General features: G+C 64.6%; 102 protein-coding genes and 2 pseudogenes (1 of these 104 running past the window's edge). 52 read left to right on the top strand and 52 right to left on the bottom strand.

Annotation, left to right across the window (positions count from 1 at the left end):
* On the bottom strand, positions 1-3,713 hold the 5' portion of the coding sequence (locus tag FJW03_RS13425; RefSeq protein ID WP_181173307.1) for a Pls/PosA family non-ribosomal peptide synthetase. Its footprint begins 406 nt before the window's first position; 3,713 of the gene's 4,119 nt are visible here — the first part of the coding sequence; the start codon lies at positions 3,711-3,713; its stop codon lies beyond the left edge, outside the window.
* A 604-nt stretch (positions 3,714-4,317) separates the two neighbouring features.
* On the opposite strand from FJW03_RS13425, the gene FJW03_RS30040 reads away from it, so the two are divergent.
* The 8 genes from FJW03_RS30040 to FJW03_RS13390 all read left to right on the top strand — a co-directional run bounded on the left by FJW03_RS30040 (position 4,318) and on the right by FJW03_RS13390 (position 8,712).
* Entirely contained in the window at positions 4,318-4,440 is a 123-nt protein-coding gene (locus FJW03_RS30040) for a hypothetical protein (RefSeq protein WP_264296523.1), read from the top strand.
* A 28-nt stretch (positions 4,441-4,468) separates the two neighbouring features.
* Positions 4,469-5,440 (top strand): MBL fold metallo-hydrolase, encoded by a 972-nt coding sequence (locus FJW03_RS13420; RefSeq protein ID WP_140766121.1) that lies wholly within the window; start codon positions 4,469-4,471, stop codon positions 5,438-5,440.
* 87 nt (positions 5,441-5,527) lie between these two features.
* Positions 5,528-6,007, top strand: coding sequence for a tetratricopeptide repeat protein (locus FJW03_RS13415; protein WP_140766120.1), 480 nt, complete (start codon positions 5,528-5,530; stop codon positions 6,005-6,007).
* Positions 6,008-6,333: 326 nt separating this feature from the next.
* Positions 6,334-6,840 (top strand): DoxX family protein, encoded by a 507-nt coding sequence (locus tag FJW03_RS13410; protein ID WP_140766119.1) that lies wholly within the window; start codon positions 6,334-6,336, stop codon positions 6,838-6,840.
* Positions 6,841-6,969: 129 nt separating this feature from the next.
* The gene (locus tag FJW03_RS13405; protein WP_140766118.1) at positions 6,970-7,572 is read left to right on the top strand and encodes a BA14K family protein; all 603 of its coding nucleotides are present in this window, start codon (positions 6,970-6,972) and stop codon (positions 7,570-7,572) included.
* Positions 7,573-7,672: 100 nt separating this feature from the next.
* On the top strand, positions 7,673-8,002 hold the full coding sequence (locus FJW03_RS13400) for a DUF2934 domain-containing protein (RefSeq protein WP_140694612.1): 330 nt from the start codon (positions 7,673-7,675) through the stop codon (positions 8,000-8,002).
* A 219-nt stretch (positions 8,003-8,221) separates the two neighbouring features.
* On the top strand, positions 8,222-8,506 hold the full coding sequence (locus FJW03_RS13395; protein ID WP_140611503.1) for a PRC-barrel domain containing protein: 285 nt from the start codon (positions 8,222-8,224) through the stop codon (positions 8,504-8,506).
* 56 nt (positions 8,507-8,562) lie between these two features.
* Positions 8,563-8,712 carry a hypothetical protein gene (locus FJW03_RS13390; RefSeq protein WP_010910556.1) on the top strand — a complete coding sequence of 50 codons (150 nt, stop codon included), beginning with the start codon at positions 8,563-8,565 and terminating at the stop codon, positions 8,710-8,712.
* Between the two features lie 174 nt (positions 8,713-8,886).
* Here FJW03_RS13390 and FJW03_RS13385 read toward each other — a convergent pair whose 3' ends face one another.
* The 7 genes from FJW03_RS13385 to FJW03_RS13355 all read right to left on the bottom strand — a co-directional run bounded on the left by FJW03_RS13385 (position 8,887) and on the right by FJW03_RS13355 (position 18,046).
* Positions 8,887-9,981 carry a patatin-like phospholipase family protein gene (locus tag FJW03_RS13385; protein ID WP_226890650.1) on the bottom strand — a complete coding sequence of 365 codons (1,095 nt, stop codon included), beginning with the start codon at positions 9,979-9,981 and terminating at the stop codon, positions 8,887-8,889.
* A 118-nt stretch (positions 9,982-10,099) separates the two neighbouring features.
* Positions 10,100-10,696 carry a hypothetical protein gene (locus tag FJW03_RS13380; protein WP_140766116.1) on the bottom strand — a complete coding sequence of 199 codons (597 nt, stop codon included), beginning with the start codon at positions 10,694-10,696 and terminating at the stop codon, positions 10,100-10,102.
* 11 nt (positions 10,697-10,707) lie between these two features.
* A complete protein-coding gene (locus tag FJW03_RS13375; RefSeq protein WP_319022912.1) occupies positions 10,708-13,812 on the bottom strand; it encodes an efflux RND transporter permease subunit in 3,105 nt (1,034 codons plus the stop codon).
* On the bottom strand, positions 13,812-14,894 hold the full coding sequence (locus FJW03_RS13370; protein WP_140766114.1) for an efflux RND transporter periplasmic adaptor subunit: 1,083 nt from the start codon (positions 14,892-14,894) through the stop codon (positions 13,812-13,814). The genes FJW03_RS13375 and FJW03_RS13370 overlap by 1 nt, the downstream gene beginning before the upstream one ends.
* A gap of 284 nt (positions 14,895-15,178) precedes the next feature.
* Positions 15,179-15,949, bottom strand: coding sequence for a 3-hydroxybutyrate dehydrogenase (locus FJW03_RS13365; RefSeq protein ID WP_226890692.1), 771 nt, complete (start codon positions 15,947-15,949; stop codon positions 15,179-15,181).
* A gap of 43 nt (positions 15,950-15,992) precedes the next feature.
* The gene (locus FJW03_RS13360) at positions 15,993-16,778 is read right to left on the bottom strand and encodes an acetoacetate decarboxylase (RefSeq protein ID WP_140766112.1); all 786 of its coding nucleotides are present in this window, start codon (positions 16,776-16,778) and stop codon (positions 15,993-15,995) included.
* A gap of 104 nt (positions 16,779-16,882) precedes the next feature.
* Positions 16,883-18,046 (bottom strand): patatin-like phospholipase family protein, encoded by a 1,164-nt coding sequence (locus FJW03_RS13355; protein ID WP_140766111.1) that lies wholly within the window; start codon positions 18,044-18,046, stop codon positions 16,883-16,885.
* A 162-nt stretch (positions 18,047-18,208) separates the two neighbouring features.
* Between FJW03_RS13355 and FJW03_RS13350 the strand changes: the two genes are divergently transcribed.
* The 4 genes from FJW03_RS13350 (at position 18,209) to minE (ending at position 21,209) form a co-directional block, all read left to right on the top strand.
* Complete coding sequence (locus tag FJW03_RS13350) at positions 18,209-18,832, top strand: TetR/AcrR family transcriptional regulator (RefSeq protein ID WP_140766110.1); 624 nt, start codon at positions 18,209-18,211, stop codon at positions 18,830-18,832.
* A 227-nt stretch (positions 18,833-19,059) separates the two neighbouring features.
* Positions 19,060-20,001: a septum site-determining protein MinC gene (minC, locus tag FJW03_RS13345; protein ID WP_140766109.1), complete on the top strand. Its 942-nt coding sequence runs from the start codon at positions 19,060-19,062 to the stop codon at positions 19,999-20,001.
* Between the two features lie 123 nt (positions 20,002-20,124).
* Positions 20,125-20,940 carry a septum site-determining protein MinD gene (gene minD, locus FJW03_RS13340; protein ID WP_140612060.1) on the top strand — a complete coding sequence of 272 codons (816 nt, stop codon included), beginning with the start codon at positions 20,125-20,127 and terminating at the stop codon, positions 20,938-20,940.
* The gene (minE, locus tag FJW03_RS13335; RefSeq protein WP_140612058.1) at positions 20,937-21,209 is read left to right on the top strand and encodes a cell division topological specificity factor MinE; all 273 of its coding nucleotides are present in this window, start codon (positions 20,937-20,939) and stop codon (positions 21,207-21,209) included. The genes minD and minE overlap by 4 nt, the downstream gene beginning before the upstream one ends.
* An 87-nt stretch (positions 21,210-21,296) precedes the next feature.
* Here minE and FJW03_RS13330 read toward each other — a convergent pair whose 3' ends face one another.
* The 3 genes from FJW03_RS13330 to FJW03_RS13320 form a co-directional block, all read right to left on the bottom strand.
* Entirely contained in the window at positions 21,297-21,899 is a 603-nt protein-coding gene (locus tag FJW03_RS13330; RefSeq protein WP_140766108.1) for a sulfotransferase family protein, read from the bottom strand.
* Positions 21,900-22,022: 123 nt separating this feature from the next.
* Positions 22,023-23,264: an ATP-binding protein gene (locus tag FJW03_RS13325; protein WP_140766107.1), complete on the bottom strand. Its 1,242-nt coding sequence runs from the start codon at positions 23,262-23,264 to the stop codon at positions 22,023-22,025.
* On the bottom strand, positions 23,261-23,986 hold the full coding sequence (locus FJW03_RS13320; protein WP_140766106.1) for a response regulator: 726 nt from the start codon (positions 23,984-23,986) through the stop codon (positions 23,261-23,263). Before FJW03_RS13320 ends, FJW03_RS13325 begins: the two co-directional genes overlap by 4 nt.
* Positions 23,987-24,196: 210 nt before the next feature.
* On the opposite strand from FJW03_RS13320, the gene FJW03_RS13315 reads away from it, so the two are divergent.
* From FJW03_RS13315 to FJW03_RS13280, 8 genes are all read left to right on the top strand, one after another.
* Entirely contained in the window at positions 24,197-24,913 is a 717-nt protein-coding gene (locus FJW03_RS13315) for a hypothetical protein (protein WP_140766105.1), read from the top strand.
* Between the two features lie 118 nt (positions 24,914-25,031).
* A complete protein-coding gene (locus FJW03_RS13310; protein WP_140766104.1) occupies positions 25,032-25,256 on the top strand; it encodes a hypothetical protein in 225 nt (74 codons plus the stop codon).
* A gap of 22 nt (positions 25,257-25,278) precedes the next feature.
* Entirely contained in the window at positions 25,279-25,434 is a 156-nt protein-coding gene (locus FJW03_RS13305; RefSeq protein WP_181173303.1) for a hypothetical protein, read from the top strand.
* Positions 25,431-25,592 (top strand): hypothetical protein, encoded by a 162-nt coding sequence (locus FJW03_RS13300; RefSeq protein ID WP_181173302.1) that lies wholly within the window; start codon positions 25,431-25,433, stop codon positions 25,590-25,592. Before FJW03_RS13305 ends, FJW03_RS13300 begins: the two co-directional genes overlap by 4 nt.
* Positions 25,576-26,847: an efflux RND transporter periplasmic adaptor subunit gene (locus tag FJW03_RS13295; RefSeq protein ID WP_140766103.1), complete on the top strand. Its 1,272-nt coding sequence runs from the start codon at positions 25,576-25,578 to the stop codon at positions 26,845-26,847. The genes FJW03_RS13300 and FJW03_RS13295 overlap by 17 nt, the downstream gene beginning before the upstream one ends.
* A 4-nt stretch (positions 26,848-26,851) precedes the next feature.
* Complete coding sequence (locus FJW03_RS13290) at positions 26,852-30,007, top strand: efflux RND transporter permease subunit (RefSeq protein WP_140694580.1); 3,156 nt, start codon at positions 26,852-26,854, stop codon at positions 30,005-30,007.
* Between the two features lie 214 nt (positions 30,008-30,221).
* A complete protein-coding gene (locus FJW03_RS13285) occupies positions 30,222-30,908 on the top strand; it encodes an aspartyl/asparaginyl beta-hydroxylase domain-containing protein (RefSeq protein WP_140766102.1) in 687 nt (228 codons plus the stop codon).
* 142 nt (positions 30,909-31,050) lie between these two features.
* Complete coding sequence (locus FJW03_RS13280; protein WP_140766101.1) at positions 31,051-31,932, top strand: EamA family transporter; 882 nt, start codon at positions 31,051-31,053, stop codon at positions 31,930-31,932.
* Between the two features lie 93 nt (positions 31,933-32,025).
* Here FJW03_RS13280 and FJW03_RS13275 read toward each other — a convergent pair whose 3' ends face one another.
* Both FJW03_RS13275 and FJW03_RS13270 read right to left on the bottom strand, forming a co-directional pair.
* Positions 32,026-35,694, bottom strand: a complete 3,669-nt coding sequence (locus FJW03_RS13275) for an autotransporter outer membrane beta-barrel domain-containing protein (RefSeq protein ID WP_140766100.1) — start codon at positions 35,692-35,694, stop codon at positions 32,026-32,028.
* A gap of 237 nt (positions 35,695-35,931) precedes the next feature.
* Positions 35,932-36,879, bottom strand: coding sequence for an AraC family transcriptional regulator (locus tag FJW03_RS13270; RefSeq protein ID WP_226890649.1), 948 nt, complete (start codon positions 36,877-36,879; stop codon positions 35,932-35,934).
* A gap of 217 nt (positions 36,880-37,096) precedes the next feature.
* Between FJW03_RS13270 and FJW03_RS13265 the strand changes: the two genes are divergently transcribed.
* From FJW03_RS13265 to FJW03_RS13255, 3 genes are all read left to right on the top strand, one after another.
* Positions 37,097-38,242: a helix-turn-helix transcriptional regulator gene (locus FJW03_RS13265; RefSeq protein WP_140766098.1), complete on the top strand. Its 1,146-nt coding sequence runs from the start codon at positions 37,097-37,099 to the stop codon at positions 38,240-38,242.
* A 264-nt stretch (positions 38,243-38,506) separates the two neighbouring features.
* The gene (locus FJW03_RS13260; RefSeq protein WP_140766097.1) at positions 38,507-39,874 is read left to right on the top strand and encodes an NfeD family protein; all 1,368 of its coding nucleotides are present in this window, start codon (positions 38,507-38,509) and stop codon (positions 39,872-39,874) included.
* Positions 39,871-40,629 (top strand): slipin family protein, encoded by a 759-nt coding sequence (locus tag FJW03_RS13255; RefSeq protein ID WP_140612031.1) that lies wholly within the window; start codon positions 39,871-39,873, stop codon positions 40,627-40,629. Before FJW03_RS13260 ends, FJW03_RS13255 begins: the two co-directional genes overlap by 4 nt.
* 175 nt (positions 40,630-40,804) lie before the next feature.
* Here FJW03_RS13255 and FJW03_RS13250 read toward each other — a convergent pair whose 3' ends face one another.
* From FJW03_RS13250 to FJW03_RS13240, 3 genes are read right to left on the bottom strand one after another with little or no spacing between them, the layout of a single operon-like run.
* Positions 40,805-43,099, bottom strand: coding sequence for a xanthine dehydrogenase family protein molybdopterin-binding subunit (locus tag FJW03_RS13250; protein WP_140766096.1), 2,295 nt, complete (start codon positions 43,097-43,099; stop codon positions 40,805-40,807).
* A complete protein-coding gene (locus FJW03_RS13245) occupies positions 43,096-44,079 on the bottom strand; it encodes an FAD binding domain-containing protein (RefSeq protein WP_140766095.1) in 984 nt (327 codons plus the stop codon). Before FJW03_RS13245 ends, FJW03_RS13250 begins: the two co-directional genes overlap by 4 nt.
* Positions 44,076-44,552, bottom strand: coding sequence for a (2Fe-2S)-binding protein (locus FJW03_RS13240; protein ID WP_140766094.1), 477 nt, complete (start codon positions 44,550-44,552; stop codon positions 44,076-44,078). Before FJW03_RS13240 ends, FJW03_RS13245 begins: the two co-directional genes overlap by 4 nt.
* A 351-nt stretch (positions 44,553-44,903) precedes the next feature.
* Between FJW03_RS13240 and FJW03_RS13235 the strand changes: the two genes are divergently transcribed.
* From FJW03_RS13235 to FJW03_RS13220, 4 genes are all read left to right on the top strand, one after another.
* On the top strand, positions 44,904-45,530 hold the full coding sequence (locus tag FJW03_RS13235) for a TetR/AcrR family transcriptional regulator (RefSeq protein ID WP_140766093.1): 627 nt from the start codon (positions 44,904-44,906) through the stop codon (positions 45,528-45,530).
* Between the two features lie 149 nt (positions 45,531-45,679).
* Positions 45,680-46,924: an ATP-grasp domain-containing protein gene (locus tag FJW03_RS13230; RefSeq protein WP_140766092.1), complete on the top strand. Its 1,245-nt coding sequence runs from the start codon at positions 45,680-45,682 to the stop codon at positions 46,922-46,924.
* A gap of 40 nt (positions 46,925-46,964) precedes the next feature.
* Positions 46,965-48,503, top strand: coding sequence for a hypothetical protein (locus FJW03_RS13225; RefSeq protein WP_140766091.1), 1,539 nt, complete (start codon positions 46,965-46,967; stop codon positions 48,501-48,503).
* Positions 48,503-50,011 (top strand): pyridoxal phosphate-dependent decarboxylase family protein, encoded by a 1,509-nt coding sequence (locus tag FJW03_RS13220; RefSeq protein WP_140766090.1) that lies wholly within the window; start codon positions 48,503-48,505, stop codon positions 50,009-50,011. The genes FJW03_RS13225 and FJW03_RS13220 overlap by 1 nt, the downstream gene beginning before the upstream one ends.
* A gap of 26 nt (positions 50,012-50,037) precedes the next feature.
* Here FJW03_RS13220 and FJW03_RS13215 read toward each other — a convergent pair whose 3' ends face one another.
* From FJW03_RS13215 to FJW03_RS13205, 3 genes are all read right to left on the bottom strand, one after another.
* A complete protein-coding gene (locus tag FJW03_RS13215; RefSeq protein ID WP_140766089.1) occupies positions 50,038-50,313 on the bottom strand; it encodes a hypothetical protein in 276 nt (91 codons plus the stop codon).
* Positions 50,314-50,398: 85 nt separating this feature from the next.
* Positions 50,399-51,151: a DUF899 domain-containing protein gene (locus tag FJW03_RS13210; RefSeq protein ID WP_140766088.1), complete on the bottom strand. Its 753-nt coding sequence runs from the start codon at positions 51,149-51,151 to the stop codon at positions 50,399-50,401.
* Entirely contained in the window at positions 51,148-51,333 is a 186-nt protein-coding gene (locus FJW03_RS13205) for a hypothetical protein (RefSeq protein WP_140612011.1), read from the bottom strand. The genes FJW03_RS13210 and FJW03_RS13205 overlap by 4 nt, the downstream gene beginning before the upstream one ends.
* Positions 51,334-51,448: 115 nt before the next feature.
* Here FJW03_RS13205 and FJW03_RS13200 point away from each other — a divergent pair, with 115 nt between their 5' ends.
* From FJW03_RS13200 to FJW03_RS13190, 3 genes and pseudogenes are all read left to right on the top strand, one after another.
* The gene (locus tag FJW03_RS13200) at positions 51,449-52,669 is read left to right on the top strand and encodes a helix-turn-helix domain-containing protein (RefSeq protein WP_140612009.1); all 1,221 of its coding nucleotides are present in this window, start codon (positions 51,449-51,451) and stop codon (positions 52,667-52,669) included.
* Positions 52,670-52,760: 91 nt separating this feature from the next.
* Positions 52,761-53,393, top strand: coding sequence for a PQQ-binding-like beta-propeller repeat protein (locus FJW03_RS13195; RefSeq protein ID WP_140612006.1), 633 nt, complete (start codon positions 52,761-52,763; stop codon positions 53,391-53,393).
* A gap of 222 nt (positions 53,394-53,615) precedes the next feature.
* Positions 53,616-54,445 (top strand): annotated as a pseudogene (locus FJW03_RS13190) (aldo/keto reductase).
* Between the two features lie 170 nt (positions 54,446-54,615).
* Here FJW03_RS13190 and FJW03_RS30345 read toward each other — a convergent pair.
* Positions 54,616-54,836 (bottom strand): annotated as a pseudogene (locus FJW03_RS30345) (endonuclease domain-containing protein); the annotation flags it as partial.
* A 163-nt stretch (positions 54,837-54,999) separates the two neighbouring features.
* The gene (locus FJW03_RS13180) at positions 55,000-55,305 is read right to left on the bottom strand and encodes a hypothetical protein (RefSeq protein WP_140611998.1); all 306 of its coding nucleotides are present in this window, start codon (positions 55,303-55,305) and stop codon (positions 55,000-55,002) included.
* A gap of 502 nt (positions 55,306-55,807) precedes the next feature.
* On the opposite strand from FJW03_RS13180, the gene FJW03_RS13175 reads away from it, so the two are divergent.
* The 3 genes from FJW03_RS13175 to FJW03_RS13165 all read left to right on the top strand — a co-directional run bounded on the left by FJW03_RS13175 (position 55,808) and on the right by FJW03_RS13165 (position 59,547).
* Positions 55,808-57,310, top strand: coding sequence for an ATP-binding protein (locus FJW03_RS13175; RefSeq protein WP_140766087.1), 1,503 nt, complete (start codon positions 55,808-55,810; stop codon positions 57,308-57,310).
* 288 nt (positions 57,311-57,598) lie between these two features.
* A complete protein-coding gene (locus FJW03_RS13170) occupies positions 57,599-57,979 on the top strand; it encodes a cupin domain-containing protein (RefSeq protein ID WP_140611992.1) in 381 nt (126 codons plus the stop codon).
* Between the two features lie 257 nt (positions 57,980-58,236).
* Positions 58,237-59,547: an NRAMP family divalent metal transporter gene (locus FJW03_RS13165; protein ID WP_140766086.1), complete on the top strand. Its 1,311-nt coding sequence runs from the start codon at positions 58,237-58,239 to the stop codon at positions 59,545-59,547.
* 67 nt (positions 59,548-59,614) lie between these two features.
* On the opposite strand, the gene copD is transcribed toward FJW03_RS13165, so the two are convergent.
* From copD to FJW03_RS13115, 10 genes are all read right to left on the bottom strand, one after another.
* Positions 59,615-60,502, bottom strand: coding sequence for a copper homeostasis membrane protein CopD (gene copD, locus FJW03_RS13160; protein WP_226890648.1), 888 nt, complete (start codon positions 60,500-60,502; stop codon positions 59,615-59,617).
* A gap of 87 nt (positions 60,503-60,589) precedes the next feature.
* Positions 60,590-60,955 carry a copper homeostasis periplasmic binding protein CopC gene (gene copC / locus FJW03_RS13155; RefSeq protein ID WP_140766084.1) on the bottom strand — a complete coding sequence of 122 codons (366 nt, stop codon included), beginning with the start codon at positions 60,953-60,955 and terminating at the stop codon, positions 60,590-60,592.
* A 176-nt stretch (positions 60,956-61,131) separates the two neighbouring features.
* Positions 61,132-62,115, bottom strand: coding sequence for an ABC transporter permease (locus FJW03_RS13150; protein ID WP_140766083.1), 984 nt, complete (start codon positions 62,113-62,115; stop codon positions 61,132-61,134).
* A gap of 265 nt (positions 62,116-62,380) precedes the next feature.
* On the bottom strand, positions 62,381-63,352 hold the full coding sequence (locus tag FJW03_RS13145) for an ABC transporter permease (protein WP_140766082.1): 972 nt from the start codon (positions 63,350-63,352) through the stop codon (positions 62,381-62,383).
* Positions 63,349-64,923 (bottom strand): sugar ABC transporter ATP-binding protein, encoded by a 1,575-nt coding sequence (locus tag FJW03_RS13140; protein WP_140766081.1) that lies wholly within the window; start codon positions 64,921-64,923, stop codon positions 63,349-63,351. Before FJW03_RS13140 ends, FJW03_RS13145 begins: the two co-directional genes overlap by 4 nt.
* 281 nt (positions 64,924-65,204) lie before the next feature.
* Positions 65,205-66,239 carry an ABC transporter substrate-binding protein gene (locus FJW03_RS13135; RefSeq protein WP_140766080.1) on the bottom strand — a complete coding sequence of 345 codons (1,035 nt, stop codon included), beginning with the start codon at positions 66,237-66,239 and terminating at the stop codon, positions 65,205-65,207.
* Positions 66,240-66,327: 88 nt separating this feature from the next.
* Entirely contained in the window at positions 66,328-67,242 is a 915-nt protein-coding gene (locus FJW03_RS13130; protein ID WP_140766124.1) for a sugar phosphate isomerase/epimerase family protein, read from the bottom strand.
* A gap of 35 nt (positions 67,243-67,277) precedes the next feature.
* On the bottom strand, positions 67,278-68,813 hold the full coding sequence (locus FJW03_RS13125; protein ID WP_140766079.1) for a mannitol dehydrogenase family protein: 1,536 nt from the start codon (positions 68,811-68,813) through the stop codon (positions 67,278-67,280).
* Positions 68,810-69,592, bottom strand: coding sequence for an SDR family oxidoreductase (locus tag FJW03_RS13120; protein ID WP_140613563.1), 783 nt, complete (start codon positions 69,590-69,592; stop codon positions 68,810-68,812). The genes FJW03_RS13125 and FJW03_RS13120 overlap by 4 nt, the downstream gene beginning before the upstream one ends.
* Before the next feature lie 332 nt (positions 69,593-69,924).
* On the bottom strand, positions 69,925-70,818 hold the full coding sequence (locus FJW03_RS13115; RefSeq protein ID WP_140766077.1) for a MurR/RpiR family transcriptional regulator: 894 nt from the start codon (positions 70,816-70,818) through the stop codon (positions 69,925-69,927).
* A gap of 342 nt (positions 70,819-71,160) precedes the next feature.
* Between FJW03_RS13115 and FJW03_RS13110 the strand changes: the two genes are divergently transcribed.
* A complete protein-coding gene (locus tag FJW03_RS13110) occupies positions 71,161-72,345 on the top strand; it encodes a Gfo/Idh/MocA family protein (protein ID WP_140766992.1) in 1,185 nt (394 codons plus the stop codon).
* A 54-nt stretch (positions 72,346-72,399) separates the two neighbouring features.
* On the opposite strand, the gene FJW03_RS13105 is transcribed toward FJW03_RS13110, so the two are convergent.
* The 3 genes from FJW03_RS13105 to FJW03_RS13095 form a co-directional block, all read right to left on the bottom strand.
* Entirely contained in the window at positions 72,400-75,036 is a 2,637-nt protein-coding gene (locus tag FJW03_RS13105) for an EAL domain-containing protein (RefSeq protein ID WP_181173359.1), read from the bottom strand.
* A gap of 176 nt (positions 75,037-75,212) precedes the next feature.
* Entirely contained in the window at positions 75,213-76,073 is an 861-nt protein-coding gene (locus tag FJW03_RS13100; protein WP_140694514.1) for a class I SAM-dependent methyltransferase, read from the bottom strand.
* 407 nt (positions 76,074-76,480) lie between these two features.
* Positions 76,481-76,951 carry an NUDIX domain-containing protein gene (locus tag FJW03_RS13095; protein ID WP_140766993.1) on the bottom strand — a complete coding sequence of 157 codons (471 nt, stop codon included), beginning with the start codon at positions 76,949-76,951 and terminating at the stop codon, positions 76,481-76,483.
* Between the two features lie 186 nt (positions 76,952-77,137).
* Between FJW03_RS13095 and FJW03_RS13090 the strand changes: the two genes are divergently transcribed.
* From FJW03_RS13090 to FJW03_RS13060, 7 genes are all read left to right on the top strand, one after another.
* Positions 77,138-77,671: a sterol desaturase family protein gene (locus FJW03_RS13090; RefSeq protein ID WP_140694508.1), complete on the top strand. Its 534-nt coding sequence runs from the start codon at positions 77,138-77,140 to the stop codon at positions 77,669-77,671.
* Between the two features lie 420 nt (positions 77,672-78,091).
* Positions 78,092-78,976 (top strand): AraC family transcriptional regulator, encoded by an 885-nt coding sequence (locus FJW03_RS13085; protein ID WP_140694506.1) that lies wholly within the window; start codon positions 78,092-78,094, stop codon positions 78,974-78,976.
* A gap of 237 nt (positions 78,977-79,213) precedes the next feature.
* Positions 79,214-80,281: a sugar ABC transporter substrate-binding protein gene (locus FJW03_RS13080; protein WP_140694503.1), complete on the top strand. Its 1,068-nt coding sequence runs from the start codon at positions 79,214-79,216 to the stop codon at positions 80,279-80,281.
* An 80-nt stretch (positions 80,282-80,361) separates the two neighbouring features.
* Positions 80,362-81,177 (top strand): ATP-binding cassette domain-containing protein, encoded by an 816-nt coding sequence (locus tag FJW03_RS13075; RefSeq protein WP_140612943.1) that lies wholly within the window; start codon positions 80,362-80,364, stop codon positions 81,175-81,177.
* Positions 81,174-82,427 (top strand): sugar ABC transporter permease, encoded by a 1,254-nt coding sequence (locus FJW03_RS13070; protein ID WP_140694497.1) that lies wholly within the window; start codon positions 81,174-81,176, stop codon positions 82,425-82,427. Before FJW03_RS13075 ends, FJW03_RS13070 begins: the two co-directional genes overlap by 4 nt.
* Positions 82,428-82,450: 23 nt before the next feature.
* Positions 82,451-83,179: an SDR family oxidoreductase gene (locus tag FJW03_RS13065; protein ID WP_140766994.1), complete on the top strand. Its 729-nt coding sequence runs from the start codon at positions 82,451-82,453 to the stop codon at positions 83,177-83,179.
* An 83-nt stretch (positions 83,180-83,262) separates the two neighbouring features.
* Positions 83,263-84,864, top strand: coding sequence for an FGGY-family carbohydrate kinase (locus tag FJW03_RS13060; protein WP_140766995.1), 1,602 nt, complete (start codon positions 83,263-83,265; stop codon positions 84,862-84,864).
* A gap of 18 nt (positions 84,865-84,882) precedes the next feature.
* Here FJW03_RS13060 and dinB read toward each other — a convergent pair whose 3' ends face one another.
* From dinB to FJW03_RS13045, 3 genes are all read right to left on the bottom strand, one after another.
* Entirely contained in the window at positions 84,883-86,130 is a 1,248-nt protein-coding gene (dinB, locus tag FJW03_RS13055) for a DNA polymerase IV (protein ID WP_140766996.1), read from the bottom strand.
* A 311-nt stretch (positions 86,131-86,441) separates the two neighbouring features.
* On the bottom strand, positions 86,442-87,659 hold the full coding sequence (locus FJW03_RS13050; RefSeq protein ID WP_413466492.1) for a TadE/TadG family type IV pilus assembly protein: 1,218 nt from the start codon (positions 87,657-87,659) through the stop codon (positions 86,442-86,444).
* Between the two features lie 114 nt (positions 87,660-87,773).
* Positions 87,774-88,190, bottom strand: a complete 417-nt coding sequence (locus FJW03_RS13045; protein ID WP_140766998.1) for a winged helix-turn-helix transcriptional regulator — start codon at positions 88,188-88,190, stop codon at positions 87,774-87,776.
* Positions 88,191-88,300: 110 nt separating this feature from the next.
* Between FJW03_RS13045 and FJW03_RS13040 the strand changes: the two genes are divergently transcribed.
* On the top strand, positions 88,301-88,888 hold the full coding sequence (locus tag FJW03_RS13040) for a dihydrofolate reductase family protein (protein WP_140766999.1): 588 nt from the start codon (positions 88,301-88,303) through the stop codon (positions 88,886-88,888).
* An 86-nt stretch (positions 88,889-88,974) separates the two neighbouring features.
* Here the strand turns inward: FJW03_RS13040 and FJW03_RS13035 are convergent, their stop codons facing one another.
* Positions 88,975-89,889 carry an alpha/beta fold hydrolase gene (locus FJW03_RS13035; protein ID WP_140767000.1) on the bottom strand — a complete coding sequence of 305 codons (915 nt, stop codon included), beginning with the start codon at positions 89,887-89,889 and terminating at the stop codon, positions 88,975-88,977.
* Positions 89,890-90,009: 120 nt separating this feature from the next.
* Here FJW03_RS13035 and FJW03_RS13030 point away from each other — a divergent pair, with 120 nt between their 5' ends.
* Entirely contained in the window at positions 90,010-90,912 is a 903-nt protein-coding gene (locus tag FJW03_RS13030; RefSeq protein WP_140767001.1) for a LysR family transcriptional regulator, read from the top strand.
* Between the two features lie 8 nt (positions 90,913-90,920).
* On the opposite strand, the gene FJW03_RS13025 is transcribed toward FJW03_RS13030, so the two are convergent.
* From FJW03_RS13025 to FJW03_RS13005, 5 genes are all read right to left on the bottom strand, one after another.
* Positions 90,921-91,664: a 2OG-Fe(II) oxygenase gene (locus FJW03_RS13025; protein ID WP_140767002.1), complete on the bottom strand. Its 744-nt coding sequence runs from the start codon at positions 91,662-91,664 to the stop codon at positions 90,921-90,923.
* Positions 91,661-92,179, bottom strand: coding sequence for a methylated-DNA--[protein]-cysteine S-methyltransferase (locus tag FJW03_RS13020; protein ID WP_226890647.1), 519 nt, complete (start codon positions 92,177-92,179; stop codon positions 91,661-91,663). Before FJW03_RS13020 ends, FJW03_RS13025 begins: the two co-directional genes overlap by 4 nt.
* Positions 92,180-92,351: 172 nt before the next feature.
* On the bottom strand, positions 92,352-92,570 hold the full coding sequence (locus FJW03_RS13015; protein ID WP_226890646.1) for a hypothetical protein: 219 nt from the start codon (positions 92,568-92,570) through the stop codon (positions 92,352-92,354).
* An 18-nt stretch (positions 92,571-92,588) separates the two neighbouring features.
* Positions 92,589-93,716 (bottom strand): bifunctional DNA-binding transcriptional regulator/O6-methylguanine-DNA methyltransferase Ada, encoded by a 1,128-nt coding sequence (gene ada, locus FJW03_RS13010; protein ID WP_181173360.1) that lies wholly within the window; start codon positions 93,714-93,716, stop codon positions 92,589-92,591.
* Positions 93,717-93,798: 82 nt separating this feature from the next.
* The gene (locus FJW03_RS13005; RefSeq protein WP_140767005.1) at positions 93,799-94,491 is read right to left on the bottom strand and encodes a winged helix-turn-helix transcriptional regulator; all 693 of its coding nucleotides are present in this window, start codon (positions 94,489-94,491) and stop codon (positions 93,799-93,801) included.
* A gap of 178 nt (positions 94,492-94,669) precedes the next feature.
* On the opposite strand from FJW03_RS13005, the gene FJW03_RS13000 reads away from it, so the two are divergent.
* Both FJW03_RS13000 and FJW03_RS12995 read left to right on the top strand, forming a co-directional pair.
* Entirely contained in the window at positions 94,670-94,996 is a 327-nt protein-coding gene (locus FJW03_RS13000) for a DUF1330 domain-containing protein (RefSeq protein ID WP_140767006.1), read from the top strand.
* 121 nt (positions 94,997-95,117) lie between these two features.
* Positions 95,118-95,654, top strand: a complete 537-nt coding sequence (locus tag FJW03_RS12995; protein ID WP_181173357.1) for a hypothetical protein — start codon at positions 95,118-95,120, stop codon at positions 95,652-95,654.
* Positions 95,655-95,792: 138 nt separating this feature from the next.
* On the opposite strand, the gene FJW03_RS12990 is transcribed toward FJW03_RS12995, so the two are convergent.
* Both FJW03_RS12990 and FJW03_RS12985 read right to left on the bottom strand, forming a co-directional pair.
* Entirely contained in the window at positions 95,793-96,863 is a 1,071-nt protein-coding gene (locus FJW03_RS12990) for a phosphatase PAP2 family protein (RefSeq protein ID WP_140767007.1), read from the bottom strand.
* A gap of 208 nt (positions 96,864-97,071) precedes the next feature.
* On the bottom strand, positions 97,072-97,521 hold the full coding sequence (locus FJW03_RS12985; protein WP_140612927.1) for an ester cyclase: 450 nt from the start codon (positions 97,519-97,521) through the stop codon (positions 97,072-97,074).
* 233 nt (positions 97,522-97,754) lie between these two features.
* Between FJW03_RS12985 and FJW03_RS12980 the strand changes: the two genes are divergently transcribed.
* Positions 97,755-99,854: an EAL domain-containing protein gene (locus FJW03_RS12980; RefSeq protein ID WP_140767008.1), complete on the top strand. Its 2,100-nt coding sequence runs from the start codon at positions 97,755-97,757 to the stop codon at positions 99,852-99,854.
* Here FJW03_RS12980 and FJW03_RS12975 read toward each other — a convergent pair.
* Positions 99,849-100,049, bottom strand: a complete 201-nt coding sequence (locus FJW03_RS12975; RefSeq protein WP_181173358.1) for a hypothetical protein — start codon at positions 100,047-100,049, stop codon at positions 99,849-99,851. The two genes, FJW03_RS12980 and FJW03_RS12975, sit on opposite strands and share 6 nt — an antisense overlap.
* A 213-nt stretch (positions 100,050-100,262) precedes the next feature.
* On the opposite strand from FJW03_RS12975, the gene FJW03_RS12970 reads away from it, so the two are divergent.
* Complete coding sequence (locus FJW03_RS12970) at positions 100,263-100,979, top strand: 3-keto-5-aminohexanoate cleavage protein (RefSeq protein ID WP_140767010.1); 717 nt, start codon at positions 100,263-100,265, stop codon at positions 100,977-100,979.
* Between the two features lie 84 nt (positions 100,980-101,063).
* On the opposite strand, the gene FJW03_RS12965 is transcribed toward FJW03_RS12970, so the two are convergent.
* A complete protein-coding gene (locus FJW03_RS12965; protein ID WP_140612923.1) occupies positions 101,064-101,747 on the bottom strand; it encodes a YoaK family protein in 684 nt (227 codons plus the stop codon).
* 205 nt (positions 101,748-101,952) lie between these two features.
* On the opposite strand from FJW03_RS12965, the gene FJW03_RS12960 reads away from it, so the two are divergent.
* A complete protein-coding gene (locus FJW03_RS12960) occupies positions 101,953-102,537 on the top strand; it encodes a cytochrome b (protein ID WP_140767011.1) in 585 nt (194 codons plus the stop codon).
* A gap of 358 nt (positions 102,538-102,895) precedes the next feature.
* On the opposite strand, the gene FJW03_RS12955 is transcribed toward FJW03_RS12960, so the two are convergent.
* From FJW03_RS12955 to FJW03_RS12945, 3 genes are read right to left on the bottom strand one after another with little or no spacing between them, the layout of a single operon-like run.
* Entirely contained in the window at positions 102,896-104,017 is a 1,122-nt protein-coding gene (locus FJW03_RS12955; protein ID WP_226890645.1) for a serine hydrolase domain-containing protein, read from the bottom strand.
* Between the two features lie 47 nt (positions 104,018-104,064).
* Entirely contained in the window at positions 104,065-105,669 is a 1,605-nt protein-coding gene (locus FJW03_RS12950) for an ABC transporter substrate-binding protein (protein ID WP_140767012.1), read from the bottom strand.
* 49 nt (positions 105,670-105,718) lie between these two features.
* Positions 105,719-106,852 carry an NAD(P)/FAD-dependent oxidoreductase gene (locus tag FJW03_RS12945; RefSeq protein WP_140767013.1) on the bottom strand — a complete coding sequence of 378 codons (1,134 nt, stop codon included), beginning with the start codon at positions 106,850-106,852 and terminating at the stop codon, positions 105,719-105,721.
* A 136-nt stretch (positions 106,853-106,988) separates the two neighbouring features.
* Between FJW03_RS12945 and FJW03_RS12940 the strand changes: the two genes are divergently transcribed.
* Together FJW03_RS12940 and FJW03_RS12935 are read left to right on the top strand one after the other, a co-directional pair.
* Positions 106,989-107,606 (top strand): helix-turn-helix domain-containing protein, encoded by a 618-nt coding sequence (locus FJW03_RS12940; protein ID WP_140767014.1) that lies wholly within the window; start codon positions 106,989-106,991, stop codon positions 107,604-107,606.
* 41 nt (positions 107,607-107,647) lie between these two features.
* The gene (locus FJW03_RS12935; protein ID WP_140767015.1) at positions 107,648-107,935 is read left to right on the top strand and encodes a hypothetical protein; all 288 of its coding nucleotides are present in this window, start codon (positions 107,648-107,650) and stop codon (positions 107,933-107,935) included.
* A 73-nt stretch (positions 107,936-108,008) separates the two neighbouring features.
* On the opposite strand, the gene FJW03_RS12930 is transcribed toward FJW03_RS12935, so the two are convergent.
* The gene (locus FJW03_RS12930) at positions 108,009-108,392 is read right to left on the bottom strand and encodes a YybH family protein (protein WP_140767016.1); all 384 of its coding nucleotides are present in this window, start codon (positions 108,390-108,392) and stop codon (positions 108,009-108,011) included.
* Between the two features lie 267 nt (positions 108,393-108,659).
* Between FJW03_RS12930 and FJW03_RS12925 the strand changes: the two genes are divergently transcribed.
* The gene (locus tag FJW03_RS12925) at positions 108,660-109,364 is read left to right on the top strand and encodes an SDR family oxidoreductase (RefSeq protein WP_140767017.1); all 705 of its coding nucleotides are present in this window, start codon (positions 108,660-108,662) and stop codon (positions 109,362-109,364) included.
* 82 nt (positions 109,365-109,446) lie between these two features.
* Here the strand turns inward: FJW03_RS12925 and FJW03_RS12920 are convergent, their stop codons facing one another.
* Positions 109,447-110,703 carry a cytochrome-c peroxidase gene (locus FJW03_RS12920; protein ID WP_140767018.1) on the bottom strand — a complete coding sequence of 419 codons (1,257 nt, stop codon included), beginning with the start codon at positions 110,701-110,703 and terminating at the stop codon, positions 109,447-109,449.
* Between the two features lie 380 nt (positions 110,704-111,083).
* Between FJW03_RS12920 and FJW03_RS12915 the strand changes: the two genes are divergently transcribed.
* Positions 111,084-112,307 carry an IS481 family transposase gene (locus FJW03_RS12915; protein WP_226890446.1) on the top strand — a complete coding sequence of 408 codons (1,224 nt, stop codon included), beginning with the start codon at positions 111,084-111,086 and terminating at the stop codon, positions 112,305-112,307.
* Positions 112,308-112,345 lie beyond the last annotated feature (38 nt).

Genomic DNA, 112,345 nt, shown 5'->3' with positions numbered 1-112,345 from the left:
ATCGGCGAATCCGCAAGCTTCCAGTGGCGTTCATGGCGCCAGAACGTGACATCGTAGATCGTCGTCATCCGCGGCTTCAGCCTGCCGAAGCCGAGACTGGCTCGCTCGACCAGGATGTAGAACGGAATGGTGATCGCGGACGTCAAGAGCACGGCGACGAAGAGCGCGACTTCGGCCCATTCGGTATAGTAGTTCAACGCGCGGTCCCAGATCGCCAGCGTGGCGAACAGCATGACCCATTGGACCGCCATGAACAGGGCCACCGTCACCAGATTGTGCAGGTTCTTGTGCGGGATGCGCTGACGCCGGTCTTCCTCGTCGATGCCGGCTATAAGCTCCTTGTCGCGGTTCACCATGCGGGGGATTTCGAAGGGAGGCGAGCCCAGGAGCCCGACATTCTCGCGCAACGGCCCGTCGACCGGGATCATCACCTTGGTGCCGAGCAGGCAGTTGTCGCCCGTGCGTCCATCCGGCGGATAGTAGATGTTGTTGCCGAGATAGTTGCGTTCGCCGATCTTCGTCCGCTCCAGCCTGAAGGCGGTGGCGGATTTGTGCATGTTGATCATGAACAGCCCGTCCGACACCATGGTCTGGGTGCCGATCTCGCACAGAAGCGGGTTTTCGTGCTGCTGGTTGGAGCCGAAGTTGGAGCCGGTCTGCACCACCTTGTTCAGCTTCCAGCCGATGGCGCGCATGTAGTGCACGATCGCCGAGCTGTCGCCGAACAACAGCCCGAGCACGCGGGAGTTGCTGGTGAATTCGGCGACGGTCTGCAGCCAGTAGCGGAAACCGTAGAGCGTGTAGGTGCGGCCTGGCTTCAGGATCAGGTTCGTCAGGCGCGGTATCAGCGTCGCGGCGAGGAAGGCGGCGGCGATATAGCCGAAGAGCGTGACCGTGGTGCCGATCGCGACTACGCCGATCGTCTCCTGATAGTCGTCGCCGACATTTTCCCAGTAGCTGTGGAACAGCAGCGGCAGGGGGGTGACGATGGCAAACAGGCCGACCAGATGCGCCGCCTCGAAGAGGAAGCGGCGGATGTTGGACGGATTGACGTTGCGCATCTTGCAATAGTCCGCCGTGGTCGGCACGGCCGGCGACCCATGCCAGTGCTCGCCGTCGGGAATGCTTTGCCCGCGCTGCAGCGAGGAAGAATGGCCGAGCTGGCCGCCGTCGCCGATCGAGGTGTCGATGTCGATCGTGCAGCCGACGCCGACGAAGGCATCGCGGCCGATGGTCAGCGGCCCGGTGTGGATATAGCCGGACTGGGCGCGGTAGCCGAGGATCATCGATTCCTTGCGCAGGATGGTCCGGGCGCCGATGGAGATCAGATCGGTGCAGACCGGCACGGAGCGGGATTCGATGACCGCGTTCTTGCCGATCCTGGTTCCCAGCAGCTGCAGATAGAGGCTGTAGAGCGGGCTGCCGCGGAACAGGACGACCGGCGCCGAGCGGATCAACGTCTTGACCACCCAGAAGCGATAGTAGCGCAGGCCCCAGATCGGGAACGCCTCGGCCTTCCAGCGGCCGACCAGCAGCCATTTGGCGGCGACGGCGAAGCCCGACATGCCGAAGAACACACCGGCTGAAAGCGCCACGCAGCGCAGATAGAGCTGGACCGGGTCGTCGAGCGCGTCATAGACCCAGTTGAGCCCGTGATTGACTGCCCAGAGCGCTAAATAGCTGTAGACCCCGTAAAACAGCAGCTGCGCCATTCCACAGGTCCAGTAGGCGAAATTCGATGCCTGGCGGGTGAGGACGGGCTCGTTGGTGGCCGTCGTCATCTCTTCCGGCACGCGCAGGTGCTTGGCCAGGCGCGCCACCGTCGGGTAGAGATAGATGTCGCGCATGGAGGTCGTGGCCCATTCCTTCCTGGTGCGCACGCGCGCGCAGAAATGGGCCATGAGCAGCGAGTTGGCGCCGAGATCGTCGAAGAAATTGTCCTCGACGGACACGTCGTCGAATTTCAGCACGGCGCACAGCGCATCGGCCAGGAAGCGCTCGTCGTCATTGCCGGGCGCCACCATCGTGCGGCCGACCGACAGCCGCACACTTGTCGGCTTCGGCAGCTGGCGCAGGTCGATCTTGTTGGAGACTGTCATCGGGATCGCCGGCAGTTCCTCCAGATAGGAGGGCACCATATAGTCCGGCAGGCGCCGCTTCATCGTCTGGGCAATGTCGGCGCGCGACAGCGGCGGCTGGCCGGCCTTGGGCGCGTAATAGGCAACGAGCTCGACGCGGCCGGGCTCGATCTCCCAGGTGGTGACGGCGGCCTGCGCGATCTCCGGCTGATCCAGCAGCACCGCCTCGATCTCACCGAGTTCAATGCGATAGCCCCGGATCTTCACCTGGGTGTCGATGCGCCCGTTATACTCGATCTCGCCATCGTCGTTGATCCGGCCAAGGTCGCCGGTGCGGTAGATGCGTTTCGACGGATTGTTCGGCAGGCCGACGAAATCGGCGATGAACTTCTGCTCCGTCAGGTCCTGCCTGTTGAGATAGCCGACAGCGAGCCCGATGCCGGCGATGCCGATCTCGCCCAGTTCGCCGGGCTCGGCGAGTTGCGGCAGGGACGGGTCGAGGATGACGATCGAATAGGTGGGCAGCGGCGCGCCGATGGTCACCGGACTGTCCGGCGTCAGCGCGGCCATCGTCGCCGTGACGGTCGCCTCGGTCGGGCCATAGGTGTTGAGTATCTGCCGTCCCGGCTTCGACCAGCGCACCACCAGATTGTGCGGGCAGGCCTCGCCGCCGACCAGCAGCGTGTGCAGGCTGGGCACGTCGCTGGTCATGGACGACAGCAGCGTCGGGCTGCAGGCCATGCAGGTGATGTCGTGATGGCGCAGGAAATCCGCGAGCTCCTCGCCTACCAGCGGCAGCTGGCCCGCCGCCGGCACGACGGTCGCGCCGGCGGCGAACGGCACCCAGATCTCCTCGGCCGAAAAGTCGAAGGCGATGGTCATGCCCTGGTAGACGCGGTCGCCCGGCTGGTATCCGTAGGAAGCGGCGGCCACCCGTATGAAGTTGACGAAGCTCTGGTGCTTGATGACCACGCCCTTGGGCCGGCCGGTGGTGCCCGACGTGTAGAGGATGTAGCAGGTGTCGTCGGGTGATGCCGCCGCAGGCGGCGCCAGCGGCGCGTCGGACCGTGCGGCAATCTCGGCGGCGGCGCTGTCGATCAGCACATAGGGGACGGGCAGAAGTTCGGCCCGCGACGCGTAGGCGGCGATGGTGACGATCAGCCCCACGCTGGCGTCCTCGATGATGAGCGACATGCGCTCTTCGGGAAAGGCGGTGGCCAGCGGCACGAAGGCCGCGCCCGCCTTCATCACGCCGAGCAGGGCGACATAGGTTTCCGCCGACCGGTCGAGGATAAGCCCAACCCGGTGACCGGGCCGCACGCCGCGTTCGATCAGCAGGCGCGCGAACTGGTTGGCGCGCTTGTCCATTTCTTCGTAGGTCCAGGCACGCCCCCCGGAGATCACCGCCGGCAAGGTGGAGAACGTCGCGGCGAGCTGTTCGAAGACCGCATCGAGCCGCTCACCGGGCTGACCCTGCCGGGCGAAATCGGCGCCCGTCAAAATCTGGGCGCGTTTATCCGTGCCGGAACCGGAGGCAATCCTTACAAGTGCATCGACGCTGTCCAGGCGAGCCCCTTCGGGGTCTCCGCCCGATCTCTCCCTGTCCAGTTCGGCGACATCGACACCGTGATCCATTTCCAAAACTTTCTCGTCCTGACCGAACAGGCACATCTCGCTCATGCCGCCGCGCCGACAGGCATTCGGCTGTGCCGCCGCTGCAATTTGACCGTTGTTGATGGAGGTGGAATGACTGGCGCTTCCATCATGGAAGAGCCTGGAATTCCGACCGGCGATCGATGACCGCCGAGTCGCACCCCTCTTTGGCCGGCCCGATATCACATATTCGGCGCTCTGTCTTCACATGTTCGGGAGCAGGGCACGGAGCACATCGCCTCGGCGCTGCCGGCGGCGCCCGACATGCCGAACAGCACCCCCAACCTTCCGTTCGAACCTCGTTGCATTGCCCCGTACCAAACCCCGTTCGCCCGCGCGGCGGCCAATTTCCGGTCGCTGAGGGATGGTTATGCCATCCGATCTTTTCGCCAGTTTTTCCGAACTGTTGAATATTGTTTCTGGATTGTGTCTGGGCGCCCTCTCCGCATGGCCGCTGCCACCAGATTCCAGCCTTCCAAAAAAATCTCGCCGCAGCCGGGAATAAAGCGCGGTCTTGCCGGGTCCTCCCTACAGCGGGGCCATTTCAGCGGCCCGCGTCGAGGAAACGGGACAAGGAACTTACCGAATGACCAAGCTCGCTCTCAGCGTGGCTGCGATGCTGCTTGCCTCGAGTTCGGCCTTTGCCGGCAGCGCCCATGGCGCGCAATCAGCGGCGGAGGGCAGGGGCCTCCGCCATTTCCATCCGTGACAGCCACCACTCACCAGAGGAGATCCCAATGTTCAGCATGACACGCCGCACAGTGCTTCAGTCCGCCGCCGCCGCTGCCGCCTTCGGCCTTGCCGGCAAGCTTGAATTCATTCGCCCCGCTTTCGCCGAAACGCTGGTGGAACCCAGCGTCGGCTTCTACAAATACACGGTCGGCGACATAGAGGTCACCGCCGTCTATGACGGCATCTGGCGCAAGCCGCACGATCCGGCCTTCATCAAGGGTGTCTCGGTCGACGACACCAAGGCGGCGCTCGCCAAGGCGGGGCTGACCACCGACTTCATGCCCATTCCGCTCACCGTCGTGGTGCTGAAGATGGGCGGCCGGCTGATCATGATGGATGCCGGCTCGGGCGTCGGCCAGTGGCAGACCAACGCCACGCATCTGCCGGCCAACATGGCCGCCGCCGGCATCGACTACAAGGCGATCGACACCATCATGATCTCGCATTTCCACCCCGACCATGTCTGGGGCCTGATGGAGAAGGGCACCAACACGCCGGTGTTCCCCAATGCCGAGCTGATCGTCAACGCCACCGAATACAATTGGTGGACCGACCCCAGCCGGCTGGCGAAACTGCCGGAAGGCCGCAAGCCGGCCGGCAAGCGCATCGCCGAAAACTTCCCCAAATGGAAGAACTGGAAGTTGGTCGAGGACGGCGCCGAGGTCGCGCCCGGTATCCAGATCATCGCGGCACCCGGCCATACGCCCGGCCATTCGGTGTACCTCGCCAATTCCGGCAAGGAGCAGTGCATGGTCTCGGCCGACACCATGTATGTGCCGGCGCTTCTCGCGCCGCATCCGGAGTGGCAGGGCAGCTACGACCAGGATGGGCCGACCGCCATCACCACGCGTCACAAGATCATCGACCGGGTGATCGCGGACAACATCCGCGTCTGCGGTTCGCACTTCCCGTTCCCGGGCACCGGCACCTTCGTCAAGGACGGCGGTGCCTATGGCTTCACCCCGGTTCAAATTTGAGACCGTTTGGAAACCCTATTCTGGTGGCGCCAGAGCGAATTTCGAAACGGTCGAGCAACGCTAGCCTCAATCAAAGCGAGAAAGACAATGAAACAGTCTCTTTTGGGCAGAAACGCCCTGTTCGGCCTGCTCGGCGCGATTGCCGTGCTGACCGTCGTTCCCGTCGCCACGATCATGCCGGCCTATGCGGTGGATGACGTAGAAGGCGCCGATGCGCCGGACCTCACCGCCGTCAAGGCCAAGATCGACGCCAAGGACTACAAGGGCGCGCTGGCCGACCTGCGCGATCTCGCGCAGGACAATCAGCAGGCCGATGTCTACAATCTGCTCGGCTTCACGCTGCGCAAGACCGGCGACACCAAGACGGCGCTGACCTACTACGGCAAGGCGCTGGAGCTGAAGCCCGACCACAAGGCCGCCCGCGAATATCTGGGCGAGCTCTATGTCGAAACCGGCGACATGGACAAGGCCAGGGAGCAACTGGCATCGCTGCAAAAACTGTGCCCCGCCGGCTGCGACGAGCTTTCCGACCTGCAGAAGGCCATCGACACCAAGGTGACGAAATAGCAGCGGCCTTTCTCTCCCCTCGCGGGACCACTTGCGGGAAGGGATAGGGGTGGGGGTACTCGTAGGGCGAAAGCCTTGGCCCATATGCGATTGCCCTGCCCAAGGACGTGGGGAGAAGGTGGCCGCGAAGCGGCCGGATAAGGAGGCCTTGGCGCCGACGCCAGTCCCCACAAAAAGTTTGGGCGCTCGTGGCTGGCGCCCATTGCCGGAGCCGGCATCCTCTCCCTCGCGCCGGCTCCGGCCCTTTCGCCGAATGCCGGGCGGGCGCCGTTTCCGCGTGTCCGGCAGGGCGCGGCGCCCGCTGTTACCCAAAATGGAGGTTGACCATGATACCGACCGAACCCGCCGCGAGGCTGCACCGCCTCGTCACCAAGCTGTACCTGGGGGACGCGGCCCTGCTCGCCGGCCGGTTGCTGCTTGCCCTCATCTTCCTGCATGAGGGCGCCACGCTGGCCACCCATTTCGACGCCGCCGCAAAGGCGATGGCAGCGCTTGGCGTCGGCCTGCCGCTGTTCATTGCCACCATCGCGCTGCAACTCGGGGCAGGGCTCTCTATCGCATCCGGCCTGCTGACGCGGCTGGGGGCCATCGGACTCGGCCTGTTCTGCCTGGCCACGGCCACGCTGTTCCACGCCAACTTCGCCAGCCGGAACGAGCTGCTGCATTTCGAAAAGGACCTGGCGATATCAGGCGGCATGTTCGTGCTGGCCATCGCCGGCGCCGGCAAAATTTCGCTGGACTGTCTGCTGGCCCTCTATCTAGGGCAGCGGCAGCGCGACAAGGACATGGTGGCGGCATTGCTGGCGCCCCGACGTCATCAAGGGCCAGGATAGTTGCTTCGGATTGCCAGTTGCCGAAGTCGGCGCTGCCCCTCACCCGCCTGCCGGCGTTTGCAGCACGCACTTTGCTGGAACCAGCCTTGATGCTCCGCATTTTATGAGCGAGGGCTTACGGAGGGTGACGTGAAAGCGATTTTTGGACTGGTCTGCGGCTTCGTCTTGACTCTTGCCGTTTTCGGCAGCGGGCTGGGCTTCGCCGCCTGGCTGCTTGCCGCCAAAGCCCCGCATGAGGCAAGGCCGACCGTCAGCGTGTCGGAGCTGTGGACAAGAAACGCGCGGCCGGTGGACAAGGCGGCGCAAAATCTCGAACGCGTGCCGGCCGACCAGCCCGCGCCGACTGACCTGGCCCCCAAAGAGCCGGCGCCCGACCCGACCGTGACAAGCGCGGTTCCGCCGGTGGCGGCCGAAAGGCAGGCCGCGCTGCCGCCGTCGCATGTCCAATGGTGCGCCAGCCACTACCGCTCGTACAATCCGGACGACAACAGCTACATGTCCTACAGCGGGCGGCAGCGCACCTGCAGCTCGCCCTACCTCGATGCCGGCGACCAGTCCGCGCAGCCTTCGGCCGAAGTCAGCTATGTCGAGGCGGGCGGCGCCGGTTCGGCCGCCGCGGCGGAACCTTCCGCCGACCATGTCGATAGCTGTTTCAGCCGCTACCGCTCCTACCGGCCGGAGGACAACAGCTACCAGCCATATTCGGGCGGGCCGAGACGGCAATGCGAGTAGCGGGCCCGATGGCGATGAAAGGCGCCGGCGCCTTCACGCAGATTTTTTGGATCGTTCGCCTCGGCGCGGCGTTCATTCCCCACACGGTGGAGGAAGTGATATGAGCGACGACAGGAACGACAGGATCCGCGAGCGCGCCTACCAGATCTGGCAGCGCGAAGGCGGCGTGCATGGCGACCACGAGCGGCACTGGCACCAGGCCGAGATGGAGATCGACAGGGAGGCCGCGCTGCCGCTGACGGCCGACGACGCATTGCCTCAGACCCGCGAGATCGCCAGCTCGGACGTGCTGGCGGTGGAGGATCTCGCCATGCGAACCGGCATATCGGGCGACGAGGCGCAGGCACTGCTCGACCGCCTGGGCAGCGACCGCGCCGCGATCGAACAGGCCGCGCGCAACCTGGAGGCGAAGAAGCGCGCCGGATCCTGACGCCCTGTTTTCACGCAATTCCGGGCGGACAGGCGCCGCGCACGGTTCCCCGAATTGCTGAAGCCGGCCATGAAAGCGCGGTGCTGCCGGGCAGCCAGGCTGACGGGCGAAGGCTGCCTGGACGGCGTCATCGACATAGGCGACAGCTCCTTCACTTGCATCGGAACCCTTGGCCGCCTCGGAGGTTCACCCTGTCCCCCAACCAAGGAGATTGAAGTCATGGACCACACAAACCACGTCAGGCTGAGCCCGGCCGAACTGACCCCGGACACGCTCGAAGGCGCCACCATCTACGGGCCCCGCGACGAGAAGATCGGCTCGGTCGACCATCTGCACGGCAGCCAGGTCGTCATCGACGTCGGCGGCTTCCTCGGCATCGGCGCCAAGCCGGTCGCCGTCGCCGCCAGCGAACTCGATTTCATGCGCGACGAGGACGGCGACGTCCACGCCGTGACCAACTGGACCAAGGACCAGCTGAAAGCCATGCCCGAGCACCGCGACTGACAATCTGAAGGCCCGGCGACGACCGGGCCGTTCGTCTTTTCGAAGAGGAGAGACCGATGATCAGGAAACTCAAGGACGGAAAATACCGGCTCTATTCACGCAAGAAGGATGAAAAGACGGGCAAGCGGCGGAACCTGGGCACGTTCGACACGCGCGAGGCGGCGGAGAAGCATGAGAAGGAGGTGCAGTATTTTAAGCGGCATTGAGGGAAATTGCCGAAGCGGCAGCAACGCGCCTCATCCACGACATTGAACGTCCCGTATGGCGTCCGGTAAGCCGCCGTTCGCCTCGCATAACAGCTAGTGGCAAGGTTCAGGCCGACCTTCCGGAACGAGCGGAACGACCAGCGGGGTACCGCCGGACCACCGGCTCGAACCAGCTCATCTCGAAAAACGAGGCGGCACGTTTTTCCATGGCACGCCATCCCGGCCCATTTCATAGCCTTTTTCGAACAGAGCCCGCATGAACTTGTTCTCGAACGGGGTTTTCGGCTCATCGGTGAAGTCGGCCGGAACGTCTATGAAGTTGTAGGCGATGCCGTCGCGCCTGGCGATGGCGTAAAGCCTGTAAAGATCGCCGATCCCTTGCGTCTTGATGAGGGACGAGACCGCCTTCTCCGCGATGTCGGGCAGTGTGGCCTTCACGATCCCCGGCACCGGCGTCGTTCGGCCATTGCGGATGATATAGAGGCGCGCCTTGACCCGGGCGTGGAACGTCCGATCGAGTTCGCGCATGCTCAAGCCGGCGGGCATTAGAAAGACCTGGTTGCTGGTGCCGCCATCGACGTGCATTTCGTGATACGTTTTGCCGGAGGCGGTCACTTGCAGCTCGACGGGAGGGAATATCCCTGGAATGGCGGTCGAGGCCAGCATGACTTGCTTGAAGAGCTTCAGCCGGTCCGGACGACGGCTCGCCGCGATAGCGCCCATGTCCCAGATCACTGGCCGATCCGCATCGAGATTGGTCGTCCCAATGAAGAGCCTCCGTCCCTTGCCGGATTCTGCGGCGATCTGATCGAGCATGTCCTCGGTAACTTCTTCGTCGAGCATTTTGGCAAGGGGAGCGTTGCTGGTGATCGAGGCGCTCGACAGCACGCCGATGAAGCTATGCTCGGTGTAGATGTTGGCGTCCTTGATCGTTGTGAAGGCAAGCTTCAGGCGATCGTCATAAGCCGGGCCAAGGAACGCGAAGGGCGCGATCAGCGATCCGGTGCTGATGCCGGTGACAATGTCGAACCTTGGCCTGGTGCCGGCTTTGGTCCAGCCCGCCAGGATTCCGGCGCCGAAGGCACCGCTGCTGCCGCCGCCCGAAATGGTAAGCGCGTCGAGCTCTCGCAGCTTGATGGAAGAGTCGGCCTTTGCCGCTTTGATTCTCTCGTCGCGGAACGCGACGAGACGATCGGGCGGGAAACTTTCGTCGGAATCGCCCCAGACGCGTATGTCCCGGGGATAGCCGCTCACTTCGGCGGCAGCCATGCGTTCTATAGGCACGCCATCGCGTGGAAAGGCGGCGATGCAGCCTGTGAGTTGAATTGCACATAGGCAAAGCAGGATGATCCTCAGCATAGCTATCGGGGCCTGACGTGGTTTCTTTTCAAGCTAAGGCGAAGCTGCGAAAAAGCTGTTCGCCTCCGAGCACGGCGAAGGAGACGACGGTCATCAGCAGGGCGCGGTGGAAACGCGCCTGTTTGATCTCCCTTACGCGTGAGGTTTTCAGCAACTCAGCAGCTATCACCGAGGTCCAATCGGATTGCAGGGCCAAGTGGACCAGGTCGCGCACACCGGCGAAGAATCCGGGATCCACATAGTAGATGGGCGGGACGGCGCAGGCACCGGCCACTTTGCGGTTGAGTTCCTTGTTAGCCCGCCTGCGGCTCGGATAGAGCACTTGCCCGAACTGCACGATCGGCATGATCACGATCCCCCAGACGGCCACGTAAAACAGCGGCCCGAGCGGGGCATGCGACGGCAGCAGGTCGCCGAAGCGCAGGATCAGGTTGAGGGCGAGGATGTAGCCCACGCCCACGATCTGCGCCTTGGTGTCGTAGGAACGCGCCACCGACTGCGCCTCCTGCAGCGCTGCGGCCAGCATCTTGTCGACATATTCGCGCGTCGTCCCGTCGGGTTCCGCGCACCTGGCGGCATCGGTCGTGAGAAAGCGGTCAAGGAGAGTGGGGCGTGTTTCCAGCATGGCTGCCTCCTTTATCGATCCGACAAGGCCAGGATCGGGATTGCGTCGGCGCTGGGCTCGGGCGCCGCCAACGGCTCGTCGCTTTCCCGGATTCCGTTCACCATCACATAAAGGGCTGGCAGGAAAACCAGCGTCAGCATGGTGGCGACGGCGAGCCCGCCGACGATGGCGTAGGCCATCGGCCCCCAGAAGACGTCGTGCATGATCGGGATCATGCCGAGGATCGCCGCGGCCGCGGTGAGCATGATCGGCCGGAACCGGTGGACGGTGGCATCGATCACCGCCTTCCACGGCTCGACCCCCTGGGCCCGCTCATGCTCGATCTGGTGCACCAGGATCACCGAGTTGCGGATGATCATGCCGGCGAGCGCAATGATGCCGAGCGTCGCGATGAAGCCCATCGGCGTACTGGTGGTCAGCAGCGCGATGGCAACTCCGATGAGCCCGAGAGGCGCCACGCTGATAACCATGGCGACCTGCCGGAAACTGCCGAGTTGGACCATCAGCACCGTAAGCATCAGGGTGATCATCAGCGGGAACTGAGCCAGCAGGGCAGCGTTGCTGAGCGCGGTCTTTTCCACCGTGCCGCCGGTCTCGATCGACGTTTCCGCCGGCATCGACTTGGAAAGCGCCTCCAGCGCGGCGGCAACGTGCTGGTGGATGAAGGCCGGCTGCAGTCCCGGCAGCGGCTCTGCCTGGACTGTGATCGTGGGCAGGCGCCGGCGCCTCCAGACATATCCTTCATCGAGGTCGTATTTGAAATCGGCGAGCTCCCGCAACGGAACGGATGCGCCCGTCGGCGTGGTGATCTGAAGGTGGCGCAGGGCTTCGATGCTGGAGCGTTCATCGTTCTGGGCACGTGCGACCACGTCGATCAGGTAGATGGAATCGCGCAGTTGCGTGACCGTCGAGCCGTTGAGCACGCGGTTGAGCGCCTGGGAAAGCTGTTCGGAGCTAAGCCCCGCCTGCCGGACGCGGTCCTGGTCGACGACGATGCGCAACGTCTTGTTCTTCTCGCCCCAGTCGAAGTTGACGGTTTGCACGAGGCCGGAAGCCCGCAGGATATCGGCCACCTGCTCGCCATATTTCCTGGCGTCGTCGGGAGTAGGCGCGCTCACCCGGTATTGCACGGGCCAGCCGACCGGCGGCCCCAGTTCCAGGCGCGAAATGCGCGCGGTCACGTCCGGAAATTTGTCGGCGAACAGCGCCTGCAGTTTGGCCTGCACACGATCGCGCGCCTGAAGGTCCTTGGCCACGACCACGGTCTCGGCCATGAAGTCGTTGTCGAGCTGCACATCCAGGGGCAGATAGAACCGGATGGCGCCACCGCCGACATAGGAGGAGAAGTGGTCGATGTCGGCGTCACCCGCAAGCGCCTTCTCCAGCCGTTTGGTTTGGGTCTCGGTAGCGATGATGGAGGCATTCTTGGGCAGCGTCATCGTCACCAGCAGTTCAGGCCGGTTGGAGGCCGGGAAGAACTGCTGCTGGACGAAGCCCATGCCGTAGAGCGAGAGGCCAAAGGCAACGAGGGATGCGGCGATGGTGAGAAAACGGTGCCGCATGGCGAACGCCAGCAGGCGTCGGAACAGCCGCATGAATGGCCCTGGCTCCGCCGCCCCATGCGCTTTCATGTGCTTGGGCAAGAGCGTCAGCCCGAGCACCGGCGCGAAGAGGACGGCCACGAACCATGACGCGATGAGCGCCACGCCTATGACGGCGAACAGCGAGAAGGTGTATTGCCCGGTATTGTTGTTCGCGAACCCGATCGGCAGGAAGCCGAGCAGCGTGATCAGCGTCCCCGTCAGCATCGGGAAGGCGGTGGACGTATAGGCGAAGGTCGCTGCCTTGATCTTCGGCATGCCTTCTTCGATCTTGGAGATCATCATCTCGATCGTGATCATGGCGTCGTCGACCAGAAGGCCGAGAGCGATGATCAGCGCACCGAGCGAAATGCGCTGCAGGCTGATTCCCGCCGCTTCCATGAACGCGAAGACGATGGCGAGGACAAGCGGGATGGACAGGGCGACCACCAGGCCGGCGCGCAGGCCGAGGCTGAGGAAGCTCACGACGAGCACGATGGCGACTGCTTCGAGGAGAGCCTTGGTGAATTCGCCAATCGCCTCACGTACGACCTCGGGCTGGTCCGATACCAGATTGAGCTCGATGCCGACCGGGAAGCGCTGTTTCAGCCGCTCCGCCACCGCGTGCAGTCCCTTGCCGAAGTCGAGATTGTTGCCGCCGTCGCGCATGTTGATGCCGATGCCGATGGCCGGCTTGCCGTTGACGCGAAACATCTTGCTGGGCGGATCGCTATAGCCGCGCTGCACCTCGGCGATGTCCGAGAGCTTGTAGAAGCGCCCGTTCACGGAAAAATTGAGCTTGGCTATGTCGCCGGGTGCCAACAAGGAGCCGGTCATGTCGACCAGCATGTTCTCGCTGGGCGTGTTGATGATTCCGGAAGGCACGACGGCATTCTGGTGGGCGATCGCCGTCAGCACGTCATCGAGGCTGAGCTTCAGGTTGGCGAGCTTCTGCGGTGAGAAATTCAGATAGACCTTTTCGTCCTGGTCGCCATAGATGTCGACCTTGCCTACGTCGGGAGCACGCAGGAATTCGGCCCGCGCGGTCTCGGCGAAATCACGTGCCTGACGCGGGCTGAAACCGTCATAGCTTATGCCGTAGATGGAGCCGAAGACGTCGCCGAACTCGTCATTGAAGAACGGCCCGACCACGCCTTGCGGCAGGGTCTGACTTATGTCGCTGACCTTCTTGCGGACCTGATACCAGATGCCGTCGAGGTCGCGTTTCTTGGTGGACTCCTTCAGGTAGACGAAAATCGTCGCCTGGCCCGGCTTGGTGTAGCTTTTGAGGTAGTCGAGGTTCGGAGTTTCCTCGAGCTTCTTCTCGATCCGGTCCGTCACCTGCTGCATCGTGTCAGCCGCGGTGGCCCCGGGCCAGTTTGCCTGGACCACCATGGTCTGCACCGTGAAATCCGGGTCTTCCTGACGACCGAGACGCTCGTAGGAGGTGATACCAGCCGCCACGCAGACGAGCATCAGGAAGACGACGATCGAGCGGTTGTGAACGGCCCATTCGGAAAGGTTGAAGCTGGCCATCACTCGACCTCCGCATTGGGCTTGACCACTTCGCCGTCAGCCAGCGAGTTCACGCCGGCGACCACCACCTTGTCGCCCGCGGACAGTCCCTCGCTCACGGTGACGGAATTTGCATCGAACTGCAGCAGTTGGACCTTGCGACGCTCGACCTTGTCGTCTTTGCCGACCACCCAAACTTGCGGCTCGTTTCCCGACTGCAGCAGCGCGCTCGGGGGAAGTGTCGCAACCATGTGACCCTGGTCGCTTTCGACCCGACCGACGACGATTGCTCCCAGCCGCATTTGCGGGGGCGGAGCAGGCATGGCAACCTTCACCTGATAGGTGCCCGTGGCGCTGTCGGCCTCGGGCGAAATCTCGCGGACCGTGCCGGTCACCGCGATTTCAGGGTGGGCCTGAAGCGCAACGTTCACCGGCATGCCAAGGCTTGCCCTGATGACGTCCTCGCTCGCTACGGCAAAGACAGCTTCGCGCTCGTCATTGCGCGAAATCTCGATCACCATCTGTCCGGCGACCACCACCTGGCCCGGGTCTGCCCCGGTCGCGGTCACGATGCCGTCGTCGGGCGCCTTGAGCTCCGTATAGGCGAGCTGGTTCTGGGCGATGCGCAGATTGGCGTCGCTCGCCTGAACTTGCGCCTGCGCGCTGCGCAGTGACTTCAGCGCGTCGTCATACTGCGAATGCGTGGCGAAGCCCTTCCCGAGCAGGAGCCGAAACCTGTCCTCCTGGGCGGCGGCCTGGACGAGCGCGGCCTTGGCCGCGTCGAGGTCCGCCGCCGTGGCGGTCACCTTGTTCTGGTAATCCACCGCGCTCAGTGCGGCGAGCTTCTGGCCCTTCTTGACCGTTGCGCCGGCATCGGCATCACGTGAGACAAGCCGGCCGCCGACCTCGAAGCCTACCTGGCTGACATAGCGCGATTGGATACGGCCGGCGCCTTGCGCCACCAGCATGAACTTGTGAGGCGTTATCACCACCACGCGCGCCGTTCGTGGCGCTGCCGGCGCCTCGGCCTCCTTTTGTGAACAGCCGGCAAGACAAAGGCCGGCGATGCCGGCCAAAAGGGAAAGACGCCACGACAGGCGCATGGAAGCCTCCGCTCGAAAGATCGGGTTGCAGGGAACTGAAAAAGGCGAGCCACGGGCCGAACTGAGTGGCTCATTTCGATTTATACTAGTAAGTCAAATCGACTATATAGTCAATATGAGTTACGCGCAATCATGCCATGCAAAAAGGCCATGGCGAATGGAAGGCCATTCGAAGGAGATGGGAAGCGAGACCCGCCCAGGGCCGCCAAGCCCATCAACTGGCCGACGTCCGCAGCGCTTCACGGCCCCCATGTCTCGTCGCCGGCTCGGTTCCAAAGTCTTGGCTACTGCATGGACCATCCGTGGCTGACCACCAGCGACTGCCCGGTCAGCGCGCTAGACGGGAAGGCCGCCAGAAACAACGCTGCTTCCGCCACGTCCTGAACAGTCGTGAACTCGCCGTCGACGGTCTCCTTCAGCATGATGTTCTTGACGACTTCCGCTTCAGATATCCCGAACGCGCGGGCCTGTTCCGGAATCTGCTTTTCCACCAGCGGCGTGCGAACGAAACCGGGGCAGATCACATTGGCACGAACTCCATGGGCGGCACCCTCCTTCGCTACGACCTTAGCCAGACCGATCAGGCCATGCTTGGCTGTCACATAAGCCGCTTTGAGCGGCGATGCTTCCTTGGAATGTACCGATCCCATGTAGATGATGCTGCCGCTGTTCTGCTTGTACATCTGCCGCAAGGCGGCGCGGGTGGTCAGGAAGGCGCCATCGAGGTGGATGGAAAGGAGTTTCTTCCATTTTGCGAATTCGAATTCGACGAGTGGGCCGACGATCTGGACACCGGCATTGCTGACCAGGACGTCCAACCGGCCGAAGGCCTGGATCGCTTGGCCCATGCCGATTTCGACTTGCTCCTCATCGCCGACGTCCATCGCGACTCCGAGCGCACGTTTGCCCGTGGGATCGATCTCAGCCGCGGTCCTTTGGGCCGCCTGCCGATCGAGATCCGCGATGACCACCATTGCCCCCTCACTGGCAAAGGTGAGTGCAATTTCCCTGCCGATGCCGCTCGCGGCTCCAGTGATCATCACGACCTTGTCCATAAGACGGCCGCCGGGATTCGCAGCCTGCTTCACCGACAACGTTTCATTCAGCGAACGCATGGGTTTTTCCTTTGCCAAACAGTGGCTTCGTGTCGGCAAGATAGTCATGGACGACCGTGCCGAGCGGCAGGGTCAGATCGGCAACGATGTGCATCGCCGATACCACTTCCAGAACCGGCAGCTCTGCCACCGGGGCGAGCGCGTGCGACCAAAGATCGAGCGATGCCGGGCCGTGCCAGGCTTCCTTGAGATCGATGTCTTCCAAACGGTATTCGACCAGTTCACAGATGCGCGGCCTGCCGTCGACATGGGGGATGATCTTAAGCAGGAAATTGGGTCCGCTGAGTGAGGTCCTTACGGATGCGAGTTCGGCAGCCCGATGCTTGTAGCCCATCGTTGCGGTGGCGACGCGGACCGGGCCGTAGTCGAGCGTGCCCACAAGAGTATCGGTCTCCACGCGGAGCGTGGGACTGGCCAGCTTCTTCGGGAAACCCCACAGTTCGCGGCCACCTGCGATCGGCGGGTGATCGTCAAGAAACATGCAATGGGTGTAGCTGCCATGGCGGCCGCGAAAGGAGACAGGAATGACCTGTCCACTTTCCGTGTAGTCGCCAAAGCCCGAAGAGTCGGGCATGCGTATGAACTCGAACTTCACCAACGGGTCGGGCACATCAAGCGGCTCCGGCACAAGCTCGCGCAACTTCCTCGGATCCGTCCGATAGGTGATGATCAGATACTCGCGATTTCGGAAACGATATGGACCGACTGGATAGGCGGGGTTGGTCAGAGGCATGGCAAAGGCCGTTTCCCTGACAGTGTCTTGGTTCATGGCTGGTGTTCCTTGGGTGAAGCGGTCTGCTGGGTTTCAGGAGAAGCCCGTTTGAGCTTGGAGGATTGGAGCACGATCTCGATCGCGCAGCCGCGTCGCGGCCGCTACTCGTGTCCGTCCTCGGCGAGATCGTACGTGCTGACTCCCTCCAGATTGTCCGGTCTGCCCAGTGCCTCTGGCTGACGCAGCGTGCGCACCGCGTCGTGGTAACCGGCTTGCCAATGGTCCTCCATCGACAGCCTGGAGAATTCGTAATCCTTCGAGTGCGTCTCGTACTGTCTGGACCGATAGATCAGGTGAACCAATTTGTAGACCTTGTGGTCGGCAAGAGAGCTCAGCATGGTGGCTTCATCGCTGCCGAGCAGGTCGGCGGGAAGCTTTGCGAGTAAGCCCGCAAGCGCGTGCCGGGACCGCTGCTGCTGCTTGAACTGCTCGGTGTTGGCGCGCGTGCGGCTGGAATACTGGATTTCCTTCTGCCTGGTCGCCACGTCGGCAAGATTGCGAGGAAAATCACCCTGGGCGCTCCATAGGTCCACCTGGAAGGCGAGCGTGTCCTGCCGAGGCCCGTTCTCGGCCACCCATTGCAACGGAGTGTTCGAGATGAGGCCGCCGTCCCAGTAGAATTCCCCCTCGATCTCAATGGCCGGGAAGCCTGGCGGGAGCGAGCCGCTGGCCATCACGTGCTCTGGACGGATCGTATGGGTTTGATTGTCGAAGTAGACGAAATTACCCGTGCACACGTTGACTGCGCCTGCGCTGAAACGCATACCGCCTGCGTTGATCCGGTCAAAGTCGACGAGCCGCTCAAGCGTGCTCTTCAGGTGGGTGGTTTCGTAAAAACTTGTGCCCTCGATTGCTCCACCCGGGCGGAGCCAGGGAGCGGGTTGCCGGAGGCTGAAAAAGCCCGGCGCGCCGGCTATTGCCGCGCAAGCCGCGCTGAACTGATTGAAGATCGCGCGGGACAGGTCGCCTTTGGGAGCCAGCGCATCTGCAGTGCTAGCCCAGTCGAGCAGAGGGTTCGCCGTGATCTCGCGCCAGAACGCACGCAGCTTTGAGACCCGTTCGGAAGGCGCGTTACCGGCAATGATTGCCGCGTTGATGGAACCGATGGACACGCCGGCAACCCAGTCCGGATGAATGTCGGCTTCCGCAAGAGCTTCATAGACTCCCGCTTGGTAGGCCCCGAGCGCGCCTCCACCTTGCAGCACCAGGGCAATGCATTCGAACGGCAGCGGCCTTGATTTGAAGTGCTGGGACTGAACATTCATTGATGCCATTCCTTATTGTCAGATACGCTTGTGTTGCGAACACCGGAGCTCGAGCTGCTGCCCGGCTCGCTGGGCAAGTTTCGGATTGTACAAATGCGTCAAATCGACTATTTGGTCAATATGAAATTTGCGTAATGGTGCAATGCAAAAAAGGCTGGACGGATGGCAAAGGTTGATTTGGCACGCAGAGCGGAGATCGGACGGGAGAAGCGGGAAAGAACACGTACGCTGATCTTGGATGCCGGGATGATGCTGATGGGAGAACGCCCTCGCGAGGCCGTTACGATCGATGCCGTGGTGGAGGCAGCCGGGGTCGCGAAGGGTACCTTCTACTACCATTTCCAGAGCATCGACGAACTGGCCGCGGCTGTAGGGGAGAAACTCGGCGAGAGCTTCGACGCGGTGCTGACGGATGCACGCCTCGCACTGGAGGATCCTCTCAAACGCCTGTCTTTCGCCTTCGCGAAGTTCCTGGAAAAGGCGATTTCGGACCCGAATTGGGCAAGGCTGGTCGTTCAGAGTTCTCAGTCGCGCGCCGAGTATGCGCGTGGTATTCGGGCGAATCTGAAGGCGGATATCACTCAGGCAATAGCCCAGGATCGAATGAGCATACGCGACGCGGAGCTCGCGGTGGACATCGTCACGGGTATATGGCTGCAGGTGACGCGAGGCATTCTCGATCGTGGCCCCCGGCCCGAATTGACGCAACTGACCATCGAGGCAGTGCTTCGGGCGCTCGGTGCATCGCGGTCGGACCAGCAGAACGCCTGGAAACAATGGGCATGACCGCACGGGCGCCACACTGGAAAGGCGACTTTCCAGCCAATCTCCCGAAAGCGGACGTTCCGCTTTTGGCCCAATGAAGACATTCGCGGCGTCATAGGCAGGCATGCGGTACCGGCACTCGGCCGACCTTGAATTCTCTTCCTGGCTGCCAAGTTGATCGCCTCCATTAACCATTTGTTAACCATTCCGCCGGCACCCTTTAACCATTGAGTAAGGATTCGCCAGCCGTGACCTTTGCCGCCCCCCTCGAGGCCAAATCCATTCGTTTCCGCGCCCGCTCCTTCGTCGCGTTCACGCTGACGCCGGAGGCGCCGATTTCTGATTGGCTGGAAGGGCTGGATCACTGGATCGGCAATTCGCCGGGCTATTTTTCCGGGCGGCCGGTGGTGCTCGATCTCAATGTGCTGAAGCCTGCCGTCGAGGACATCGCGCTGCTGGTCGCCGCGCTTGGGGCGCGCGGCATCCGTGTCTATGCCATCGAGATGGAGGGTGCTTCGCTCGGGCCTGACCTGCCGCCGCTGCTGGCCGGCGCCAAGGAGGCGACGGCGGAGGGGCTGCTTGGCCGGGCCGCGCGCAAGGCGCGGGCGGAAGAGCTGGAGGCGGCGGCCGCCGAGGCGCCGGCCCGGGCGGAACCGTCAGGGCAAAATGCGGTCCATGCTGAGGCCTTGCAGGCCTCGAAGGACGAGATGGCGGATCCCGCGCTGGCAAGGCTCGAAGCGGTCCGGATCGAACCGGCCCGGACGGCGGTGGCCCGGACGGAGGCGGCAACAACGGATGCGGCCGGGACCGAGGCTCCAAGGGTGGGGCAGGGTGCTGTCCAGATGCCCCCCGAACCCGCCGCTGGCACGCTGATGATCAAGGCGCCGATCCGTTCCGGACAGTCGGTCTTCCATCCGCACGGCGACGTCATCGTGCTTGGCTCGGTGGCGTCGGGTTCCGAGATCGTCGCCGGCGGCTCGATCCATGTCTACGGCACGCTGCGCGGCCGGGCGATCGCGGGCTCGGAAGGCAATATTTCGGCGCGCATCTTCTGCCGCAAGAACGAGGCGGAGCTGCTCGCGGTCGACGGCTGGTACACCACGGCCGAGGAGATGGAAGGGGTGTCGCGCGGCAAGGCGGTGCAGGCCTTCCTCGAAAACGATGCGCTGTGCGTGTTGCCGCTCGGCTGAGGCCGGCTCCCGAGGCGCAAGCTTCGGGCCGGCTTCGCGTGCGAGTGTCGGCGGTTCTGATCAGGCGCCGTGCTGGCCACGGCGAAACGAAAACATAAAAACGCCAACGGAGGCTGGATTTATATGGGCAAGGTAGTGGTGGTCACTTCGGGCAAGGGGGGCGTCGGCAAGACGACCTCGACGGCCGCACTCGGCGCTGCCGTGGCCAAGACCGGCAAGAAGGTGGCGCTGGTCGATTTCGACGTCGGCCTCAGGAACCTCGACCTCATCATGGGCGCCGAGCGGCGCGTGGTGTTCGACCTCGTCAACGTCATCCAGGGCACCGCCAAGCTGTCGCAGGCGCTGATCCGCGACAAGCGGCTGGAGACGCTCTATCTGCTGCCGGCCTCGCAGACGCGCGACAAGGACGCGCTGACCGAGGAGGGTGTGGCCGAAGTCATCGCCCGACTGCGCCAGGTGTTCGACTATGTGTTCTGCGACAGCCCGGCCGGCATCGAGCGTGGCGCGCAGCTCGCCATGCGCTTCGCCGACGAGGCGGTCATCGTCACAAACCCGGAAGTGTCGTCGGTGCGCGATTCCGACCGCATCATCGGCCTGCTCGACGCCCGCACCATGCGCGCCGAACAGGGCGAGCACATCGCCAAGCACGTGCTGGTCACGCGCTATGACGCGGCGCGCGCGGCGCGCGGCGAGATGCTGTCGATCGACGACGTGCTCGAGATCCTCTCGGTGCCGCTGCTCGGCATCATTCCCGAGAGCCAGGACGTGCTGAGAGCCTCCAACCTCGGCGCGCCGGTGACGCTCTCCGAACCCACCAACGCCGCCGCCAAGGCCTATCTCGAAGCGGCCCGGCGCCTGGAAGGCGAAGACCTGCCGGTGATCGTTCCCTTCGAGCGCAAGGGCTTCCTCGACCGGCTTCTCGGAAGGAGGGCCGCATGAGCATCCTCGACCTCTTCAAGCGGCGCACCAGCGCGCCGGTGGCGCGCGAGCGGCTGCAGGTGCTGCTCGCCTACGAGCGCCGCAGCCGTGGTCAGCCCGATCTCGTTTCGGTTCTGCGCGAAGAGATACTGGCTGTCATCGCCAAGCATGTGCAGATCGACCAGGACTACATCCAGGTCTCGATGGACCGCGGCGAAACCATGTCGACGCTGGAAATCGACATCCAGATCCCCAACAAGAGCGCCGTGCCACTGGCGATGGCGGGGTAAAAACGCCGCGCTTTTTCCTCGCCCCACGCCAGAGGGGGCGAGGAACCCAGATTCGCCGGGGCCCGGCACCGCCGGCATTCGTCCAGATCAGTTCAGCGAAAATCTCGACCTGAAGCTCTCGGTGGCGTTGCGGTTGGGATAATCCTGATCCGGTATCGCAACGCCGAGATGGCTGCACAGCGGTTCCCAGCCATCGCCGAGTGCATGGACCAGCAGCCGCTCCGGTGCAACCCTGGCGTACACCGCACGGACATTGGCCTCGTAACAGGCAATGGCATGCGCCCGATCGCCGGGCCGCCCGCCGAACACCTGCCTGGCGATCAGGGCAACGCCCAGCGATTCCTGATCCACGCTTTGCTTAAGTGCCGCCGCGATCGTTTTTTCGAAACTCTCCCACCAGCTTTCGGCCGAGCGGTAGGTCAGGATCACCCTGGCATCCGGATAGAATTCGATCAGTTCACGCCAGTAGTACGCCGAGGGCCAGTCCAGACAGGAGGCATATCCCGAGAGCAGCTGGTTCCAGTCCGGCGCGGCACCTTGGGCCAGCGCACGCCACATCCGTTTCTGCTCCTCGTTGCCCATCACTTCATGCATGTGATGACAGGGGCCGAAGCCGAGAATGGCCAGCGCCTCGCGCATTGAATCCGTTCCCGTTCGGCCGAAGCCAGTTCCGATTACCTTGATCGACATCTCCGCGCGCTCCCATTCGATCCGCAAGCCGTTGCCGGGAGCATATCAGTCCGCACGCCGAAGATGCACGAGAAGTAGACGCCGGTCGCCATCGGCTTCGGGCGGGGCGAACGGCGCCGACGCTCACGCCGCGGCGAACAGCACCGTCTGTGCCAGTCCGCCGCCCGTGCGGTTCTCCAGCGTGACCGTGCCGCCGTAGCGCTCGATGATTTCCTTGGCGATGGCGAGGCCCAGTCCGGCGCCGGGAATGGATTGCTGGCGGCCGGGGTCGACGCGGAAGAAGGGCTCGAACGCCTTGTTGATGAGGTCGGACGGAATGCCCGGGCCGTTGTCGAAAATAGTCAGGACCGCGCGCCTGTCGGTGATGGCAAGGGTGATGGTGCAGGCCTTGCCGTGGGTGGCGGCGTTGACGATCAGGTTGCGCAGCGCGCGCCGCAGGCCGAGCGCGCCGGCGCGGATCGAGACCTTGTCCAGATGCCCGATCGAGACGGCATGGCCGAGCGAGGCCATTTCGGCTGATATGTCGCGCACCATCTTCTCCAGGTCGATCGGCTCGACGGCATCCTGGTTCACCTCCTCGCGCACCAGGCGGATGGCGCTGTCGGCGATGCGGTCGAGCTCGTCGAGGTCGTGGAGCCATTTGTCGCGCTCCTCGTCGAGGAATTCTGCGCGCAGCCGCATGCGCGTCATCGGCGTGCGCAAATCATGGCCGGCGGCGGCCACCAGCCGCATGCGGCTTTCCATTGATGTCTTCAGCCGCGACGAGAGTTGGTTAAGCGCGTGCGCCGTCGCCTTGACCTCGGCCGAACCGACTTCCGGCACCGCGGCCAGCATGCCGTCGCTGCCGATCTTGGAGACGGCGGCCTCCAGCATTTCCAGCGGCCGGATCAGCACGGCGGTGAAATAGACCGAGACGGCCGTGGCGCCGGCCACGATCAGCGAGATCCAGCCGGCCAGCACCAGCCATTCGCGCCCGGGCGGCTTGAGGTGCGGCACCTGCATGATCGCCCAGCGGCTGTCGGGCAGTTGCACCGATGCGATCTGGCCGGGTTGGTCCGGCTTCGCGCTGATGATGGCCAGCAAGTCGAGGCCGCGGCGGTGCAGGATGTCGTTGAGCATCGCCGTTTCCGCACGATCGACCTTGCCGCCGGCCGGACGCTCGGCGAACTGCACCCTCAGCACGTCCGGAATGGGCCCCGGCAGCAGCCGCGCGACGAGCTCCATCTGCTGGGCGACCCACGGCACGGTCAGCTCTGGCGGCGGCCCGCCGCCGCGCACGCTGAGCACGGCCGCTGTCGCCAGGCCGACGACGCCGACGATCGAGATGACCAGCAGCAGGATAAGGCGGCGGCGCAGCGAATTCACGCCTGCGCCTCCACCGCCTCGACCCGCGCGGTGAGCTGGTAGCCGCCATTGCGAACGGTCTTGAACAGCGGCCCGTCGCCGGCATCGGCGAATTTGCGGCGCAGCCGGCTCATCAGCACGTCGACCGAGCGTTCCAGCGGATCACGCTCGCGCCCTTGCGTGAGATCGAGCAGCTGGTCACGCGACAACAACCTGCCGGGGCGGTCGAGGAAAACCTGCAAGAGATCGAATTCCGCGCCGGTGAGGTCGATAAGCTCGCCTCGGGCATCCGTCACCTTGCGGGTGTCGGGCTCCAGCCGGTAGCTGGCGAAGCGGTAGATGCGCGGGCGGGGGGCTGGCGCTTCCTCGGGCGTTGCGCGCCGCAGCACGGCGCGGATGCGGGCGGTGAGTTCGCGCGGGTTGAAGGGCTTGCCGAGATAGTCGTCGGCGCCGAGTTCCAGGCCGATGATGCGGTCCACATCCTCCTTCAGCGCCGTCAGCAGGATTACCGGGATCTGCGGCTTGCGGTCGCGCAAGGCGCGGCAGATATCGAGCCCCGACCCGTCCGGCAGCATGACGTCGAGCACGACGAGGTCGAACTGGCCGGAGGCCAGCTTCTGCTCGCACTCGCGCCGGTCCGCCGCCACCGAGACGCGGAAACCCTGGCCGTCGAGATAGCGGCCGAGAAGCGTCCTGATCTCGCGGTCGTCGTCAACGACGAGGATGTGGGGATGTGACTGCATGCTCGTGCCCCCTTGCTCGACCGTGATTATAGGAAGAGCGCGCGCCAGCGGCATGGAAAATTGCAACGCAATGTTGCCAGCGGGCCGTTGGAAACATTCGGAAACAAATTGCCCCGTTGCGGAAACCTTCGGCAACATGCCGACGCGAAGCGGACAAACAGCCTTCCTATCGTCATGGCCATCCGATGCATGAGAGAAAGGAACACCGTCATGCGAAGCAGACTTCTTGCGCTCGGCCTGTTTTCCGTCGCCGCTATCCACCCCGCTCTGGCCGCGCAGTCCGATCCCGGCGCGCCCGGTGGGCCGCCAGCCATGGCTATGCAGGATGGGCCTGACCATGGGCCGATGGCCTTGTGCGGCCAGAACGGGCCGGGCCCGCAGGGCTTTGGCCCGCATGGGCCGATGCGGCACGGTCCACGGGGTTGGGGTCCGCAGGGTTGGGGCGGGCAGGGCTTTGGCCCGGAAGGTTTCGGCCCCCGTCGCATGGGACTGCCGCCGGATTTCATGCTGGCGGCCCGGCTGGCAGTGCTGGAGACGCGCGTCGGCATCCGCAGCGAGCAGCTCGACGCGTGGCGCGACTACACCAGCGCGCTGCAGGCGCTGCTTGCGCGTCCCGATCATGGTCCTGGCGGCTCCGAGGCCAAGGGCCCCGATGCGGGTCCGGGCGGCAAGGCCGATCCCTTCGCCTTCCAGGAGAGGCTGGCCGACGACGTCACGGCGCGCGCGGCCTCGGCCGCCAAGCTGAAGGATGCGATCGCCGTGCTGCGCGCCAAGCTTACGCCCGAACAGCTCGAAATCCTCGCTTCGGCGGAACGCCCGCACGGACCACCCCCCGGTCCCCAGGGCGGCCCGCCGGATGACGCAGCCGGCCAAGGCGGCCTGCCCAATGATGACCCGCCGCCGCCCCAGCCCGGGAACGGCGGATAATCCTGGCTGGCTGCGCCGGCCGGCCCGGTGTCCAACCCGTTCTCGGGCCGGCCGGGCTTGTGGGATGGCGGTCCTGTACCGCCATCCCACCCTTCGATACCCCAATGGAAGCACGGTGATGTGGGAAGCCCTGATGATGCTGCGGCTGATCGCTTCGGTCAGCCCGAAATTGTCGCTCGGCCGCGCTGGCCGTCGGGCGGCACCGCCCGGGCGCGGCGTGCCGCTGGCCCTGCCGGCCGATACGCAGAAGGGCGCGATCCGCCTGGACTTCGCGGCCTGGCGCCTGTCGCTGCCCGTCTCGCGGCCACACGGCCACGGACATTATGGCCGTAAGATCGCGTAGGGCGCCCGGCAAGGTGCTTGGCATGTCGTCGATGATCGGCATAATGACATGGATGGGCATCGCGGCCACCAGCTCGAAATTCATCGGGTGTTCTCTGGCCGAGAAGAAGGAGCGCAGCATGAGCCGCTTCGAAGTCTTGTTCGACGCCGGCCGCGTACTGGCGCGGCCTTTGCCATGACATCGGGCGCCATGACATCGGGCGCCGTGACATCGATCGTCGCCACATCGCTCGCCATCGTCGGCGCTCTCGTCGATCCTCTCAACCCCACCTTCGCGGACAGCCAGACGGCGACCGAAACTCCAGGGAAAGTTCCAGGCCATGCCGATCCAGTCTAATCATCCGCGCCGCTTCGCCCCCTGGATGGCGGCGTTTACTGCTGCCCTTCTCCTGGCGGCGTGTTCGCAGGAGCAGGGCAAGACACCCGCCGGCATGGGTGGCGTCGGTAAGCCGGAGGTCGGCGTCGTCACGCTGCATCCGCAGTCGGTCGCGATCACCGCCGAATTGCCGGGACGCACGGCGGCTTCGCTGATCGCCGAGGTGCGGCCGCAAGTGGACGGCATCATCCAGCAGCGCCTGTTCAAGGAAGGCGCCGAGGTGGTGGTGGGACAGCCGCTCTATCTGATCGACCCGGCCAGTTACCAGGCCGCCTATGACAGCGCCGTCGCGGCCCAGCAGAAGGCGGAAGCGGCGGTGCCGACCGCGCAGGCCAAGTTCGACCGCTACGCAGGGCTCTTGAAGCAGAACGTTGTTTCCAAACAGGATTATGACGATGCCGCCGCCACGCTGGCGCAGGCCCAGGCGGATGTGGCTTCGGCCAAGGCCAGCGTGGAGACGGCGCGCATCAGCCTCGATCGCACCTCGATCACCGCGCCCATCGCCGGCCGCATCGACAAGTCCACGCTGACGCCGGGCGCGCTGGTCACCACCAACCAGGCAACCGTGCTGACCACCATCCGTTCGCTCGACCCGATCAATGTCGACGTCACGCAGTCGAGCACCAATCTGCTCAATCTGCGCCAGGCGATCACGGAAGGGCGGCTGAAATTCAGCGGTCCCAATGTCAGCGTCAAGCTGAAGCTCGAGAACGGCACCATCTATGCGCAGACCGGCAAGATGGAATTCGCCGGCGCCAATGTCGACCAGACCACGGGTACTTTCGCGCTCAGGGCCGAGTTCCCCAATCCCGACCGCCTGCTTCTGCCGGGCATGTATGTGCGGGCACTGGTCGAGGAAGGCGTCGCCCAGAACAGCTTCCTGGTGCCGCAGCGCGCCGTCACCCGCAACACCAAGGGCGAGGCGACCGCCATGGTCATCAACGCGCAGGGCAAGGTCGAGACGCGTGTGCTCGCGGTGCGCAACAGCATCGGCAACAACTGGCTGGTGGATTCGGGCGTCGGCGACAACGACCGTGTCATTGTCGAGGGCCTGCAACTGGTGCGGCCCGGCGGCGATGCGACGGGTGTCGAAGTGACGATCGACGAGGCGACCGGCGAGGTCAAGGAGCGCGGGCAGACATCGGCCGCATCCGCCCCATCCAAGGTGGCCAGCGCCGGCCAGCAACCGGCGCCCGCCGCCTCGACCGGAAACTGAGCCGATGTCCACATTCTTCATCAACCGGCCGATCTTCGCCTGGGTGATCGCCATCGTGATCATGCTGGGCGGACTGCTCGCGCTCACCACGCTGCCGATCTCGCAATATCCGCAGATCGCACCGACCACGGTCAACATCAGCGCCACCTATCCGGGCGCGGACGCCCAGACGGTGGAAAATTCGGTGACCAAGGTCATCGAGCAAGGCATGACCGGCATCGACAATCTCGATTACATGACGGCCACATCGACCTCGACCGGTTCGGCCTCGATCACGCTGACCTTCACCAGTGCCGCCAATCCCGACACCGCCCAGGTGCAGACGCAGAACAAGCTGCAACTCGTCCAGTCGCAGCTGCCGCAAGTGGTGCAGAGCAACGGCATCACCGTCTCCAAATCCTCGACCGGCTTCCTGATGGTCATCGGTTTCGTCTCCAGCGACGGCAAGATGAACTCGACCGATCTGGCCGATTATATCGACGCCACCATCAACGACACGCTGAAGCGCGTCGAAGGCGTCGGCTCGACGCAGCTTTTCGGCTCGGGCTATGCCATGCGCATCTGGCTCGATCCCGACAAGCTCGCCAAATATGCCTTGATGCCGAGTGACGTGGCGGCCGCGATCCAGGCGCAGAACACGCAGGTCTCGGCCGGCCAGCTCGGCGGCCTGCCGGCGCGCAAGGGCCAGGAACTCAACGCCACGGTGACCGCCAAGAGCCGGTTGCAGACCGCGGAACAGTTCCGCAACATCATCCTGAAGAGCCAGACGGACGGTTCGCTGGTCCGCCTCAACGATGTCGCCACGGTCGAGCTCGGCGCCAAAAGCTACACGACGCAAGCCCACTACAACGGCAAGCCGGCGGCCGGTGTCGCCATCAATCTGGCGACCGGCGCCAACGCCATCAACACCGCGGAGGCGGTGCGCTCGACGATCAATCGCCTGAGCTCGACCTTCCCGCAAGGGGTCGAGGTCGTCTATCCCTACGACACCTCGCCCTTCGTGCGGCTTTCGATCGAGGAGGTGGTCAAGACGCTGGCCGAGGCGATCGTGCTGGTGTTCCTGGTGATGTTCATCTTCCTGCAGAATTTGCGGGCGACGATCATCCCGACCATCGCCGTGCCGGTCGTGCTGCTCGGCACGTTCGGCGTGCTGTCGCTGTTCGGCTATTCCGTCAACACACTGACCATGTTCGCCATGGTGCTGGCCATCGGCCTGCTCGTCGACGACGCCATCGTGGTGGTCGAGAATGTCGAGCGCGTCATGCAGGAGGAAGATCTGTCGCCGAAAGAGGCGACGGAAAAATCGATGAACGAGATCACCGGCGCGCTGGTCGGCATCGCCACCGTGCTTTCGGCGGTGTTCGTGCCGATGGCGTTCTTCGGCGGTTCCACCGGCATCATCTACCGGCAGTTCTCGGTGACCATCGTCTCGGCCATGGTGCTGTCCGTTTTGGTGGCGCTGGTGCTGACACCGGCCCTTTGCGCCACGATCCTGCGGCGGCCGAAGAACCATGCGACCCAGACCGGTCCATTCGGCTGGTTCAATCGCATGTTCGACCGCGGCACGACAGCCTATCGCGATGGCTCGCATGGCATCATCAACCGGTCGGGGCGCTTCCTCGCCGTGTTCCTGGCCATCGTCATCGGCGTCGGCTGGTTGTTTGCGCGGTTGCCGAGTTCGTTCCTGCCGGAAGAGGACCAGGGCATCCTGATCACCAGCGTGCAACTGCCGGTCGGCGCCACGCAGGACCGCACCGAGCGCGTGCTGGCGCAGGTGACCGACCACTATCTGAAGGACGAAAAGGACGTGGTCGACGGCGTCTTCACCGCCTCCGGCTTCGGTTTCGGCGGCGCCGGGCAGAATGTCGGCATCGGCTTCGTGCGGTTGAAGGATTTCGCCCAGCGCAAATCGCCGGCCGCGGCGGCTCAGGCGATCGCCGGTCGCGCGATGGGCGCGTTCAGGAAGATCAAGGACGCGCAGGTCTTCGCGCTGGCGCCTCCGGCCATCCAGGGATTCGGCAACACCAACGGCTTCGACTTCTACCTGCAGGATGTCAACGGCGCCGGTCACGACGCACTGATCCAGACGCGCAACCAGCTTCTGGGCCTCGCCGCGCAGAGCAAGTTGCTTGCCAATACCAGGCCCAACGGCCAGGAGGACCAGCCGCAATTCTCGATCGACATCGACCAGGAAAAGGCAAGCGCGCTGGGCGTCAGCCTCGCCGACATCAACAACACGCTCTCGACCGCCTGGGGCAGCAACTACGTCAACGATTTCATCGATCGTGGACGGGTGAAGCCGGTCTATTTGCAGTCGGACGCCAACTTCCGCATGCAGCCGGAAGACCTGGACAAATGGCAGGTGCGCAATCCGAGCGGCGACATGGTGCCGTTCTCGGCCTTCGCCTCCAGCCACTGGACCTTCGGCTCGCCCCGGCTCGAACGCTACAATGGATCGGCCGCGGTCGAGATCCAGGGCGCCGCGGCGGCCGGCGTGAGTTCGGGCGCGGCGATGGACGAGATCGACAGGCTGGTCGCCCAACTGCCGCCCGGCTATTCGCATGAATGGACCGGGCTGTCGCATCAGGAACGGCTTTCGGGCAACCAGGCGACGTCGCTCTATGCGATTTCGGCGCTGGTTGTGTTCCTGTGCCTTGCGGCACTTTATGAAAGCTGGTCGATCCCATTCGCGGTCATGCTGTCGGTGCCGATCGGCATCTTCGGCGCGCTGCTTGCGGCAAGCCTGTTCGGCCAGACCAACGACGTCTATTTCAAGGTCGGCCTGCTGACCACGATCGGCTTGGCTGCCAAGAACGCCATCCTGATCGTCGAGTTCGCAATCGAGCGGCAAGCGGCGGGCATGGGGCTCGTCGAGGCGACGCTGGAAGCGGCGCGACAACGGTTGCGGCCGATCCTGATGACGTCGCTGGCCTTCATCCTCGGCGTCACACCGCTCGCGATCGCCAGCGGCGCCGGCTCCGGCGCGCAGAACTCGGTCGGCATCGGCGTCATGGGAGGCATGATCGCGGCGACCGTGATCGGCGTGTTCCTGGTGCCGCTGCTGTTCGTGACGGTGCGACGCATCTTCAAGAGCAGGGCGGCCAAACAGGATCCTGGGCAGGATACGGGCAAAACGCCGGTGACGGCCACCCAGCAATAGGGAAACGTCCCATGAAAAGCTTGGAACGTGGCCCGGTGGCCGCGGGGCGGCTCATTGCGCTCATGAAATCGGAACGGCGCGGTCAACAGCGCCAGGCCCGAGATCGTCGATGTCAAGACCGGGCCACGGCTGGCGTCGAAGGCAGCAACGCGGTGAACAAAATGTGTGATCCAGACCGTCGGATGTCCGTTTATAGTGTCACGGAGGCCATGAAATGTCGCGCATCTACGATCTTGCATCCGATGTGATCCGGCGTGTCTACGAAAAACGGATAGACGCGCCGGCTATCCTTGATGTAGCCACCGAATTTCCGAACGCGGCGAAATTCACCAGTGCCTGGCGCGGCATCCGCGACGAAGCGCTTGCGGTGCGACTGAACAAAGTGCCGCGCTTCCACGACATCATGCCGGAGCAGGCCGAAATCTCGGCCAATGACGGTCTCGACTGGCGCATGTTCGTGCTCAAGGCCTATGACATCGCGGTGCCGGAGAACCTCGCGCGGATGCCAGTTCTTGCGCGGCTGCTGGCCGAATGCCCGGAAGTCAAATCGGCGGCGGTTTCCTTCCTGGCACCGCGCAAACACATCCCCAGCCATCGCGGGCCTTTTCGGGGCATCATGCGATTTCACCTTGGCTTGGCCATTCCGCGGCAGGCGGATGGCCGCCCGGCAACCGTCATGATGATCAATCATCAGGAGAGGCGGATCACCGACGGCGAGGGCATGCTGTGGGACGACACATATCCGCATGAGGTGATGAACAACGCCGATGAGGCCCGGGTGGCCCTGCTGCTCGACGTCTGGCGCCCAAACATGCCGCTGGACATGGAAATCCTGTCCCGGCTGATCCTGCTTGGCGTGCAGGCCGGGATGCGCCGCAGGGGCGTGTCATTTGCCGGCTGAGGCGGCGGCTGCAGACCGTTCGCCTCGCGCACCGGTTCTGACCCCATCAAGCCGTTTCCGCTGCCTCACGACAGGCGGACCGGTTCGGCCTATCCCGAGGCCGCCAGGGGGCTGACGCCCCGCGGCATGGAGGATACATCAAGTGACATTGACCGCGGTTGCCCGTCGCGAAGCGGCGCCTTTGCCCGTCGCGGCGCTGATGGGCGCCATGGTGTCGATCCAGATCGGCGCCACCTTCGCCAAAACGCTGTTTCCCGTCATCGGCGCGCAGGGCACGACGACGCTAAGGCTGGTCATCGGCGCGCTGATGCTGATCGCGGTGCTGCGGCCGTGGCAGATACGGCCGTCGCGCGCCACCTTGCCGTGGCTCATCGCCTATGGCGTGACGCTTTGCGCGCTCAACCTCCTGTTCTATGCGGCACTTGCCAGGATTCCGCTCGGCGTCGCGGTGGCGCTGGAGTTTTCCGGGCCGCTTCTGGTGGCGACGCTGACCTCGCGGCGCGCCAGCGACTTCGCCTGGATCGCGCTGGCCGTGGCCGGAATCGTCCTGCTGTCGCCCTTCGTCCACTCGCTGCAGCCGCTCGATCCGGCCGGGGTGATGCTGGCACTGGCGGCCGGCGGCTTCTGGGCGCTGTACATTGTGCTCGCCCAGAAGGCGGGCGCGGAACTCGGCTCGCGCAGCACGGCCTATGGCATGGCGATCGCCGCCGTGCTGGTGCTGCCCTTCGGCGTGGCGCAGGCGGGAACGGGGCTGCTCGCGCCCTCGATCCTGGTCAGCGCGCTGCTGGTCGGCCTGTTCTCCAGCGCGCTGCCGTTCTGGCTGGAAATGGTGGCGCTGACCCGGATGCCGGCCCGCATCTACGGCACGCTGACCTGCCTGGAGCCGGGGCTCGGCGCACTCGCCGGCTTCCTGTTCCTGCACGAAAGCCTGACCGTGCCGCAACTCGCCGGCATCGCCGCCGTCATCGTCGCGGCCGCCGGCACCGCGCTGACCTCGAAGCCGCCGGTGCCGTCGCCGGAGTAGGCGATCGACAGACGTACCGGCTCATGCTGCAAAAGCCGGCCCTACTCAAAGAGATAGAGCATGATGTCACACTTTTCCGCACCATGCTCTGGTTCAGAACCGCAGGTCCAGATTGATCTTCGCGCCCTGGTCGACCGTGCCGCCGCCGAATTGCCCGGTATAGGAGAGGCCGAGCGTGGCATTGGCCGACATGTCGAGGTCGAGACCGGCCTCGACTACCGCCGCGTCCCTGGCGACAGGCACGCCGGCGATGGTGAAAGCGTCTCCGCCCGCGAAGGCGAAGCTGGAAGTCGGGGTGATATCGCCGAAGGCATGGCGCCAGCCGAGCATGCCGCGCGCGGTGGCGTCGACGCCGCCAAGCATGAAGCCCGTCGAGCTTCGCAGGCCCAGCGTGGTGAAGGTGGCGTTGGTGCTTGTGCCGGCGCTGGTCAAAGCCGACGCACCGCCCGTTTCGGTGAAGCCGTCGGTATGCAGACTGACATAGGCCAGGTTGGCGAAGGGTTCGACCTTGAAGCGCCCGGCATCGGCCTTGTAGGCGAATTCGCCGAACACTTGCGCCGTGCCGGCATCGTAATCGGCCGAGAGATGATCGGCAAAACCGTTGAAGGCGACGGAGCGCCTTGTCGAGAGGCTGCTCCAGCTGTAGGCCGCGCCGCTGCGGAAGGCGATGGCACCCCAATTGGTGCCGCCATAGAGGCCAAGATGATAGCTGTCGCTCTTGCCGGCGGCGTTGCGGGCGTCCGCATCGAAAGAGGAATGGCTGTAGCCGCCGATGAGGCCGACGCGCCAGCCGCCGACCAACGTATCGGCGCCGGCCAGCAGGCCGCCGGTCGAGCGGTCGAAGGCGGCGGCGTTGCCATCGCTGTCCGTGTCGCCCCACGAACCAAAGGCTTGGCCCCAGACGGCGAAGCGATCGGTGTCGGCGGCGACCATCTCCGGTCCACCCTCGCCATAAGCCATGACCGGCAGTGCCGCCGCACCACCGTCGCCGAAAGCCGCGGCGATGCGATTGCTGGCGGCATCGCGGATGAAGCCGCTGTCTTCGAGCAGCATGCCCTTGGCCGAGGCATGGATATCACCCGAGAGCTGGTCGAAGGCCGCCTGGGCCGCGGTTTCGCTCGGCAGGCCCATTATGGCATCAAAGAGCGGATTGCCGCCGCCAAGGCTTTCGGCGCCGCCGCCGGTGGCGATCTGGTTGGGCGTCAGGCCGACCGCGGCGAAGGACTTCGCCTGCACCACATCGAGATAGATATGCGTCGGGTCGTAATTGGCGACAAGGCCGATGAAGGGGCCGGCCCCGCTGAGCGTGTAGGTGCCGATGACGCCGGTATCGGCTTGCAGCACGGTGTAGTGCGTGCCAAGCACGTAAGGCGCGGCATCCGTCTTGACGACGTCGAGGACCGCGCTGGCGGCGATCGTCGCCGTGCCCGTCGCCTGGATGAGGTCGGACTGGCCGGTCGATGTCAGTTCGACCTGGTAGATCGAGCCCGCTGCCTGGTCGATGTCGCCCGCGACATCGAGGGTGCCGATCGAATTGCCCGGTGCGATGATACCGCCCGACTGTGCGACGATGCCGCCAACCGTACCGTTGCCGCCCAGCGCGCCGCCCGAGATCGTCATCAGCGAGTTGGCCAGCGAACCGTTCACGGCCAGCCGCCCGCCGCTGACATTGGTTGCACCGGTGAAGCCGCTCGAATCGGCGGTCAGGTTCGTCGTGCCGGCGATCTGGTTGATCGTGCCCGCGCCGCTGATCGCCGACGCGAACGTGTAGTTCGTGTCGGTGTGATTGAAGTTGATCGCGCCCGCACCCGGTCCGAACTGGACACTTGCCGCATTGAGCGCGCCCGCGGTGGCGGCGGGCGATCCGCTCGCCGCGCCGATGTTCAACGTGCCGGCAGAGCCCGCCAGGACGGCGATGTTGACCACGCCGCTGGTCGACACCGTGCCGCCATTCGCGATCGTCAGCATGCCAGTGCCACTGATGCCGACATTGAGATCTCCGCTATTGGTCCAGGTCGAGCCGGGGCCGTCGATGTCAGCGGTACCGGTGGACCCGGCATAAAAACCCAGACAGCCATCGGTGTCGGCGATCTTGCCGCCATTCGAGACGATCAATGAGCTCGTTCCGCGCTGACCGACAATAAGGAGGCTGCTGCTGGTCCAGGTTGAGCCCGCGCCGCTGACCGTCGCCGAACCTGTCGACCCGACATCAAAGCCCAGATAGCCGGCATTGCTGGTGACTGTACCGCCGTTCGAGATCGCCAGCGTGCCGGTGCCGTAATCGCCGACAACCAGCAATCCGCCGTTGGTCCATGTCGAGCCCAACCCGTCGACGAATACCATGCCGGTCGAGCCTGCTTTCGCGCCAATGGTCCCCGCGCCATTGCTGACGGCGCCGCCATTCGAAATCGTCAATGTGCCCGTGCCGGCGTTCCCGACAAAGAGGCTCGACGCGATGCTCCAGATCGAACCTATGCCATTGACCGTCGCCGCGCCGGTCGAGCCCGCATTGGCACCGGCAAAGCCGATGTTGCTGCTGACAAGACCGCCGTTCTGGATGCTCAGTATGCCAGTGCCGTCATTTCCAACGTAGAGGCCGTCCGTGTCGCTCCAGGTCGATCCGCTTCCGGTGACCGTAAGGGTGCCGCTCGAACCGGGATTGACGCCGATGTAGCCCGACGCAGCGCTCACTGCGCCGCCGTTCTGGATCGTCAGCGCGCCGTCACCGAAATAGCCGATGGAGAGAAAGCCGGAATTGGTCCAGTGCGAGCCCGCGCCGTCCACCGTCGCGGCGGCAGCCGGGCTGAAATTGGCGCCGATATAGCCGTTGGTGTTGCTCACCATGCCACCGCTCTGGACCGTCAGCGTGCCGGCGCCGTCCCAGCCGACATAGAGCTCGCCGGAATTGGTCCAGGACGAGCCGGCGCCGGCGACTGTCACAGCGCCGGTCGTGCCGGATTTGGCGCCGACGATGCCACTGTCGTTGCTTACCGCGCCGCCGTTCTGGATCGTCAGCGTGCCGGCGCCGCCCCAGCCGACAAGGAGATTGCCGGAATTGGTCCAGGACGAGCCGGGGCCGGTGACCGTCGCTGCGCCATTGGAACCGGCCTGCTCACCAATCGAGCCGAAGGAATTGCTGACAGCGCCGCCATTGGAGATCGTCAGCGTGCCGGTGCCGGCATCGCCGATGAAGAGCGCCCCGCTGTTGGTCCAGGTCGAGCCGGGCCCATCGACCGTCACGGTGCCGGTCCCCTGACCGTAGCCGACATGACCCACGGTGTCGCTGACAGCGCCGCCGTTCGAGATCGTCAAGGTGCCGGTGCTGTTCGTACCCGAGGCAAGGAAAAGGTCGGAACTGTTGTTCCAGACCGAGCCTGCTCCAACGACGCTCACCGTGCCGCTCGCGTTCGAAACGTAGCCGAGATAACCGGCGGTGTCGGAGAGGGTGCCGCCGTTCGTAATCGTCAGCGAGCCTGTGTAATCGGCAATGGTGCCGACAAACACATAGTGCGCGGCTGCATTCGGCGCATTGACCACCGCCGGATGCGGGAACGTGGCATCGAGAGTAACGTCGTCGCTCGATGTCGGAACAGCGGCGGGGTTCCAGTTTCCGGGGGTAAACCAGTTCGTGGAGGCGGCGCCGGTCCAGCTATCGGCGGCCGATGCGGAGATCGACTGGCCAAGGCCGATCAGCGCCGTCGAAGCCAACGCCAGATATTTCAACGCCTTCATCTTGCGGCCTTCAAATCCATTCTGCGGCATTCAATCCCCTGACCTGGCAGTCGTTGCACCCTGAGGCTGACATGTCATCGGCACCCGGCTGTTGTCTTGGGCAGGGCAGCACTGGAATTGGACTGGAGTGAAATGCCGTGCCTTTTCCGCGCACTGTGGCCGTTTGGTCCCATCGATCGCCGCCGGCGCCATGGCTTTTCGGCCTTTCAAGGAGAGGGAATCGGACAATGGCGCGCCGGTTTGCCGGTTGCCGGAGGGTGCCCAGATCTATCTGGCCCCGGTCGGCGTGTGGCCGAAGCGGCGACGGAAGCAGCGGTTGAAATAGGACACATCGCTGAATCCGCTTATCATGGCGATGTCGCTGACCCGCATGTCGTCATTGTGTCTGTGCGAAAGCATCTTGTGGGCTCGCTGCAAGCGCAGTTCGAGAACGCGTTCGGTGAAGCTGGTGCCCGTCTCCTGAAGGAGATCGTGGACGTAGCGCGCCGACAGGCCGAGTTCTTGCGCGACACCTTGGGCGGAGATGCCGGGGTCGGTAAAACTATCGGCGATCTTCGCCAGGATCGCCTGCAGCCTGGCGGCGCGCAGGCCACGAAGGCCGGCCAGTTCGGCAGCCTGACCTTTCGCGCCGGTCACCAGGCCTATCAAATCGACGATCGTCTCCGTCGCGTGGGCTATGAGATCGAGTGAGCCGAGCGGGCGGCCGGTTTCAAGAAGCAGGCAATAGCGCTTGAGAAGATCGAGGGCTTCGTTGTCGGCGCCGATCTTCAACGCCAGCCTGTCGTCGATCTGCGGGAAGGCCTTGGAAAGGATGGCGCGCGGGACCACCACATTCGCCCACACATTCCTGTCCGCACCGCCCATTTTCAGCGCTTCCGACGCGGTGACCAGGACGGCTTCTCCCTGACCGATGCCATATTCGCGGCCGACCTGAGCCCCGGCCAACACGGTGTCGGCCTTGTTGATCAGCAGCAGATAGCCGTCATTGTCGTCTTCGGCGATGTTGCTCGCCTTCCTCGTCGCATGCTTGATGGTTCCAGACATATGGCCAAGAACGAGCGGCCCGACAGCCGTGGCTTCGATCGCGGCTTCGAAAGGCAGTTTTTCCGATATGCCGTACTCGACCGACCATATTTCCGCGACATGAATGTCTTGCCAGAGGGAAAATCGTTCGCGTTCGTCAAGATGTGATGGCAATTGAGCCGATGAAAACACCGTCTTTCGTGACAATGTAAGACCTCAACAGAGCACCCAGTTTCAAAAAATCGAACGCGATGCTTTCCATTGTGAGAATAACCGGCAAGAGTGGCCGCGTGGCGTTCAATGGATCGAATTGAACCTTTAATTGACAGCGACCGCGCCTGGCGTCATCCGAAAGTATGACGCCGCAAGATCCGCCAGCGGCGGGATCGGGGGCATGCTTGGAGGCGTGATGGAGAGACCAAGCAGCGAAGTCCTTTCTTCGATTGTCGGCGATATCTATGATTGCGTTTTGAACCCCGACGGCTGGGCCGGGGTGATGACCCGGATCACAACGGCTGTCGACGCCGCCTATACCACCATCGCGCTTGCCAGCGCCGACGGCAATCATGGCCGCTTCGCGGCCCAATCGCCCTGGGATCCGGAGCAAATGCGCGTGCTCCAGGATGACTATGACTTCGACACGATTCCGGGGCTGAAGGCCGCAGTCGTCGGCGACGTCGACACCCCTGTCGCCACGCTGTCGCGGATGAGCGAGGCCGAACTCCAGCAGACGCCGTTTTTTCAGAATTGGGCCAAACCGCAGGGATTGCGTGAAGGCTGCATCACCAAATTCGTTCATACATCGGACCGGATCGGGCTCGTGGGCTGCACCACGCGGGCCACGAGGGCAGTCATCTCAGCCGAAGATCAGCGTTTCCTGGCATTGCTCTCGCCGCATCTGCGCCGTGCGTCGCTGATTGGAGACCTGCTCGATCAGACCCGCGTTACCGCCAATCTTTATCGCCAGGCGCTCGACCATTTGGCCGTGCCTGTTGTTCTGACCGGCGCCAATGGCGCGATCCTCCACGCGAACGGGGCCGCCGAACGGATGTTTTCGATGCAGGGCCCGATTCTTTCCAGGAAAGGCCTGCTCCAGGTGCAAAACCCGGCGGTGGCCCGTCCCCTTCTGGATGCGATCGCCAATGCCGCCAGCGCGGATGCCTCGCTTGGCGCCCGAGGCATAGGCCTGCCCATTTCGGCCCCGGGGCAGCCGCCGGCCGTCGCCTATGTATTGCCGTTGACCGAAGGAACCGCCCGCGCGGTTTTTCGGCCCGCTTGCGTCGCCGTCTTCGTGTCGACCACGACGTCCGCTTCGCCACTGCCGGAAGCCGTTCTCACCACATTGTTCGACCTTACGCCCGCGGAGGCGCGGGTGCTGCTGCGCATCGGCAGCGGATTGTCCGCCTCGAAGAGCGCATCGTCGCTCGGCATCGGCGAAACCACGCTGAAGACACACCTCAACCGCATCTTCGCCAAGACCGGCACGAGACGCCAGGCCGATCTCGTCAAACTCGTTTCGGACATCGGCACGCCGCTGGCAGCTGATTGGCGCTGAAGCCGCCGATCTGCTCCGCAGGGGAGACCGGCGGTTGCGCGCGTTCGCGGACCCAAGCCTGCTGATTTGCGCTCACTCCTGAAGAGCGTCGCGTCGAACGGATTCACGCGGCGCGCCGAGGGCTGGGATTCTTCGCGCGTCTCCTCTGGCCTGCCCGCCATCTTGCCCTCCCGGCCGTCGCTTCGGCCGTCACGATCGCCGATGTCGCGTCCTCTATGGACTCGCCCAAATACAACCCCATATTGAATCCATGGAGCTTTGAGCGTGACCTTCGCGCGGGTGGCCCTTCTTGCCGCGGCCTTCATCGTCGCGGCTGTTCTTTGTCCCTTCTCTTCGGCCGGGAGCGAGAGGGTCGCGTTGCGCATTGTCATTGACGGCGCCATCGGGCCGGCAAGCAGCAGGCAGCTCGAGGAGGCGCTTGATGCCGCGGCCAAACGGGACGCCACGGTCCTCATCCTGCAACTTGATACGCCGGGCGGGCTGGTTACCTCGATGCGCGAGATGATCGCCGATATACTGGCGTCGCCGCTGCCTGTCATCGGCTATGTCGCGCCGGCCGGCGGCCATGCAGCGAGCGCCGGCACCTACATCCTCTACGCCACCCATGTCGCTGTCATGGCGCCCGGTACCAATCTGGGTGCCGCGACGCCGGTGGAGATTGGCGGGCTGCCGTCGCTTCCGGGCGGCGAGAAGGGCGACCAGAAGGACGCCAGTGGACGGCCTGCGGGCGACGCGATGATGGCCAAGGTGACCAATGACGCCGTCGCCCTGATCCGTTCGCTCGCCGAACTGCGCGGTCGCAATGGCGACTGGGGCGAGAAGGCCGTGCGCGAGGCGGCGAGCCTTTCGGCCAATGCGGCGCTGCAGGAACATGTGATCGACTTCGTCGCCCGCGACACCACCGAACTCCTGCAACTGGCCGATGGGCGCACCGTCGATGTGGCCGGCAGGAAAGTGGGGCTGGCGACGAAAGGGCTGCCGGTCGAGACGCTGGAGCCCGGCTGGTTCATCCGGCTGCTTTTCGTCATCACCGATCCCAACACCGCCGTCATCCTGATGCTGGTCGGCGTCTATGGCATCGTCTTCGAGTTCACCAGCCCGGGTGCCGTGGCGCCCGGCGTCATCGGCACCATCTGCCTCGTGCTCGGCCTCTACGCGCTCGATCTCCTGCCGATCAACTATACCGGCCTTGCCCTGATGCTGCTCGGCGTCGTTTTCCTCATCATCGAGGCCTTCAATCCCACCATCGTGCTTGGGCTCGGCGGCGTGGCCGCCTTTCTGTTCGGCGCAACCATGCTGCTCAGGGTCGAGGGGCCGGGCTTTGCCATGTCATGGGCGGTCATCGGTCCCGCCGCCGCGCTGACGCTTGGATTGGCGCTGCTGAGCGGCACCTATCTCTGGGCGGCGCGCAAGAACCCGCCGCGCGTCGGCGGCGAGGCGATGCGCGGCCAGCTGGCCGAGATCCTCGATTGGCAGGGCGGCGAGGGCCATGTGCTGGCCCTGGGCGAGCGCTGGCGGGCGAAGGCCGACGAACCGATCGCGGCCGGCGACAGCGTCGAGGTGACCGATATCGCCGACCTCGTACTGACCGTGCGGCGGCGCGACACGGGAAGGAATGGAGCAAGACAATGATGATTGGTTACGTGGCCTATCTGATCGTTGCGCTGGTCGTGATCATATTTCTGTCCGCGTCCATACGCATCCTCCGGGAATATCAGCGCGGCGTGGTCTTCACGCTCGGCCGCTTCACCGGGGTCAAGGGGCCGGGTCTCATCATCCTTGTCCCCTTCATCCAGCAGATGGTGAAGGTCGACCTGCGCGTGGTGGTGCGGGATGTGCCGCCGCAGGACGTGATTTCGCGCGACAATGTCTCGGTCAAGGTCAACGCGGTGCTCTATTTCCGCATCGTCGACGCCGAGCGGGCGGTCATCCAGGTAGAAGACTTCATGGCCGCCACCAACCAGCTGGCGCAGACCACGCTGCGCTCGGTGCTCGGCAAGCACGAACTCGACGAGATGCTGGCCGAGCGCGACAGGCTCAACAGCGACATCCAGGAAATCCTCGACCAACGCACCGACGCATGGGGCATCAAGGTGTCCAATGTCGAGATCAAGCATGTCGACCTCAACGAAAACATGATCCGCGCCATCGCCAAGCAGGCCGAGGCCGAGCGGCTGCGGCGCGCCAAGGTAATCAACGCCGATGGCGAGCAGCAGGCGGCGGCGAAACTGGTCGAGGCGGGCCGCATGCTGGCGGCCGAGCCGCAGGCCATGCAGCTGCGCTATTTCGAGGCCTTGCACGACATCGCCGGCGAGCGCTCGTCCACGGTGGTGTTCCCGCTGCCGGTGGATCTGCTCAGCCAATTCCTGAAGGGGCAGGGGACGTGATGAAGGAGTGCGTAATCTCCCCCCTCGAGGGGGAGATGGCCGGCAGGCAGAGGGGGTCGGTTCGACCGGGCTTGGCCTTGCCTGCGCCGCAAGGGGAGTTGGCGCTCCACGTGTGGCGACCCCCCTCTGTCGCCTTCGGCGACGTCTCCCCCTCGAGGGGGGAGATTACTCCGTCCTAAATCAGCTTCTCCAGCGTGATCGGCAGATCGCGAACCCTCTTGCCCGTGGCGTGGAATACCGCGTTGGCGATTGCCGGGGCGACGCCGACGATGGCGAGTTCGCCGACGCCCTTGCCACCGAGCATCGAGGAATGCAGGTCGGGGATGCCGACCGAGATCACCTCGATGTCGGGAATGTCGGCATTGGTCGGCACCAGATAATCGGCGAGGTTGTTGTTGACGATGCGGCCGTGGCGGCGGTCCATGATGCCTTCCTCGAGCAGCGCCTGGCCGATGCCCATGATGATGCCGCCCTTCCACTGGCTTTCGGCGAGCTTCGGGTTGTAGAGCCGGCCCGAATCCAGCGCCGACACCACGCGCGACACGCGCACCGTGCCGAAATCCTCGTCGACGCGCACCTCGACGAAATGCGCGCACCAGGAGTGGCGGGAATAGTCGCCCTCGGTATGCGGCAGCGCCATGGCGATGGTGGTGTAGTTCTTGTAGCGGTCCTCGGCGCTCGAATTGGCCGGCATGGTGTCGCCCATCGCTTCGATGCGGTCGCGGCCGACGTTTTTGAGCAGTTCGGCGATCGAGACATCGGGGCCGTCGCCGCGCGGCGCGGTGATACGGCCGTTGGCGACGACCAGCGTGTTGGCCTGCAGGGCGTGGAAGGGCGAGCGCGGATCGCTGATCGCTAGGCCGATCAACTGGTCGAGCGCCGAGGTCGCGGCCTTGTAGACGGCACCGGTCATGACGCCGGCCAGCCGTGAGCCGCCGGTGACGCCGGCTCGGGGAAAGCGGGAATCGCCCAGCTTCACCACCACGTCGTCGGCTGGCACGCCAACCGTCTCGGCCGCGGTCTGCGCCAGGATGGTGTAGGTGCCCTGGCCCATGTCGATCGAGGAGCTTTCGACCTCGACCGAGCCGTCGGCCAGGATGCGCACGATCGCCTCGCCATAGGCGCGCCGCACCGGATAGGTGCCGGCGGCGACGCCCCAGCCGATCAACTGGTTGCCGTCGCGCATCGAGCGCGGCTCCGGCGTGCGCCTGACCCAGCCGAAGCGCTCGGCGCCCACGGCAAAAGCCTCGCGCAATTGCCTGGTCGACCAGGCTTTTTTCGCTTCCGGATCCTGTTCGGCGTAGTTGCGCAGCCGGATCTCCAGCGGATCGATGCCGACCTCGTAGGCGAGTTCGTCGATGGCGCTTTCGATACCGAAGGCGCTCGGGTTTTCGCCCGGCGCGCGCATGGCGCCCGGCACCACCGAATTCACCCGCACGACATTCTGCCTGGAGGAGAAATTCGGGGTCGCGTACATGATCGAAGTGACCGATCCCAGCGGCTCGACCCACATGCCGTCGATCGATGTTTCATTGACGCCGCGATGCACGATCGACTGGATCAGGCCGTCATGGTCGGCGCCGATCGTCACCGTCTGCCGGGTCGCGGCGCGGCCGCCGTAACCGGTGAAGGTCTGCGGGCGCGTCATCACCAGCCGCACCGGCCGGCCGAGCATCTTGGCGGCACATGCGGCCACCGCGCCATGGCTGAGCGCCAGCGCCTTGGAGCCGAAGCCGCCGCCAATATAGGGCGAGACCAGCCGCACATTCTCGAACGGCACGCCGAACCATTCGGCATAGGTGCGGGCCATGCCGTCCAGCCACTGGCTCGGCTCCCACACGGTCAGCCTGTCGCCCTCCCAGCGAGCGATCAGGCCATGCGGCTCCATCGGCGCCTGGTATTCGCGCGGGGTGTTATAGGCGGCGCAGATCCGCACCGGGGCCGAGGCGAAGGCGGCCTGGGCGTCGCCCCATTCCTTGGTCATGGCGTCGATCGGGATGCCGTCGCCGGCCTTGCCGTCGCTGAGGTCGACGATGGCCGGCGTCTCGTCATAGCTGACCTTGACGAGTGCCGCCGCGGCGACCGCCTGCTCGAAGGTCTCGGCGATGACAGCGGCGACATGCTGGCCCGAGAAGGTGATATCGCGCGCCAGCGGGCAATAGGGCTTGTCGGGCGGCGGCGTGCCGAACCAGTCCGAGGCGGTTTTCAGGCTGATGATGGTGTCTGGTGTGAGCACTTGCAGCACGCCCGGTGCCGCCTCGGCCGCCTTGGTGTCGATGGCGCGCACCTTGCCCGATGCGATCGTGCTTTCGACCAGCACGCCATAAACGAGGCCTTCGAGCTGCTGCTCGACGGCGTATTTCGCCGCGCCGGTGATCTTGGCCGGGCCGTCGACGCGCGAAAGCCGGCCGCCGACGGCTTCCGCCAGCGCGCCGTCGGAAGCATCGCCATGTCTTGTGTGAACGGTCATGCCGCTTCTCCCAATTTGAGGATGGCGCGCGCGACGACGCGCGGCGCGAGCTCGATCTTGTAGTGGTTGGCGCCATGGTCGACGGCGCCCTCGACGGCGAGCAGGCTGGCCGCCCGCACGGCGTCCGGCTCCAGCACCTTGCCTTTCAGGGCGTCTTCCACCGCCCGCGCGCGCCAGGGTTTGGTGGCGACGCCGCCGAGCGCCACGCGCAGGTCGCGGATGGTGCGGCCATCGGCTTCCAGTTCGAGCCCGACCGCGGCACTGGCCGCGGCGAATTCATAGGACTGCCGATCGCGGATCTTCAGATAGGTCGAGCGGCGGGCTGCGGCGGAGGAGGGGATTTCGATAGCGGTGATCATCTCGCCAGGCTCGATCGCATGCTCCCTGTCCGGCGTAGTGCCGGGCAGCAGGAAAAAGTCATCGACTAAAAGCTGCCGCTCGCCGAGACGGACTGTCGCGTCGAAGGCGACCAGCGCCGTGGCGAGGTCACCGGGGTACATGGCGATGCAGGCTTCGCTGGTGCCGAGCACCGCGTGCCCCCTGGTGACGCCGCCGATCGCCGAACAGCCGCTGCCGGGCTGCCGCTTGTTGCAGGCCGGAAAGTTCGAAGGATCGCGGAAATAGGGGCAGCGCGTGCGCTGCATCAGATTGCCGCCTATGGTCGCCATGTTGCGGATCTGCGCCGAAGCCGCTTGCCACAGCGCCTCCGAGACGGCGGGGAAACGGCTTTTGATGTCCGCGTGGTCGGCGACATGGCCCATGCGGGCGAGCGCGCCAATGGTGGCGCCGCGCTCGTCGACCGCGATCCGGTCCAGCCCCTCGAGGTGGGTGATGTCGACCAGCGTGTCGGGCTCGGCGACGCCGCATTTGGCGAGGTCGATCAGCGTGGTGCCGCCAGCCAGGAGCATGGCGCCGGGCAGGGCGGCCGCCTCACGCGCGGCATCCGTCGAGGTGGCTCGAAGATAGGAGAAGTCCTTCATGACGCGACCTCTAGGGCTGCCTGGCGGACAGCGGCGACAATGTGTGGATAGGCGCCGCAGCGGCAGAGGTTGCCGGCCATGTATTCGCGGATTTCATCGTCAGAGCCGGCATGACCCTCGCGAATGCAGGCCACCGCCGACATGATCTGCCCGGGTGTGCAATAGCCGCACTGGAAGGCGTCCTGCTCGAGGAAGGCAGCCTGCACGGGATGCAGTTCGCCCTCGCTTGCAAGCCCCTCTATGGTGGTGATGGCGCGGCCCTCGGCTTGCGCGGCCAGGGTCAGGCAGGCGAGCACGCGCTCGCCGTCGACATGCACGGTGCAAGCACCGCACTGGCCATGGTCGCAGCCCTTCTTGGTGCCGGTCAGGCCGAGGCGGTCTCGCAAGGCGTCGAGCAGCGTGACACGCGGCTCGAGTTGCAACTCATGATGCTGGCCGTTGATGTCGAGATGGACGGGGATTGTGTTCGTCATGGGCGTCTGGCTCCAGTTGCTTGACGCGGGGCGGAGAGTGTGGGGATGGCGGAACTGCTGATCTCCCTCCTTGAGGGGGAGATGCCCGGCAGGGGGGGTCGGTTCGACCGGATGCAACCTCCTGCGGCGGATGGGGGTTGGCGCTTCATGCGGGGCGACCCCCTCTGTCGCCTTCGGCGACATCTCCCCCTCGAGGGGGGAGATTACACGCTCGGCAGTTTGCAGACGTGACATACCGGTTCCCCTGATTATATGATAAAGGCACTCCACTAAAGCGGAGGAGCCTCCGTTTCTTACGTGGGGGCTGACCCGGCCGGGTTCAAGCCCCATATTTCGACAGTGGAGAAAAAATTGGCCGTTGAGCCGTCGATCATTGCTGAACAGACCGCCACGGCGGGCAAGCCGCTGCGCGCGGATGCCCGGCGCAATCGCGACCGGCTGGTCGAGGTGGCGGCGGAGGTGTTTGCGGAGCGCGGTATCGATGCCTCGCTGGAGGAGATCGCACGGCGCGCCGGCGTCGGCATCGGCACGCTCTACCGGCATTTCCCGACGCGCGAGCATCTGGTCGAGGTCGTCTACCGGCGCGAGGCGGAGGGGCTGTGCGCGGCCGCCGGCGAGCTTGCCCAAAAACATTCGTCAGATGTCGCGCTGGAAGAGTGGATGCGGCGTTTCGTCGATTACATCGCCACCAAGCGCGGTCTGGCGACCAGCCTGCGCATCCTGCTCACCACCAATTCGACGCTGTTTTCCGACACGTCGGGCCGGGTCTCACAGGCGCTGCGGCAATTGGTCGAGGCGGCGGTGGCCGACGGCACCATCCGCGGCGACGTCGACGCCTCGGACGTTCTGCACGCGCTCGGCGGCATCTACTCCGCGCCGGACACGCCGGAGTGGCGCGACCGCTCGCGCCGGCTGGTCAAGCTGTTGATGGACGGCTTGCGGTTCGGGGCGGGGACGTCGACGAAGGCCGATCGCTGACCGAGGCCAGCAGCGGCCAACGCTGCGATCCGCTCGCCGGGCCACAAGGCTCGCACAAGCGCCGGAGCCCAAAGTGCCACCTGCACATCGTGCAGGCGGCGTGGAGGCTGAACCAGCCGTAACCACCGCGTGGCAGAAGGCTTGAGGGCTTGAAAAGCGCGGCAGTTCAAATCGAGACATTCGACGATCAGAATCTCATCACGGGCAAGGCGCCCATCGTGCGGGCCGTCTTCGAGGGGCGGGATATCTCGCCATTGTGGAACGGGCTGTTCGGACGCATTTCCGCCGATGTCACCGATGCCGCGGCATTCCTGGACGTGTCCATCCTGCTTCATGCGATCGGCGAGGAAGACAAGGCGGCGCTCAGCCAGAAGGCGGCGCTCGAGATGAGCCGCCAATACCGGGTCCGCAACGGACGCGGCACGGGCCTGAACGTCCTTGTCTTCATGACCGCCGGCGACTTCATGGCCAACACGCCGATCGAATTCCTGCTCGAGGATTCCGACACGAACCTGCTGCTCTATTATGTCGATGCCGACACGGCCGATCTGAAGGACGTGCCCGAGCATGACGTCGCGTTCGTGGCTGTCGGCGAATCGGCAGCAAATCTGGCGGTTCTGGCGAACCTCGACCGGTTGCTGGGCGATTGGGCCGGGCCGATAGTCAACAATGCGCCGCGCCGCATCATGGCGCTGTCCAGGCATGGCGTCGCCGAGGCGCTGAAGGACGAGCCTTCGATCCTTGCCCCGCCCGCCGCGCGCCTTGACCGTGCCGTTATCGAGAGACTGGCTTGCGGGGAAATCGAGGTCGCGGCAATCCTCGCGGCGAAGGCGTTTCCGGTGATCGTCCGCCCGGCCGGCACGCATGCCGGCAAGGGCATGGAGAAGATCTCCACGCGATCGGAGCTTTCGGCCTATTTGATTTCGCACGCCGAGGCCGAATTCTATGTCACGCCATTCATCGACTACAGCGGGACGGACCGCAAATTCCGCAAGCAACGCGTCGCGTTCATCGGCGGGCGCCCCTATGCCAGCCATCTCGCGGTTTCCGAACATTGGATGGTCCACTATCTGAATGCCGGCATGACCCAGCACGAAGAAAGGCGTGCCGAGGAAGCGGCCTGGATGGCCAGCTTCGACAGCGACTTCGCGGTGCGCCACGCGCATGCCTTCGAAGCCCTTCACCGGCGCCTCGGGCTGGACTATTTCGCCATCGATTGCGCTGAACTCGCCGACGGCCGGCTGCTGGTGTTCGAGGCGGATGTGGCGATGATCGTCCATTCAATGGATTGGGAGAGTATCTTTCCCTACAAGAAGAGCGCCATGCGCAAGCTCTTCGCGGCATTCGAAAATGCGCTGGCACGGCGCGCGGCGCGCAAGTCGACGCCGCTTTGATCGCAACCAACTCACCACTGCCCTGATTTCGGAGACCATCATGCCTGCAATTCAGCGCGGGATCCTGCCGGTGCCGATGCGCCCGGACCTGGAAACGGTTGGCCTCCGCGCGGATTCGCCGGCATCCGTTTCATTCCTGCTCCAGACAGGCGGCGACAGACGTATCTGGCCGGACGCGATCACGCGGCGCAATCGCTATGGCACGCGCGCCACCCCGGCGGACGACGAGATCTCATTCTCGTCGACGACGGCAAGCAACATATCCCGCGAAGGATTCCAGGCGGCCGGTGCCGAGCTCGCGCGTCTCATCGACATCGCGTCGCCTTCCCCTGTCGCCTCCGAGCAATGGTTCGCCGACATCCGGGACCGGATCGCCGGCAACCTCGGCTGCGCTGGCGCGCAGGTGGTGCTCGCGGCTTCTGGAACGGATGCGGAGCTTCTCGCTCTCTGCATGGTCGCGGGCGTCTCCAGGCGCCCCTTGACCAATGTGCTTGTCGCGCCCGATGAAACGGGAAACGGCGTTCCACGGGCGGCGGCAGGGTTCCATTATTCGGATTTGACCGCTCTCGGCAGCACCGTCGAGGCTGGTGCGCCGGTCGAGGGGCTGCCGCCGGACCGCATCGAGGTGCGCACGATCGCCATCCGCAACGAGATGGGCGAGCCTCGCCATCAGCATGACATCGATGCCGACGTCATCGCTGCCGTCGAGCTGGAGCTGAAGCGGGATCGCGATGTCCTCGTCCATGTGCTCGATGCGTCCAAGACCGGGCTGCCTGCCGTAAGCCGACAGGCGGCGCGCCACGTCGCGGCCCTTGCCCCGGACCGGGTGCGGGTCATCGTCGATGCCTGCCAGTTCCGCGGCTCGATCTCGCGCTTGAGGCAGGACCTCGCGGATGGGTTTCTGGTGGCCTTGACCGGATCCAAGTTCGTCGCTGGCCCGCCTTTCTCAGGCGCTCTCCTTATCCCTGCGGCTTTTGCCGAGGAACTTGCCGCGAGATCCGACATTCCAGCCGGCCTTGCGGAATACAGCGCGGCGCAGGACTGGCCCGCGGCCCTTCGCCAACGGATGCGGTTCGGCTTCAACTCGGAACTGAACCTGGGACTGGGGCTGCGCTGGGTCGCGGCGCTCGCCCATCTCGACCGCTACGCCGCGATCGACGAGTCCCGGCAAAGCCTCGTCAAGGAGCAGTTTGTCCGCCTGGTGCGGTCTCGAATCGGTGCGGTGAAAGGCGTCTCGCTGCATCAGGATGATGAAGGCGACCACCTCGGCTCCCGCGCTATGGTCCCGTTGACCGTCATGAACGGGGCCGGCGCTTTCGCGTCGTTCGAGGAGTGCCAGGGCATCCAGCTGTCGATGCGCGATCTCAGCGGGGGACCGATCTGCCATGTCGGGCAAGCCGTGCGGCTCGGTTCGCGCACGGTCCTGCGCGTCGCCGCCTCGGCTCCCGATGTCATAGGCGTTGCGCAGGCGATGTCGGCCGGCCAGCCGCTGCATCAGGCCTTCGCTCCGATGGAAGCCAGGCTCGACGTCTTCTTCCACAAATTGTCGGCGGTCCTTCATCATCGCCGAGGCGCCTGATGCCGCGGGCGATCGAGCAGGAGCGCGTGGCGGCAACAGAAGCGGCCGACACCTCCGGCAACCTTGATCCATCGGACTGGGATCAGTTTCGCGAGCTCGCGCACGGCTTGCTGGACGACATGATCACCCATATCGAAACGATCAGGCAGAGACCGGTATGGCAGCGGCCCAGCGATGAGGCGCGCGCCAGGTTTGTCCGCCCGCTGCCGAAGCAGTCCAGCGAACTGGGCGATGTCCTGGACGATGTGCGCACGCACATCGTGCCGTTCGCCACCGGCAACCTGCATCCGGCGTTCATGGGGTGGGTCCATGGCGCGGGCACGCCGATCGGCATGGTCGCGGAAATCGTCGCCAGCGGCCTGAACATGAATTGCGGCGGCCGCGACCATGCCGGTCTCGTGGTCGAACAGCAGATCGTGCGCTGGATGAGCGAGGCGCTCGGCTACCCCGCTGGGGCAAACGGCCTGTTCCTCACCGGCTCGTCAATGGCAAACTTCGTCGCGGTGACGATCGCCAAGACCGAGGCGCTGGGCCAGTCCGTCCGCGAGACCGGGCTGCGCGACTGCGACCGCCAGCTGGTCGCCTATACATCGGCCGAAGCCCATTCCTGCATCGCGCAGGCAATGCAGCTGTCCGGCATCGGATCGGCAAATCTGAGGACAGTCGCGGTCGACGATGCCGGGAGGATGCTGTCTGGCGCGCTGTGCGACACTATCGGGGAAGATCGGGCGGAAGGTTTCTTGCCGTTCCTGGTCGTCGGTACGGCGGGAACGGTAAACACCGGGGCGATTGATCCGCTGGCGGAAATCGCTGAAATCGCGTCCAGGGAGAAACTCTGGTTTCATGTCGATGGAGCGATCGGTGCACTCGCCGTGCTGTCCGATTCCCTGCGCGAACTGTTCAAGGGCATCGAGAATTCGGCGTCGGTGGCGCTCGATTTCCACAAAGGGGGCCAGGTTCCCTACGATGCCGGCTTCCTGCTGGTGCGCGACGGCGATGCCCAGAAGCGCACGTTCGCGCAGCCGGCCGCCTATCTGCAGCGTGGTGACCGGGGGCTCGCCGCCGGCGAAACCTGGCCCTGTGATCTCGGTCCGGACCTGTCGCGCGGGTTCCGCGCCTTGAAAACGTGGATGACGATCGAAGCGCTTGGAACCGATCGCATCGGCGGCTCGATAGCACACACATGCAGGCTCGCCCGCCATCTCGCCGAAACCCTGGAACGCCACCCTGCATTCCAGCTGAAAGCGCCCGTGGCGCTCAACATCGTCTGTTTCGGCATTCGCGGGGCGGACTCTGAATTCATCCGCGACCTGGTGCTGGATCTGCAGGAATCCGGCCTGGCCGCGCCTTCGTGGACGACCCTCAACGGCGAACTGGTGGTGCGTTGCGCCATCGTCAACCATCGCACGACAAAGGCCGACATCGACGGGTTCGTGGATACTCTCGACAGGTATCTGGCCGATCGCGGCTTTCATCCCGCCGCTGCCCCGTCAACTCGCCATCGGTGATCGACGGTGCCACGGCGCGAAGGGCTCTATCGGACCTGCCGGCCGGAGATCACCCTCAGCCACGGCGCCAGATGGAAAGCGCTCATCAGCAGATACATCGCCGGCATTCCGGTCAGGATTGGGCCGGTCAGCGGCGAAGCGCCCATGCACAGCATGGCGCCGTCACCCCCTTGAAGGCAGGAGAGCAAGGCCATCAGCGCGAAAGTGGGCGCCGCGGCGAGGCACAGCCAGTCGGCGATGCCGAGATGGGCGGCATTTTTTTCGGGAGTCGCGCCGCCGATGCCGGAATGGGTATCGCTCATGGTCTTTTCCTTGATGGTTGCGAGCCGTCGGAATCTGGTTTCCTCGCCCTGCCGAAGGGGAGAGGAAACCAAGCTGCATACCCCTCTACTTGTCGCCCTTGTCGCGGAAGGCGGCTTCGCCGGCGGCGGCCACTTCGGCCCATTTCTTGTCGGCCCCGGCCTCGTAATTGTCGTGCCAGTTCCACCAGCTGTAGAGCGGGGTCTGGGGGTAGCCTTCGGGCGAGTCTTCCCAGACCTCCTGGCGGCCGAGCGGCGTTGCGTCGAGATAGCTCCAGACCGTGCCCATCGCCTCGTCGCCGCGGTTGTTGATGAAATAGGTGCGGAAGATGCGCTCGCCGTCATGGATGAACACGTTGTGGCCGTGCCATTCGTCGACGCCGAAATCCTTGTCGAAGCTGTCGGTGATCGTGTACCAGGGCATGTCCCAGCCCATCCGCGTCTTCAGCCGCGCGATGTCGGCCTGCGGTGCGCGCGAAGCGTAGGCAAGCGTGGTGTCGCGGGCGTTGAGATGGGCGAGGTGGCCGACCTGGTCGGCGCCGAGCGAGCAGCCGCGGCAGGCATGGTCGGGCCAGCCATAGACGCCGGGCTCGAAGAAGGCGCGGTAGACGATCAGCTGGCGGCGGCCTTCGAACAGGTCGAGCAGGCTTGCCTTGCCATTAGGGCCTTCGAAGACATAGGCCTTGTCCACTTCCAGCCACGGCATGCGCCGGCGTTCGGCGGCGAGCGCGTCCTTGGCGCGCAACGTCGCCTTTTCCTTCACCAGCATCTTTTCGTGCGCGGCGTCCCATTCCTGTCGTGAAACGATCGGCGGGGTCTTCATCGTCATGTGCTTGGTCATTGGTCTTCTCCTTTGTCAGTCATGGCGTCGTTGCGGGCTGTCGTTGCCTGGGCATCCTGAGCCATGGTGGAGCCGGGCGAAGCGGGCGATGCAAATGCAATGGCATCCGCATCCTCGGGTCCGGCACAGCAGGGGTGGCGCCGCGTGTGCGCGGTGCTGCCGTTGGTTGCGTCGGTGGACATTCAGTGTTCTCCGTTGTTGCGCCGCGCCGCCGATGCGGCTTGCTGCTTGGCTGCGGTGACTTAAGTTAGGGCGGTGCTTTGCGGGGGTGGGAGTTACAAGTGTGACGGGATTTGAATGGACTCGCTGATCACGGCGGCGGCGCTGGCACTGGCGGGAGGCGATCCGCTTGGCGCGCTTGACCGGGTCGCCTTGCGCGAGGACGCGCCGGCTCTGGCGTTGCGCGGCATCGCCATGGCGCAGCTCGGCGACTTCGAGCGCGCCAAGCAGCTGTTGCGGCGCGCCACGCGCGCCTTCGGCCCGAAAGAGGCTGTCGCGCGCGCCAGATGCGTCGTCGCCGAGGCCGAGATCGCCCTGGTCTCGCGCGACCTCGGTTGGCCGGCGAAGGCGCTCGACGCGGCGCGCGCGACGCTGGAAAAGCATGGCGACCGGCTGAACGCAGCGCATGCAGGCCACCTCAAGGTGCGGCGCCTGCTGCTGATCGGCCGTCTCGACGAGGCCGAGCATGTGCTGGCAGGGCTCGACCCGACGCCGCTTCCGCCGGCCGCCCGGGCCGCGCATGAGCTCGCGGTCGCCGGCATCGCCATGCGGCGCCTGCGGACCCGGCCGGCGCGCGCGGCGCTGGAATGGGCCCGTAACGCCGCCCGCCAGGCCGGCATTGCCGGCCTCATGGCGGAGGTCGACAGCGCATCCCTTGCCCTGGAGACACCCGCGGCAAAGCTGATCTCGCAAGGCACGGAGCGGCCGCTGCTGCTCGAAGAGGTCGAGACATTGCAGGGATCACCAGCGCTGATCGTCGACGCCTTCCGCTATACGGTGCGCAGCGGCGAGACAACGGTTTCGCTGGCGAGCCGGCCGGTGCTGTTCGCGCTGGCGCGTGCGCTCGCTGAAGCGTGGCCTGGGGATGTGTCGCGCGAGGAGCTCGTGGCGCGGGCCTTCGGCGGCAAGCATGCCGATGAATCGCACCGCGCCCGCCTGCGCGTCGAGATCGGCCGGCTGCGCGCCGAGCTTGGCGTGTTGGCGCATATCAACGCCACCAGGCGCGGCTTCACGCTGGCGCCGCTTCAGGCGCGCGCCGTGATGGTGCTGGCGCGGCCGATCGAGGAACGGCACGCGGCCGTGCTTGCCTTGCTTGCCGATGGCGAGGCCTGGTCGAGCTCGGCCCTGGCGCTGGCGCTCGGAACCAGCCAGCGCAGCGTGCAGCGGGCGCTCGAGCCGCTCGCCGAGGCCGGCAAGGTGCAGTTTTTCGGCCATGGCCGTGCGCGCCGCTGGATGACGCCACCGGTGGCGGGATTCACGACCACCTTGTTACTCCCGGCGCCGCTGCCGAACGGCTAGAACATGGTCCTGAAAAGTGGAATCCGTTTTGGGAACGGATCATCTTCCAAAGAAACGGACAGGGAAAATGACCACGGTTGAGGACCAGGACATGAAACATTCAGCGGCCGAAATCCTGCGCGAATACGGACCCTTTTCAGGGGTGGACCAGGTCGCGGGCGTGAGCTTCGACGGCAAGAATGTCTGGTTCGCCTCAGGCGACAGGCTGAACGCGTTCGATCCGGAAAGCGGGCAGACGCTGCGTTCGATCGACGTCGCCGCCCATGCAGGCACCGCCTATGACGGCCGGCATTTCTTCCAGCTAGCCGGCGACCGCATCCAGAAGATCGATCCCGATACTGGCGGGGTGCTCTCCACCATTCCGGCGCCAGGCGGCGGCCGCGACTCCGGGCTGACCTGGGCCGAGGGCACGCTCTGGGTCGGGCAGTACCGGGAGCGCAAGATCCACCAGATCGATCCCGAGAGCGGAAAAATCCTGCGCACGATCGAGTCCAACCGCTTCGTCACCGGGGTGACCTGGGTGGACGGCGAACTGTGGCACGCCACCTGGGAAGGCGACCAGAGCGATATCAGGCGCATCGATCCGGAGACCGGAAAGGTGCTCGAAAGGCTCGACATGCCGGCCGGCAAGAACGTGTCGGGGCTGGAATCCGATGGCGGCGACTGCTTCTTCTGCGGTAGCGGCCCCGCCGGCGTGGTGCGCGCGGTGCGCCGGCCGAGGTGAGGGTGCAGAGACAAAAGGGCGGACTACGAACCAGCGTCGCGTTCCTTCACACTCCCCTCTGTCAGGCAGGACAGAGGGGGTGCTTCGCGCCACTATCCACAATTGGCATAGTTACATCTCACGCGAATTTGCCGCCGGCGACTGGCCGTCGTCCCAGGTCGTGCCTAGATAGGCTGCGTCGGGCGATCGCCCGGACATTTCCTACGCAAAGGACCCCCCATCATGCCCGAACAAATCACGTTGAACGACGGCGCGACCATTCCTCAACTTGGCCTTGGCGTGTGGCAGGTCGATCATGACATCACCGCGCAGGTGGTGGGCTGGGCAATCAAGGCCGGCTACCGGCTGATCGACACGGCCGAGGGTTACCAGAACGAGGAAGGCGTCGGCGAGGCGATCCGTGGTGCCGCCGTGCCGAGAAGCGAGCTGTTCATCACCTCGAAGCTGCGCAACGGCGCGCACCAGCGCGACGCGGCACTTCGCGCCTTCGACCATACGATGACGAAGCTCGGCATCGAGCAGCTCGACCTCTTCCTCATCCACTGGCCGGTGCCCAGCCAGGACAAATATGTCGAGGCCTGGAAGACTCTGATCGAGCTGAAGCAGGCCGGCCGCATCAAATCGATCGGTGTTTCGAATTTCAACAAGGATCATCTGGAGCGCATCATCGGCGAAACCGGCGTGACGCCCGTCGTCAACCAGATCGAGCTGCATCCGCGTTTGCAGCAGCGCGCGCTGCGCGAGTTCCACGAAGCCATGGTATCCATACCGAAAGCTGGAGCCCGCTCGGCAGCGGCCGGCTGATCGGCGACGCAACCCTGTCAGCCATTGCCAAAAAGCACGGCAAGTCGACGGCGCAGGTGATGATCCGCTGGCACCTGCAGCAAGGGTTGATCGTCATCCCGAAATCGATCCACCAGGACCGCATCGCGGCCAATTTCGATGTCTTCGACTTCGAACTGGACGCCCTGGATTTGAAGGCGATCGACGGCATGGATTCGCGCGACGGCCGGACGGGGCCGAACCCGGCGACGGCTGCATTTTTGTTCTGAGAGGGCGAAGCTGCCAATCTCCCCCCAAGTGGGGGAGATGTCCGGCAGGACAGAGGGGGGCGCGAAGGATCGCCAGCCTATTCCGTCAGTTCAGCCAATCCCGCTGTAATAACAATGTGCTGGCAAGCATTGTCGATGTCGCGGATCACATCTTCATTCCAGAACCGCAGCACAGTCCAGTCGTCTTGTTCCAGGCGTTTCGTCCTAAACGCGTCAGCCGCAGCAAGATCCGCATCGCCGTGCTGTGAACCATCGACTTCCACAATCAGTTTCTTCTCCGGACAGGCAAAGTCGACGATATAGCCGGCGATCGGGAATTGCCTGCAAAACCCAGGCCCATCAAACGATCCGCGCGAAGCTCGTTCCAAAGCCTCAACTCTGCGTCGGTCATGACCTTGCGCATCGATTTGGCGTTTGCGCGGTTCTGTGGAGGCATGGGCGTATGCGGCATGGCTGTCCGGTCGGTTATTGATGCCGCGCTCTACGGCGCCCCCCTCTGTCCTGCCGGACATCTCCCCCACTTGGGGGGAGATCAGCAGCTCCGCCGATGGCCCTTAAATCCCCGAGCCGTCCAACTGCCCGGCGTCGTCGCCTTCCCAGGGGGCAGGCATGGAGGCGCGGGCGAGGTTGGCCGAGGGCAGGGGCATCCAGCATTTCAGCTCCGGCTCGGCATATTCGATGACGCGGCCCGGGGAAGAATCAGAGGCGCGCCAGCCCTCTTCGGCAAACTGGTCGGCGCGCGACCAGTAGGCGAGGTCGACTTCCGCCGGTCCCTGTTCGGAGGGACGGACCGTAACCAGAATCCGGCTGCCGTCCTTCGGCGCCGTCGACATGTGGCGCCACCGTTCGGGCTCGTCCATCGCATTTCCTCCTCGCACTTGCCTTGCGCAGTCCGGGCTGGCGGTGGGCATTGCCGGAACTGCCCTTCACATGAAGTGTCGCCTCGCGGTCCGGGCCGGTCAACCCCGGCTTTGCCCCAGACAACGGGTTTTGTGCGCCGTCGGCGCGGCGTCGGGGTATGGCAAGGATGAAAGGCGGCGACCGGCGCATACTTGTGGAGAGAACTTGAAAACGCCGGCCGCCATTTGGGGCGTTGGGGTGCATCACATTGCAGGGTCAGGCTACGCGGATGCCTGACGGCTTCAATCGGAACGCCGGCCCATGGTGAACAGGTGGTTACTATCCACAGGCTCTGCGGCGATCGGTCGGCTGCCCGCCAGTTCCGCCTGGCCTGCTGGCCTCCCCAGGGCAACTCACCGCTCCTCACGGCTGTGCGCAACGCGAAGCCTCTGCCCGGTGCGGCTCGACGCGCCGCGATGGGGTTGATAAGCCCGTCTGCGAAGGGAGAGCCTGAGTCGAGACATGACCGTTGCGATCGAGATGGGCCACACCACGGCGGGCGCACCGGCGAACCTTGATCTCGAGGAGCTGCTGGCGACCCGTCTTCTGGTGCAGGGCAATTCGGGCTCCGGCAAGTCGCATCTCTTGCGCCGGCTGCTGGAGCAGAGCGCGCCCTGGGTGCAGCAGACCATCGTCGATCCCGAAGGCGACTTCGTGTCGCTGGGCGAACGTTATGGCCATCTGGTGATCGATGCCGAGGAGCATACCGAGCGCGGCCTGCAGGCGGCCGGCGAGCGGGCGCGCATCCATCGTGTCTCCACGGTGCTCAATCTCGAAGGGCTCGATGCCGAGAACCAGATGCGGCGGGCCGCCGCTTTCCTCGGTGGGCTGTTCGAGGTGGCACGCGACCACTGGTACCCGATGCTGGTGGTGGTGGACGAGGCGCAGCTGTTCGCGCCGGCTGTGGCTGGCGAGGTTTCCGACGAGGCGCGCAAGTTGTCGCTTGGCGCCATGACCAATTTGATGTGCCGTGGCCGCAAGCGCGGGCTGGCCGGCATCATCGCCACGCAGCGGCTGGCCAAGCTCGCCAAGAACGTCGCGGCCGAGGCGTCCAATTTCCTCATGGGCCGCACCTTCCTCGACATCGACATGGCGCGCGCCGCCGATCTCCTGGGCATGGAGCGGCGCCAGGCGGAAGCGTTCCGCGACCTGGAGCGCGGGCAGTTCATGGCGCTGGGGCCGGCGCTGTCGCGGCGGCCGCTCGGCCTGCGCATCGGCCCGACCGATACAAGCCCGCGCAACGGCACGCCGCGGCTGATGCCGCTGCCGGGGGCCGCGCTCGAGGATGCCCGTTCGATCATCCTGGCGGCGCCGCCGCCCGAGGCGGTGCGCGCGCCGCGCCGGACCGCGTCACCGGACCTGCTGGATCAATTGATGGCGGCGAAATCGGCGGCGCTGGAAATCCGGCCCGAGCCGATGGAACCGCCGATCAGCGCCGAGGATCTGGCGGAGCGGCGCGAGCGGGTCGACCGTGTGCTGCGCGCCGTGCTGGCGGAGCCCGATGCGGGTTTTCGCGTCATCGGCGTGCTCTACCAGGAGTTCGTCGTGCGCTGCCGCATCGAGGGCCTCGCCTCGGTGGTGCCCGATCTGCCCGCGTTCCGCCGCATGCTGACGCGCGCGCGTGCCGGGCTGGGGTCCGAGACCACCGAGGACGATGCGTGGCGCGACGTTTCGGTCCGCGCCTCGCTGCTGCCCGACGACATGCAGGGCGTGTTCATGATGATCGCGCGTGCGGCGAAAGAGGGCTGGCCGTGCCCGAGCGACGCCGCGATCGCCCGCGCCTATGGCTCGCATTCGCTGCGCCGGGCCCGGCGTCTCCTGACCTATATCGAGGAGCAGGGCCTGATCGTGTGCCAGGTCGACGGCACGGGCAAGCGCACCGTGACGCTGGTGGAACTCGCCTGGGCCACGGCGCCCGGCGATCCCAATGCCGAGGAGGCGGAGCAGGGCAGCCTGGCGCTGTGAGGGGACTATGACGCGTTCAGCATCCGGCGGATCGCACAGGCTGCCCGACGGCAATGTTGCCCGTCTGCGGGCCGGCTTCCGCAAGAGCTGGCGGACGCCGCTGGCCCGGCGGCGGTCCTGAGGTCACTCATCGGCTTCCGGTGAGGGTGGCGCGGCCGCCAGTTGTCTCCAACGAGGCCGGACCAGGCCTGTTACATTAGCGAACGCTGATGAAATGGTGTATGGATGCGAAAGCGGTCCCCGGCGATCGCGGTGTCGGGCTCCGCTTCAAAAAGATGGGAGGATGCCATGGCCGAAGCTGCAATGAACGTCACGAAACTGGAAGCCAAATCGCATGACAAACCGGACGAGGTGCGCTCGCCCGCCAAGACGCGCGTCGAGGTGGTGCGGCTGCCAGGCTACACGCTCGCGCGGATGAACATGGAGCCAGGCTGGCGATGGTCCGAATGCGTGAAGCCGGTGGTCAAGACCGACAGCTGCCAAGTCTCACATGTCGGCTATGTCGTGTCGGGGACAATCACGATCAAAATGAAGGACGGGACGCAAAAGACCTTCAGTGAAGGCATGTCCTACACGATCCCGCCCGGCCACGACGCCTGGGTGGAAGGCAAGGCACCGTTCCAGTGCATCGAAGTGCTGAGCGCCGAACAGTACGCCAAACCGGTCTAGGCTCGATCTGCGGATATGTCATCGCGTTCAGTCGCACTGGAAGGGCTATAGCGGCCAAAAGGACGACGCGCCGGTCAGACCAATTCGGCCAGCACGGAACTTGGTCGGCCGGCGCCTGGGCTTGGTAAGTGGCCCAAGCCATAAACCAGCGCGAGCGCGGTCTCAGTGCCGATGGCTCGCACCTTGGTAAGCCACGCTTTTTATTAGCATTATGAAACCAATGTGGTCGGCCGTCGTTGAGGGGCGCGAGGGCAATCATGACCGATCTCAGCGCCAAAGTCGCCAAGGACCAAAGCAACGTCTTGGCAAAAGGACCATTTCAGCGCCTCCTGCGGACCATCGGCCCGGGTTTCATCACCGGCGCCTCCGACGACGATCCCTCAGGCATCGGCACCTACAGCCAGGCTGGAGCGCAACTCGGGTTCTCTATCAGCTGGACGCTTCTCTTCACTTTCCCTCTCATGGCGGCGATCCAGGAGATAGCGGCGCGGTTAGGCCGAACCACGGGGCGGGGCATATCCGGCAATCTCTGCCGGCACTACCCGGTTTCGCTATCGTGGTTTGTCGTTACGCTGGTGTTTGTCGCCAACGTCGTCAACATCGGGGCTGATCTCAGCGCCATGGGCGACGCTCTAAAGCTCCTGGTTGGTGGCCCGAGCTCGCTTTATGTCGTCCTTTTCGGTGCGATTTGCATCTCGGCGATCGTGTTCCTGAACTATTCGAGATACGTCACCGTCCTCAAATGGACGACACTCAGCCTGTTCGCTTATGTCGGTGCCCTTTTCCTCGCGCATGTACCATGGGGTGAGGCGGCAAGCGGCATTCTGATTCCCAGCATAAGCTGGAACGAGACCTTTTTCACGACGCTGCTTGCAATCCTGGGCACGACCATTTCGCCTTATCTGTTCTTCTGGCAAGCCTCGGAAGAAGTCGAGGAACAGCAACTCGATCCCAAGGCCAAGCCACTCCGTTGGGCGCCTTGGCAGGCCTCGCCGGCGTTTTCACGCATCCGCGCCGACACGCTGATGGGAATGGCCTTCTCGAATCTGATCGCGATCGCCATCGTCATCACCAGTGCCGCGACCCTGCACAAGGCCGGGGTGACGGATATCGGTTCTTCGACAGACGCCGCAAAGGCCTTGGAGCCGGTGGCCGGCCGTTTCGCATTCGTAATCTTTGCCGCTGGAATCATCGGCACCGGGCTGCTCGCCGTGCCTGTCCTCGCAGGCTCAGCCGCCTACGCGGTGGGCGAAGCTTTTCGCTGGCCAGTCGGTCTTGAGCGCCGGCCCAAGGAAGCTGTCGCCTTCTACGCCACCCTGGCGAGCGCCGGGGCCTTGGGGATGGGGATCATGTTTACACCGATCGACCCCATCAAGGCGCTTTACTGGAGTGCCGTGATCAATGGCGTCTGTGCGGTGCCGGTGATGGCGGTCATGATGCAGATGACCCATCGCCGGGAGATTATGGGAGAATTCCCCGTGCAAGGCTGGCTACGCGCGCTTGGATGGTTATCCACGCTCGTCATGTCGCTCTGTGTCCTGGGCTTGGTCTTGCAATGGGTGCTCTGAGCTACCGTGATCTCGCACAATCGGCTCTGGCACGAGATGGACACCGCGCCATGGTGAGGCGACTCGATCAGTTCCCGCCAATCGGATCGAGCAAGCCGAAGATCGAGACGAGCAAGATCGCGGCAAGGCCGAGGCCTATCTCTGCCAGCGTGCCTGTCCGGATTGCGGCGAGGGCGGAGGCGCGATGTCGGCCGAGGCGCGGCACGAACCAATAGCGGTTGAGGATAGCTGCCGCCGTCATGAGGAAGACGACGACGATCTTTGCCGTCAGCAGCGCCCGGTAGGTAGGGGAGATGCCGAGTGGCCAGCCGACGATGAACAGGCTATTGCCGATGCCGGACAGGATCGCAAGCGCGACAGCCCAGTGGCCGGCGGTCGAAAAGCGGCGCAGCGCCACTGTCGCGTCGGCCTTGAAGGGCGGCTGGCCGAATTGCGCGAGCACAATGAGCAGCGGCGGCAGCGCGCCTATCCATGCGCCGGCGGCAAGCACGTGCAGGACGTCGTTTAGCGGATGAACAACGCCTTGCCAGCCGCCCTGCATGACCGCATGTCCGCTGAAGGCGAGCGCGGCCAGACCGAGCGCTGCCGCGCCGGCGGTCGCTGCCGTCTTGAAGCGGGCAGGAGACAATTGCGAAAAGACAAGGATGACGACAGCCGCGAGTTGCGCCAGCCATGCCGTCCCGACGCTGGTCGTCATCAGCACATCGGTCAGTACCCGCCCGTTCACCGCATCGGTCCAGCCGTCGCCGATCATGGCGGTCTGGATCGGCAGGGCGAGAAGCGTGGTGGCCAGCGCAAGCCCGACCGCAACGAGGCGGGAACCAGCCAGCCGGTCGGCGATCGGCCCGGCCAGGCGCCGAGGCACAAGCGCCGCCAGGTAGCCGAAGCCGCCCCAGAGCATCATCAGCGCCGCATCGTGAACGAAGCGGCAGGCCATGAGGAAAGTGTCCGGCATCATCGGGCGGCCGGGGGAGGCAACATTGGGCGGTCCGTCATCACGAAAGCGAAAAGAGGGGGCATGATCGTGGGCCCCTCTGATCGATCACGGCTTCACGGTGAACTTGTAGTCGCCATGCGTCTTGTGGCCGTCCCGCGACAGCGCATGCCACTCGACCTTGTAGGTGCCGGCGGCGAGCCCGGCGGGAAGATCGACCATGAATGTCTTGTCGCCGTCCATCAGCATGTCGCCGTCGGTCTTGACTTGCTTCTTGTCCGGTCCGGTGACGTTTACGCCGGTGAACTTCAGGTTGAGCTCCTCGCTGAATTTGAGATCAAGTTCGGTAGGAGCGTCTTTCACCGTGCCGTTTATCGGCGGCTGGGCAGCTTCCAGATGGGCATGGGCACAGGCGGTGCTCGAAAGCATGGCGGAGGCGGCGATGAAAGCAGCTGCGAGCAAGATGTTGCGCATGGATCTGTTCCTTGGTGTCTTAAGAACGGGATAACGCGACATTTCCAAGCCCAAGAGCAAGGCATTTAAGGCCAAGGCGTCAAACAAACGCGTGATCCGGGCCTGCACCGCCCCTCGCGAATTGCAGCCATCGGGCGGCAGGTGTCGGCTTCCGGCTCGAATCAGCCGTTTGTTCTCTATCGCTCCTCCACAATCCGCAGATACGCCGCCGTCACGAACAGCACGATCAGCCCGAACAGGATCCGTCTCGCACCTTCCGGCATCTGCAAGATCGTCAGCAGCGTCGTCAAAACGGTCAGGATGAGTGCGCCGATGATGGTGCCGGTGTAGCCGCCGCGGCCGCCGAAGATGGAGGTGCCGCCGATCACGGCCGCCGCCACCGAGGGCAGAACCAGCGGTTCAGCGAGCGACAGGGACGGGGCCTTGATCAGGCCGATATAGAGCAGGCCGGTGATGCCGGCGAGCACGCTCGAGGTGATGTAGAGCGCGGTGATCACCTGCCAGTATTGCACGCCGGAGAGGCGCGTGGCGCGCTCATTGTCGCCGACGGCGTAGAGCAGACGGCCGAAGCCGGTGCGGGCCAGCGTGAAGACGATGAGGGCCGCCAGCGGCACGTATAGCAGCAGGGCGTTGGGGAAACCCCAGGTGACGCCGGTGCCCAGCCAGTTGAGGAAATCCGGTATCCTGGCGCCCGACGCAATCACCGTGCGCTGGTAGACCTGCAGGCAGCCGGTGCCGATCAGGCTGGTGCCCAGCGTCATGATCAGCGGGTGGACGCGGAAGACGCCGACGCCGACGCCGTTGACCAGGCCGATCAGCACCGCCGGCATCATCGCCAGCAGGAAGGCCACGGCGGGGTCCTGGTTGACGATCTGCGTCGCCATGATGAAGGCGCTCATCGTCGCCACCGTGCCCACCGACAGGTCGATGCCGCCGGTCAGCATGGTCATGGTCTGGCAGCCGGCCAGGATCGCCAGCGGGATAGCGAATTTGATGGTGTTGGCGATCCAGCGCTCGTTGACTATGCCGGGGCGCAGGATCTGCAGGATCATCACCAGGATGACGAGCAGGATAATGAGCGGGACAAGCGGCCGGTCGGCCATGAAGCGCTTTATCCGGCGGCCGAAGGGAACGGGGGGTGTGATCGCGGTGGTGCTCATGCGGTGGGGCCTCGCGATGGGGTTGGGCCGGAGCAATGGATGAGCAAGGATAGCGCTCTACGGCGCCCCCCTCTGTCCTGCCGGACATCTCCCCCACTTGGGGGGAGATCAGCTGTCATCGCGGCTTTCGTCAATTGTCCACATTGCAAGATTGAGCGGAGCGCCGAAGCTGCCAATCTCCCCCCTGGTGGGGGAGATGTCCGGCAGGACAGAGGGGGGCGCGAAGGATCGCCGACATCCCGCTCCGCCAGCATCACACCCTTCATCATTGCCGCCCCCGCATCGTGATGAACGCCCCGAACATCACCACGGCGACCATGATCAGGCCTTCGATGATGGCGGTGACGTTGGGGTCGATGGCGAGCAGCGTCAGGTCTGTGCGCACCAGGCGAAGCACGAAGACGGCGACGATGGGGCCGAGCAGGCCGCCCTTGCCGCCGCCGAGCGCCACGCCGCCCAGCACCACGGCGGCGACGCTGGCCAACAGATAGGGTCCGGGGATGGGCGCGCCGATGCCGGTGCTCATGGTCAGCGCCAGTCCGCCGAAGGCGGCGAACAGGCCCGACAGCGCATAGGCGATGATGCGGGTGCGCTTGACCGGTACGCCGCTGCGGAACGCCGCCAGTTCGCTGGAGCCGATGGCGTAGATGGACAGGCCAAGGCGCGAGCGCCTGAGCGGTATCCAGATGATCGAGAGGCAGACGATCAATACCAGCAGCGCCTTCGGGACCCAGGCGTCGACGGCGTCGGGCAGGCCCGGTATCGGCACGGTGCCCGAGATCAGCGCCTTCAGCCACTCGGCGGCCGCGCCGCCGGGCGCTTCGAGCACGAGAAGGGCGGCACCCTGCAGCACGAAGAGCATCGCGAGCGTGACGACGATGTCGGGGACGCGGGTGACGACGATGAGCAGGCCGTTGAGCGCGCCGAGCACGAAGCCCATGGCGAGCACGAAGGGCACGACGAACAGCGCGTATTCTTCCGATGCGCCCGCCATCATCGAGGCGGCGGTGACGCTGGTCAGCGCCATCATGGCGGCGACCGACAGATCGATGCCGCCGGCGATGACGACCACGGTCTGCGCGGCGACAGCGAAAGCATAGGGCAAGACGGCGCGCGCCAGCGAGCCGAAATCGCCGCTGCCATAGCCCGGCTGGATCAGCTTGGTGACAATGAACAGAACGATCAGCAGGGCCAACAGGCCAATCACCCAGCCCTGACGGCGCAGGAAATGGCTCATGGCGCGGCCTCCGGCGTATCGGAGGCATTTCCCGACGTCGAATCCGATGGATTCGCCGAGGGATCGGCCAGAATGCCGATATCGGCCTTGGCGCCGCGCGGCAGGCCGTAGGCGGCGCGCATCAGCGCCGGCTCGTCGGCCTCCTCGACCGGAAAGATGTCGACGAGGCGGCCGCCGAAGATGACGATGACGCGGTCGCAGACGCGCTGCACCTCTTCGAGTTCGGACGTATAGAACAGCACCGACTTGCCGTGGCCGGCGAGCTCGCGCAGCAATTTATAGATCTCCTGCTTGGTGCCGACGTCGATGCCGCGCGTCGGGTCGAAGCACAGGATGGTGCGGGCGTCCGCGGCGATCCAGCGGGCGATGGTCACCTTCTGCTGGTTGCCGCCGGACAGGCGCTGCACCTCGCCTTGGGCGCGGGTGTCGATCTGCAGCCGCTGGATGGCGCTGAGCACGGTCGCGCGTTCGCGGCGCATGGGAATCGGCCCCCAGTTGCGAAGAGGCGCACTGAAGGGAAGGGCGATGTTCTCGCGCACCGAACGCTGCATGGCGAGCGCCTCGGAACGATCGCCTGGCACATAGGCGATGCCGGCACGGATGGCGTCGATGGGGTGAGAAAACTTCGCCGGCTGGCCGTCGACCTCGATCGTGCCGCCAGACGGCTTGATCGAGCCGGCAAGGGCGGCGAACAATTCGTCCTGGCCCTGGCCTTCCAGTGCCACGACGCCGGCCACCTCGCCATCGGCGAGATCGAAGGAGACGTCGTTGAGCTTGGTGCCGACGCGCAGATTGCGCACGCCAAGCCGGGGGCGGGCAGGGGCGGGCGCTGCCTTCTGGGCGGCGGTGCGGGCGGCGACGTGGGTTTTGATGATGCGGGTGCCGAGCATCAGCTCGACGATCTTTTCTTCCACGCCCGGGTCGATGTCGACGACGCCGACGGTTGCCCCGTCGCGCAGCACGGTGGCGCGGTCGCACAGCGCCGAGATCTCGACGAAGCGGTGCGAGATGAAGATCACGGCGCGGCCGCTGTCGCCCTGGCGGCGCACCACTTCCAGCACCTTTTCGGCGAGGTTGGCGGGCAGTGCCGCCGTCATCTCGTCGAGCAGCAGCACGTCGGGCTCGACGGCCAGCGCACGGGCGAGGTCGAGCACGCGCAGAATGGCCAGCGGAATGTCGCGCGCGGTGTCGCGGAGGTCGAGGTCGGGAATGCCGAGTTCGCGCACCCAGGCGCGGAACGGCTCGACCGGCGTGCCGGTGAGCCGCAGATTGGACAGCACGTCGAGATCTGGGATCAGCGACGGCTCCTGGTAGACAGGCAGCAGGCCGGCGCGGCGCGCGGCGGCGGGCGAGCGTATGTCGCGGGCCTCGCCACGGATCAGAATGTGCCCGGCATTGGCTGAAATCGCTCCGGTCAGGATCTTCACCAGCGTCGACTTGCCGGCGCCGTTGGCGCCCATCAGCGCATGCACCTCGCCCGGTAGCACGGACAGCGACGCATTGCGCAGCGCGGCGACCGCGCCGTAATTCTTGGCGACGCCGGAGGCGTCGAGGAGGGGATTGGTAATCAAATCGTTCGGGTCTCGTTCCAGAAGCTAACGCCGGTGCTCCACGGCGCCCCCCTCTGTCCTGCCGGACATCTCCCCCACTTGGGGGGAGATTGACAGTTCCGGCGCCGGCTCTCGCCTTGCACCGTTGAAAAGTGGCGAAAGCGAAGTCGCAGCTAATCTCCCCACCTGTGGGGGAGATGTCCGGTAGGACAGAGGGGGGCGGCGTGGAGCGCTAACCTATCAAACCCTGCATAGCGAGAATGGCAACCGCCATTCTCGCTATGCAATTCAAAGCAGCCCAACTACTCGCCCGGGCCCTTGCAGGCGACGATCTGGTCCTTGGTGTAGGTCGTCCAGTCCGGGATCATGATCGAGACCGGCCATTCGGGGCTGAGCGAGGGGTCGGCGGCGGCCTTCAGCTTGGCCTTGCCTTCTTCCGTGGCGTTTTCCCACAGCTGCGGCTGCACCAGCACGGTGTGCTCCGCCGGCTTCTTGCCGTCGAGGATCTGCAGCGCCAGCGTAACGCCCGCACCGCCGATCGAGCCGGGGTTGGTCACCGCCGCGCCGACGAGGCCCTTGACCGAGCTCAACTGGCCGACGAAGCCGGCATTGTCGGCGCCGACGATCGGCACCAGCGGCGCCTGCGATTCCACCAGGGCGTCGACGATGACGTTGTCGATGCCCGAGGTCCACACGCCGTTGAACGGCGTGCCGGTGGCCAGGAACGACAACATCTGCTGCTTGGCCTGGTCCTGCTGCCAGCCGGTGAAGACTTCCTGAGCGACCTTTACGTCGGGGAATTCGGCCAGCGCCTTCTTGAAGCCTTTGTCGCGGTCGCTATCGGCCGAAGCGCCGGCCGCGCCGCGCATGTAGAACACTTCGCCCTTGCCGCCCATCTGCTGGAACAGCCACTTGGCCCCGAGATAGGCATATTGCTCCTGGTTGTTGGAGATGATGTAGGCCGACGGTTCGGTGACCGCCTGGTCGACGGCGACGACGACGATGCCGGCCTTGGTGGCTTCCTCAAGCCCCGCCTTGATGCCGGCCGGATCGGCGGGGTTGACGACGATGGCGTCGACCTTGGCGCTGATCAGGTTGCGGATGTCTTCCAGCTGCCCGGCGGCGTCGGTGTTGCGGTGGGCGATGTTGAGTTTTGCCACCTCACCGGAAGCCAGCGCCTGCGCCTTCATGGCGCAGACCATCTCCTCGCGCCAGCCATTGCCCTGCACGGTGTTGGAGATGCCGATCGTGTACTTGCCGGCGGCCGACGACACGCCCGCCGAGGCCAGCAAGGCCGCACCCGCAAGCAGCGGGACCATGGTCAGGATTTTCTTCATTTCAGTACTCCTCCACATTGTTTTTCAGTTCCAGTTCAAGCCGTTGAAGCGCGCCGCTGGCAAGATGAGTCACGCAGCGCGCTTCAATTCATTTGACGAAGGGGCGCAGCACGTCGCGGGCTAGCAGGAAGCCACGCTTCACTTGATCGTCGCTGCCTTCAAATCGCCTGTCCTCGTGTTCGATGATGATGCATCCGTCATAACCGGCACGATAGAGTCCGGAGAAGAAGCCGCTCCAGTCGACATCGCCCAGCCCCGGCATGCGCGGCACCTGCCAGCCTATGCCAGCCGAAAGGATTCCGCGCTCGTACAAACTATCATGATCAATCATCAGGTCCTTGGCGTGGACATGCAGCATGTAAGGGCCGAACTCCCGGATGAAACGGGCTTGGTCGATCATCTGCCAGACCAGATGCGAAGGGTCGAAATTCATGCCGATATCGCCGCCCCAGGTCTCCAGGATCCGGCGCCAGACCTGTGGCGAATAGGCGATGTTGTGACCGCCCGGCCATTCGTCATAGCTGAAGATCATCGGGCAGTTCTCGAAGGCGAGCTTCACGCCATGCCCGCGCGCGAAGGCAACGATCTCGGGCCAGATTTTCAGCGCGTCCTGCCAATTGACGTCGACGGTCTTGGAGGCATCGCCGCCGCAGAAAGTGTTGACCACCGGCGCGCCCATATTGGCGGCCAGCACGATCACCTTCTTCAGATGGGCAATAACCGCCTCGCGGTGCGCGGCATCGGGATGCAGCGGGTTGGGATAATAGCCGAGGCCGGAGACGGAAATGTTCTTCTCCGCCAGCGAGGCGACGATCTCCCTGGCCTGTGCGGGCGAGGTGGAGGCGGCGTCGATATGGCTGGTGCCGGCATAGCGGCGGCTGGCGCCGGAGGATTTCGGCCAGCAGGCGATTTCCAGCGCCTCGAAGCCGACCGAGCTGGCCCAGCCGGCGACATCGCCAAGCGGCGTCTCCGCGAAGGGTGCGGTGAGCAGTCCAAGTTTCATCATGCCTCCCCTGGCCGTGGCTTCACGACCGATGCCTATAATGCCGATTGTTTGGATCGCTTCAACCTCGCGACCTCATCTTGTTCAAGACTGTGCCGGACGGCTGCCATTGGATCGCCGGAAAGCAGCTCGCCCAGCGCCGAAGTCACGGCCTCGCGAAACGCGGCGTTCGCGGCAAGGCCGGGGTCGAAAATCGTCTCGATGGCCAGGATGGCGGCAGCCAGCGCCGGCGCATCGCGGCCGGTGGCGTCGGCAATCGCGGCGACCTTGCCGGCATAGGGATCCGACACCGGCCAGAGTTTGCCGAAGCATTCCGAGGCCTGGATCAGATAGGCCATCCAGCCGGCGACCGGCACCGACAGCAGTCTGACGCTGGCGCCCTGGTCCAGCCGGTCGCGGATCGGATTGAGCAGGCGCTGGACGATCTTTTGCGAACCATCGGTGGCGATCTGGTGGTTGCGGTGCCGGATCGCGGTGTTCTTCAGCCGGCCCAGGCTCTGCTCGACATAGGCCAACGGCTCCATGCCGGGCACCGGCATCAGCGTCGGCAGTGTCTCCTCGACCAGCATGCGGCGCACGAAGACCGACAGCAGCGGGTCGGCGACGGCATCTGACGTGTGTTCGAGCCCGGCCAGCACGCCGAGCGTGGCGAGCGTCGTCTGCGCACCGTTCAGCACCCGCATCTTGAGATGCTCGAACGGCGTGACATCGTCGACGAAGGTCGCGCCGACCAGATCCCAGCGCGGCATGCGGCCGGCGAACTTTTTCTCGATCACCCACTGCCGGAACGGCTCGCCGACGGCGACGGCGCCGTCATGATAGCCGAACCATTGCTCGACGCTGTCGAGATCGTCCTGCGTCACCGCCGGCGCGATGCGATCGACCATGGCGGAGGGGAAGGCGGCGTTGGCCGCGATCCATTCGGCAAGACCATTGCCGCGCCGTTCGGCAAAGGTCCGCACCACGGTCTCAAGGATGACGCCGTTGGTCTGGATGTTGTCGCAGGAGAGCAGCGTCAGCGGCTGGCCATGCGTGGCTTGGCGCAACTCCAGCGCCCGCGTGAGGATGCCGGGCACGCTGCGCGGTGTCTCCGGGTTGGCAAGGTCATGGACGATGTCGGGGTGACCGAGATCAAGCTCGCCGCTCGACGGGATATGGCAATAGCCTTTCTCGGTCACCGTCATCGTCACCAGTTCGATGTCGGGTGAGGAGAGCACGTCGAGCGCTGGTCCGGCGCTGTCCTGGCTGTCCACCACCTTCACGATGCTGCCGATGACACGCGCCTCGACATGGTCGTTCTCGCGGATCAGCCTGGTGTAGAGCCCGCTCTGCCGGCCCAGCGTCTCGGCGAGATGAGGCGGGCGGATGTTGATGCCGACTATCCCCCAGCGGTCGAACTGAAGCGCCAGCAGGTCGTCGGTGTATTCGGCCTGGTGGCAGCGGTGGAAGGCGCCGACGCCCAGATGCGCCATGCCGGGTTGGAGCGCGGCGCGGTCGTAGGCCGGCCTCTGGACGGTGGCGGGAAGCCTCTCCAGCAACTCGGGCCCGAGCGTTTCAGGCGAAGTGTTCACCGGTTCGCCCCGATCACCGACTGCTCCTGATCGATCACGGCGCCGGTCATCGGGCCGGCGGCATCGGAGAGCAGGAACACGGCAAGATTTGCGATATCGTGTGGCGTCAGCAGCCTGCCGAATGGCTGCGCGGCATTGGCGGCGTCGAGCCAGCCCGGACCGTGGCCGAGCGTCTCGGCCTGCATGACGCGTTCGGCGGGCGTGTCGGTCCAGCCGACATTGATGCCGTTGACGCGGATGCGGTCGAAACGGTGGGCGTTGGCGGCATTCTTGGTCAGCGTCGCCAGCGCGCCCTTGGTGGCGGAATAGACGGCGAGTTCGGGCGCGCCGCAATGCGCGTTGATCGACAGGATGTTGAGAATAGCGCCGCCCTGTCCGCGCTTCTTCATGTCGGCGATGACCGCCTGCATCAGGAAGAAGGGCGCGCGGGCATTGACGGCGAACAACGAGGCCCAGTCGTCGAGGCTGGCATCGAGGAAGGAGGCACGGTCGGTGAGGCCGGCGGCGTTGACGAGACCGTCGATGCGGCCGAACCGCTCTATGCAGGATTGCGCCAGGAGGGCAGGGGCTTGCGGATCCGCAAGGTCGGCGGCGACGAAGACGGTCGGCGTGCCCAATTGCGAAAGCTCCGCCGCCACGGCGTCGCCACGCATCTTGTCGCGGCCGGTGACCAGAAGGCCCGCCGCGCCGGAGCGCGCCAGCGTCTCGGCGATGGCGCGGCCGATGCCTTGCGTCGACCCGGTGACCAAAATCACCTTGCCGTCGAGCCTGATCTCCATTCCTCCTCCCGGAACAAAGTTTCTATTTTTTGAAATATCGAACGATGGTTCCCGATAGTCAATTGTTTCAGCGTGGGTTCACAGGACAATCGCTGCTGGTTGGCGCTGCCCCTCACCTGCTTGCCGGCATCCTCTCCCCGTATAGGGACGGGGAGAGGAGAGCTCGTCGCCACTTTCGCCAATTATCGACCTTGCGATGCGGTCGCCTGCCTTGCTGCCAGCCCCTTCTCCCCGTCACTATACGGGGAGAAGTGCCCGGCAGGGCGATGAGGGGCAGCGCCGACTTCGACAATTAGCGACCTCCGCCACAAGGGCTACAATCCAGAAGCAGCTTACTTGCCTCGCCGCGCCACCACGCCATGGACCAGCGCCATGCCGACCGCCAGCGAGGCGGCCAGCGAGCGGAAGCCGGCGAAGTCGGATTCCACCACCTCCAGCCAGCTGTCCGACAGCCGGGTCAGCGGGCTGAACGTGCTGTCGGTGATGGTGACGATGCGGGCCTTGCGCTCATGCGCCACCGCGACGAGGTCGGGCGTGATCGAATTGTAGGGGCTGAAGGAGACCGCCAGCACGGCGTCCCGGCTGCCGATGCAGCCGACCTGGTCGAGCGCGGTCGAGCCGACATTGTCGACCAGCACGTTGCGCACGCCTTGCTGCGAGAGCGTCAGCGACAGATAGGCGGTGACGGGAAAGGCGCGCTTGGAGCCGATGACATAGATCAGGTCGGCGGCGGCCAGCAGCGTCACCATCTTCTCGAAACTCCCGACGTCCAAGCCGGCCTCGATGCGGCCAAGCGAAGCTTGCGAGGCGCCGACCATGCCGTGCAGGAAATGCAGCCGAGCATTGGGCTCGGCCTCGCTGCGCTGTTCGCCACGCCCTTCCGGCCACGAGCCCTTCACATGCTCCTTGAACAGGCCCTGGAAATCGGAAAATCCGGAATAGCCGAAGATCTGCGCGAAGCGCACCAGCGTCGAGGGCTGCACGCCGGCCTGGGCCGCCACCTGCGCGATGGTGCCGAGCGCGACGTCGCTCGGGTGCTGCCAAAGGAAGATCGCCACCTGGCGCAGCCGCTTGGGGAAATGCACGGTGCCCGACGACAGCACCGCGCGCAGTTCCTCATAGGTTTGCGGCTGGATATAGCCCAATGCCGCCAGCGAGCGCCCGCGCTTGCGCGTCGCGGCCTCGTCGGCACTGGATCGACCGGATGATTTGCGCGCCCCGCTCATGATTTCAGGCTAGCGCGGCACGATCGTTTTACAATATGGAAATTGGAAATCCTGTTCGATGGCGAATTGTGGTCTTGGATGCGAACGGTTCAAAGGTGGTGCTCTACGGCGCCCCCCTCTGTCCTGCCGGACATCTCCCCCACAAGGAGGGAGATCGGACGTCGCCTCTACTTTCGCCAACTACCACCATCGCATGAAGGCGCCGCAGTTGACGTTGCCAATCTCCCCCCAAGTGGGGAGATGTCCGGCAGGACAGAGAGGGGCGCCACAGAACTCGACGGTGGGTACTGACCCAAAACCTTTTATGCCGAGGAATTGGCTAGATAGCCGGAGGAGAACAACATGGTCTACGCAACATCGGACGGATCGGCGGGGAAGCGCCTGAGGGTCGGCATGGTCGGCGGCGGGCGCAATGCCTTCATCGGCGCCGTGCATCGGCTGGCCATGCGGCTCGACGACCAGATCGTGCTGGTCGCCGGGGCGCTGTCGTCCGATCCGGAGAATGCCGCCGCCTCGGCCGCCGAGATCGGCATCGCGCCGGAGCGCAGCTATGCCGACTACCACGCCATGGCCAGGGCGGAAGCCGCGCGGCCGGACGGCATCGAGGCGGTCGTCATCGTCACGCCCAACCATCTGCACGCGCCGATCGCCACCGCCTTCCTCGAGGCCGGCATCGACGTCATCTGCGACAAGCCGCTGTCGACCACGCTTGGCGACGCCGAGGCGCTGGTGGCGCTGACGCGGGCGCGAAAGCGGCGCTTCGTCGTCACCCTCAACAACACCGGCTACGCCATGGTGCGGCAGGCGCGCGAGATGGTGATGGCGGGCGAGCTCGGCCGCATCGTGTCCGTGCATGGCGCCTATATCCAGGACTGGCTGACCAAGCCGATCGACGCCGAGGGCCAGAAGCAGGCGGAATGGCGCACCGATCCGGCAAGGGCAGGGCAGTCGGCGGTGCTGGCCGATATCGGCGTCCATGCCTTCAACCTGGCGAGCTACATCAGCGGCCGCGAGGCCGAGACTGTGTCGGCTGACCTGTTCACCGCCGTGGCGGGACGGCGGCTCGACGACAACGCGCATGTACTGGTGCGCTGGACGGGTGGGGCGCGCGGCACGATCCTAGCCAGCCAGACGTCGCCCGGCCACTACAACGACCTCTCCGTGCGCATCTATGGCGACAGAGCCGGCCTCGAATGGTCGGGCACCCGGCCGGAGGAATTGCGCTTCTCCCGATATGGCGAGGAAACCCGCACGCTGGTGCGTGGCGGCCATGGCTCGACCGAGGAAAGCCGGCGCGTGTCGCGCATGCCGGCGGCGCACCCGGAAGGCTATATCGAGGCCTTCGCCAATTTCTACCGCGACGCCGCCGACATCATCCGCGCGCATCGGTCGGGCGGCGTGGTCGATCCGGCGCGCGCGGCGCAGGTGCCTGATGTGGTCGACGGCGCGCGCGGCGTGAAGTTCGTGGCGGCGGCGGTGGAGTCCAATGCGGCCGGCGGGGCGTGGACGGCTGCGCGGTTTGGCTGAGGCGCGCGACGCTTTCAGCGATAGAACGCGTGCCGGGGATTTCGACTAAGGGGGCTAGCTTGCCACGGGCAACCGTCGAGATCGAGCAAAGCTTCTCAGCCGGTCGGAATCCATTGCGTGCCCGAATGCGTAGCCTTGCAATATGTCGCAGCCAAGCCCTTTGAGCACACGTGCGTGCTTCATCGTCTCGACGCCTTCGGCTATGATCTCGATACCCAGGGATTTGCCGATTTCGATGATCGACGAGACGACCTGCCGTCGCTGGGGTGAGTTCACGATAGGGTCCACCAACTGACGATCTATCTTCAGGCGGCGAGGCTGCAATTTGAGCAGGCTGACAATAGAGGCATAACCGGTGCCGAAATCGTCGATTTCGATGTCGATGCCGAGTTCCTTGATCTGCTCGACGTTCCATGTGACCAGATCATCGTTGTTGTCGAGGAAGATCGACTCGACGAGTTCAAAGGAAAAAGTCCCCTTTCTGATGTTGAGGTCACGCAAGCTCTTCAGGAGTTCCTCGTCTTGAAGGCGTCGTGCCGATACGTTGACTGACACGCGCGGAATACCGATCTTGTCGGCGGACCACGCTTCGAAATCCACAAGCGATTGCTGGAGGACTTTCCGGTCTATCTCCGACACGACGTTCAGTTCTTCAGCGGTCTTCAGGAAAGCGTCAGGCGTCAGAATCCCCTTCTCTGGATGCCTCCACCGCGCCAGCGCTTCAACGCCGACGATCTCCAGGGTCTTTGCATCGAATTGAGGCTGGTAGAATACGATGAATTCGTCTCGCTCGAGACCGGCTAGAATCTCGTCGGCAACTCTCTTCGTGTTTACGATTTCGCTTTGCAGTTCTCCACTGAAGAATTCATAGCGGTTGCGGCCCCGCGTCTTTGCCCGGTAGAGGGCAATATCGGCATTCACCAGCAACTGCCTGGCATCGGCGTCTCTATCATTGTCGATCGCAATTCCGACGCTGACGCCAAACCGACATTGATGGCCGTGGTAATAAACAGGTCTGCGCATCTGCTCGATGATGTTGTCGGCGAGCGCCGCGGCCTGGCCGACATCGCCGTGCACGGTGCAGAGCACGATGAATTCGTCTCCTCCAATCCGAGCGACAAAACCGCGGTCGCCGACGTTGGACTTGAGAACAGACGACGCGTGTACCAGCATTGCGTCGCCCGCCGCATGACCAAGCGTATCGTTGATGTGCTTGAAGCGGTCCAGATCCATGTGAAGCAGCGCCGCGCAGCCGCCGTCGAGTCTGGCCTTTGCCGCATGATCTTCCAGCACCTGGTCCAGATAACGCCGATTGGGCAAATCCGTCAGCGAATCGTGCAGGGCGATGTGTTCTATGCGCGCCTTGGCAGCCTCGAGTTCGGTATTTTTCGACTCGGTCAGCTGTTTTGCGCGAACCAGATCGGTATTCAGCAAGACGTCTGCCGTCACGTCCCACTCTGCGCCGACCATTCGAGGCGAATTGTTTGCGATCTCGTAGAAGATCGCCGTGGACCGGACGTGACGAATTTCGCCGTTCGGCCGAACAATCCGGTATTCCGACGAATATGTGCTTCGCCCGGCCACTGCCTTGTCGAAATCCGCAAGCGCGCCAGGCAGATCGGCAGGATGAATGGCTCCGGCCCAGTCCGAATATCCGCGCGATCCGCCATCGGGCTCTCTGCCATAGATCTCGTTGACCCGATCGTCCCACGTGAGATGGTTGGTTTCGAGGTCGTGCTCCCATACTCCGATGGCCGACGCCTCCAGAGCAAGTTCCAGCCGTCGCGACAGCCGATGCAGTTCCCAGTAGTTTCGCTGCCTCTCGTCGATAAGGCGGCCTGCCGCCAGGAAGGGGATCAAGATCAGTGCGGCCGCTGCCGCCATGATCGCCCTCAGCAGCCATGCGTTGGCGGGAGTGGCGGGCCAACCGTTCTTGGGAATGGCGGCGATCTGCCAGGAGCCCGACGGGAGCAGAACGTCGGCCGTCACCGGATTGTTTTTGATGACTCTCTCGTCACCGAAGAACTGGACTCCCTTCGCGCCAGGGGAATCACTGCCGATGAGCGCCACGTCAATCCCGAGATTCTTGTCGAGGAGACCCGTCGCCTGGTAAAGGCGCTGCACGTCGACGACCGCGGAAACAATGCCCCAGAACCGGTCGGTGTTGCCCGCGCTTTTTACGAATACCGGGAATCGACCGATGAAAGCCTGTCCTCCCTGCGCCAGATCGACCGGGCCAGCGAGAACGAGCTTGCGCTCGTCGCGCGCACGCAGGGCAGCCGCGCGCTGCTGGTCGTTCTTGCGGTAATCGAGACCGATGGCCTTCTCGTTGCCGGCCATCGGGTACATCAAGGAAATGACCAGGTCGGGCGCGCCGGCAATATTGCGAAGTTGGGACTCTTCGCTGAACAGGCGGCTGGCAAGTTCGGTGAAGCGTTGCTCTCCCATGTATGGTTCGGTCGTGACCGCGGCGACCAGACCTCGAACCAGTTGAAGGTTGCCGTTAATGTTTCCTTCGAGCTTGGCGCGAATGACATTGACCTTGGCCAGCACATCCACGCGGGCGGCCTGGTCCGCAACGATCCTGTTCTGATGGTCCGCGAACGCCGCGCAAACGGCAATAACCACAATCGCAATCCCCACCGGGATCCTTGCCGGCGACAATACGGCCCCCCTTACGCGGCCTAGCATTTTGGCGAAAAGAGCCAATAGGGCGAGATTCCCTGTGCTTGTCAGGCTCTCCGGGTGAGCCTCATCAAGGGAATATTAGTTCGCAATAACTTAATTTTGGCCTTCACAGTCTTTAAAATTTTTGCGCCTTCGGGCGCTGGCGCGGGCAATCGCACCAGCACTCACCACATAGCGGCTTAGTGGCTATCGACTTTTTTCTGGACGATCCGATACGTCCCGACGCCGCGCTTGGTTGCTCCAATTGAATAGGCCATTGGAATCTTTGCAGTTTTCTCGGGCAGGCCGTACATATCCTTGCCGGCCCTCACCGCGAATGAAAAATGCTTCCAGGAAACCGTGTCATGCTCGTTGAGAAAATCGAGCGTCAGCCCCGCTGCGATCAGCGCGTTCACCACATCGCTGATCGGATGGATCCACTCATAGTATCGAGGATGCTTCAAGGTTCGTTCATCGCCGGTATAGGTCTGCTTCTCGTTCCAGGCGAGCGGTCGCGCCACCGGTGTTCGCCAGTCGTCCTTCAATTCGAGGGCGGCAGCCTTGCGATTGCACTGGAACATCAAGGGATGGCCCTCGGCCATGTACAGCCGGCCGCCGGGCCGCAGGAGATCGGCGACCACCCGCGCCCAACGAAAGACATCGTCAAGCCAGTTCACCGACCCCCAGGTGACGTAGACCACGTCATAGGTCTGGTCGAGCGCTTCGACCGCCTCGTATAGCGGCGCCTCCACGAAGCGAACGTCACTGCCTGCCTTGGAGGCGAAATCCCGCGCCGCAGCGATCGCCCTCGGTGAAAAGTCCAGGCCGGTCACGCTGCCCGCGCCGAGATTCCTCAGGCTGATCGTGTCAAGCCCGATATGACATTGCAGATGGACGATGTCCTTGCCGAAAATGTCTCCGACCTCGCGCGTTTCCAGCTCATAGAGATTGGATCCGCCAGCCAGCACATTCTCGATGCGGTAGCTGCCTGTTCTGTCGGTCGCGTGTATTTCGGCCCGATCGTCCCAATTCAGCAGGTTCGCGTCCAGAAACGGTTCCAAAGTGCCCCCGATCTCCGCCGTCGCAAGGTTAACAGCTGGTTAATAGACATTGCAGCGAGCAGACATGCGCGTCAATCCCGGAAGTCGCGCCCGTTGCGGCGCCCATTCCCGAGATCGAGACGATCGCCGTCATCGGCTCGGTGGCGAAACAGCTGTTGGCAGGAGGTTCCCCGGTTCGGCGAGGTGCGCTGGACGGACGCAGCACGCGGCACGATGCTGGCCAGCCAGACTTCGCCCGGCCACTACAATGATCTGTCCGTGCGCATCCATCGCGACAGAGCCGGGCTCGAATGGTCCGGCAGGCGGCCAGAGGAATTGCGGTTCTCCGTCCATGGCGAGAAAGCGCGCACGCTGGTGCCGGGGCGAGCCACGGGTCTCCTCCGGCCCCACAAGGGGCAGGGAGACAATCACGCTCCATTCAACTGCGCTAACAAATCCGTCAGCATCGGCCGCTGGCCCGCAAGGATCTTGACCTCGGCCTCGGGCAGGCTGAACCAACCCGCTCTGTCGACCTCCGGAAATTCTTTCATCGACCCGGAGCGCGGCGGCCATTCCATCGTGAAGATGTTGCTCTTGATCGTGGCCACATCGATCCCGGTTCTGGTTTCGGCGGACCAGGCCACAACGATCTTGCCGCCCGGCTGCCTGTAGTCGCCGAGACGCTCGAACGGGCCTTCCACCTTGAGGCCGAGCTCTTCCTCGGTTTCGCGTTGCGCTGCCGCGAGCTCATCCTCGTCTTCGCCGACGAGGCCCTTCGGGATCGACCAGGCGCCATCGTCCTTCTTCGCCCAGAACGGTCCGCCGGGATGAACCAGAAGCACCCTGATATCGCCATCGCTTCGATGATAGATCAGCAATCCCGCACTGCGTTTTGCCATTTTTGCATGTCCGTTTGTGGCGCCGGTGCGACTTCGGCCGCCATCTGATTCGTCCGGGATGATGTGTGCCGATCCTTGCACCAGGGAATTGCGACGCTATTTCAGATGCATCTGCATTGCACCTCACCAGCGAGTTCGGCAATCTGATAGCATCGTTTTGGCGTCGAAAGTCAGTGGGGCGTCCGAATGCAACTGGGTCTGATCGGCTACTACAGCGACTTCGTGGTCTATCCCCTGGTCATCGCCATATTGGGGGTGGCCGGGCTGATCGAGGCCGGAGAAGAGAGCGCGCCGGACTGGATCGGCACGATGCTGGTCTGCCTTGGCCTGTGGACGCTGATCGAATACGTCCTGCACCGCTTCGTCCTTCACCACATTCCCTGGATCAGGGATCTGCACGACCGCCATCATGTCGAGGAGCGCAGCTCGGTGGGCACGCCGACCTGGCTCAGCCTGGGCGTCCATGCGCTGGTCGCGTTCCTGCCTGTCTGGTTGGTTTCCGGCTTCGTGGCCGCGAGCGCGGTGAGCTGCGGCCTGATGCTGGGCTATCTCTGGTACATCAGCGTCCATCACATGATCCATCACTGGCACCCGAGCCATCCGAGCTACCTTTACACGCTCAAGCGCCGCCACGCGGTGCACCACCATGTCGATGACACTGCCAATTTCGGCGTGACGTCCATTTTCTGGGACCGGGTTTTCGGCACGGCACGGCTCTGAACACTGCTTGGAATTCGGCTCTGGCCAGCCATGGCGGCGCGAACTTCGAACAGCTGCTGAAGCAGGGCCTCGGGTGATGGCGCACATGCCTACGATCGCGGAACTTGCATGGCGGCGCGGGCTTGGTGATCTGGGCCTACAGATCGACCGCGGCAACGCGCCAGGACGAGGGTAGGCGGTGGCCCCCTCTCGGTGCCGGCGCGCACCATTGCGCGGCTATCAGCAAGGCTGTCCGAATATCGCTTCCCCGCGTCCCCTCCCGGTCAAAAAAGTATCATCCGCTGCCCTGAATCGTGGTGGCGCCTGCTCAAACGAGCCGGTACCGTGGTTTCGAAATGCAGAGCCGAAACCAATTCGGCCGGTTTAGGGAATTGGGGCCGAATGCGGCAATGATCCGTGCCGGCCCGGGAGGAAACGGACATGGAACCGGACCTGGAAGTTGTCCAGATCAGACGCGGTGAGTCTTTCAAAGCGTGGTCGCACGGCTATCCCTTCCACACAGTGCGCTGGCATTTCCATCCCGAATACGAGCTTCATCAGGTGATCTTCACCAGCGGCCGGTATTTCGTGGGAGACTTCATCGGCGAGTTCGAGCCTGGCAATCTGGTGCTGACCGGACCCAACCTGCCGCACAATTGGGTCAGCGACATTCCGCGCGACAGTTCCATTCCGCTGCGCGGTCGCATCATCCAGTTCTCGGAGAGTTTCATCGGCGATGCCATGCATATTCTGCCTGAGCTCGCGGGGCTGGGCCCGCTGCTCGAGGCATCGCGGCGCGGCGTGCTGTTTTCCGCCCGCACCAACAAGGAGCTGGCGCCGCTGATGGAAGAGATGATGCAGGCGCAGGGCGTGCGCCGCATCGAGCTGTTCATGATGATCGCGGGCCTGCTCAGCCGCGCCCAGGAAATCCGGCTGCTGGCCAGCGCCAGTTACCGGCCCGACCCCTCCGGCTACATGACAGCCGGCATGAACAAAGCACTCGCCTATATCAGGGAAAATCTGACGCAGCTGTTCGATGAGGCCGACCTTGCGGCCATCGCCGGGCAATCGACCGGCGCGTTTTCGCGTTCGTTTCGCCGCCACACCGGCATGTCGCTGGTGCAGTATGTCAAGCGGCTGCGCATCAATCTTGCCTGCCAGATACTCATGAGCGACGAGCAGGCCTCGATCACCGACATCTGCTACGAGGTGGGCTTCAACAACCTGTCCAATTTCAACCGGCAATTCCTGGCGGAGAAGGGCATGCCGCCCTCGCGTTTCAGACGCCTGCTGGCCGACAATATCAACGCGGGAAAAGCCGCTTAACGGGAGGAGCCAAGGGAGGAGATACAGTTTTCGACATGAGGACGTGGACCGCAAGGAAGCGGTCCGCGATGGAGAGCGCTTGTCCGGGAAATCCTCCGCGCCAGGAGGATGTCGGCGCAGCCTGGAAAGGCCGCCTCCAGGCCCTGGTCCCAATACCAGGGACCAGGAAAGGTCGCGTCTCTACACAAAGCAGTCAACGACCTTCTTACAACCATATCCAGAAACGGAGAAGACCGAATGACCAGAATTTCAATAAAGTCGACCGGCATGGCGGCGCTCGCGCTGTCGCTGCTGGCCGGCACCGCTGCCAGCGTCCGTGCCGCCGAGGTCACCGATGCCACGGTTGCCTTCCTGATGCCCGACCAGGCCTCGACCCGCTACGAGCAGCACGATTATCCCGGCTTCGCCGCCGAGATGAAGAAGCTGTGCCCGGGCTGCAAGGTGATCTACCAGAACGCCGATGCCGACGTCTCGCGCCAGCAGCAGCAGTTCAACTCGGTGATCTCGCAAGGCGCCAAGGCGATCGTGCTCGACCCTGTCGACTCGACCGCCGCTGCCTCGCTGGTCAAGCTGGCGCAAAGCCAGGGCATCAAGGTCATCGCCTATGACCGGCCGATCCCGACCGCTCCGGCCGACTTCTATGTCTCGTTCAACAATGAAGGCATCGGCAAGGCCATCGCGGATTCGCTGGTCGCCCATCTGAAGGCGCTCAAGGTCGACCCGGCCACCGGCGGTGTGCTGCAGATCAACGGTTCACCAACCGACGCGGCTGCCGGCCTGATCAAGAAGGGTATCCATGAGGGACTGGACAACAGCGGCTACCAGATCCTGGCCGAATTCGACACACCGGAATGGGCGCCGCCGAAGGCGCAGCAATGGACAGGCGGCCAGATCACCCGCTTCGGTCCGAAGATCCTCGGCGTGGTTGCCGCCAATGACGGCACCGGCGGCGGCGCCATCGCTGCCTTCAAGGCCGCCGGTGTCGACCCGGTTCCGCCGGTGACCGGCAATGACGCGACGATCGCCGCGCTGCAGCTGATCATCGCCGGCGATCAGTACAACACCATCTCCAAGCCGAGCGAGATCGTGGCGGCCGCGGCGGCGAACGTCGCTGTGAAGCTGCTTTCGGGCGAGACGCCAAAGGCCGAGACGACGCTGTACGATACGCCCTCGCAGCTGTTCACGCCTGCTGTCGTGACGCAGGAAAACCTGAAGGCCGAGATCATCGACAAGAAGATCAACACCGCGGCTGAACTGTGCGTCGACCGTTACGCGGAAGGCTGCAAGAAGCTGGGTATCAACTGACCGCAACTTTTAGCTGCTGCGCTGTCCGGCCGTGGCCGGACAGCGCATATTCCGAACTGGTTTGAAGAGGTGTTCCAGGCATGATCGATACTCCGGCGGTTCCGGCTGGCGAGCTGGTGCTCAGCTTGCGTGGTGTTTCGAAGAATTTCGGCGCCGTCTCGGCGCTCACCGACATCGACCTCGACGTGCATGCCGGCGAAGTGGTGGCGCTGGTGGGCGACAATGGGGCCGGCAAGTCGACGCTGGTCAAGATCCTTGCCGGTGTGCATCAGCCAAGTTCGGGCGCCATCAGTTTTCAAGGCAAGCAGGTGGTGCTTGCCGACCCGAGTGCCGCGCTCACGCTCGGCATCGCCACCGTGTTCCAGGACCTGGCGTTGTGCGAGAACCTCGACATCGTCGCCAACATCTTTCTCGGCCGCGAGCTCAACCCCTTGCGGCTCGACGAAGTGGCGATGGAAGTGCGCGCCTGGACGCTGCTCAACGAACTGTCGGCGCGCATCCCAAGCGTGCGCGAGGTGGTGGCGTCGCTGTCGGGCGGCCAGCGCCAGACAGTGGCGATCGCGCGCTCGCTGCTGCTCGAGCCGAAACTCATCCTGCTCGACGAGCCGACGGCCGCACTCGGCGTGGCGCAGACGGCCGAGGTGCTCAACCTGATCGAACGCGTGCGCGATCGCGGCCTCGGCGTCGTCATCATCAGCCATAACATGGAAGACGTGCGCGCGGTGGCCGACCGTATCGTCGTGCTCCGGCTTGGTCGCAACAACGGTATCTTCACGCCCGACGCCTCGAACCAGGAACTGGTCAGCGCCATCACCGGCGCGTCGAACAATTCGGTTTCGCGGCGTGCGGAGCGCCGGCAGGCGAGGCCGGATCACACGCAGGAGCAACACTCATGAGCCTTGAAGCCCAAAAGCCCGCTCCAGCGCCGCTCGACCGTGCCGATGTGCGCGTCAGGCACGAGGCCGGGATCGGTGGCACCATCCGCGCCTTTTCCGATCGCGTGCGTTCCGGTGATCTCGGTTCGCTGCCGGTCATCGTCGGGCTGGTCATCATCTGGACTGTGTTCGCCAGCATCAACCCGATCTTCCTGTCGAGCAGCAACCTGGTCAACCTGCTGTTTGACTGCTCTACCGTCGGCGTCATCGCGCTCGGCATCGTCTGTGTGCTCATGGTCGGCGAGATCGACCTGTCGGTCGGCTCGATCAGCGGCTTTGCCTCCGCACTGGTCGGCTCGCTTTGGGTCAACCAGGGCTGGCCGGTGGCGCTCGCCATTCTTGCCGCAGTCGCCTTCGGCGGCTTCATCGGCGCGCTCTATGCGCTTTTGTTCAATCGGCTGGGCATGCCGAGCTTCGTCTCGACGCTGGCGGGCCTGCTCGCGGTACTCGGCCTACAGCTTTACATTCTGGGGTCGACCGGCTCGATAAACCTGCCTTACGGCTCGAACCTGGTGAATTTCGGCCAGCTGCTGGTGATGCCGAAATGGGTTTCCTTCGGGCTGGCGGCCGTGCCGGGCATCGTCATGCTGGTCACCGGCCTGCGCACCGTGGCGCGCCGCCGTGCCGCCAATTTGTCGGCGCCGTCGAGCGGTGGCCTGATCACGCGCGCCGTGGCGATGACGCTCGTGCTGGAATTCATCGTCTTCTATCTCAACCAGGCACGCGGCATTCCCTGGATGTTCGGCCTTTTCGTCGGCCTGGTCATCGCCATGCACTACGCGCTGACGCGGACCAAATGGGGCCGCTCGATGTCGGCGGTCGGCGGCAACCGCGAGGCGGCGCGGCGTGCCGGCATCAACGTGGGGCAGATCTATTCCAGCGCCTTCGTGCTGTGCTCGATGCTGGCCGCCTTCGGCGGCGTTTTATCGGCGGCCCGCCTTGCGTCGGCCAGCCAGCAGGCCGGCACCGGCGACGTCAACCTCAACGCCATCGCGGCCGCCGTCATCGGCGGCACCAGCCTCTTCGGCGGTCGCGGCAGTGCCTATTCGGCGCTGCTTGGCATCATCGTCATCCAGTCGATCGCCAGCGGGCTGACGCTGCTCGATCTGTCCTCGTCGCTTCGGTACATGATCACCGGCGCCGTGCTTGCCATCGCAGTCATCGTCGACTCGCTGGCACGCCGCTCGCGTGTCTCTCATGGCCGAGCCTGAACCCATCAACAGGAAATGAAGACATGAGTGAAGAACTGTCCGGAAAAGTTGCCGCCATCACCGGTGCGGCTTCAGGCATCGGTCTGGAATGCGCCAGGCATATGCTGGCGGCAGGCGCCACCGTGGTGCTGGTCGACCGCGCCGAGGCGACGCTGAACACACTCTGTGCCGAACTCGGTCCGAAGGCGATCCCGCTGTCGATCGAGCTGATGCAGCCGGCAAGCGTTGCAACGATGATGCCGCGGATCCTGGAAAAGGCCGGCCAGCTCGACATCTTCCACGCCAATGCCGGCGCCTATGTCGGCGGCGAGGTGGCGAACGGCGATCCCGACCTCTGGGATCGCGTGCTGAACCTCAACATCAACGCCTGCTTCCGCTCGATCCAGGCCGTCCTGCCGCACATGGTCGAGCGCAAGACCGGCGACATCATCGTCACCAGTTCGATCGCCGGACTGGTTCCGGTGGTCTGGGAGCCGATCTACACCGCCTCCAAGCATGCCGTGCAGGCCTTTGTCCACACGGTGCGCCGGCAGGTCGCCAGGCACGGCTTGCGCGTTGGTGCGGTGGCGCCCGGCCCGGTGGTGACGGCGTTGGTCGACGACTGGCCGAAGGCAAAGCTCGAGGAAGAGCTCGCCGCCGGTGGCCTGATGCAGCCGCGCGAAGTGGCCGAAGCGGTGATGTTCATGCTGACCCGGCCAAGGAACGTCACCATCAGGGATCTCGTGATCCTGCCGCAGAGCAATGATCTCTGAAGAGTAGTCGGTAGCCGGGCTCCACCTCACCACCGTCCACTCACTGCTTACGACCTGCTGCTCCCTGAAATCAGAGGTTTTCCTTGCCCCATTACATAGGCATCGACGTCGGCACCGGTAGCGCGCGCGCCGGGGTGTTCGATCTGTCCGGCACCCTGCTGGCCTCGGCCAAGCGGGACATCAAGGTGTGGCGCGAGCCCGGCGACATCGTCGAGCAGTCGAGCCGCGACATCTGGCGTGCGGTGTGCGCCGCGGTGCGCGAGGCCGTCGCCCAATCCGGCGCCGCGCCGGAGACGATCGCCGGGATCGGCTTCGATGCCACCTGCTCGCTCGTGGTGCTGGGCGAAGGCGGTGCGCCGCTGCCGGTTGGCCCATCTGGCGATCCGGAGCGCAACATCATCGTGTGGATGGATCACCGTGCGGCGGAACAGGCGCGCCGCATCAACCGCAGTGGCGAGGCGGTGCTGAACTATGTCGGCGGCGTCATCTCGCCGGAAATGGAGACGCCGAAACTTCTGTGGCTGACCGAAAACCTGCCTGCTACCTTCGACGCGGCCTGGCAGTTTCTGGATCTCGCCGACTTCCTGACCTGGCGTGCCAGCGGCAGCCTTGCCCGCTCGGTCTGCACGGTGACCTGCAAATGGACCTACCTCGCGCATGAAAACCGATGGGACGAGGGATATTTCCGCGAGATAGGCCTCGGGGCACTCGCCGACGAGGCCTTCACGCGCATCGGCACCGAGATCGTGCCAGCCGGTGCGGCACTCGGCAGCGGGCTGACGGCGCAAGCGGCCGCAGAGCTGGGCCTGGCCGAGGGAACAGCCGTAGCGGCGGGCCTGATCGACGCGCATGCCGGTGGTATCGGCACGGTCGGCGCGCGCGGCGCAGCCGGCAGTGTTCTGTCGCGCATGGCCTATGTCTTCGGCACCTCGGCCTGTACCATGTCGACGACGGCCGAGCCGGCTTTTGTCGACGGCGTCTGGGGTCCGTATTTCTCGGCCATGGTGCCGGGCCTATGGCTGAACGAGGGCGGGCAATCGGCGGCAGGCGCGGCCATCGACCACCTGGTGCGCTTGCATCCGGCAGCCGGCGAAGCGACGGAGAAAGCACGAGCCGCAGGGCTCACTCTCAGCGTCTGGCTGTCGCTGCTGGCCGAAAGCCGGGGCGGGGCGGCGGCTGTGCCGGCGCTGGCCGGCGGCATCCATGTCGTGCCGGAATTTCTTGGCAATCGCGCGCCTTTCGCCGATCCGGACGCACATGCGCTGATCGCCGGGCTCGATCTCGACACCAGTCTCGACAGCCTGGTCGCGCTCTATGTCGCCGGCATCTGCGGTCTTGGCTATGGCGCGCGCCAGATCGTGCGCGCCGAGCGCGAAAAGGGCATTGCCGTCGATACGATCGTCGTCAGCGGCGGCGCGGGCCAAAGCCCATTGGTCCGCCAACTGCTGGCCGATACAACCGGCCTGGTTGTGGTGGCGTCGACCTCGCAGGAGCCGGTGCTGCTGGGCTCGGCGATGCTCGGAGCCGTCGCTGCTGGAGCCTATGAGGATCTGGTGATGGCCATGGCCGCCATGTCGGAACTCGGCGAAGCCTATCATCCCAACGCGCCGCTGACCGGCTGGCACGCCAAGCGCTTCGCGGCGTTTGAGCTGCTGCAGCAGACGGGTAGGGCGATCAGAGGCTGAGACGGGTGCGCCGTCCGCTCACAGCTCCTTTTCCGCCAGTTCCCTGAATTCGTCGGGCACCGAACGTCCCGCTTCGAGCGCCACTGCGCCGTAGCCGACCGCCTGCTTGCCGAAGCGCTCGCGGATCTTGTCGATGGCGCGGTCGGCGCCAAAGCGTGCCAGGCCTTTCTGGGTGCCGGGCCGGCGCTTCTCGTCGGCAAGCCCGAGCGGCAGGTCGAGCTGCAGTTCGGCGCTTTCCTCCAGATGCGAGACCGAGATCGCCAGCAGCGAGATCACCTTCTCCCGGGGGTGGTCGGCAAGCACGCCGCGCACGAGATCGCCGGCGATTTCGGCCAGCATGGTGGTCGCCGAGATCGGCTGGTCGAGCGTAATCGAGCGCGTCACGGCGCGGAGATCGGCAAAGCGCACGCGCACCGTCACCGTGCGGCCGGGCCGCGCCTTGGCGCGCAGCCGGCTGGCGACGCGGTCGGCCAGATGCAGCAAAGTCGGCACGATCACCCGCGCCACGGCCGGCTTGTGACCAAGCGCCGATTGCGCGCCGGCCGAATGCGCGCGGCGCTTCGTCTCCAGCTTTCTCGGGTCGCGGTTCCATGACAGAGCGGCGAGCTTTTCGCCGGCGGCGGGGCCAAGCAGTCGCGTCAGCGCGCCGCTATGCGTCCTGGCCAGCTGGCCGATGGTCTCGACGCCGATTTCGGCCAGCCGCGCCCTGGTCGCCGGGCCGACGCCCCACATCAGCGAGACCGGCAGGTCGTGCAGGAAGGCAAGCTCGGTTCCCGGATCGACCACCACCAGCCCGTCGGGCTTGGCCACCTGCGAGGCGATCTTGGCCAGATGCTTGGTGCGGGCCACGCCAATCGAGATCGGCAGGCCGAGTTCGGCCCGCACGCGGCGGCGGATGGTTTTGGCGATTTCGTCCGGCGGGCCGAACAGATGCGTGCAGCCGGCGACATCGGCGAAGGCTTCGTCGATGGAGATCCGCTCCACCACCGGCGTGAAATCGACGAGCACCTTGATCGCCGCGTCGCCCAGCCGCTGGTAGTGGCTGAAATTGCCGCCGACGAAGATCAGCTGCGGGCAAAGCTCGCGCGCCTTGCGTCCCGGCATGCCGCCGCGCACGCCAAAGGCGCGCGCCTCATAGGAGGCGGCCAGCACCACGCCGCCGCCGACCGCGATCGGCTTGCCGCGCAGCGACGGATCGAGCAGCTGCTCGACCGAGGCATAGAAGGCATCGAGATCGGCATGCAGGATGGTGGCTGTCGTCTCCATTCCCGACCGCTCATCCGCAGTTGCTGATAGATGCGAACGAATGAAGAACAAAAGGGGATCATTGTCAAGCAAGGAACGGGTTTGTTGAAAAGCATCCCGCAGGTTGATGAAATCGGCGATGAGCGATCCTCTCCCCGTAACTCTACCGGGAGAGGATGCCGGCAGGCAGGTGAGGGGCGGCGCTGACTTAGAGAGGAAAGCTGCTTCGCCTGAACCTGAAAAGAGCCGCCGCCTAACCAAACTGCCCGGCCCGCAATACCGTCTTCATCGCTTCCAGAGACGGCTTGCCGCCGGCGGCCGGCTCTCTCGGCTCATTTGACAAGCGTGATCAGGCGGCCCGCATACATTTCGCGATTTCCGAGCGCCGCCGCGCAATCCGACTGCACGGCCGAATTTCCTGTCATCTGCACGGTATCGCCGACGAGCCGGATGCAGTCGCCCTGGGAATTCATATCCGAGTTGCCGGCGTAGAATATCGGCGCGTCCGGTGCGTAGATGAAGCCGCTGATCACCGAGCCGGCCCCGCCATTCAGTGTCAGCGGCGATGTATTGCCGCGATCCTGGAATATGGTGATGCCGGCATAGGTGCCGCTGGTGGGCGGCGAGAGGGTCACCTGTTCATTTGCGTTGATGTAGATTTGCGCGCCTTCCATCAGGAATATCGTCACGCCCTGGCCGGTGAGGCTGCCATTTCCGCCGAGCTTTATGGTGACCCCACGCAGTATGTAGACGCCGGGGTTGAGCGTGATGTTTCCCGACCATGTCTTGTCGCAATAGGTGCCGGGCGAAAGGGTGATGGATTTGCCGTTGGGTGCCGTCTGGCAAAGCGTGTAGGGGGGAGGGGTGACGTTGGCCAGCGGGTCAAACGACGCGTACTGACGTTCGAGCGGATTGCCGCAACTCAAGCTGGCGTTGGGCGGCAAGAGGCCGGAAGTGCCGCCAACGGTCGAAACGCAGCTGGCGCTCACCAGCGCAGAGCCGCCTCTGTTGACGGAATCGGCCGCGTCCGAGTTGGCGGCGATCACGCAATGGTTCATCGCGACGTTGGTCGAGCCTTGCAGGTTGACCGCAGCGGATGCATGAGGATCGAGCGCAAGTACGCAGGCCTGCGCACCGGGCACGATCTTGACCATAGTGGAGCGCGAGGCTTGCCAGGGGGGCAGGGCGCTGATGAAGCTGGGACGGCTGATGCTGGACGAAAGCGAAATGTAGTAGGCGCTGGGGCCGCCGCTGGCGGCGCTCGAGAGGGCTGCGACGCTTCCCGAATATTCCTGCTGGTCGGCGGCGCGCATATTGGCCGTGAAGAAGTTCTGGCCGAGTTGCTGCACGTCGCCAGCCGCCATTCCGGCATAATATTTTGTCCCGATGGCGAGTCCCGCCGCGTCCAGCGAGTTCTGCAAGTGGTCGGCGTCGTCGCTCGTGCCCACCAGATCGATCGCGCCGGCCACGCCAAGCATCAGCGGCAGCATCGCGATCACCGTGGTCAGCGCGAAATTGCCGCGCTCCGAAGCCCAGAAGTCTTTCAACACGACAGCGCCCCTCGTCAGATCAGTACCAGGTACTACAGCAGGGGTTTCTACGTATTGTTTTACGAAACGCTAAAATTAAACCGATCACCTGGACGGAAGGCCTGCCACGCGCCCCTATCCAGCATGCTCCGCGCGCAGCGCTGCCTTGATCCGTTCCAGCGCCGCATCGCCGCCGGCGGCCAGTTCGTCGGCGATGCGGGCGAGATCATCGTCGGCCTTGCGGTGCTTGCTGCCCCAGGCGCCGAGCGTGGCCAGCACCGGCAACAGGTCGATACCGGCCTCGGTCAGCCGGTAGATCGCCTTCAACCCGTGGGTCGGGTCGTCGCTGCGGGTGAGAATGCCTTCGTCTTGCAGCGTCTGCAGCCGCTCGGCCAACGTACGCGAGGAAATGCCTTCATCGGATTGCAGGAACTCGCGAAAATGCTTTTTCCCGGCGAAGACCAGGTCGCGGATGATGAGCAGCGTCCAGCGGTCGCCGAGCAGTTCGAGCGACAGGTTGATCGGGCAGCCGGATCTTTCGCGCGTCGACATGTCTATGGTTCCATTTTTAAATCACTTCACTATTGACATCATTTTGGTTTCGCGTCAATGGTTCCAGAAGTAAACCACTTTGGCGATTGAGACGAGGAGCACCTCCAGACATGAAAAAGCTGATCCTTCATATGCAGATATCGGTCGACGGTTTCGTCGGCGCCAATGAGGACCATGACTGGCAGCTCTGGGAATGGGGTGACGACAATGGCTGGGACGCCGAGCTGAAGCGGGACTTCAACGTCGTGTTCGCCGGCATCGACACCATCCTGCTCAGCCGAAAGATGGCCGAGGAGGGCTATCTCACCCATTGGGGCAATGCGGCGCGGAAATATCCGGCCGATCCGTTCTACGCCTTCGCCCGGCGCATCGTCGAGGCGCACAAGGTGGTGCCGAGCGACAGGCTCAAGGCCTCGCGATGGGAACGCACGACGGTGGTGAGCGGCGACCTGCCGCGTGAGGTCGCGGCGCTGAAGGCCGGCGAGGGCGGCGACATCGCCGTCTTCGGCGGCGCCGGCTTTGCTTCCTCGCTGATCGCGGCCGGGCTGGTCGACGAGTTCCAGCTGTTCGTCAACCCGGCCGTGCTGGGCGCGGGCCGCCGCATCTTCGACCAGGGCGGTTTCGGGAAGCTGCGGCTGCTCGCCTCGAAGGCCTATGCCTGCGGCATGGTGGTCAGCCGCTACGCGCCGGCGGGGTGACCGGGGCTGTGGCCGATCAACCCGGTTCGGTTTTGCCTTACAAGACCGGTCTCGGCAAAGCCCGGAATGGCCGCTCCGCGAGGTTGTTACCTGGCGAGGAAATCCGTGATCAGCTTGACGGTGGCGTCAGGGTTTTCCTCCATGATCCAATGGCCGGAGGCGGGCACGATGGCTCCGGTCACGTCGCTGGCGACGAAGCGCAGAATGTCGGCCTGGCTCGTGCCGGCCGATTTCTCGGCGCCCACCGCCAGCACCGGCATTGTCAGCTTGCCGCCGCTGGCCAGCATCGCCTGATTGTCGATCGCATCCTGGTCGAATGCCTTGAACTGCTCGAAGGCGTCATGCATCGCATGCGGCCGGGCATAGAGCTTCGCGTAGTGGACGCGCGTCGCCTCGTCGATCTTCTTCGGGTCGGCCGACAATTCGTTGTAGAAGCGATCGAGATAGATGCGCTCGCGGCCCTTGACCAGCCGTTCCATGTCGGGGCCGCGGAAGTTGAAGTGCCACAGCAGCGGGCTCTGCTTGATCTTCTCCCAGTCGCCAATGCCCGGCAGCGGCGCGTCGATGACGACCCATTTGGTGATGCGCTTCGGATATTGCGCGGCCAGCGCATAGCCGACCATATTGCCGATATCGTGCGTCACCAGATCGGCCTTGTCGATCTTGAGCGCATCCATCACGCCGGCGATGTCGACCGCCTGGTTTTTCTTGGTATAGCCGCCGTCGGGATGCGCCGAAAGGCCCATGCCGCGCAGGTCGGGCACGATCACCGTGTGTTCTTTCATCAACCTTATCGCTGCCGCTCCCCACATGTCTCCCGTATCGGCAAAGCCGTGCAGCAGCACGACCGCCGGGCCTTTTCCGCCAACCCGCACATGCAGGCTGGTGCCGTTGGTCTCGATCGTCCGCGTCTTGAAACCGGCCGGAAAGGGGACCACGCGGGCCGAAGCTGGAACGCTCATTGCCAACAGACCAAGGACGACGACCAAAGGACGAAACATACCATACTCCCGCCGAGATTTGTTTGCGGCCGCCATATCGCGGCCTCGCCAACTATGACACCATGTCCTTGATTTCGTTAGGCGACGGTCGCCTGATTGTGAATTCGGGAAAGCCGAACAATGCTGAAGCTCGAATCCGCCGCCGCCTTTGTCGCCGTCGCGGAATCCGGTTCGATCACCGAAGCGGCCAGGCGCATGGCGCTGTCGAAATCGGTCATCAGCGAGCGGTTGTCGGAACTCGAGCGCAGCCTCGGCACGAAGCTGCTCGATCGCACGACGCGCAAATTGTCCATCACCGAGGCGGGGCGCAGTTTCTACGAACGCGCCAAGCGCATCATGCAGGAGGTGGCCGATGCCGGCGCCGAAGTCGCGGAGCGCCGGGGCGAACTTGCCGGGCCGCTCAGGATAGCGGCTCCAACCAGTTTCGGCATCCTGCATCTCGGCCCGGCGCTGTACGGCTTCCTGGCCAAGCATCCGGGGATTGAACTGACGCTCGATCTCGATGACCGCTTCGTCAGCATAGTGGCCGAGGGCTATGACGCCATTTTGCGTCACGGGCCGGTTGTCGAGGACGGACCTGTCATCGTCAAGAAACTGGCTTCCAGCCGCCGCTTCCTGGTGGCTTCGCCGGACTATCTCGAGCGGTTCGGACGGCCCGCGACGATCGAGGACCTGAAACGCCACAAGGGCATCATCTTTTCCATCCGGGGTGCCGCCGACTGGCGGTTCAAGATTTCGCGGCGGCTGGTGACGATCCGCCCGGAAACCGCGCTGCGCGTCAACAATGGGATTCTGATGCGCGATGCCGCGCTTGCCGGCCTCGGCCTGGCGCTGCTGCCCGCATACTTCATCCAGAAGGAGCTTGCCGACAACCGACTGGCGGTCGTCGATGTCGGTGCCGAGCCGGAAGGAGCCACCATCTACATCGCCTGTCCCGAGGACCGGCGCGGGTCCGCCAAACTGCGCGCGCTCATCGCATGGCTGCACGATGTCTTCGGCGATCCGCCCTATTGGGAGGCGTGAGCCTGCACTCAGGTGGCATCATGAAAAATGATGCCAACGGTGTGGCGCATGCCTGAGCGCAGGCGGCTGACGCCGTGGCGCAGATTGACGCGGTAGTTGCCCTTCGTACCCTGCACCGGCCGATTGTGGACGGCGAAGGCGACGGCGTCGCCCTGGCGCAGCGGCACCACTTCGACCCGGCTCTGCATGCGCGGCCGCTGCTCGGTCAGCACGAACTCGCCGCCGGTGAAATCCTTGCCCGGCTCCGAAAGCAGGATCGCGACCTGCAGCGGAAAGGCAAGATCGCCGTAGAGGTCCTGGTGCAGGCAATTGAAGTCGCCAGGCACATATTGCAGCAGAAGCGGCGTCGGCCTGACCTGTCCGGCGGCATGGCACTGGTCGAGAAACTCGGCATGAGTCGCGGGATAGCGCATCGCAAGCCCCATGCGCTCGTTCCACCGGTTGGCGACCTCGGCCAGCCGTGGATAGAGTGCGCTGCGCAGGCCGCCGATCAGGTCGGGCAGAGGATAGCGGAAGTAGCGGTATTCGCCCTTGCCGAAACCATGCCTGGCCATGTGGATGTGGCTGCGGAAATGTTCTTCCTGCGGATAGAGGCCGGCGATCTGCCGGCACTCCTGCGGCGACAGCAGCTTTTCCATAACCGCGCAGCCGAAGCCGTCGAGTTCGGCGGCCAAGGCCGGCCAGTCGTAGCCGGCGATGCGTGTCTCCGCCGCTTCGACCGCGGCTGCGGCAACCTTGGCGTGGGCGTTCATATCGCGGCCTCCCTGTCGAGCAAAGCGCGCTTGCGCTCGACGCCCCAGCGGTAGCCGGACAGCGTGCCGTCGGCGCGCAGGACGCGGTGGCAGGGAATGCCGAGCGCGATCGCATTGGCGGCGCAGGCCGTCGCCACGGCGCGGGCGCCATCGGGCAGGCCGAGGCGCCGGGCAAGGGCCGTATAGGTGATGGTGGCACCGCACGGGATGGCGCGCAGCACCTCCCACACCCTTTGCTGGAAAGGCGTGCCGTGGCGCATATCGAGCGGCAGGTCGAGGCCGGCGGCCGGCGTCTCGATGAAGCGCGCGATTGCCACGAGGTCGTCGCGCAGGGCGGCTCCGTCCTCGGCCAGCATCCTGCCGGGGAAGCGGTTGGCGAGGTCCTGCTCCAGTGTTTCTGCGTCGGAGCCGATCAGGATGGCGCAGACGCCAATGCGGCTTGCGCGCCGCCAGGATGGTGCCGATCGCGGATTCGCCGATGGCGTAGGCGATGGTGTCGAGGGTGGCGGCGTCAAAGGGTGCCGCCGGCACGTCGGTTTGCATGAGGTTCATTGCCTTCACTCCTTCTGTGTGGCTGACCCTAGACGTCTGCTTTGCGTCTCTCACTCCGATGCTTGCTTTCAAATTCGAATCTCGGGGTCTGGGGACGAGCGGTGAAAAGGTAAGTGCCGCAGGTGCTGAGTATATTCACGCGACACGCGTGACTGCGACTTCGCCGAGCACGAAAACCTCGCCTGACGGCAGCCGCAATTCGGTCTCGCCTTTCGGCCCGTGGCGCAACTCGGCCTTGCCGGCATCGACAAGCTCGCCGATGGCGGCCAACACCTGTGATTTCGCATCCTCACGGCTAACGGCAGCGCCGGCGGAAATCCGGCTGTTCGCACCGGCGGCGGAAGAGCTTGCCATCGCGCGCATCGCCGGTCGTCAGCCCCGCGAAGACCGGCGGGCGTTGTCGGCTGCTTTCATCGACCCGCCGGCCTCCCGCTCGAGCAGCGCGCGTTTGCGCTCGGCGCCCCAGGCATAGCCTGACAGGGTCCCGTCCTTGCGGATCACGCGATGGCAAGGAATGGCTATGGCATGCGCGTTGGCGGCGCAGGCGGCCGCGATGGCACGGGTCGCCTTCGGCGCACCAATGCGCTGTGCGATCTCGGCGTAGGATATGGTGCCGCCGACCGGGATATCCCGCAAGGCCTGCCAGACGCGCTGCTGGAAGGCGGTGCCGCGCACGTCGAGCGGCAGGTCGAGACCGAGTGCCGGCGCCTCGACGAAACCGACGACGCGGGCGACCAGCGCCTCGTAGTCGCGTTCGCCGCCGATCAGCCGCGCCTTGGGGAAACGGTCCTGCAGGTCGCGCACCAGCGCGTCCGGGTCGTCGCCAAGCAGGATCGCGGCGACGCCTTTTTTGCTCGATGCGACCAGGATGGCGCCGAGCGAGGATTCGCCTACGGCGAAGCGGATGTCTTCGTTGGCGCCGCCGGCGCGGTAGCGCGTTGGCGTCATGCCGAGCATGCCGGTCGATTTCTCATAGAAGCGCCCGCTCGAATTGAAACCGGCATCGTAGATCGCGGTTGTCACGCTGACGCCGTCTTCCAGGCTTTGGCGGACCCGGGCGGCCCGGTGCGCGGCGGCATAATCCTTCGGTGTCAATCCGGTGGTCGCCCTGAAGACGCGATGGAAGTAGCCGGGGCTGCGGCCGGCCGCGACCGCCAGCTGGTCAAGCGAGGGTTCTTCCTCGCTGTCCTCGATCATGCGGCAGGCCTTGGCGACCATCGCGGCATTGCCGGCATCGATCGACGGGCCATCCGGGTTGCAGCGGCGGCAGGGGCGGAAGCCGGTCGCCTTCGCCTGGGCCAGCGTGTCGTGCAGCTGCACATTCCTGGGGTTGGCACGCCGCGATGGACAGGAGGGCCGGCAATAGACGCCGGTGGTCGCCACCGAATACCAGAATTTGCCGTCAGCCGACTTGTCGCGCCTGACGATCAGCCCCCAGCGCGGATCATCGGCAACCGGCAGTGGTGTTGGTTTCAGGTCTCTTTGCCGCGTGATGAACATGGCGACATTGAAACCCCCAAGGGCCGGCTCCGCCACCCGTTTCCTGCCAAGTGTCCCAGGATCGCTGAGGCTCGCCTCGCTCCTATGCCGCCCGCTTGGGCTCCACCGCGAACGGGCTTAGCCCGAGCCAGGCCTGCATCTTCCTGCCGATCGCCTGATCGCCGGTCAGGGCCACCTTCGCGCCGGCCTTCTCGACGCTGAGCAGCCCCATCCAGATCGCCGTCATCGTGTAGAGGTCCGTGGAGACATAGAGGTCGACGTCGAAACCCGGATCGTACCAGCACAGATCGACCTCGCCGTGCTTCTCGACGATCAGCCACCACGAGCGTTTGGACGCCGGAAGCTCCTGATACAGGAATTGTATCACCGTGCGCCCCTCGGGTAGCGGCGAGGGGTTCAGGTTGCGCCGCATGTCCCACATCAACAGCGATGGATCGAGGTTCTTGAGCGACAGCCGGGACTCCACCCATTTCTGTCCCCAGAAGCCCATTGCCTCGACGACCGGGCGCAAATCCCGGCCGGCTTCCGTCAGCCGATAATCGAAAATCCCCTTCTCGCCCTGGACCTCCTTGCGCTCGACGATGCCGGCGAGTTCAAGCTCCTTCAGCCGTTGCGACAGAAGGGTTGGCGACATTTTGGGGACGCCGCGGCGCAGGTCGTTGAAACGGGTGGAACCCGCCACCAGTTCGCGCATCAGCACCATCGTCCAGCGGGTGCACAGCACCTCGGCGGCCATCGATAGCGGGCAGAACTGTTTGTATCCGTGCTGGACCATGGTCGACGTCCCTCCCTCGAACCTGGGCGCAACATTAGGCTCTCGTGAAGGAAGCGGCCAGTACGGAAACTGTACTGGCCCGGTACAGATCGCGGACTGGTTGGCGCGGGCCCGGTCATGCGAGCCCTTTGGCCGGTTGCACGGGATCCCCCTGTGCGCCGCAACCAGGAGACTACCCATGACCGCATACGTCATTGCAGACATCAAGGTGAAGGACCCGAAATGGGTGCCGGCCTACGCCGCCTCGGTGCATGACCTCGTCCACAAGCATGGCGGCAAATATCTGTCGCGCAGCGGCAATGTGAAGACGCTTGAAGGCGAGCCGCTCGACACCACGCTGATTGCGCTGATGGCCTTCCCGTCGGAAGCGGCGGCACGCGCCTTCGCCAACGATCCTGCCTATGCGCCCTTCGTTTCGGCGCGTCAGGATGGCAGCGACAGCCGCTTCCAGCTGATCGACAACACCGATCTGGCCGGAACGATCCCGTATCTGCCGAAGGGATGACCCTTCCCGGTATTTCTTGCACCCTATCCGGGATCACCAAGCAACAACAGCCACAGCGCTTGCCTGTCGGGCCTCCGTATTTCCGGCGGCCGGCCCGCTGTGCATTTTCAAGAAGAATGGAATGAGCATGACAATGAACTTTCGCAACAGGCTTTTCATGGCCGCGGCCGTGCTGTGCGTCTGCACAGGCGTTGCGCAGGCGCACCAGGAGGCGGCTGAAGCCGCATCCGGTCCCAATCCGCTGGCCGACAAGGTGCGGGCAGCGAACAGCCGGTTTCTCGACGTCAGGGCGGCTATGGCCGAAGGCTATGCGCCCATTCCCTGCGCCAGCGGCATCACCGGAGGCGCCATGGGCATCCACTACGTCAACGGCCAATACCTGAAGGACGACAAGATCGACATCGCCCGTCCTGAAGCCGTGATGTACGAGCCGATGGCCGACGGCACGCTGAAGCTGGTGGCGGTTGAATACATCACCTCCAAGGGTCCGGCATCGCTGGAAGGACAGCTGTTCAACTTCAACAGCGCGCCCAACCGCTATGGCCTGGGTGAGTTCTACGAACTGCATGTCTGGGCCTGGAAGGGTAACCCGACCGGCACCTTCGCCGACATGAACCCGAAAGTGTCGTGCGAACACGCGATGGCGCCAAGCCAGTAAGCCGGCAGGGGCGGGCGGCGCCAATGCCGCCCGGCCGTTGTCCGAAGTTCCGTCGACTTTTGTCGATCACCGCCGGCATCAGCCATGAGGCGAAGCAGATGATTTCTCGCTGCCGCTGACGATGTCAGACAGGCCTGATCATCGCGATACGGGTTCGGGCATTGGCAGCCCGATCCCGGTGATCTCCCTTTTCCTTTGCGGCAGAACGAAACGCCCGGTCAGGTACCAGAGCATGGACACGACCAGGATCGAGAGATAGCCATCCACCGCATAATGCCAGCCGGTGTAGACCGATCCGAACAGGATGAGTGCCGCAAAGCACCAGCCGGCGACGGCCCAGCGGCGGCCGAAACCGCTGAGGAAGAAGGCGTTGAGCGTGGCGATGGCGACATGCATGCTTGGCATCGCGGTGATGCCGGTGCCTAACTGGGATCTGCCGCTCTCATGTGCGTCGAGCAGATAGTTGGCGGCGAATCTTACCGGCAAGGCATGCGGGTCAGCCATCAGCGCGGCCAGCACCCCGGCAAATCGGTCGTCGCCGTAGAACCGCTCGTAGAATATCGGCCCGGTGGACGACAGTGTGATTGCAAGAACGGTGCCGCATACCAGCATGGTGAGCGCGAATGCCCAGAGGTAGCGGAGGCGCCGGGCGGGATCGTTCCAGAAGGCGACGAAGAGCACGACGCCGAACCATTGCATGAACCACCAGGACATGTAGGCCTTGAAAACCAGCATGGAGGCGGGCTCTGAAACGATGCTGTGCGTCCATACCCAAGGATCGATGCCGTGCAGCGAAAGATCGATTTCGGCCAGCTTGGGATCGGCATAGTAGGGCACGATCTCCGGTATGGTGATCCTGAACGCCGTGAAAGCGGTGATGCCGAGAAAGAACAAGAGGACGACCCGCGCTCCCCCCGGCCCACGTTCCTTGAGCATGTGCACCATGAACTCTATTGGCCTTGCCCCACCGAATATCAGGGCCGCCAGTCCGAGACCAACCACCAGGAGAACCGGCAGCACGCTGAGGAATGTCCCGAAATACTGTATGGACAGCCGCAGGTAACGCTCCGGCCGAAGGCAAACCGCCGTCAAAACATAGGCCAGACACAAGGCCGTCAGCAGCCAGCCGCTCCTGGTTGCTACGCTATCCAGGCCAAGAAGGACACCGGAGCGACCATCCTCGCCGCTCCGCCCGGTCTGCATGCTCATCGAAGGACGCCCCGTCAGCCGCTTAAAACCCGATTACTATTTCACATGCTATGTATTACCGGTTTGTTACACTTTGTTCAAAGTAAATCCTCGAGATATTAGATGTATATAATACGTTATTTGTTTTCAAGAATTTGTTGACCAAGATGCAGCACGTCCGCTTCACCTGTGAAGGCGGACCACCGCCGCGACGGCGATGGCCCTTCGATCAGGCGGGCTTGATGAGGCCGAGCTGGGTGAGGGCGGCGACGCCGTCATCGAGGCCGATTTCCTCGACGATCCTGCCGTCGATCACCTTCAGCACGGTGGTGCCGGTGAAGCGCATGGCGCGGCCGGTGGCGGCGGGGAGCGAGCCGGCGAGGAAATCGCCGAAGGCCGGGCCGGTATGCGTGCCGCCGCCCTCCCACTGGCCGACGACATAATCGCCCTCGGCAATGAGATCGGCGGTCGCCCAGAAGTTGAGGTCCGGGAAGGCGGCGCGGAAATCGGTCATGAAGGCCTTGATGTCGTCGCGGCCCCGGCGCGGCTCATGCAAGGAATATTTGAGCAGCATGTCGGGTGCCGCGATGTCGTCGACGACGGACAGATCGCAGGTTTCACCCCAGAAGTCGGTGAACCAGCGGACGACGACCGCCTTGTTGTCTTCCTGTTTGGTCATTGCGAGGTCCTTTATGGTGTTTGGCAGGGATCGGCGGTTTTCGCCGACCCGGGATAAGCGATAAGGCCATCCCGGACCCGCAAAACTCCGGTTCTTGCCCGCCAATCGAAAGCCAATGACGGCGGGCCGGCGGACGGCGAGGCGCCTATTTTCATCTCCCGCGAGGCCGAGTAACGGTTTCTTCTCTGGTTCTGCGGCAGATTGTCCGATGGTGGGGGCGGGCGAAGCAGGACATGGCGCGTCAGGACAAGAAAAATCGTAGCGGAGCATTCTGGGCCAAGGCGCTGGAGCGCGCCCATCTCGGCGTCTGGGACTGGGATCTGCGCACCAGCGACTGCTTCTATTCGGCCACCTGGGCGCGCATGCTCGGCTATGACGAGGATGAACTTGCCAACACCAGCGACCTGTGGCTGCAACTCACCCATCCCGACGACCGCGAGCGGGCGCTGGCCAGCGGCGACCGCCATATTGCCGGACTGACCGATACCATCGAGACCGAACTCCGGCTGAAGCACAAGCAGGGCCACTGGGTGTGGGTGCTCGACCGCGGCGGCATCGTCGAGCGCGGCGCGGACGGGCAGCCGCTGCGGCTGATGGGCGTGCAGACCGACATCTCGAAGCAGAAAGCGGCCGAAGCCGCGCTCGAACAGGTCAATGTGCGCTTCCGCCTGGCGCTCGCCGCCAGCGGCACCGGCATCTGGCATTTCGACATCGCCACCAACAAGAGCTATTGGGACGCCCGCACCAGGGACATATTCGGCCTTGTCGCCGATATCGACGAGGTGCCGGGCGACCTCTGGCACAGCTATCTGCACCCCGACGACAAGGAAGCCACCGAGCGCGCCCACCGGGCTCCGCTCGAAACGGACGGCGTCATCGCCAATCAATATCGCATCATCAGGCGCGACGGTGAGATCCGCCATATCGAATCGCTGGTGCGGTTCATTGCCGCCGCGGGTGCCGCCGGCCAGATCCTCGGCACGGTGCGCGACATCACCGAGGACAAGCTGCGCGAACAGGAGCTTGCCTTCGCCGCCCGTCACGACGCGCTGACCGGCCTGTGGAACCGCGCCGCCTTCGACAGGCTGCTCGCCGACCACATCGCCACGGGCGTGCCGCTGGCGGTGTTCTATGTCGATCTCGACTACTTCAAGGCGCTCAACGACTTCGCCGGCCACGCGGCTGGTGATCTGGCGCTGAAGAGCGTCTCGGCGGGCATTGGCCGCTGCCTGCCGCCCTCGGCGCATGCGGCGCGGCTCGGCGGCGACGAGTTTGCCCTGCTGGTGCCCAATTGCGACGCGGCGCGAGCCGAGCCATTGGCCGTCGCCATCCTGGCGGCCGTGCGCGGCGCCGATCTCGGTCTTGCAGCGACCTCGCGGCGGCTCGCGGCGAGCATCGGCATCGCGATCGTCGACGATCACGCCACCACGGTGGCCGACGCGCTGGCCTGCGCCGACGACGCCTGCTACGCGGCCAAGGCCGCGGGACGCGATCGCTTCGCGGTGTTTTCGGCCGAGGCGGCCTCGGGCGGCCTCAACGCGGCGCGGCTCGCCGCCGACACGGTCAACGCCATGGATGACGGCCGTCTGAAACTGTTCGGCCAGGAGATCCACCGGCTGGGCCGGCCCTGGCAGGAAAGCCGCCATGTCGAGGTGCTGGCGCGGCTGGCCGGGCGCGGCGGCAAGCTCATCCCGCCCAGTGAATTCATCCCGGCGGCCGAGCGCTTCGGCATTGCCGCCAGGCTCGATCGCTGGATCATCCGCACGGCGCTCTCGCTGCATGGCCCGGCGATGAAGTCCGGCGCGATCACGCTTGGCTTCAACCTGTCGGCGCAAACGCTGAGCGACCCCGGTCTGTGGGACTTCGTCGACAGCATCATCGAGGAAACCGGGGCGCCGCATTCCGGCATCGGCTTCGAGATCACCGAAACCGCGGCCGTCACCAATTTCGACGCAGCCGAGGCGTTCGTGCGCAAGGCGCGCGAGCGGCGATGCCGTGTCAGCCTCGACGATTTCGGCGCCGGCATGAGCTCGTTCGAGTATCTCAGGCGCTTTCCGGTCGATGCCATCAAGATCGACGGCTCCTTCATCGAGCATATCGCCGAGAGCCGCTTCGACCGCGAGATCGTCTCAGCCATAGCGGGCATTGCCCGCGGCGTCGGCTGCGGCGTCGTGGCCGAGAAGATCGAGCAACCGGAGACGCTCGACGTCCTGCAGGCCATGGGGGTCGATTTCGGCCAGGGGTTCCTGCTGCACCGGCCTGAACCGCTGGAGCAGATCGTTATCCGCGCGACCAGGCCGGCAAGCAGGGCGCTCACCCGCAAGGCGTCATGATCGTAAGGCTTGCCGCACCGTCGTTTGCGGGAACTCCAGCGCGCCTGCCTCGGGGCACCTGTGCTGTGCTTCAGCCACCATCTCGATCAGCAGGTCGAGGGCCTCGCAGGCCGAGCGGCTCGTCCCGTCATTGCCGCGCAAATAGTCGTAGGCGCGTTCGAGGTGGATACGGGCGGCCGAAAAATCGCTGGTCAATGGTTCCTCCATTACCTCGCCCTAATATACCTTGGGCCAACTGGTGGAACGCGGGGTAAATATCCACAGACGGTTTTTATTCAAATGCGGGGAGGAGCTTGGCGAAGGGCACGGCAGCTTCGGCAGCCGCGCTGTCAGGAGTGACATTGCCTGGTCTTTGCGAGCGTGTCCTGTACGACTAGACTGCGGCTCTTCCTGCCCCGAGGTGGTGCCATGATCGTCCAGGCCTGCATCAACGGCGCGCGTCCGCGTGATTTCCATCCAGCGTTGCCGCTGACGGCGCGAGCGATGGCCAGCGACGCCGCGGCCTGCGCCGCCGCCGGTGCGACCGAACTGCACATCCATCCGCGCGGCGGCGACGGGCGCGAAAGCCTGGCCGTCGACGCGACGGTTCTTGCGGTGCGCGGCGCCTGTCCCGGCACGCTGATAGGTGTGTCGACCGGCGCCTGGATCGAGAACGACGTCGCGCGCACCCGCGAGGCAATCGCCGGCTGGCGCGAGCTGCCAGACTATGCCTCGGTCAATCTCTCCGAGGCCGACGCGCCGGCCGTGATGGAGCTGTTGCGCCAACGCGGCGTCGGCATCGAGGCCGGGCTTGCCACGACGGCCGACGCGGAACGGTTTGTGGCGCTTGCCGGCCACAACCGGGTGCTGCGCATCCTGATCGAGATCGACATGCAGGACCTGTCCGCCGCGCTTGACGAGGCGCAGGGCATTGCGGCCGTACTCGAGCGCGCCGAAGTGCGGCGGCCGATCCTGCTGCATGGCGTCGATACCACAGTCTGGCCGTTCGTCGAGCTTGCGCGCCGGAAGCGTTGGTGGACGCGAGTCGGGCTGGAAGACGGCAAGACGCTGGCGGATGGCAGCACGGCGAAGGACAATGCGGAAATCGTTGCGGCTGCGGTGGCGGTTTTTCGCGGCGAGGCTTGATGAAGCCAGCAGGCGGCAGGCGCCGTCAGACACTTGCCAGGCCTTGGCCATGGGCCGATCGGGACACCGATTGAGGTTCTTCCGCTAGCTGGGTTCCCCCTCGGGCGCGGAAAGCCGCAGCAGCAGCGCGATGAGCGCAATCACCGGCGGCACGGCGAAGCACCAGATGTTGGCGAAGGCATAACCGAGAGCGGCGGCCGCGCAGCCGGCGGCGAATACGGCGACCGCCGCGGCCATGCGCTTGAGGCGCGCCACAATAGCCGGCCGGGCGTCCGGGACCACGCCGCCGATGAGGTCCCCGAGATCGATCATGATCTGGGTGGTGGTGCCGGTCATCAGCGTCGAGGGCGGCGCGGCGGCCAGATGGACCCGATGCACCGCGTTCTGGATCGCCATCGCGGCGACCAGCACCATGCCGGTGAGGATCGCGGCGGCGCTGTCGCCGCTGGCAAAGGGGCCAAACCGGATCGCGAGCGCGGCCCCGATGACAAGCAGCGCCAGCTTGGCTGCCAAGAGCACGCCGAGCGCCGGTCGTCCGCGCCTGCGCAAGCGCTCGCCGGCAAGCCGGGTCAGGATGACCACGACGCAGAACACCGGCAGCGCCAGGAGCTTCGCCAGCACGCCTGAAATGCCGAGTACCAACGAGGCACCCAGGGTGACGAAATTTCCCGTCACATGCGCAGTGAACAGGCCCTGCAGCGCCAGGAAGCCGGCCGTGTCGACATAACCGCCATTGAGGCTCAACAACAGCGGCAAAGTGGGTTTCATGGCGGCGGCCTCGCGTCCGGGGATCAGACAGCGTCTCATATCCCGGCGCAGCGTTCCACCTCCATGCGGCGCCTCCGTCTTCGCATCCGCCGGGCGCATCCCGTCACGCGTCACGGGATAGAAGCCACTTGAGGAACAATTGAAATGAGGGCACGTTCAGGGAGGGGTGCGGGAGGAACGTGTCCAACTGTTTCGGAGCTCTCGCATGTCGCTGTCCGGCACGACAACCCGCTACGGAGGCCTCGCCCAGGCATTGCACTGGCTGACGGCATTACTGGTGCTCATAGCCTTCCTGGTCTCGGCGGGTGGCCCGCCGGAGCGCGTCTATTCGGCGGCCAGGGCGTCGACGCTGCGGCTTCACGAGTCGCTCGGCTTCGCCGTTTTCTGTCTGCTGGTCATTCGCCTGGTCTGGCGCCCGTTCGACCGTATTCCCGAAGCCCCGGCCATGCCCACCTGGATGGAGGTCGCCTCGAAGGCAACGCACTGGGCGCTCTACGCGCTGCTGTTCGCGGTCCCGGCGACCGCCATGCTCGGTGCATGGTTCGGCGGCCACCCGGTGACGGTCTACGGCCTGGGGGCGATCGGTCCGTTTTCCGGCACCTGGGGCGCTCCGCTGGCGGAGATCCACGGCACGCTTGGCGATATCATCATGTGGCTCGCCGGCCTGCATGCAGCCGCGGCCATCTTCCATCACGTCTTCCTCCGCGATCGCGTGCTGAGCCAGATGGTGCCGGGCCTGCCCGATCCATCGTCCGGGCAGAAGTGGCTGAACGCGGCCAATCGAGAATGATCCGGATCGCCTGATCCACCACAGGGTGCATGCCGCTCGCCTGGAAGCCGGCCGTGTCGACATGGCGGTGATTGAAGCTCAGCAGCAGCGGCAAAGTTAGTCTCGCGTCCGGGAGATCTCATATCCCGGCGCGGCTTCCACCATCCCGGAGCGCCGCGTAGGAAAGTTTCTGAAACAGGGCCGATTGTTATTTCAGCAACATGTCGTGGAAATGAAGCAGCTTTTGGAAGTTGATCGAATCTGACATATGGATTCTGCTATTGCAGAAATTGAGGATGTTTCTGAAATATGGATTTTGCCAGCCTATAGATTGGGACGTGAGGCTGTCTGAAGGCAGCAGTTCGATTTCCTACCCAGATCACAGCCGCAAGATTGTCGCGATCGCCTGATCCACCACCGGATGCATGCCGCTCGCCTGGAAGGACAGGCGGTTGCCGGAGCCGACATTGCTGGTCATGGCGATGGTGAGGCCTGACGCGGGATCGTGCAGCATGACGGCGACGTAGCCCGGAATGCTGCCCTGGTGGCCGTAGAAGGCGCGATCGGCATAGGCGCTCTGAAACATGCCCGCACCCGTCTCGCGCATGCGGGTGCCGGGGAAGCTTGCGGGAACGCGGTGTTCGAACATCTCCGCGAAGAAAGGCGGCGACAACAGCCTGCCGGAGAACAGGCCGCGCATGAAACCCACCATGTCGGATGGCGTCGACACCATGTCGCCGCAGCCATAGGCGGCGGAGAACGGGAAGGAGTCGGAAGAATCCTGCAGTTCGTTGGAATAGGGCAGGACGCCGTCCATGCGCCACATCTCGCCGCCCGAGGCGATGTCGGTGGGCGCGTCCGGCGCCGGCGGCGGGCGGTGGTAGTAGCCGCGCACCATCGACTTTTCCGGAAAAGCTTCGGTCGCCGGCGACCAAGTGTTGTCCAGGCCGAGCGGCTGCAGGATCGCGCTCCTGACATAGGCGCCGAGCGACTGTCCGGAAACGGCCTCGATCACCATGCCGGCCAGGACATAACCGGTATTGTTGTAGACGGCCGGGCCGCCCGGCGCCTTCTGCTTGTCGGAGGCGAAGGCGATGTCGACCAATTGCCGGGGTGTCCATTGCCGGCTCGGATCCATCGGAATGTAATATTCGAATTCCGGCAGGCCGCTGCGATGGTTGATCAACTGGCGCACCGAAATATCTTTCGCCCCCGGCAGGTCCGGGAACCAGGCGGCGATCGGCGCGCCGAGATCGAGCTTGCCGTCTTGAGCAAGCTTGACGAGTGCCGCGGCGACGAAGGCCTTGGTGCAACTGCCGATCTTGAACAATTGGTCCGATGTGACGGCGACATTGTGCTGCCGGTCGGCGAGGCCGGCGGCGAGGGCTGTTGGCGCCGCGCCATCGAGCGCATAGGCCAGCGAGGCACCCACCGCGCCATCGGCGAGGTAGCGGTTGAGAAGGGCGGTTAGGTTTTCACGCATGGTGGTCTCGCTTGTCATTTCGTTCTTCCCTTCTCCCACAAGGGGGAGAAGGAAGAAGATGCATCCTACTCCGCCATGTCGACGGCGGCGAAATTCTGTCGGCCGAAGGGGTCGAGCACGTAGTTGAGCACGCTCTTGCGGATCGGGATCGCCACCACCGAATGGGCGATCGGCGCCACCGGCACCTCGTCCTTCAAGATCGCCTGCGCCTTCCCGTAGATCGCCGCGCGTTGCTTCGGGTCGGCGGCGACGCGGCCTTCATCCAGCAGTTTTTCGAAGTCCTTGTCGCACCAGCGCGAGCGGTTGGAGCCGCCCTTCACGCCGTCGCAGGACAGGAGATAGCTCAGCATGTTGTCGGGATCGCCATTGTCGCTGCTGCCGCCGAGCAGAAACGCGTCCTGTTCGCCCGCCGCGGTGCGTTTGAGATATTCGCCCCATTCGAAGCTGACGATCTCGGACTGGACGCCCACCTTCGCCCAGTCGGCCTGGATCATCTCGGCCATGCGCTTGGCGTTGGGGTTGTAGGGGCGCGACACCGGCATCGCCCAGAGGCTGATCTTGAGGCCGCTCTCGTGGCCGGCTTCCTTCAGCAGTTTTTTGGCACCGTCGGGATCATAGTCGATGCCGGCATCGGTGACGGCGCCGAGCTGCGCCGGCGGCACGACGCTGCCGGCCACGGTGCCGGCGCCGGCATAGACGGCCTCGACGATCGCCTTGCGATCGATGGCCTTGGCCAGTGCGGTGCGCACGCGCTTGTCGCCCAACGGCTGGTGTTCGACATTAAAGCCGAGGATGCCGATGTTCTGGCCCTTGAGGTCGAGCACGGTGATGTCGGGATCATTGCGCAGGTCGGCGACCGCGCTTGGCGGCGGCGGGGCGGCGACCTGGCATTCGTTGGCCTTGATGCGCTCGACGCGGCTGGTCGGCTCGGGCGTTATGGCGAAGACCAGCGTGTCGATCTTCGGCGCGCCGCGCCAGTAATTTTTGTTGGCGGCATAGCGGACCTGGCTGTCGGGCACATAGGCCTGAAGCACGAACGGCCCGGTGCCGACCGGCATGCTGTCGATCAGCTCCGGCGTGCCGGCCGCGACCATCTTCTCAGTCTGCTCCAACGACAGGATGGAGAGATAGTCGAGCGCGATGCCGGCGAGGAAGGTGACGTTGGGCGCGGTCAGCGTGAAGCGCACGGTGTAGTCGTCGACCTTGTCGATCTTGTCGATCAGCGTGCCCATGCCGAGCGCATTGAAATACTCGTAAGAGCCGCCGCCGAGCTTGTGATAGGGATTATTTGCATCGCGCTGGCGGTTGAAGGTGTAGAGCACGTCGTCCGCGTTGAAGTCACGTGTCGGCGTAAAGTGCTCGTTCGACTGGAACTTCACGCCGTGCCTGAGGTGGAAGGTGTAGCTCTTGCCATCGGGCGAGACATCCCAGCTTTCGGCCAGCGCCGGCCCGATCTCGGTCGTGCCCGGCTTGAACTCGACCAGCCGGTTGAAGATCGTCTTGGCGGCGGCGTCCATGGTGGAATCGGCGATGCCGATCGCCGGGTTGAAGGTTTCGGGATTGGCTTCGGAGCAATAGACGAGCGTTTTGGCATAGGCCTGCCCGCCGAGAAGGACGGACGAAGCCAGAAGGGTCGAGGTAAGCACTGCGCGCAGAAGGGTGGATTTCATCGCAAACGCTCCTGATGACACTTTACGGGTTGAGGGAAGGGCATGAACTTCATGGCGTCGCCGCCGGGACAAGGAAGCGGTCGGGCGCCAGCGCTGCGGCAGTGACGCCAAGGGCCGTGACGTCCGCAGGCAATGGCTCGCCGCGCATCAGCGCCGCGCTTAGCCTGGCCAGTGTCAGCGACACCTGGAAGCCGTAGCCGCCCTGTCCGCCGAGCCAGAAGAAGCCGGGCAGGCGCGGGTCGAAGCCGGCGACCGGCGTGCGGTCGGGCGCGAAGGTGCGCAGGCCCGCCCACGGCGTCGACGGGCGGCCGATGCGCATCGACGTCGCCTGCTCGATGCGGTCGACGGCGATGGCGACGTCGATGTCTTCCGGGTACGCGTCGCAAGGCTCGCTATCGGTTTCGTCGGCCAGCGAGCCGATCAGCCTGCCGGCATCCGGCTTGAAGTAGAACTGTTCGTGCAGGTCGACGACCAGCGGCCAGCCGGATATGTCCATGCCGGCGGGCGGGTCGAACAGGAAGGCGGTGCGCCTTTTCGGCTGGAAGCCGAGGCCGGAGAGCCCCGCCATGCCGGCGACGACATCGACCCAGGCGCCGGCGGCGTTGACGACGATATCGGCCGTATAGACACCCGCATTCGTCTCTACCCGCAGGCCGCCGCCATCGGGCGAGATGGCGCGGACCTCCTCGCCGGTGCGGATGATGCCGCCGCCGGCTTTGAGCGCCGAGGCGCTTGACCCCAGCATCTTGCCGGTATCGACATCCACCGCGTCCGGCTCGTAGACGCCGCCGCAGGTGGCCTCGGCGGCGATGACCGGAACCAGCGCGTGGAGTTCGGCCGACGTCAGGCGGCGCACGCTTGGCACCAGCGCCTGCAATTCGCCGGCCAGCCTGTCGATGGCGGCGTCATCGCCGCTCCAGCCGACATGCAGCGCGCCGCGCTGATGGGCGACGAAGCCGCCCGCGACTATTCGCTGCCGGCTGGCCAGCGTCAGCCCGCGCACCACCCGGTTGCCGTAGGTCTCGGTGAACAGGGCGGCGGAGCGGCCGCTGGCGTGGTAGCCGAGATGCGGCTCGCGCTCGAGGACGGTAACATCGGCCCAGTTCGCCACCGCGGCAGCCACTGACAGGCCGGCGATGCCGCCGCCGATGACGACGATTTTCTTGGGAGAATTCGACCGCATCCATCAGTCGTAAAAATAATTTCGTATTCAGTCAATATTTAGCATATAAGAAAATTGCTGGCGTCGTTGATGATGGTGGGGAGTTGGACTACCTAGAATGAACAGGCGGCGGAATCGCCGCGCCATGGAGCTGACAATGTCGGAGCAACCGAACCTCGGTGATTGTCTGCGCGCCTTGAGAAAAACGCATGGCTGGACCTTGCAGGAAGTCAGCGCGCTGACCGGCGTCGCGGTTTCGACGCTGTCCAAGGTCGAGAACGACCAGATGTCGCTCAGCTATGACAAGCTCTTGCAGATCTGCGAAGGGCTCGGCATCCATGTGACGGAGCTGCTCAGCGGCGACCGCAAGCAGCCGGCGGCGCGCACCCGCCGCTCGGTGACGTCACAGTCCAACACGCTGCGCCAACTCACCCGCAACTACGACTACCGGTATCTCGCCACCGACCTGGTGCGCAAACGCATGGTGCCGATCCATGCCTATGCGCGCGCCCGCACGCCGGAGGAATTCGGCCCGCTGACCCGGCATGCCGGCGAGGAATTCCTGATCGTGCTCAAGGGCGAGATCGAACTGCACACCGACCAGTACGCGCCGGTGCGGCTGAGAGAGGGCGAAAGCGTCTACATCGATTCCACCATGGGCCACGCCTACCTGTCGGTGGGCGAGGGCGACGCCGAGATGCTCTGCGTCTGTTCCGGCGACGAACCCGACATGGAAGGCACGCTGCTCAGCGTGCTGGAGACGGTGGATGGGTAGGGGCTTCCTATTCCGGGGGCGGCGTTTTGGAATTCATACAGATGATGCGGCGGACAACGAATCGGCGCTATTATTCGTCGGCGAACCGAATGGGGGTGGCTGTGCGAGAATTGCCAAGGAATGTCGATGCGGACGCAGTCATCGAGATCGGCCGCTACCTGGATGATCAGGCCAAGCTCGCACCGATCTCGCTCTCTCACGCAATCGAGGCCGTTCGAAAACTGGTCGAAACCGAGTTGAACGACTTCGACCTCGAACAACTGATCATCGAGAGTGCGGCGGCGCGCCATCTGGCCTTGCTGCTGGACACCGACAGCAGCCGGCGCTGACATCTCAGCAGCGCTGACATGTCATCGGAGGTGATCCGGCTATCGATGCCGGATACGTGCCTGTCGATGCTGGCTATTCCTTTTTCGTCGCAAGAAGGTTCGCATCGCGCGCGACGCGCCATTGGCCGTCCTTCTCCTTGCGCAGCAGCGTCAGCGTATATCCCGAACGATGGACGCTGCCATCCGGCGAGGTGACGCTCATTTCAATGCGGTTGCGGATAAAGGCCCAGTCCCCAAGCAATTGCAGTTCCACGATTTCGCTCGTTCCGTCTATCTTCGCGTCGGCCATGCCTTGCGAGGCCTTGGCGAAGGCCGCCTTGCCGAACGGCTCCCGGCCGGGAACCATGAAGACCACGTCATCGGTCATGAGCGAGAGAACGGTCGTTATGTCACCGCTCTTGCTGGCACTCATCCAGGTGTCGACCACCTGCCTGATGGCTTTCTCGTCTTCATTCATCGGATAGTCCTCCGCAAGCTGGGGCAACGATTGGCGCCTGGCCGGATGAGTTCGGGAATCGGCGAGGGCAAAGATAGGGCGGCCTCGGACATCAGCAATAAAGGCTGTTGCTGCCCAGCTCGCTCAGGGCTGGCCGGTGGCGCCGGATTGCGTTGAGTTTTTCTGCAGGCTGAATTCAGTCTTTCCGGTTCGAACTGGCCGGTAAAACCGGCTATATCGACGCCGAGGCGGCAGTTCCGTTGCCGGCCAACCCGAGAGGAAAACCCAATGAGTTCAGAAAAAACAGCTGTCATCGTGGCCGGCGGCAGCGGCATGGGGGCGGCGGCGGCCAAGCGGCTGGCGGCCGACGGGTTCAAGGTCGCCATCCTGTCATCGTCGGGCAAGGGCGAGGCGCTGGCCATGGAGTTGGGCGGGCTCGGCGTCACCGGCTCCAACCAGTCGAACGACGACCTGCAGCGCCTCGCGGACCTGACATTGGAGCGCTATGGCCGCATCGACGTGCTGGTCAACAGCGGCGGCCACGGGCCACGCGCGCCGATCCTGGACATCACCGACGAGCAATGGCACACCGGCATGGATGTCTATCTGCTCAACGTCATCAGGCCGGTGCGCATCGTGGCGCCGCAGATGGTCAAGCAGAAGGGCGGCGCCATCATCAACATCTCGACGGCCTGGGTCGCCGAGCCGAACGCGATGTTCCCGACGTCGGCCGTGTTCCGCGCCGGCCTTGCCGCCTACACCAAGATCTTCGCCAACACCTATGCGGCAGACAATGTGCGCATGAACAATGTGCTGCCCGGCTGGATCGACAGCCTGCCGACCACAGAGGAGCGCCGCGACAGCGTGCCGATGCAGCGCTACGGCACGTCGGAGGAGATTGCAGCGACCATCGCCTTCCTGGCATCGGAAGGCGCCGGCTACATCACCGGCCAGAACATTCGCGTGGATGGGGGTGTTATTAGGGCGCTGTGAGGTAGGGCAGTAGGGCAGTAGGGCAGTAGGGCAGTAGGGCAGTAGGGATCCCCCTCTCCCTCAAGGAGAGAAGGCAAGGGCGTCACCGCTGGTCCGCGTCGGTCAGCGTGCCGAGAAAGGCGACGATATCGTCGATCTCGGCATCGGTCAGCGCCGGCTTGCCGCCAGGCTTTTTGCCGTTGAAGGGCGGCTCCCGGTTGAGGTTTGGCCAATAAGCCTTTGGCAGATCGTCATATTTGTTGACAGTGCCGTCGGCGTTGCTCGGATACCAGTGGCCCGGATCGGTGTCGCGGCTGGCGTAGAAGGCCACCGCGTCGCGCAGCGTGTGGAAGCGGCCATTGTGGAAGAAGCTCTTCCGCAGTGCGACGTTGCGCAGCGTCGGCGTCTCGAACAGGCCGCAATATTCGGTGCGGCCCTTGAAATCGGTGCGTAGCGGGCCGCACAGGCCAAGATCGGCGTAGGCGGGATCGGCATTGGCCGGAATGGCCGGATTGCGCGGCACGGCGATGGCGATCAGGCCGAAATCGGTGAATTGCGGCGGCTCGCCGTCATTGGCGGGCTCGCTGAGATGACAGCTGGCGCAATTGCCCTTGGCTTCGTCCTCGAACAGCGCGCGGCCGCGCAATTCCCGGGCGGAGAGTGTTGCCTTGCCGGCGAGGAAGGCGTCGTAGCGGCTGGAATAGGGATAGAAGTCGGCGGCACTCTGCTCGAAAGTGCCGAGCGCCTCGACGGCGGCGCCGAAAGCATCGTCCGGGCGGTCGAACACGTCGTCGCCGAAGGCCGCCTTGAGTTCGTCGGCATAGGCGGCCTTGCGCAAGACCGCGGCGACGGCGGCTTCATCCTTGTTGGCCATCTCGAAAGGCGAGAGCAGGGGGATCTTCGCCTGGTCCTTGCCGTGGTCGGCGCGGCCGTCCCAGGTCAGGCCGCCGGTCGGGCCATTGTCGACGCTCTCGTCGCCCTCATCCTCGGAATCGTGGAAATGCTCGGTGAAGGCGGGCGCCGCCTGCAGATAGCGCAGCGAGGGGACCGCGCGGACGCCCGGCCGGTCCAGGTTCAGCCCGCCCATCTCGACCGGCGCGGCCGAAGCCGGGCCGAAGGCGTGGCGCGGGTCATGGCATGACGAACAGGCCTGCTTGCCCGATGCCGACAGCGAGGGTTCGAAGAACATTTTGCGACCGAGCGCGGTCAGGGCCTCGGCCCGCGCGAAGGCTTGCGCGCATGATAGCGGCCCGGGATGAACGCTGCCGGCGCCCGCGCGGACGATGGTTGCAGAGAAGATCGCGGCGATGGCCAATAGCGAAGCGGCGACGGCGCGGTTCTTCCATTGTGCGACTGGCATCTCGGCTGGTCCGTTTCTGGTCCGTCAATCTGGGATCGGCATTGCTACGGCTTGATGACCGTGCGTCCCGACCGCTTTGTCCAGATCGGCAGCGTTCCTTCCCCTCTGTCCTGCCGGACATCTCCCCCCCGCAAGCAGGGCAATCGCATATGGCGTCGCCCTACGAATACCCCCGCCCCTAACCCCTCCCCACAAGGGGGAGGGGAATCTCGTAAACGCCGATCTCGACAATTTCCCAAGTTCGGCGCTGAATATGATCAACTAGGCGCGCGGCAGCGTTCCCTCCCCCTTGTGGGGAGGGTGTAGAGACCGGGGAGATGGTGGACAGGCGTTCGGAGACATCGTGGACACTTCCCGAGCATCGAATCGGGAGGGACGGAATGCCGTTTTGCGAGGTGTCCGCGATGGCTCAGAAGCGAGAGTTCGTGATGTTTGCCTTGAATGAGGGGGCGAACGTTCGAGAGCTTTGTCGACGGTTCGGGATCAGTCCGACGACCGGCTACAAATGGATCGAGCGGTATCAGGCGGAAGGGCTGGCCGGGCTGACCGAGCGATCGCGCCGCCCGCACTCGAGTCCGCAGCGCACCGCTTGGCAGGTTGAGGCGAAGGTGTTGGAGGTACGCGACAAGAGCAACAACGTCTGGGGCGGCCGCAAGATCAAGGGGGCGCTGGAGAAGGATAGTGAGCTCGAAATCCCGGCGGCAAGCACGATCACCGCGATCCTGCGCCGTCACGAGCGGCTGACGGAGGCTGGAGCGGCGCAACATCCGGGACCATGGCAGCGCTTCGAGCGGGAGACCCCCAACGAGCTGTGGCAAATGGACTTCAAGGGTCACTTTGCCATCCATAGCGGCCGCTGCCATCCGCTCACCACGCTCGACGACCATTCGCGCTTCAACCTGGTGCTTTCTGCCTGCGGCAATGAGCAGGGCCGAACGGTGCGCGGGGAGCTGGAGATTGCCTTTCGCCACTATGGTTTGCCGCTGGCGATGCTGATGGATGGCGGCCCGCCGTGGAGCGATCCCGGCGGCGAGCCCTACACCGTGTTCAGCGTTTGGTTGTTGCGGCTTGGCATCCGCGTCCTGCACGGTCGACCGCGCCACCCCCAGACGCAAGGCAAGGAAGAGCGCTTCCATCGCACGCTGAAAGCCGAAGTGATCAGCGGGCGAAGCTTCGGCGATCTCGCCGATTGTCAGCGGGCCTTCGACCAATGGCGTCCGCGTTATAACCACGAACGGCCGCACGAGGCACTCGACATGGCGACGCCGGCCGAGCGGTACCGGCCGAGCCCACGCTGCTTCCCTGAGGTGTTGCCCGCGATCGAATACGGACCAGGTGACAAGGTCCGCAAGGTCGACAGCGATGGCTTCATCAGCTTCAGGAACCGACCTTGGCGGATCGGCAAGGCCTTCCGCGGCGAGCTGGTGGCACTTCGCTCCACTGACCAGGATGGCCTCTTCAGCGTGCACTACTGCTCGCATCGGATTGCCACCCTTGACCTGCGCTCCACCGACAGGGAGGCCTGTGGACTTGTGGACAACGCTAAGCCTTGCCCACAGGGTCCACACCCCAAACAACAACAAAAACAACCCGTCTCATCATGATGAAAAAATGTGTCCACGATGTCCCCGAACACCTGTCC

Origin of the sequence: Mesorhizobium sp. B4-1-4 (assembly GCF_006439395.2) — a bacterium.
Taxonomy (GTDB): domain Bacteria; phylum Pseudomonadota; class Alphaproteobacteria; order Rhizobiales; family Rhizobiaceae; genus Mesorhizobium.
Note: the sequence above shows the minus strand (reverse complement) of the source record. Positions and strands in the feature narration are given on the sequence as shown.

What these genes read in the sequence shown, in the direction of transcription:
- FJW03_RS13025 (WP_140767002.1), bottom strand. Translation starts at nt 91,664, where the DNA reads ATGAACGCCCACGCCAAGGTTGCCGCAGCCGCGGTCGAAGCGGCGGAG.
- FJW03_RS13255 (WP_140612031.1), top strand. Translation starts at nt 39,871, where the DNA reads ATGATGATTGGTTACGTGGCCTATCTGATCGTTGCGCTGGTCGTGATC.
- FJW03_RS13000 (WP_140767006.1), top strand. Translation starts at nt 94,670, where the DNA reads ATGACCGCATACGTCATTGCAGACATCAAGGTGAAGGACCCGAAATGG.
- FJW03_RS12965 (WP_140612923.1), bottom strand. Translation starts at nt 101,747, where the DNA reads ATGAAACCCACTTTGCCGCTGTTGTTGAGCCTCAATGGCGGTTATGTC.
- FJW03_RS13075 (WP_140612943.1), top strand. Translation starts at nt 80,362, where the DNA reads ATGATCGATACTCCGGCGGTTCCGGCTGGCGAGCTGGTGCTCAGCTTG.
- copD (WP_226890648.1), bottom strand. Translation starts at nt 60,502, where the DNA reads ATGCCGGACACTTTCCTCATGGCCTGCCGCTTCGTTCACGATGCGGCG.
- FJW03_RS13030 (WP_140767001.1), top strand. Translation starts at nt 90,010, where the DNA reads ATGCTGAAGCTCGAATCCGCCGCCGCCTTTGTCGCCGTCGCGGAATCC.
- FJW03_RS12970 (WP_140767010.1), top strand. Translation starts at nt 100,263, where the DNA reads ATGATCGTCCAGGCCTGCATCAACGGCGCGCGTCCGCGTGATTTCCAT.
- FJW03_RS13205 (WP_140612011.1), bottom strand. Translation starts at nt 51,333, where the DNA reads ATGTCCACCGACGCAACCAACGGCAGCACCGCGCACACGCGGCGCCAC.
- FJW03_RS13400 (WP_140694612.1), top strand. Translation starts at nt 7,673, where the DNA reads ATGAGCGACGACAGGAACGACAGGATCCGCGAGCGCGCCTACCAGATC.
- FJW03_RS13090 (WP_140694508.1), top strand. Translation starts at nt 77,138, where the DNA reads ATGCAACTGGGTCTGATCGGCTACTACAGCGACTTCGTGGTCTATCCC.
- FJW03_RS13265 (WP_140766098.1), top strand. Translation starts at nt 37,097, where the DNA reads ATGGAGAGACCAAGCAGCGAAGTCCTTTCTTCGATTGTCGGCGATATC.
- FJW03_RS12930 (WP_140767016.1), bottom strand. Translation starts at nt 108,392, where the DNA reads ATGAATGAAGACGAGAAAGCCATCAGGCAGGTGGTCGACACCTGGATG.
- FJW03_RS13420 (WP_140766121.1), top strand. Translation starts at nt 4,469, where the DNA reads ATGTTCAGCATGACACGCCGCACAGTGCTTCAGTCCGCCGCCGCCGCT.
- FJW03_RS13360 (WP_140766112.1), bottom strand. Translation starts at nt 16,778, where the DNA reads ATGAACCAAGACACTGTCAGGGAAACGGCCTTTGCCATGCCTCTGACC.
- FJW03_RS12955 (WP_226890645.1), bottom strand. Translation starts at nt 104,017, where the DNA reads ATGACAAGCGAGACCACCATGCGTGAAAACCTAACCGCCCTTCTCAAC.
- FJW03_RS13395 (WP_140611503.1), top strand. Translation starts at nt 8,222, where the DNA reads ATGGACCACACAAACCACGTCAGGCTGAGCCCGGCCGAACTGACCCCG.
- FJW03_RS13320 (WP_140766106.1), bottom strand. Translation starts at nt 23,986, where the DNA reads ATGCAGTCACATCCCCACATCCTCGTCGTTGACGACGACCGCGAGATC.
- FJW03_RS13410 (WP_140766119.1), top strand. Translation starts at nt 6,334, where the DNA reads ATGATACCGACCGAACCCGCCGCGAGGCTGCACCGCCTCGTCACCAAG.
- FJW03_RS13295 (WP_140766103.1), top strand. Translation starts at nt 25,576, where the DNA reads ATGCCGATCCAGTCTAATCATCCGCGCCGCTTCGCCCCCTGGATGGCG.
- FJW03_RS13085 (WP_140694506.1), top strand. Translation starts at nt 78,092, where the DNA reads ATGGAACCGGACCTGGAAGTTGTCCAGATCAGACGCGGTGAGTCTTTC.
- FJW03_RS13180 (WP_140611998.1), bottom strand. Translation starts at nt 55,305, where the DNA reads ATGGACGAGCCCGAACGGTGGCGCCACATGTCGACGGCGCCGAAGGAC.
- FJW03_RS13130 (WP_140766124.1), bottom strand. Translation starts at nt 67,242, where the DNA reads ATGAAACTTGGACTGCTCACCGCACCCTTCGCGGAGACGCCGCTTGGC.
- FJW03_RS13365 (WP_226890692.1), bottom strand. Translation starts at nt 15,949, where the DNA reads ATGGACAAGGTCGTGATGATCACTGGAGCCGCGAGCGGCATCGGCAGG.
- FJW03_RS13275 (WP_140766100.1), bottom strand. Translation starts at nt 35,694, where the DNA reads ATGCCGCAGAATGGATTTGAAGGCCGCAAGATGAAGGCGTTGAAATAT.
- FJW03_RS12935 (WP_140767015.1), top strand. Translation starts at nt 107,648, where the DNA reads ATGATGCGGCGGACAACGAATCGGCGCTATTATTCGTCGGCGAACCGA.
- FJW03_RS13110 (WP_140766992.1), top strand. Translation starts at nt 71,161, where the DNA reads ATGGTCTACGCAACATCGGACGGATCGGCGGGGAAGCGCCTGAGGGTC.
- FJW03_RS12960 (WP_140767011.1), top strand. Translation starts at nt 101,953, where the DNA reads ATGTCGCTGTCCGGCACGACAACCCGCTACGGAGGCCTCGCCCAGGCA.
- FJW03_RS13210 (WP_140766088.1), bottom strand. Translation starts at nt 51,151, where the DNA reads ATGACCAAGCACATGACGATGAAGACCCCGCCGATCGTTTCACGACAG.
- FJW03_RS13120 (WP_140613563.1), bottom strand. Translation starts at nt 69,592, where the DNA reads ATGGAGATCAGGCTCGACGGCAAGGTGATTTTGGTCACCGGGTCGACG.
- FJW03_RS13375 (WP_319022912.1), bottom strand. Translation starts at nt 13,812, where the DNA reads ATGGCCAGCTTCAACCTTTCCGAATGGGCCGTTCACAACCGCTCGATC.
- FJW03_RS12920 (WP_140767018.1), bottom strand. Translation starts at nt 110,703, where the DNA reads ATGCCAGTCGCACAATGGAAGAACCGCGCCGTCGCCGCTTCGCTATTG.
- FJW03_RS13225 (WP_140766091.1), top strand. Translation starts at nt 46,965, where the DNA reads ATGCCTGCAATTCAGCGCGGGATCCTGCCGGTGCCGATGCGCCCGGAC.
- FJW03_RS13150 (WP_140766083.1), bottom strand. Translation starts at nt 62,115, where the DNA reads ATGAGCACCACCGCGATCACACCCCCCGTTCCCTTCGGCCGCCGGATA.
- FJW03_RS12995 (WP_181173357.1), top strand. Translation starts at nt 95,118, where the DNA reads ATGAGCATGACAATGAACTTTCGCAACAGGCTTTTCATGGCCGCGGCC.
- FJW03_RS13045 (WP_140766998.1), bottom strand. Translation starts at nt 88,190, where the DNA reads ATGTCGACGCGCGAAAGATCCGGCTGCCCGATCAACCTGTCGCTCGAA.
- FJW03_RS13040 (WP_140766999.1), top strand. Translation starts at nt 88,301, where the DNA reads ATGAAAAAGCTGATCCTTCATATGCAGATATCGGTCGACGGTTTCGTC.
- FJW03_RS13095 (WP_140766993.1), bottom strand. Translation starts at nt 76,951, where the DNA reads ATGGCAAAACGCAGTGCGGGATTGCTGATCTATCATCGAAGCGATGGC.
- copC (WP_140766084.1), bottom strand. Translation starts at nt 60,955, where the DNA reads ATGCGCAACATCTTGCTCGCAGCTGCTTTCATCGCCGCCTCCGCCATG.
- FJW03_RS13145 (WP_140766082.1), bottom strand. Translation starts at nt 63,352, where the DNA reads ATGAGCCATTTCCTGCGCCGTCAGGGCTGGGTGATTGGCCTGTTGGCC.
- FJW03_RS13245 (WP_140766095.1), bottom strand. Translation starts at nt 44,079, where the DNA reads ATGAAGGACTTCTCCTATCTTCGAGCCACCTCGACGGATGCCGCGCGT.
- ada (WP_181173360.1), bottom strand. Translation starts at nt 93,716, where the DNA reads ATGTTCATCACGCGGCAAAGAGACCTGAAACCAACACCACTGCCGGTT.
- FJW03_RS12915 (WP_226890446.1), top strand. Translation starts at nt 111,084, where the DNA reads ATGCCGTTTTGCGAGGTGTCCGCGATGGCTCAGAAGCGAGAGTTCGTG.
- FJW03_RS13115 (WP_140766077.1), bottom strand. Translation starts at nt 70,818, where the DNA reads ATGAGCGGGGCGCGCAAATCATCCGGTCGATCCAGTGCCGACGAGGCC.
- FJW03_RS12990 (WP_140767007.1), bottom strand. Translation starts at nt 96,863, where the DNA reads ATGAGCATGCAGACCGGGCGGAGCGGCGAGGATGGTCGCTCCGGTGTC.
- FJW03_RS12925 (WP_140767017.1), top strand. Translation starts at nt 108,660, where the DNA reads ATGAGTTCAGAAAAAACAGCTGTCATCGTGGCCGGCGGCAGCGGCATG.
- FJW03_RS13170 (WP_140611992.1), top strand. Translation starts at nt 57,599, where the DNA reads ATGGCCGAAGCTGCAATGAACGTCACGAAACTGGAAGCCAAATCGCAT.
- FJW03_RS13200 (WP_140612009.1), top strand. Translation starts at nt 51,449, where the DNA reads ATGGACTCGCTGATCACGGCGGCGGCGCTGGCACTGGCGGGAGGCGAT.
- FJW03_RS12945 (WP_140767013.1), bottom strand. Translation starts at nt 106,852, where the DNA reads ATGCGGTCGAATTCTCCCAAGAAAATCGTCGTCATCGGCGGCGGCATC.
- minD (WP_140612060.1), top strand. Translation starts at nt 20,125, where the DNA reads ATGGGCAAGGTAGTGGTGGTCACTTCGGGCAAGGGGGGCGTCGGCAAG.
- FJW03_RS12980 (WP_140767008.1), top strand. Translation starts at nt 97,755, where the DNA reads ATGGCGCGTCAGGACAAGAAAAATCGTAGCGGAGCATTCTGGGCCAAG.
- FJW03_RS12950 (WP_140767012.1), bottom strand. Translation starts at nt 105,669, where the DNA reads ATGAAATCCACCCTTCTGCGCGCAGTGCTTACCTCGACCCTTCTGGCT.
- FJW03_RS12985 (WP_140612927.1), bottom strand. Translation starts at nt 97,521, where the DNA reads ATGACCAAACAGGAAGACAACAAGGCGGTCGTCGTCCGCTGGTTCACC.
- FJW03_RS13390 (WP_010910556.1), top strand. Translation starts at nt 8,563, where the DNA reads ATGATCAGGAAACTCAAGGACGGAAAATACCGGCTCTATTCACGCAAG.
- FJW03_RS13380 (WP_140766116.1), bottom strand. Translation starts at nt 10,696, where the DNA reads ATGCTGGAAACACGCCCCACTCTCCTTGACCGCTTTCTCACGACCGAT.
- FJW03_RS13135 (WP_140766080.1), bottom strand. Translation starts at nt 66,239, where the DNA reads ATGAAGAAAATCCTGACCATGGTCCCGCTGCTTGCGGGTGCGGCCTTG.
- FJW03_RS13250 (WP_140766096.1), bottom strand. Translation starts at nt 43,099, where the DNA reads ATGACCGTTCACACAAGACATGGCGATGCTTCCGACGGCGCGCTGGCG.
- minE (WP_140612058.1), top strand. Translation starts at nt 20,937, where the DNA reads ATGAGCATCCTCGACCTCTTCAAGCGGCGCACCAGCGCGCCGGTGGCG.
- FJW03_RS13080 (WP_140694503.1), top strand. Translation starts at nt 79,214, where the DNA reads ATGACCAGAATTTCAATAAAGTCGACCGGCATGGCGGCGCTCGCGCTG.
- FJW03_RS13240 (WP_140766094.1), bottom strand. Translation starts at nt 44,552, where the DNA reads ATGACGAACACAATCCCCGTCCATCTCGACATCAACGGCCAGCATCAT.
- FJW03_RS13220 (WP_140766090.1), top strand. Translation starts at nt 48,503, where the DNA reads ATGCCGCGGGCGATCGAGCAGGAGCGCGTGGCGGCAACAGAAGCGGCC.
- dinB (WP_140766996.1), bottom strand. Translation starts at nt 86,130, where the DNA reads ATGGAGACGACAGCCACCATCCTGCATGCCGATCTCGATGCCTTCTAT.
- FJW03_RS13015 (WP_226890646.1), bottom strand. Translation starts at nt 92,570, where the DNA reads ATGGCAAGCTCTTCCGCCGCCGGTGCGAACAGCCGGATTTCCGCCGGC.
- FJW03_RS13370 (WP_140766114.1), bottom strand. Translation starts at nt 14,894, where the DNA reads ATGCGCCTGTCGTGGCGTCTTTCCCTTTTGGCCGGCATCGCCGGCCTT.
- FJW03_RS30040 (WP_264296523.1), top strand. Translation starts at nt 4,318, where the DNA reads ATGACCAAGCTCGCTCTCAGCGTGGCTGCGATGCTGCTTGCCTCGAGT.
- FJW03_RS13065 (WP_140766994.1), top strand. Translation starts at nt 82,451, where the DNA reads ATGAGTGAAGAACTGTCCGGAAAAGTTGCCGCCATCACCGGTGCGGCT.
- FJW03_RS13355 (WP_140766111.1), bottom strand. Translation starts at nt 18,046, where the DNA reads ATGAATGTTCAGTCCCAGCACTTCAAATCAAGGCCGCTGCCGTTCGAA.
- FJW03_RS13105 (WP_181173359.1), bottom strand. Translation starts at nt 75,036, where the DNA reads ATGCTAGGCCGCGTAAGGGGGGCCGTATTGTCGCCGGCAAGGATCCCG.
- FJW03_RS13330 (WP_140766108.1), bottom strand. Translation starts at nt 21,899, where the DNA reads ATGTCGATCAAGGTAATCGGAACTGGCTTCGGCCGAACGGGAACGGAT.
- FJW03_RS12940 (WP_140767014.1), top strand. Translation starts at nt 106,989, where the DNA reads ATGTCGGAGCAACCGAACCTCGGTGATTGTCTGCGCGCCTTGAGAAAA.
- FJW03_RS13385 (WP_226890650.1), bottom strand. Translation starts at nt 9,981, where the DNA reads ATGGCTGCCGCCGAAGTGAGCGGCTATCCCCGGGACATACGCGTCTGG.
- FJW03_RS13195 (WP_140612006.1), top strand. Translation starts at nt 52,761, where the DNA reads ATGAAACATTCAGCGGCCGAAATCCTGCGCGAATACGGACCCTTTTCA.
- FJW03_RS13035 (WP_140767000.1), bottom strand. Translation starts at nt 89,889, where the DNA reads ATGTTTCGTCCTTTGGTCGTCGTCCTTGGTCTGTTGGCAATGAGCGTT.
- FJW03_RS13300 (WP_181173302.1), top strand. Translation starts at nt 25,431, where the DNA reads ATGACATCGGGCGCCATGACATCGGGCGCCGTGACATCGATCGTCGCC.
- FJW03_RS13305 (WP_181173303.1), top strand. Translation starts at nt 25,279, where the DNA reads ATGTCGTCGATGATCGGCATAATGACATGGATGGGCATCGCGGCCACC.
- FJW03_RS13415 (WP_140766120.1), top strand. Translation starts at nt 5,528, where the DNA reads ATGAAACAGTCTCTTTTGGGCAGAAACGCCCTGTTCGGCCTGCTCGGC.
- FJW03_RS13070 (WP_140694497.1), top strand. Translation starts at nt 81,174, where the DNA reads ATGAGCCTTGAAGCCCAAAAGCCCGCTCCAGCGCCGCTCGACCGTGCC.
- FJW03_RS13165 (WP_140766086.1), top strand. Translation starts at nt 58,237, where the DNA reads ATGACCGATCTCAGCGCCAAAGTCGCCAAGGACCAAAGCAACGTCTTG.
- FJW03_RS13315 (WP_140766105.1), top strand. Translation starts at nt 24,197, where the DNA reads ATGCGAAGCAGACTTCTTGCGCTCGGCCTGTTTTCCGTCGCCGCTATC.
- FJW03_RS13285 (WP_140766102.1), top strand. Translation starts at nt 30,222, where the DNA reads ATGTCGCGCATCTACGATCTTGCATCCGATGTGATCCGGCGTGTCTAC.
- FJW03_RS13175 (WP_140766087.1), top strand. Translation starts at nt 55,808, where the DNA reads ATGACCGTTGCGATCGAGATGGGCCACACCACGGCGGGCGCACCGGCG.
- FJW03_RS13005 (WP_140767005.1), bottom strand. Translation starts at nt 94,491, where the DNA reads ATGGTCCAGCACGGATACAAACAGTTCTGCCCGCTATCGATGGCCGCC.
- FJW03_RS13215 (WP_140766089.1), bottom strand. Translation starts at nt 50,313, where the DNA reads ATGAGCGATACCCATTCCGGCATCGGCGGCGCGACTCCCGAAAAAAAT.
- FJW03_RS13290 (WP_140694580.1), top strand. Translation starts at nt 26,852, where the DNA reads ATGTCCACATTCTTCATCAACCGGCCGATCTTCGCCTGGGTGATCGCC.
- FJW03_RS13350 (WP_140766110.1), top strand. Translation starts at nt 18,209, where the DNA reads ATGGCAAAGGTTGATTTGGCACGCAGAGCGGAGATCGGACGGGAGAAG.
- FJW03_RS13310 (WP_140766104.1), top strand. Translation starts at nt 25,032, where the DNA reads ATGTGGGAAGCCCTGATGATGCTGCGGCTGATCGCTTCGGTCAGCCCG.